Annotated in this window: 103 protein-coding genes, 5 tRNA genes, 1 other RNA gene and 1 riboswitch (2 of these 110 only partly in view); of the genes, 67 read left to right on the top strand and 42 right to left on the bottom strand. The window is 63.7% G+C overall.

The window, feature by feature from the left end; translation table 11 throughout:
* The 4 genes from AC4CS3_RS15325 to AC4CS3_RS15310 all read left to right on the top strand — a co-directional run.
* Positions 1-2 carry a 2-nt sliver of a GntR family transcriptional regulator gene (locus tag AC4CS3_RS15325; RefSeq protein ID WP_490784174.1) on the top strand. 868 nt of this gene lie to the left of the window's left edge, so a 2-nt sliver of its 870-nt coding sequence is all that appears in the window; its start codon lies beyond the left edge, outside the window; only part of the stop codon is in view: it crosses the left edge, with 2 bases visible at positions 1-2.
* 137 nt (positions 3-139) lie between these two features.
* Positions 140-667 (top strand): methyltransferase family protein, encoded by a 528-nt coding sequence (locus AC4CS3_RS15320; RefSeq protein ID WP_490784173.1) that lies wholly within the window; start codon positions 140-142, stop codon positions 665-667.
* A 288-nt stretch (positions 668-955) separates the two neighbouring features.
* Positions 956-1,753: an IclR family transcriptional regulator domain-containing protein gene (locus AC4CS3_RS15315; RefSeq protein WP_415985924.1), complete on the top strand. Its 798-nt coding sequence runs from the start codon at positions 956-958 to the stop codon at positions 1,751-1,753.
* A gap of 176 nt (positions 1,754-1,929) precedes the next feature.
* Positions 1,930-3,285: an MFS transporter gene (locus tag AC4CS3_RS15310; RefSeq protein WP_490784172.1), complete on the top strand. Its 1,356-nt coding sequence runs from the start codon at positions 1,930-1,932 to the stop codon at positions 3,283-3,285.
* Between the two features lie 169 nt (positions 3,286-3,454).
* On the opposite strand, the gene AC4CS3_RS15305 is transcribed toward AC4CS3_RS15310, so the two are convergent.
* The gene (locus tag AC4CS3_RS15305) at positions 3,455-4,522 is read right to left on the bottom strand and encodes a D-2-hydroxyacid dehydrogenase (RefSeq protein ID WP_490784171.1); all 1,068 of its coding nucleotides are present in this window, start codon (positions 4,520-4,522) and stop codon (positions 3,455-3,457) included.
* 71 nt (positions 4,523-4,593) lie between these two features.
* Between AC4CS3_RS15305 and AC4CS3_RS15300 the strand changes: the two genes are divergently transcribed.
* The 3 genes from AC4CS3_RS15300 to AC4CS3_RS15290 are packed head-to-tail and all read left to right on the top strand — an operon-like array spanning position 4,594 to position 7,348.
* Positions 4,594-5,505, top strand: coding sequence for an NAD(P)-dependent oxidoreductase (locus AC4CS3_RS15300; protein ID WP_490784194.1), 912 nt, complete (start codon positions 4,594-4,596; stop codon positions 5,503-5,505).
* Positions 5,506-5,519: 14 nt separating this feature from the next.
* The gene (locus tag AC4CS3_RS15295) at positions 5,520-6,290 is read left to right on the top strand and encodes an SDR family oxidoreductase (RefSeq protein ID WP_404501506.1); all 771 of its coding nucleotides are present in this window, start codon (positions 5,520-5,522) and stop codon (positions 6,288-6,290) included.
* A complete protein-coding gene (locus AC4CS3_RS15290) occupies positions 6,290-7,348 on the top strand; it encodes an L-idonate 5-dehydrogenase (RefSeq protein ID WP_490784170.1) in 1,059 nt (352 codons plus the stop codon). Before AC4CS3_RS15295 ends, AC4CS3_RS15290 begins: the two co-directional genes overlap by 1 nt.
* A gap of 72 nt (positions 7,349-7,420) precedes the next feature.
* Here AC4CS3_RS15290 and AC4CS3_RS15285 read toward each other — a convergent pair whose 3' ends face one another.
* The gene (locus AC4CS3_RS15285) at positions 7,421-8,149 is read right to left on the bottom strand and encodes a FadR/GntR family transcriptional regulator (RefSeq protein WP_437770575.1); all 729 of its coding nucleotides are present in this window, start codon (positions 8,147-8,149) and stop codon (positions 7,421-7,423) included.
* A 233-nt stretch (positions 8,150-8,382) separates the two neighbouring features.
* Here AC4CS3_RS15285 and gnd point away from each other — a divergent pair, with 233 nt between their 5' ends.
* Together gnd and AC4CS3_RS15275 are read left to right on the top strand one after the other, a co-directional pair.
* A complete protein-coding gene (gene gnd / locus AC4CS3_RS15280; RefSeq protein ID WP_490784169.1) occupies positions 8,383-9,819 on the top strand; it encodes an NADP-dependent phosphogluconate dehydrogenase in 1,437 nt (478 codons plus the stop codon).
* 201 nt (positions 9,820-10,020) lie between these two features.
* Positions 10,021-10,854 (top strand): oxidoreductase, encoded by an 834-nt coding sequence (locus tag AC4CS3_RS15275; protein WP_490784168.1) that lies wholly within the window; start codon positions 10,021-10,023, stop codon positions 10,852-10,854.
* Here AC4CS3_RS15275 and epsC read toward each other — a convergent pair.
* The 3 genes from epsC to msrA form a co-directional block, all read right to left on the bottom strand.
* Positions 10,851-11,435, bottom strand: a complete 585-nt coding sequence (epsC, locus tag AC4CS3_RS15270) for a serine O-acetyltransferase EpsC (RefSeq protein WP_490784167.1) — start codon at positions 11,433-11,435, stop codon at positions 10,851-10,853. The two genes, AC4CS3_RS15275 and epsC, sit on opposite strands and share 4 nt — an antisense overlap.
* Positions 11,436-11,485: 50 nt before the next feature.
* Positions 11,486-12,421, bottom strand: a complete 936-nt coding sequence (gene cysK, locus AC4CS3_RS15265; RefSeq protein WP_441413530.1) for a cysteine synthase A — start codon at positions 12,419-12,421, stop codon at positions 11,486-11,488.
* Positions 12,422-12,496: 75 nt separating this feature from the next.
* Positions 12,497-13,021 carry a peptide-methionine (S)-S-oxide reductase MsrA gene (gene msrA, locus AC4CS3_RS15260; RefSeq protein WP_441413529.1) on the bottom strand — a complete coding sequence of 175 codons (525 nt, stop codon included), beginning with the start codon at positions 13,019-13,021 and terminating at the stop codon, positions 12,497-12,499.
* A gap of 146 nt (positions 13,022-13,167) precedes the next feature.
* Here msrA and AC4CS3_RS15255 point away from each other — a divergent pair, with 146 nt between their 5' ends.
* Both AC4CS3_RS15255 and AC4CS3_RS15250 read left to right on the top strand, forming a co-directional pair.
* Positions 13,168-14,085 (top strand): Nif3-like dinuclear metal center hexameric protein, encoded by a 918-nt coding sequence (locus AC4CS3_RS15255; RefSeq protein WP_437770571.1) that lies wholly within the window; start codon positions 13,168-13,170, stop codon positions 14,083-14,085.
* Between the two features lie 188 nt (positions 14,086-14,273).
* Positions 14,274-15,011: a zinc ribbon domain-containing protein gene (locus tag AC4CS3_RS15250; protein WP_490784166.1), complete on the top strand. Its 738-nt coding sequence runs from the start codon at positions 14,274-14,276 to the stop codon at positions 15,009-15,011.
* 71 nt (positions 15,012-15,082) lie between these two features.
* Here the strand turns inward: AC4CS3_RS15250 and AC4CS3_RS15245 are convergent, their stop codons facing one another.
* Positions 15,083-15,847, bottom strand: coding sequence for a YaaA family protein (locus AC4CS3_RS15245; RefSeq protein ID WP_490784165.1), 765 nt, complete (start codon positions 15,845-15,847; stop codon positions 15,083-15,085).
* 104 nt (positions 15,848-15,951) lie between these two features.
* On the opposite strand from AC4CS3_RS15245, the gene rnpB reads away from it, so the two are divergent.
* The 4 genes from rnpB to AC4CS3_RS15225 all read left to right on the top strand — a co-directional run bounded on the left by rnpB (position 15,952) and on the right by AC4CS3_RS15225 (position 19,311).
* An RNA gene (rnpB, locus tag AC4CS3_RS15240) (RNase P RNA component class A) lies at positions 15,952-16,343 on the top strand.
* A 245-nt stretch (positions 16,344-16,588) separates the two neighbouring features.
* A complete protein-coding gene (locus AC4CS3_RS15235; protein ID WP_490784164.1) occupies positions 16,589-18,085 on the top strand; it encodes a glyceraldehyde-3-phosphate dehydrogenase in 1,497 nt (498 codons plus the stop codon).
* Between the two features lie 86 nt (positions 18,086-18,171).
* Entirely contained in the window at positions 18,172-18,381 is a 210-nt protein-coding gene (locus AC4CS3_RS15230) for a hypothetical protein (RefSeq protein WP_236811458.1), read from the top strand.
* Positions 18,382-18,513: 132 nt separating this feature from the next.
* A complete protein-coding gene (locus AC4CS3_RS15225) occupies positions 18,514-19,311 on the top strand; it encodes an HNH endonuclease family protein (protein ID WP_490784163.1) in 798 nt (265 codons plus the stop codon).
* Between the two features lie 26 nt (positions 19,312-19,337).
* Here AC4CS3_RS15225 and AC4CS3_RS15220 read toward each other — a convergent pair whose 3' ends face one another.
* From AC4CS3_RS15220 to orn, 4 genes are all read right to left on the bottom strand, one after another.
* The gene (locus tag AC4CS3_RS15220; protein WP_490784162.1) at positions 19,338-20,189 is read right to left on the bottom strand and encodes an acyltransferase domain-containing protein; all 852 of its coding nucleotides are present in this window, start codon (positions 20,187-20,189) and stop codon (positions 19,338-19,340) included.
* Between the two features lie 3 nt (positions 20,190-20,192).
* Positions 20,193-20,765, bottom strand: coding sequence for a peptide deformylase (def, locus tag AC4CS3_RS15215; protein ID WP_490784161.1), 573 nt, complete (start codon positions 20,763-20,765; stop codon positions 20,193-20,195).
* Positions 20,766-20,889: 124 nt separating this feature from the next.
* Positions 20,890-20,962: transfer RNA gene (locus AC4CS3_RS15210), tRNA-His, on the bottom strand.
* Between the two features lie 130 nt (positions 20,963-21,092).
* Positions 21,093-21,719, bottom strand: coding sequence for an oligoribonuclease (gene orn, locus AC4CS3_RS15205; protein WP_490784160.1), 627 nt, complete (start codon positions 21,717-21,719; stop codon positions 21,093-21,095).
* A gap of 151 nt (positions 21,720-21,870) precedes the next feature.
* On the opposite strand from orn, the gene mptB (AC4CS3_RS15200) reads away from it, so the two are divergent.
* Positions 21,871-23,496, top strand: coding sequence for a polyprenol phosphomannose-dependent alpha 1,6 mannosyltransferase MptB (mptB, locus tag AC4CS3_RS15200; RefSeq protein ID WP_490784193.1), 1,626 nt, complete (start codon positions 21,871-21,873; stop codon positions 23,494-23,496).
* Here the strand turns inward: mptB (AC4CS3_RS15200) and AC4CS3_RS15195 are convergent.
* Positions 23,480-24,733, bottom strand: coding sequence for a glycosyltransferase 87 family protein (locus tag AC4CS3_RS15195; protein WP_490784159.1), 1,254 nt, complete (start codon positions 24,731-24,733; stop codon positions 23,480-23,482). The genes mptB (AC4CS3_RS15200) and AC4CS3_RS15195 overlap by 17 nt on opposite strands.
* A 34-nt stretch (positions 24,734-24,767) precedes the next feature.
* On the bottom strand, positions 24,768-26,081 hold the full coding sequence (locus AC4CS3_RS15190; RefSeq protein WP_490784192.1) for a glycosyltransferase 87 family protein: 1,314 nt from the start codon (positions 26,079-26,081) through the stop codon (positions 24,768-24,770).
* A gap of 295 nt (positions 26,082-26,376) precedes the next feature.
* Here AC4CS3_RS15190 and mptB (AC4CS3_RS15185) point away from each other — a divergent pair, with 295 nt between their 5' ends.
* Entirely contained in the window at positions 26,377-27,999 is a 1,623-nt protein-coding gene (gene mptB, locus AC4CS3_RS15185; protein ID WP_490784158.1) for a polyprenol phosphomannose-dependent alpha 1,6 mannosyltransferase MptB, read from the top strand.
* A 5-nt stretch (positions 28,000-28,004) separates the two neighbouring features.
* Here the strand turns inward: mptB (AC4CS3_RS15185) and AC4CS3_RS15180 are convergent, their stop codons facing one another.
* Complete coding sequence (locus tag AC4CS3_RS15180) at positions 28,005-28,682, bottom strand: DNA alkylation repair protein (protein ID WP_490784157.1); 678 nt, start codon at positions 28,680-28,682, stop codon at positions 28,005-28,007.
* Between the two features lie 125 nt (positions 28,683-28,807).
* On the opposite strand from AC4CS3_RS15180, the gene map reads away from it, so the two are divergent.
* Positions 28,808-29,575, top strand: coding sequence for a type I methionyl aminopeptidase (gene map / locus AC4CS3_RS15175; RefSeq protein WP_490784156.1), 768 nt, complete (start codon positions 28,808-28,810; stop codon positions 29,573-29,575).
* 32 nt (positions 29,576-29,607) lie between these two features.
* Here the strand turns inward: map and AC4CS3_RS15170 are convergent, their stop codons facing one another.
* Complete coding sequence (locus AC4CS3_RS15170; protein WP_490784155.1) at positions 29,608-30,201, bottom strand: GNAT family N-acetyltransferase; 594 nt, start codon at positions 30,199-30,201, stop codon at positions 29,608-29,610.
* A gap of 132 nt (positions 30,202-30,333) precedes the next feature.
* Positions 30,334-30,406: transfer RNA gene (locus AC4CS3_RS15165), tRNA-Arg, on the bottom strand.
* Positions 30,407-30,624: 218 nt separating this feature from the next.
* Here AC4CS3_RS15165 and AC4CS3_RS15160 point away from each other — a divergent pair.
* The 3 genes from AC4CS3_RS15160 (at position 30,625) to ettA (ending at position 33,592) form a co-directional block, all read left to right on the top strand.
* Positions 30,625-31,191 carry a single-stranded DNA-binding protein gene (locus tag AC4CS3_RS15160; protein ID WP_490784154.1) on the top strand — a complete coding sequence of 189 codons (567 nt, stop codon included), beginning with the start codon at positions 30,625-30,627 and terminating at the stop codon, positions 31,189-31,191.
* 140 nt (positions 31,192-31,331) lie between these two features.
* Positions 31,332-31,862 (top strand): DUF6993 domain-containing protein, encoded by a 531-nt coding sequence (locus AC4CS3_RS15155; protein ID WP_490784153.1) that lies wholly within the window; start codon positions 31,332-31,334, stop codon positions 31,860-31,862.
* Positions 31,863-31,909: 47 nt separating this feature from the next.
* Positions 31,910-33,592: an energy-dependent translational throttle protein EttA gene (gene ettA, locus AC4CS3_RS15150; protein ID WP_344787633.1), complete on the top strand. Its 1,683-nt coding sequence runs from the start codon at positions 31,910-31,912 to the stop codon at positions 33,590-33,592.
* Between the two features lie 106 nt (positions 33,593-33,698).
* Here the strand turns inward: ettA and tesB are convergent, their stop codons facing one another.
* Positions 33,699-34,604 carry an acyl-CoA thioesterase II gene (tesB, locus tag AC4CS3_RS15145; protein WP_490784152.1) on the bottom strand — a complete coding sequence of 302 codons (906 nt, stop codon included), beginning with the start codon at positions 34,602-34,604 and terminating at the stop codon, positions 33,699-33,701.
* 63 nt (positions 34,605-34,667) lie between these two features.
* Here tesB and AC4CS3_RS15140 point away from each other — a divergent pair, with 63 nt between their 5' ends.
* Positions 34,668-35,342 carry a DUF8185 domain-containing protein gene (locus AC4CS3_RS15140; RefSeq protein ID WP_345450409.1) on the top strand — a complete coding sequence of 225 codons (675 nt, stop codon included), beginning with the start codon at positions 34,668-34,670 and terminating at the stop codon, positions 35,340-35,342.
* A 55-nt stretch (positions 35,343-35,397) separates the two neighbouring features.
* Here AC4CS3_RS15140 and AC4CS3_RS15135 read toward each other — a convergent pair whose 3' ends face one another.
* From AC4CS3_RS15135 to pepN, 4 genes are all read right to left on the bottom strand, one after another.
* Positions 35,398-35,871, bottom strand: coding sequence for a globin (locus AC4CS3_RS15135; RefSeq protein WP_490784151.1), 474 nt, complete (start codon positions 35,869-35,871; stop codon positions 35,398-35,400).
* 1 nt (position 35,872) lies between these two features.
* Positions 35,873-36,598: a mechanosensitive ion channel family protein gene (locus AC4CS3_RS15130; RefSeq protein ID WP_490784150.1), complete on the bottom strand. Its 726-nt coding sequence runs from the start codon at positions 36,596-36,598 to the stop codon at positions 35,873-35,875.
* Between the two features lie 147 nt (positions 36,599-36,745).
* On the bottom strand, positions 36,746-37,225 hold the full coding sequence (locus tag AC4CS3_RS15125) for an OsmC family protein (protein ID WP_490784149.1): 480 nt from the start codon (positions 37,223-37,225) through the stop codon (positions 36,746-36,748).
* A 100-nt stretch (positions 37,226-37,325) separates the two neighbouring features.
* Positions 37,326-39,887, bottom strand: coding sequence for an aminopeptidase N (pepN, locus tag AC4CS3_RS15120; RefSeq protein WP_490784148.1), 2,562 nt, complete (start codon positions 39,885-39,887; stop codon positions 37,326-37,328).
* A 137-nt stretch (positions 39,888-40,024) separates the two neighbouring features.
* Between pepN and AC4CS3_RS15115 the strand changes: the two genes are divergently transcribed.
* The 3 genes from AC4CS3_RS15115 (at position 40,025) to AC4CS3_RS15105 (ending at position 42,547) form a co-directional block, all read left to right on the top strand.
* Positions 40,025-41,026, top strand: a complete 1,002-nt coding sequence (locus tag AC4CS3_RS15115) for a hypothetical protein (RefSeq protein WP_490784147.1) — start codon at positions 40,025-40,027, stop codon at positions 41,024-41,026.
* 136 nt (positions 41,027-41,162) lie between these two features.
* The gene (locus tag AC4CS3_RS15110; protein ID WP_284984215.1) at positions 41,163-41,645 is read left to right on the top strand and encodes a ribose-5-phosphate isomerase; all 483 of its coding nucleotides are present in this window, start codon (positions 41,163-41,165) and stop codon (positions 41,643-41,645) included.
* Positions 41,645-42,547: an Fpg/Nei family DNA glycosylase gene (locus tag AC4CS3_RS15105; protein ID WP_490784146.1), complete on the top strand. Its 903-nt coding sequence runs from the start codon at positions 41,645-41,647 to the stop codon at positions 42,545-42,547. Before AC4CS3_RS15110 ends, AC4CS3_RS15105 begins: the two co-directional genes overlap by 1 nt.
* A gap of 69 nt (positions 42,548-42,616) precedes the next feature.
* Here the strand turns inward: AC4CS3_RS15105 and AC4CS3_RS15100 are convergent.
* A tRNA-Gly gene (locus tag AC4CS3_RS15100) sits at positions 42,617-42,690 on the bottom strand.
* A 144-nt stretch (positions 42,691-42,834) separates the two neighbouring features.
* Here AC4CS3_RS15100 and AC4CS3_RS15095 point away from each other — a divergent pair.
* The 6 genes from AC4CS3_RS15095 to AC4CS3_RS15070 all read left to right on the top strand — a co-directional run bounded on the left by AC4CS3_RS15095 (position 42,835) and on the right by AC4CS3_RS15070 (position 48,061).
* Positions 42,835-42,909, top strand: a tRNA-Pro gene (locus tag AC4CS3_RS15095).
* A 68-nt stretch (positions 42,910-42,977) separates the two neighbouring features.
* The gene (gene tig, locus AC4CS3_RS15090) at positions 42,978-44,345 is read left to right on the top strand and encodes a trigger factor (RefSeq protein ID WP_490784145.1); all 1,368 of its coding nucleotides are present in this window, start codon (positions 42,978-42,980) and stop codon (positions 44,343-44,345) included.
* A gap of 241 nt (positions 44,346-44,586) precedes the next feature.
* Positions 44,587-45,198 (top strand): ATP-dependent Clp protease proteolytic subunit, encoded by a 612-nt coding sequence (locus AC4CS3_RS15085; RefSeq protein WP_234749995.1) that lies wholly within the window; start codon positions 44,587-44,589, stop codon positions 45,196-45,198.
* A gap of 36 nt (positions 45,199-45,234) precedes the next feature.
* Positions 45,235-45,894 carry an ATP-dependent Clp protease proteolytic subunit gene (locus tag AC4CS3_RS15080; RefSeq protein WP_234749864.1) on the top strand — a complete coding sequence of 220 codons (660 nt, stop codon included), beginning with the start codon at positions 45,235-45,237 and terminating at the stop codon, positions 45,892-45,894.
* 184 nt (positions 45,895-46,078) lie between these two features.
* Positions 46,079-47,365: an ATP-dependent Clp protease ATP-binding subunit ClpX gene (clpX, locus tag AC4CS3_RS15075; protein WP_059389365.1), complete on the top strand. Its 1,287-nt coding sequence runs from the start codon at positions 46,079-46,081 to the stop codon at positions 47,363-47,365.
* Positions 47,366-47,491: 126 nt separating this feature from the next.
* Complete coding sequence (locus AC4CS3_RS15070; RefSeq protein ID WP_490784191.1) at positions 47,492-48,061, top strand: mycothiol-dependent nitroreductase Rv2466c family protein; 570 nt, start codon at positions 47,492-47,494, stop codon at positions 48,059-48,061.
* A 66-nt stretch (positions 48,062-48,127) separates the two neighbouring features.
* On the opposite strand, the gene AC4CS3_RS15065 is transcribed toward AC4CS3_RS15070, so the two are convergent.
* Together AC4CS3_RS15065 and valS are read right to left on the bottom strand one after the other, a co-directional pair.
* Positions 48,128-49,003 carry an Fpg/Nei family DNA glycosylase gene (locus AC4CS3_RS15065; RefSeq protein ID WP_490784144.1) on the bottom strand — a complete coding sequence of 292 codons (876 nt, stop codon included), beginning with the start codon at positions 49,001-49,003 and terminating at the stop codon, positions 48,128-48,130.
* 419 nt (positions 49,004-49,422) lie between these two features.
* Positions 49,423-52,101 (bottom strand): valine--tRNA ligase, encoded by a 2,679-nt coding sequence (gene valS, locus AC4CS3_RS15060; RefSeq protein WP_490784143.1) that lies wholly within the window; start codon positions 52,099-52,101, stop codon positions 49,423-49,425.
* Positions 52,102-52,164: 63 nt separating this feature from the next.
* On the opposite strand from valS, the gene AC4CS3_RS15055 reads away from it, so the two are divergent.
* Both AC4CS3_RS15055 and AC4CS3_RS15050 read left to right on the top strand, forming a co-directional pair.
* Positions 52,165-52,554 carry a DUF488 domain-containing protein gene (locus tag AC4CS3_RS15055; RefSeq protein WP_490784142.1) on the top strand — a complete coding sequence of 130 codons (390 nt, stop codon included), beginning with the start codon at positions 52,165-52,167 and terminating at the stop codon, positions 52,552-52,554.
* 23 nt (positions 52,555-52,577) lie between these two features.
* Positions 52,578-52,721, top strand: coding sequence for a hypothetical protein (locus AC4CS3_RS15050; RefSeq protein WP_490784141.1), 144 nt, complete (start codon positions 52,578-52,580; stop codon positions 52,719-52,721).
* A gap of 315 nt (positions 52,722-53,036) precedes the next feature.
* Here the strand turns inward: AC4CS3_RS15050 and AC4CS3_RS15045 are convergent, their stop codons facing one another.
* On the bottom strand, positions 53,037-53,687 hold the full coding sequence (locus AC4CS3_RS15045) for a hypothetical protein (RefSeq protein WP_490784140.1): 651 nt from the start codon (positions 53,685-53,687) through the stop codon (positions 53,037-53,039).
* Positions 53,684-54,391: a hypothetical protein gene (locus AC4CS3_RS15040; protein WP_490784139.1), complete on the bottom strand. Its 708-nt coding sequence runs from the start codon at positions 54,389-54,391 to the stop codon at positions 53,684-53,686. The genes AC4CS3_RS15045 and AC4CS3_RS15040 overlap by 4 nt, the downstream gene beginning before the upstream one ends.
* Before the next feature lie 69 nt (positions 54,392-54,460).
* On the opposite strand from AC4CS3_RS15040, the gene AC4CS3_RS15035 reads away from it, so the two are divergent.
* From AC4CS3_RS15035 to ndk, 7 genes are all read left to right on the top strand, one after another.
* Positions 54,461-55,117 (top strand): TetR/AcrR family transcriptional regulator, encoded by a 657-nt coding sequence (locus AC4CS3_RS15035; protein ID WP_490784138.1) that lies wholly within the window; start codon positions 54,461-54,463, stop codon positions 55,115-55,117.
* 265 nt (positions 55,118-55,382) lie between these two features.
* A complete protein-coding gene (locus AC4CS3_RS15030; protein WP_490784137.1) occupies positions 55,383-55,817 on the top strand; it encodes an NAD(P)-dependent oxidoreductase in 435 nt (144 codons plus the stop codon).
* Positions 55,814-56,590 carry an SDR family oxidoreductase gene (locus AC4CS3_RS15025; RefSeq protein WP_490784136.1) on the top strand — a complete coding sequence of 259 codons (777 nt, stop codon included), beginning with the start codon at positions 55,814-55,816 and terminating at the stop codon, positions 56,588-56,590. The genes AC4CS3_RS15030 and AC4CS3_RS15025 overlap by 4 nt, the downstream gene beginning before the upstream one ends.
* 331 nt (positions 56,591-56,921) lie before the next feature.
* Entirely contained in the window at positions 56,922-60,266 is a 3,345-nt protein-coding gene (gene ileS / locus AC4CS3_RS15020; protein ID WP_490784135.1) for an isoleucine--tRNA ligase, read from the top strand.
* A gap of 3 nt (positions 60,267-60,269) precedes the next feature.
* A complete protein-coding gene (locus tag AC4CS3_RS15015; RefSeq protein ID WP_490784134.1) occupies positions 60,270-61,631 on the top strand; it encodes a bifunctional folylpolyglutamate synthase/dihydrofolate synthase in 1,362 nt (453 codons plus the stop codon).
* Positions 61,632-61,633: 2 nt separating this feature from the next.
* The gene (locus tag AC4CS3_RS15010; RefSeq protein ID WP_490784133.1) at positions 61,634-62,086 is read left to right on the top strand and encodes a DUF4233 domain-containing protein; all 453 of its coding nucleotides are present in this window, start codon (positions 61,634-61,636) and stop codon (positions 62,084-62,086) included.
* Between the two features lie 53 nt (positions 62,087-62,139).
* The gene (gene ndk, locus AC4CS3_RS15005) at positions 62,140-62,559 is read left to right on the top strand and encodes a nucleoside-diphosphate kinase (RefSeq protein WP_284991209.1); all 420 of its coding nucleotides are present in this window, start codon (positions 62,140-62,142) and stop codon (positions 62,557-62,559) included.
* Between the two features lie 79 nt (positions 62,560-62,638).
* Here ndk and AC4CS3_RS15000 read toward each other — a convergent pair whose 3' ends face one another.
* Positions 62,639-63,319 (bottom strand): vitamin K epoxide reductase family protein, encoded by a 681-nt coding sequence (locus tag AC4CS3_RS15000; RefSeq protein WP_490784132.1) that lies wholly within the window; start codon positions 63,317-63,319, stop codon positions 62,639-62,641.
* A gap of 469 nt (positions 63,320-63,788) precedes the next feature.
* Between AC4CS3_RS15000 and AC4CS3_RS14995 the strand changes: the two genes are divergently transcribed.
* The 12 genes from AC4CS3_RS14995 (at position 63,789) to AC4CS3_RS14940 (ending at position 76,936) form a co-directional block, all read left to right on the top strand.
* Positions 63,789-66,926: an Rne/Rng family ribonuclease gene (locus AC4CS3_RS14995; protein WP_490784131.1), complete on the top strand. Its 3,138-nt coding sequence runs from the start codon at positions 63,789-63,791 to the stop codon at positions 66,924-66,926.
* 144 nt (positions 66,927-67,070) lie between these two features.
* Positions 67,071-67,167, top strand: a riboswitch (TPP riboswitch).
* Positions 67,159-68,679, top strand: coding sequence for a bifunctional hydroxymethylpyrimidine kinase/phosphomethylpyrimidine kinase (thiD, locus tag AC4CS3_RS14990; RefSeq protein WP_490784130.1), 1,521 nt, complete (start codon positions 67,159-67,161; stop codon positions 68,677-68,679). Its footprint overlaps the riboswitch before it by 9 nt.
* Positions 68,680-69,097: 418 nt before the next feature.
* Positions 69,098-69,406 carry a 50S ribosomal protein L21 gene (gene rplU / locus AC4CS3_RS14985; RefSeq protein WP_028267456.1) on the top strand — a complete coding sequence of 103 codons (309 nt, stop codon included), beginning with the start codon at positions 69,098-69,100 and terminating at the stop codon, positions 69,404-69,406.
* 61 nt (positions 69,407-69,467) lie between these two features.
* The gene (gene rpmA, locus AC4CS3_RS14980; protein ID WP_003803426.1) at positions 69,468-69,731 is read left to right on the top strand and encodes a 50S ribosomal protein L27; all 264 of its coding nucleotides are present in this window, start codon (positions 69,468-69,470) and stop codon (positions 69,729-69,731) included.
* A 144-nt stretch (positions 69,732-69,875) separates the two neighbouring features.
* Positions 69,876-71,465, top strand: a complete 1,590-nt coding sequence (gene obgE, locus AC4CS3_RS14975) for a GTPase ObgE (RefSeq protein ID WP_441413493.1) — start codon at positions 69,876-69,878, stop codon at positions 71,463-71,465.
* Positions 71,455-72,645, top strand: a complete 1,191-nt coding sequence (proB, locus tag AC4CS3_RS14970; protein ID WP_437770535.1) for a glutamate 5-kinase — start codon at positions 71,455-71,457, stop codon at positions 72,643-72,645. Before obgE ends, proB begins: the two co-directional genes overlap by 11 nt.
* The gene (locus AC4CS3_RS14965; RefSeq protein WP_490784129.1) at positions 72,642-74,012 is read left to right on the top strand and encodes a glutamate-5-semialdehyde dehydrogenase; all 1,371 of its coding nucleotides are present in this window, start codon (positions 72,642-72,644) and stop codon (positions 74,010-74,012) included. Before proB ends, AC4CS3_RS14965 begins: the two co-directional genes overlap by 4 nt.
* A 79-nt stretch (positions 74,013-74,091) precedes the next feature.
* Positions 74,092-74,331, top strand: a complete 240-nt coding sequence (locus tag AC4CS3_RS14960; protein ID WP_490784128.1) for a hypothetical protein — start codon at positions 74,092-74,094, stop codon at positions 74,329-74,331.
* 55 nt (positions 74,332-74,386) lie between these two features.
* Positions 74,387-75,007, top strand: coding sequence for a nicotinate-nucleotide adenylyltransferase (nadD, locus tag AC4CS3_RS14955; protein WP_236811369.1), 621 nt, complete (start codon positions 74,387-74,389; stop codon positions 75,005-75,007).
* A 7-nt stretch (positions 75,008-75,014) separates the two neighbouring features.
* Positions 75,015-76,259 carry a hypothetical protein gene (locus tag AC4CS3_RS14950; protein ID WP_490784127.1) on the top strand — a complete coding sequence of 415 codons (1,245 nt, stop codon included), beginning with the start codon at positions 75,015-75,017 and terminating at the stop codon, positions 76,257-76,259.
* Positions 76,260-76,322: 63 nt separating this feature from the next.
* Positions 76,323-76,721: a ribosome silencing factor gene (gene rsfS, locus AC4CS3_RS14945; RefSeq protein ID WP_059389355.1), complete on the top strand. Its 399-nt coding sequence runs from the start codon at positions 76,323-76,325 to the stop codon at positions 76,719-76,721.
* Positions 76,722-76,863: 142 nt separating this feature from the next.
* A tRNA-Ala gene (locus AC4CS3_RS14940) sits at positions 76,864-76,936 on the top strand.
* Between the two features lie 131 nt (positions 76,937-77,067).
* Here AC4CS3_RS14940 and AC4CS3_RS14935 read toward each other — a convergent pair.
* Together AC4CS3_RS14935 and AC4CS3_RS14930 are read right to left on the bottom strand one after the other, a co-directional pair.
* Positions 77,068-77,856, bottom strand: a complete 789-nt coding sequence (locus tag AC4CS3_RS14935; protein ID WP_490784126.1) for an alpha/beta hydrolase — start codon at positions 77,854-77,856, stop codon at positions 77,068-77,070.
* A gap of 34 nt (positions 77,857-77,890) precedes the next feature.
* Positions 77,891-78,283: a hypothetical protein gene (locus AC4CS3_RS14930; protein WP_490784125.1), complete on the bottom strand. Its 393-nt coding sequence runs from the start codon at positions 78,281-78,283 to the stop codon at positions 77,891-77,893.
* Here AC4CS3_RS14930 and AC4CS3_RS14925 point away from each other — a divergent pair.
* Positions 78,255-79,466: a zf-HC2 domain-containing protein gene (locus AC4CS3_RS14925; protein WP_490784124.1), complete on the top strand. Its 1,212-nt coding sequence runs from the start codon at positions 78,255-78,257 to the stop codon at positions 79,464-79,466. The two genes, AC4CS3_RS14930 and AC4CS3_RS14925, sit on opposite strands and share 29 nt — an antisense overlap.
* A 291-nt stretch (positions 79,467-79,757) precedes the next feature.
* On the opposite strand, the gene AC4CS3_RS14920 is transcribed toward AC4CS3_RS14925, so the two are convergent.
* The 7 genes from AC4CS3_RS14920 to upp all read right to left on the bottom strand — a co-directional run bounded on the left by AC4CS3_RS14920 (position 79,758) and on the right by upp (position 88,014).
* Positions 79,758-80,477, bottom strand: coding sequence for a hypothetical protein (locus AC4CS3_RS14920; RefSeq protein ID WP_490784123.1), 720 nt, complete (start codon positions 80,475-80,477; stop codon positions 79,758-79,760).
* Between the two features lie 46 nt (positions 80,478-80,523).
* A complete protein-coding gene (locus tag AC4CS3_RS14915; protein ID WP_490784122.1) occupies positions 80,524-81,216 on the bottom strand; it encodes an HAD family hydrolase in 693 nt (230 codons plus the stop codon).
* A gap of 73 nt (positions 81,217-81,289) precedes the next feature.
* Positions 81,290-82,201: a pseudouridine-5'-phosphate glycosidase gene (locus AC4CS3_RS14910; protein ID WP_490784121.1), complete on the bottom strand. Its 912-nt coding sequence runs from the start codon at positions 82,199-82,201 to the stop codon at positions 81,290-81,292.
* A complete protein-coding gene (locus tag AC4CS3_RS14905) occupies positions 82,198-82,449 on the bottom strand; it encodes a tautomerase family protein (protein ID WP_490784120.1) in 252 nt (83 codons plus the stop codon). The genes AC4CS3_RS14910 and AC4CS3_RS14905 overlap by 4 nt, the downstream gene beginning before the upstream one ends.
* Positions 82,449-86,336 (bottom strand): non-ribosomal peptide synthetase family protein, encoded by a 3,888-nt coding sequence (locus tag AC4CS3_RS14900; protein WP_490784119.1) that lies wholly within the window; start codon positions 86,334-86,336, stop codon positions 82,449-82,451. Before AC4CS3_RS14900 ends, AC4CS3_RS14905 begins: the two co-directional genes overlap by 1 nt.
* Positions 86,337-86,362: 26 nt before the next feature.
* Positions 86,363-87,316 (bottom strand): EamA family transporter, encoded by a 954-nt coding sequence (locus AC4CS3_RS14895; RefSeq protein WP_490784118.1) that lies wholly within the window; start codon positions 87,314-87,316, stop codon positions 86,363-86,365.
* A complete protein-coding gene (gene upp, locus AC4CS3_RS14890) occupies positions 87,307-88,014 on the bottom strand; it encodes a uracil phosphoribosyltransferase (protein ID WP_490784117.1) in 708 nt (235 codons plus the stop codon). Before upp ends, AC4CS3_RS14895 begins: the two co-directional genes overlap by 10 nt.
* A gap of 49 nt (positions 88,015-88,063) precedes the next feature.
* Here upp and AC4CS3_RS14885 point away from each other — a divergent pair, with 49 nt between their 5' ends.
* Positions 88,064-88,675 carry a MarR family winged helix-turn-helix transcriptional regulator gene (locus AC4CS3_RS14885; RefSeq protein ID WP_490784116.1) on the top strand — a complete coding sequence of 204 codons (612 nt, stop codon included), beginning with the start codon at positions 88,064-88,066 and terminating at the stop codon, positions 88,673-88,675.
* Between the two features lie 188 nt (positions 88,676-88,863).
* Here the strand turns inward: AC4CS3_RS14885 and AC4CS3_RS14880 are convergent, their stop codons facing one another.
* The 3 genes from AC4CS3_RS14880 to AC4CS3_RS14870 form a co-directional block, all read right to left on the bottom strand.
* The gene (locus AC4CS3_RS14880; RefSeq protein ID WP_490784115.1) at positions 88,864-89,061 is read right to left on the bottom strand and encodes a hypothetical protein; all 198 of its coding nucleotides are present in this window, start codon (positions 89,059-89,061) and stop codon (positions 88,864-88,866) included.
* Positions 89,062-89,164: 103 nt separating this feature from the next.
* The gene (locus AC4CS3_RS14875) at positions 89,165-93,499 is read right to left on the bottom strand and encodes an FtsK/SpoIIIE domain-containing protein (RefSeq protein WP_490784114.1); all 4,335 of its coding nucleotides are present in this window, start codon (positions 93,497-93,499) and stop codon (positions 89,165-89,167) included.
* 174 nt (positions 93,500-93,673) lie between these two features.
* The gene (locus AC4CS3_RS14870; protein ID WP_490784113.1) at positions 93,674-93,970 is read right to left on the bottom strand and encodes a WXG100 family type VII secretion target; all 297 of its coding nucleotides are present in this window, start codon (positions 93,968-93,970) and stop codon (positions 93,674-93,676) included.
* A gap of 164 nt (positions 93,971-94,134) precedes the next feature.
* On the opposite strand from AC4CS3_RS14870, the gene AC4CS3_RS14865 reads away from it, so the two are divergent.
* From AC4CS3_RS14865 to glgP, 11 genes are all read left to right on the top strand, one after another.
* The gene (locus tag AC4CS3_RS14865) at positions 94,135-95,931 is read left to right on the top strand and encodes an RDD family protein (protein WP_490784112.1); all 1,797 of its coding nucleotides are present in this window, start codon (positions 94,135-94,137) and stop codon (positions 95,929-95,931) included.
* 88 nt (positions 95,932-96,019) lie between these two features.
* Complete coding sequence (locus AC4CS3_RS14860; protein ID WP_490784111.1) at positions 96,020-97,537, top strand: hypothetical protein; 1,518 nt, start codon at positions 96,020-96,022, stop codon at positions 97,535-97,537.
* A 115-nt stretch (positions 97,538-97,652) separates the two neighbouring features.
* Positions 97,653-98,015 (top strand): WXG100 family type VII secretion target, encoded by a 363-nt coding sequence (locus tag AC4CS3_RS14855; RefSeq protein ID WP_490784190.1) that lies wholly within the window; start codon positions 97,653-97,655, stop codon positions 98,013-98,015.
* Positions 98,012-98,302 (top strand): WXG100 family type VII secretion target, encoded by a 291-nt coding sequence (locus AC4CS3_RS14850; protein ID WP_490784110.1) that lies wholly within the window; start codon positions 98,012-98,014, stop codon positions 98,300-98,302. The genes AC4CS3_RS14855 and AC4CS3_RS14850 overlap by 4 nt, the downstream gene beginning before the upstream one ends.
* 4 nt (positions 98,303-98,306) lie before the next feature.
* On the top strand, positions 98,307-98,810 hold the full coding sequence (locus AC4CS3_RS14845) for a hypothetical protein (RefSeq protein ID WP_490784109.1): 504 nt from the start codon (positions 98,307-98,309) through the stop codon (positions 98,808-98,810).
* Positions 98,692-99,699, top strand: a complete 1,008-nt coding sequence (locus AC4CS3_RS14840; protein ID WP_490784108.1) for a WXG100-like domain-containing protein — start codon at positions 98,692-98,694, stop codon at positions 99,697-99,699. The genes AC4CS3_RS14845 and AC4CS3_RS14840 overlap by 119 nt, the downstream gene beginning before the upstream one ends.
* A gap of 30 nt (positions 99,700-99,729) precedes the next feature.
* Positions 99,730-100,008: a DNA/RNA non-specific endonuclease gene (locus AC4CS3_RS14835; protein ID WP_490784189.1), complete on the top strand. Its 279-nt coding sequence runs from the start codon at positions 99,730-99,732 to the stop codon at positions 100,006-100,008.
* Between the two features lie 8 nt (positions 100,009-100,016).
* Positions 100,017-100,463, top strand: coding sequence for a hypothetical protein (locus tag AC4CS3_RS14830; RefSeq protein WP_490784107.1), 447 nt, complete (start codon positions 100,017-100,019; stop codon positions 100,461-100,463).
* Positions 100,464-100,880: 417 nt separating this feature from the next.
* Entirely contained in the window at positions 100,881-101,135 is a 255-nt protein-coding gene (locus AC4CS3_RS14825; protein WP_490784106.1) for a hypothetical protein, read from the top strand.
* Positions 101,136-101,487: 352 nt separating this feature from the next.
* On the top strand, positions 101,488-102,504 hold the full coding sequence (locus AC4CS3_RS14820; RefSeq protein ID WP_490784105.1) for a LacI family DNA-binding transcriptional regulator: 1,017 nt from the start codon (positions 101,488-101,490) through the stop codon (positions 102,502-102,504).
* A gap of 610 nt (positions 102,505-103,114) precedes the next feature.
* Positions 103,115-105,721 (top strand): alpha-glucan family phosphorylase, encoded by a 2,607-nt coding sequence (glgP, locus tag AC4CS3_RS14815; protein WP_490784104.1) that lies wholly within the window; start codon positions 103,115-103,117, stop codon positions 105,719-105,721.
* A gap of 85 nt (positions 105,722-105,806) precedes the next feature.
* Here glgP and AC4CS3_RS14810 read toward each other — a convergent pair whose 3' ends face one another.
* Complete coding sequence (locus AC4CS3_RS14810) at positions 105,807-106,937, bottom strand: LacI family DNA-binding transcriptional regulator (RefSeq protein ID WP_490784103.1); 1,131 nt, start codon at positions 106,935-106,937, stop codon at positions 105,807-105,809.
* 175 nt (positions 106,938-107,112) lie between these two features.
* Here AC4CS3_RS14810 and AC4CS3_RS14805 point away from each other — a divergent pair, with 175 nt between their 5' ends.
* Both AC4CS3_RS14805 and AC4CS3_RS14800 read left to right on the top strand, forming a co-directional pair.
* Positions 107,113-108,216: a Gfo/Idh/MocA family protein gene (locus tag AC4CS3_RS14805; RefSeq protein WP_490784102.1), complete on the top strand. Its 1,104-nt coding sequence runs from the start codon at positions 107,113-107,115 to the stop codon at positions 108,214-108,216.
* Complete coding sequence (locus AC4CS3_RS14800) at positions 108,216-108,965, top strand: ThuA domain-containing protein (protein ID WP_490784101.1); 750 nt, start codon at positions 108,216-108,218, stop codon at positions 108,963-108,965. The genes AC4CS3_RS14805 and AC4CS3_RS14800 overlap by 1 nt, the downstream gene beginning before the upstream one ends.
* Here AC4CS3_RS14800 and AC4CS3_RS14795 read toward each other — a convergent pair.
* The 3 genes in view from AC4CS3_RS14795 to imuA' are tightly spaced (at most 43 nt apart) and all read right to left on the bottom strand, a layout consistent with a single transcriptional unit that may run on beyond the window.
* The gene (locus AC4CS3_RS14795; protein ID WP_490784100.1) at positions 108,958-112,389 is read right to left on the bottom strand and encodes an error-prone DNA polymerase; all 3,432 of its coding nucleotides are present in this window, start codon (positions 112,387-112,389) and stop codon (positions 108,958-108,960) included. The two genes, AC4CS3_RS14800 and AC4CS3_RS14795, sit on opposite strands and share 8 nt — an antisense overlap.
* A gap of 43 nt (positions 112,390-112,432) precedes the next feature.
* Complete coding sequence (locus AC4CS3_RS14790; protein ID WP_490784099.1) at positions 112,433-114,055, bottom strand: DNA polymerase Y family protein; 1,623 nt, start codon at positions 114,053-114,055, stop codon at positions 112,433-112,435.
* Positions 114,052-114,533, bottom strand: partial view of a DnaE2-dependent mutagenesis accessory factor ImuA' gene (gene imuA' / locus AC4CS3_RS14785; protein ID WP_490784098.1) — the 3' portion only. The gene runs 175 nt beyond the window's last position; only the last 482 of its 657 coding nucleotides appear in the window; its start codon lies off the right edge, out of view; its stop codon occupies positions 114,052-114,054. The genes AC4CS3_RS14790 and imuA' overlap by 4 nt, the downstream gene beginning before the upstream one ends.

Here is a 114,533-nt window from a genome sequence, read left to right as displayed (position 1 = left end):
GAATCGGGAGTTCCGATAGTTCCTGTATGGGATGCCCGGTCGAGCCTGCTATACGTTCTGCCATCCGGGCCGCGAGAGTCGCTCGAAGATGAGTTCGGTGGTGGTTGTCGCCAATCGTTTGGCGGTTCAGAATGGCAGCATGACAGCGTCCGGAGATGCAGCGCGTGAAAAGAGGCTGGCGGAAATCGGAACGGCGGTGTTCGCCGCCGCCCCGGCAACCGTCGCCGGTCTGTTGCCGTGGGTGGTGACCCGCTGGAAAGTGCAGCGGCCCGTGCCGGGTGGACTGGCCGCCCAGTGCGCAGGTGTTCTCCTGATCGGCGCCGGCGCAGCGGTGATCACGAATTCTTTTGCCCGGTTCGCCCTTGAGGGAATAGGCACGCCGGCACCGTTTGCGCCGCCGAAGAACCTTGTGGCCAGCGGTTTCTACCAGTTCGTTCGGAACCCCATCTACGTGGGGATTGGCGCCGCGATCACCGGACAGGGCCTCCTGCTGGGACAGCCGAAGCTGTTCGGTCTGGCGGCGCTGTGCGCAGTTCCCGTCGTGGCTTTCGTCAGGTTGTACGAGGAGCCGACGCTGGCACGCAAGTTCGGCGCCGAGTATGAGGACTACCGTGCCAACGTTCCGCGGTGGCTGCCCCGGCTCACTCCTTGGCGGCAGCAGGGCTAACGTCGTACCTGATCCGGGCCAAGGAATTGGAAGAGCTCTCCACCGCGACTATTGGGGGATGCCGCGGTGGAGAGCTCAAAGATGAATATACAGAGAATTTCTGGATATGGAAAGGAAGCCATTCTCCGTTCGGCGCGTCTCATCCCGGCACCAAGCCACTATGATGGTGGTTGTTCAGTGGATTGAACAAGCGTGATTGCCTCGGACCGTAGTTCCGCTGCCCCCCGGTAGCGTTTCTGCGTGGCACGCGCCCACTCTGCGCCAGACGCACGACCGCGAAGGAGAATCATGGCCGATTCCCGCACCCCCCGTTCCGCCGAAGGATTGGGAAGCTCCTCGCCGGCGCCTGCCGTGACCCGCGCAGCCGCGGTCCTGGATGCATTGGCCGAGGCACCTTCAGGCCGGCTGACCCTCAGTGATCTTTCGAGGGAGCTCGGGATCCCGAAGTCTTCCACGTCAAACCTGCTGATGGCTCTTGAGGAAGCCCGGCTTATTACCCGCGAAGGTGCCGACTTTTCACTTGGCCGGAAGCTGGTTGAACTTGGTGCCGCCTATCTCAGCCGGCTCGATGAAGTCCAAGAGTTCTACAAGTTCTGCGAGCAGGCACCAACGCTCTCCGGCGAAACCGTGCGGATTGCGATGATCGACGGCGATCACATCATTTACCTCGCGCGCTACGAAGGGCACCCGGCCGTCCGGCTCACGTCGAACATTGGCGACAAAATGCCGCTTTCCCTGAGCGCCGTCGGAAAGGTTCTCCTGGCCCAGCTTCACGACCATGACATCGAGGCGATGTTCCCGGACGACGTGGAGCTCCCTGTCATGACCCCGAAGTCCCTCCGGAGTGCCGCTGAGCTCAAGGCCCAGGTGGCCGCGATCCGCAAGCAAGGCTATGCCCTGGAGGACGAGGAATCCACGCTCGGCGTGGTTTGCCTTGCCGTGCCCGTGCCTACCCACGGGGCACATGGCCCCAGCCTCGGTCTTTCTGTGACAGCCCTGAAGGCCACCTTTTCCGAGGAGCAGGCTGCCCTGATGGTGAAGGAACTCAAGGAGCTCGCGCACTCGCTGGGCAACCCGATGGGCTAACTGATTTTGCCGCACGAGGGGTCATAAAGCCGCCGTTCGGCGGGGTCATAATTAAATCTGATTACACCACTTGAAACTTGTACAACGTGCTGTACTCTGTTCACTATAGTGATTCACGCCATGGCGGCTGACACTATCTCGCCAGGCCAACGGGGGTCTGGAGTGTTCTTGAGGGAGTGCTTGTGACAACACGTACTAAGACAAAGCTTGCTGATATGGACGGCGCGGTAGTTGAGCCGGAACAGCTGCGAAGGGCAACTCTTGCCAGCTCCGTAGGATCCGCCCTGGAGTACTACGACTTCTACATTTATGGCCTGGCTTCGGCGCTGATCTTCGGACCGCTGTTCTTCAAGCCTTTGGGTGAAAGCGGCGCATTGATCGCGTCGTTCGCAACCTATGGCGTTGGATTCGCGGCGCGGCCCTTCGGCGGCATCTTCTTCGGATTCATCGGAGACCGCTTCGGCCGCAAGATGGTCCTCCTGATGACCATCGGCATGATGGGCCTTGCCAGCTTCGCGATCGGCTTGCTGCCGACGTTCGACCAGGCGGGCATGCTCGGGGCTGTCCTGCTGGTGACCCTCCGTATTGTCCAGGGCCTGGGCGCTGGAGCCGAACAAGCAGGCGCAACCACGCTGATCTCCGAAGTCGCTCCGCCCAAGCGCCGCGGCTACTTCGCTTCGCTGCCATTCGTAGGCATCCAGCTTGGAACCCTCCTCGGTGCCGGCACCTTTGCGCTCATTGGCATGGCCAACAAGAGCGTGCTCGAAGGCTGGCTGTGGCGTGTGCCCTTCCTCGCCAGCTTCATCCTGATCGTCGTGGCAATCTTCATCCGTCTCAGGCTGAAGGAAACCCCCGTGTTCCAGGAACTGGAGAAGCACAAGAGCGTGGTGAAGAACCCCGTTGGTGAGCTCTTGAAGCACTCCAAGAAGAACGTGTTGATCGGCATCGGCCTACGCATGGGCGAAAACGGCAACTCCTCGATCTACGGAACACTTCTCATCTCCTTCATTTCCGTCAAGGAAGGCGTCTTCCCGGGCGACAAATTCATCGGCCCGGTCGGTCTGCTGATCGCAGCAGGATTCGCTGCCGTCATGGTGGTTACCTTCGGTGCCTTGTCGGACCGGATTGGTCGAGTGAAGGTTTACCGCTACGGAGCCTTGTTCCAAGCAATCTTCGCGATTCCCGCGTTTTACCTCGTGACCCTTGGCAATGTCACGCTCGTGTGGGCAGTCATGGTTGTCGGCATCGCCCTTGGCGTGCAGTCCATGCTTGGCCCGCAGTGCCCGCTTCTGCCCGAGCTCTTCGGCTCGCAGTACCGCTTCACCGGCGTCGCCTTGAGCCGCGAGCTGTCCGCTGTTCTGGCCGGCGGGCTGGTTCCCGTGTTCGGCGCCATCCTGCTTGGCGCAACCGGCAACTCGTGGGTGGTTCTTGCGGTCTACTCGCTGGTCCTCGCGCTGATTTCGTTCATCACGACGTTCTTCACGCCGGAAACGGCCGGCCGCGACCTCCGTTCCTTGGAAGACGCGAAGTAGGCAGTCCCGTACCCCGACGTACGCAAGCAGCGACGGCCCCTTCCGAAATTCGGACGGGGCCGTCGCTTTTTCGTGCGCCCGCCCTGGCGCAACAAACCCGCCCCACACAGCAAAGCGGCCCCTCCGGAAACCGGAGGGGCCGCTTGGATGGCGCTGGGTTGTCGGCGGTTTAGTAGAAGTGCACCGTGTCCACCAGGTGGGGGAGTTCCCCGCCGTCGAGGAAGGTGCGCAGGTTGCTGGCGAAGCGCTCGGCAATGAGGCGGTTCTCGGCCGCGCTCAGTGCCGAGGTGTGCGGAGAGACCATGACCTTGGGATGGTTCCACAGCGGGCTGTCCTGGGGGAGCGGCTCGACGGCGAAGACGTCCAGGCAGGCGTAGGACACCTGGCCGTTGTCCAGGGCTTCCAGAAGTGCCTCTTCATCAACCACGGTTCCGCGGCCAACGTTGACAAAAACCGTGCCGGGCTTCATTGCCGAGAAGACTTCGTGGTTGAAGAGTCTCTCCGTGTACGGCGTGCCGGGGAGGGTGTTGACGACGGCGTCGGCCGTCGCCAGGAGTCCGGCCAGGCCATCGTTGTCCGCGACCTGGTCGATCCCTTCGATCGCTTCGACGTTCCGCTTGGTTCCGCTCACCTTCATGCCGAGTGCGCGGGCGATGCGGGCGGTCTCAAGGCCGATTTCGCCGAGACCCGTGACGACTAGCTTGGAGCCGTTCACCAGCTTGGTGGGGGTCCGCAGCTCAGGCCAGACCTTGGCAGCCTGGTCCTGTGCAAGTTCCGCGCTGCGCTTGAAGCCGTTGAGGATGCCCAAGGCCGCGAACTCGGCCAGCGGAAGGGCATGAACGCCTGCGGAGGTGGTGACCTTGAACTTCTGCAACGTCTCGCTGTCGAGGCCGGAGGCCTTCACGGCGCCACCGGCACCTGCGGCCATGGCGTGGATCCACTGCAGGTGCGGGTTGCTCTGGGCGATGCGGGCCAGGCCGGCCGGATTCTCGTTGGGGAAACCGTAAAGGATCTGGGCCTTGTTCAGCATGGACCAGTAGCGTTCCTCTTGTTCGGGAGTCCGCTTGAAGTCGGGATCGCCGGAGTGGTCGGCCGGGAAGCGTTCCGGAGGAAGAAGCTCGGGTTCGTAAAGCACCGTAATGCTCGGATCTACGGCGCGGATACGCTCCACATGCTCAGCTTCGAGCGGGACTGCGATCGCGATGGTGAGTTCATCAGTCGTCATGGTGTTCATCATACTGAATTGAGGCTAGGATATTGAACAGTTTTTGAAAGATGAACCACAAAGAAGTGAGGTGTATGCGAAAGATGACCGCCAAGACCGCAGGTTTCGTGGGACTCGGGCTCATGGGCTTCCCCATGGCAGCCAATCTGCTCGGCAACGGCTGGGAGGTGACTGCATGGAACCGTTCCGCCGAAGCGCTCGCCGAGCTGGAGAAGCTCGGCGGAAAGCGTTCGGAGTCGGTTGCCGGACTCCGGGACCAACCCGTCATCATTTTCATGCTTCCGGATCTCTCCTACATCCAGGATGCCGCCGCGCCGCTCCTCGACTCCTGGCGCTCGGCCGCGCCGCTTCAGGGAACCCTGGTCGTCATCATGAGCAGCGTGTCCCCGACCGCCGTGCAGGAATTCGGCCGGACGGTCCATAGCGCAAGTGGCGGGAACGCCGTCGTCGTCGATGCCCCGGTCAGCGGGGGCACCAAAGGTGCGCAGGATGGCACACTGGCCATCATGGTGGGAGCCGGCGAAGAAGACTTCGAGCGCTCGCTTCCCGTGCTCCAATCCATGGGCACCACCGTCCGCCGCATGGGCAACCTGGGTTCCGGTTCGCTGGCGAAGGCCTGCAACCAGCTGATCGTCGGGACCACGACGGCGGCGCTCGCGGAAGCCGCCGAACTCGCCGAACGCTCGGGCATGGATGCTTCTACCCTCTTCGATGTCCTGGCCGGCGGACTCGCCGGAAGCCGGGTCCTGGAGATTGTCGGCCCACGACTAGCAGCCAAGGATTACGCGCCCACAGGTCCCGCGAAGTTCATGCACAAGGACCTCAAGTTCGTGCTCGAAAGCGCCGAAGCGGCCGGTGCCGCCGTCCCGATGGCGACTGCCGGCGTCGAACTCTACCGCGAACTGATTGATCAGGGCCTTGGCGACCAGGACCTCGCCGTCGTCCGCCAGGCCATCGCCAACCTCAGCGACTCTTCCCTAAGCCCTCTGAACTAAGTAAGGAAACAACCATGAGTGGACTCTTCGATCTCACCGGGCGCGTTGCGCTCGTGACCGGATCCAGCCGCGGCATCGGCAACGCGCTGGCCCGCGGACTGGCCGACGCCGGTGCCACCGTTGTCCTCAACGGCATCAACACGGAGCGGCTCAAGGACGCGGAAGCCGCCATGGCGGCGGACTTCGGGCCCGGCCGCATTCACAGCTGTGCGTTCGACGTCACGAGCGATACCGAGGCGGCCCGCGGCGTTGCCTGGGTAGAGGAGAACGTCGGCCCCCTCGATATCCTCGTCAACAACGCGGGCATCCAGCACCGCGTCCCGATGCTGGACCTGGATGTGAAGGACTGGGAGCGGGTCATCACCACCGACCTGACGAGCGCCTTCCTCGTAGGACGTGAAGCCGCCCGCCACATGATTCCGCGGGGCCGCGGCAAGATCATCAACATCTGCTCCGTGCAGACTGACCTTGCACGCCCGACGATCGCCCCCTATGTGGCCGCCAAGGGTGGACTGCGTAACCTGACACGCGCCATGACCGCCGAATGGGCGGCCTCCGGCCTTCAGATCAACGGCATTGCACCGGGTTACATCCACACCGAAATGACCCAGAACCTCGTGGACGATCCCGACTTCAACTCCTGGATCCTTGGCCGGACGCCGGCCCACCGATGGGGAACTGTAGCGGATCTCGCCGGACCGGCGGTCTGGCTTGCCTCCGAGGCTTCGAACTTCGTCAACGGCCAGACGATCTTCGTCGACGGCGGAATGACGGTGGTCGTCTAATGAGCGGCTTCGAGCTTCCCCAGTCTTCACCCGCGGTTGTGGCCCACGCCGCCGGCGACCTTCGCATCGAGGACATAGCCCTCGTTGTTCCCACCCCTGACCAGGCCGTCGTCGAGATCGCTTACGGTGGCATTTGTGGCTCGGACCTGCACTACTGGCTCCATGGCGCGGCGGGGGAATCGATCCTCAAGGCTCCCATGGTGCTCGGTCACGAAATCGTCGGCACTGTTGTCCAGCAGGCTGCCGATGGCAGCGGCCCGGCAGCCGGAACCGCCGTCGCGGTCCACCCCGCGACCCCCGCCCCGGGTGCCGCCAGGTATCCGGAAGACCGGCCCAACCTTTCTCCGGGCTGCACCTACCTCGGCAGTGCGGCACGGTACCCGCACACGGACGGCGCCTTCAGCCGCTACGCGACCCTACCGTCCCGCATGCTCCGGACCCTTCCGTCCACGCTGGACTTGCGCACGGCGGCGCTTGTGGAGCCGGCCAGCGTTGCCTGGCACGCCGTCGCCCGAGCAGGGGACGTGGCCGGAAAGACGGCGCTGGTGATCGGAAGCGGTCCGATCGGCGCGCTGGCAGTTGCGGTCCTCAAACGCGCGGGGGCAACCCGGATCGTGGCCGTCGACATGCATGACAAGCCTCTTGAGATCGCGCGTGCAGTGGGCGCCGACGAAGTTCTCAAGGGCGATGACGCAGAGGCAATCGCCGCCGTGGAAGCCGACGTCGTCATCGAGTCCTCGGGCAGCCACTTCGGACTGGCATCGGCCATCAAAGGCGCGGTACGCGGCGGGAAGGTGGTCATGGTCGGGCTGCTGCCCTCGGGACCGCAGCCGGTCTTCATTTCGCTGGCCATCACCCGCGAGCTCGAACTGCTCGGTTCCTTTCGTTTCAACAACGAGATCGACGAGGTCATTGCGGCGCTCGCAGACGGTTCGCTCTACGTGGACCCTGTAGTGACGCACGAATTCACGCTGGATCGCGGCCTGGAGGCTTTCGAGGTGGCAAGGAACTCTGCCGAATCGGGGAAGGTCCTGCTGAACTTCCAGCCTGTGGCCTAGCCTCCCAGCCTCCCAGCCTCCCAGCCGATCAGTCGATCAGCCGATCAGTCGGGCGGCGCCGGCTCCCAGCCGTTAGCGCCGCTCGACTGGAACAAATACCCGTGGCTGGCCCTCCCAGCCCGGTGACAGGTCCGCGATGGTCTCCCGCATGATGTTGGAGGAGGCCTCGCGGGCCTTGTCGCCGTCTCCGTCCCTGATGCCTTGGGCGACATCCAGATGCCATTGCAGGGCCGCTTCCTTCGGATGTTCCGGCATGAGGCCGTGAACTGTCCGGCCGGTGAGTGTCTCCGTGACCTGCCCAATCAGGTTCGCGAACATTTCATTGCCGGAACCGGAAAGCACAAGGGCGTGAAAGCGGATGTCGAGATCCAGGAAGGTGGGCATGTCGCCCGCACGGCCTGCTTCACGCATGGCCAGGGAGATCTCCACCAGTTCGCTGCGCAGGGACTCCGGGGCGTTTTCCGCGGCCAGTTCCGCAGCTACGGGTTCGACGGCGGAGCGGAGTTCGGCGAGGGAGCGCAACTGTGCGCCGCGGCCTTCTCCGGCCAGCCGCCAGCGGATGACCAGCGGATCGAAGGGATTCCAGCGGTGCGCGGGAAGGACCCGGATGCCAACTCGCTTGATGGTTTCCACCAGTCCCAGAGACTGCAGTACCCTGACGGCCTCACGTACCACCGACCGCGACACTTTGAGTTCCTCCTCAAGATGCTCAGCCAGCATGACGTGACCGGTGGGGAGCTTACCGCCGACGATCCGGGTACCCAGGTGCTCGACAGCGCGGTAGTGGAGACTGGTTGACATAGTCGTAAGCATAGTGGCGTTGACCGCTCCGCCACCGGAAGCCCGGACGCCGGCGAACTCCCCACAGTACGAGCTCGCAACATAGACTCTTTTGTGACGCGGACGTTTCCAAAACGTGGGCGCAACTTTCCCAGACGTGGTCCGAATACGTATGGTTTATTCCAGCTACTGCTCTAGAAAGCGTTTCCTCGCTCCTAGCAGGACTCGATGCACAAGAATGAATTGGAGTTTTGATGTCAGCACACATCGGTGTCACCGGCCTCGCGGTGATGGGCGCCAATCTGGCCCGCAACCTGGCCCGCAACGGCTTCACCGTTGCCCTCCACAACCGCTCCGTCGAAAAGACCGACGCCCTGCTCGCCAAGCACGGCACGGACGGCGACTTCATCCGCACGGAAACCCTCCAGGAACTCGTGGACTCCCTCGAGAAGCCCCGCCGTGTCCTGATCATGGTGAAGGCCGGCAAGCCGGTTGACGCCGTCATCGACCAGCTCGTTCCCTTGCTGGAGCCCGGCGACATCGTGATCGACGCCGGTAACTCGCACTACGAGGACACCCGCCGTCGCGAATCCGCGCTGGCCGAGAAGGACCTGCACTTCGTGGGCGTCGGTGTTTCCGGCGGCGAAGAGGGCGCCCTCAACGGCCCTTCCATCATGCCCGGTGGTTCCAAGGAGTCCTACGACGCCTTGGGCCCGCTGCTCGAAAAGATCTCGGCCAAGGTTGACGGCCAGCCCTGCTGCGCCTGGATCGGCACCGACGGCGCCGGACACTTCGTCAAGATGGTCCACAACGGCATCGAATACGCCGACATGCAGGTCATCGGCGAAGCCTTCGATCTCCTCCGTTCCGGCGCCGGCATCGAGCCGGCCGAGCAGTCCAAGATCTTCGCCGAATGGAACAAGGGCGAACTCGCTTCCTTCCTGATCGAAATCTCCGCAGAGGTCCTTGGGCACGTTGACGCCAAGACGGGCAAGCCGTTCGTCGACGTCGTCGTCGACGCTGCCGGCCAGAAGGGCACCGGCCGCTGGACGGTCATCTCCGCCCTCGAGCTGGGCTCCCCGGTTTCGGGCATCGCAGAGTCCGTCTTCGCGCGGGCCCTGTCTTCCCAGGCAGAGCAGCGCAGGCTTGGCCAGGAGCTGCTCGCCGGCGAGGAAATCGACGTCGAGGTCCCCGAGAACTTCGTCGAGGACGTCCGCCAGGCTCTTTACGCTTCCAAGCTGGTTTCGTACGCACAGGGCCTGGACATGCTTACTTCCGCCGCGAAGGAATACGGCTGGGACCTCAAGCTCGATGAAATCGCTTCGCTGTGGCGCGGCGGCTGCATCATCCGCGCCGAGCTGCTCAAGGAAATCACCAACGCCTACGCAGCCGAGGAGAAGCCGGCCAACCTGCTGTTCGCCCCTGCTTTCACCAAGGCGATCGCCGGGGCGCTGCCGGCATGGCGCCGCGTGGTGGCAACGGCTGTCCAGCTGGGCATCCCGGTTCCCGTGTTCTCCTCGTCGCTGGCCTACTACGACGGACTTCGCCGCAAGCGCCTCGCTGCAGCAGTCATCCAGGGCCAACGTGACCTCTTCGGTGCGCACACCTACGGCCGCGTCGACGCCGAGGGCACTTTCCACACCCTGTGGGGCGAAGACAAGTCCGAGATCTCGGCAGTCGACACGCACTAAGAACCCCATTGCCCCGCAGATTGGGGCAGGCCCTTTCGTGTCGACTCCGTCGCCACGTAGGGACCCTGCTGCCCCACTCTTGGGGCAGGCCCGATTCGGTTCAAGTCAAAGGCCGGTGCTTCCGCGTTACTGTGGAGGCGCCGGCCTTTGCCGTTGGTACGTCCTGAAGGAAAACACCACCCGTCACACGAGGAGCAGTCCATGCCGCAACGCGTCGCATTTGTCACAGGGGCGTCAACCGGAATCGGTTTCGAAGCCGCCATCAAGCTCAGCAAGGCAGGAATGGTCGTGTACGCGGGGGCACGGCGGGTCGAGAAGATGGAGCCGCTCAAAGCCCACGGAATCAAGGTGTTGTCCCTGGACGTCACCGAGGATGACTCGATGAAGGCCGCGGTGGAGCTTGTCTTGGCCGAGCAAGGACGGATCGACGTACTGGTCAACAATGCCGGATATGGGTCCTACGGTTCCTTGGAAGAGGTTCCACTGGATGAGGGGCGGCGCCAGTTCGAGGTCAACGTCTTCGGTCTCGCCCGGATGTCCCAACTGGTGATTCCCGTAATGCGTGCTGCGGCTTCCGGCAGGATCATCAACGTCTCCTCGATCGGCGGCAAAATGTATGAGCCCCTGGGCGCCTGGTACCACGCAACAAAATTCGCCGTCGAGGGCCTCAGCGACTCCTTGCGCCTGGAACTGAAGCCCCATGGCATCGACGTGGCAATCATCGAGCCTGCCGGCACGGACACGGAATGGGGAACCATTGCCGGGGAGAGCCTGCTGACGGTTTCCGGACACGGACCGTATCGCGAGCAGGCCGGGATCGTGGCGGCTGCCCTGGCGTCGACGTCGGGAACCGCGCTTTCGACGCACCCGCGTACTGTGGCGGGATCCATAGTCCATGCGGCGACGTCGCGAAAGCCCAGGACCCGTTACCCGGTGGGCAGGGGAGCCTGGACCATTCTGGCCTTGCGTAGGGTACTTCCCGACCGGGCCTTCGACACGGTTTTCTGGAACGCCTGCAAACGCTTTTCCGGCTAGATCCGGTACTCGATGTAGTACTCGGCGGGATCGACGGCGGGTTTCGTTTCGCTCTTGGCATCACGGTGCCTCCACGTTGCGGGAACACCGGTGATGATCGACTCAGGCGGTGCGTCCTTGACCACGACGGCGTTGGCGCCTATGGCACTGTCGGCGCCTATGGTGATGGGACCAAGGACCTTGGCCCCGGCTCCGATGGTGACCCGATTTCCGATGGTGGGGTGTCGTTTGACCTTGGCCAAGGAACGGCCGCCCAGCGTCACGCCGTGGTAGATCATGACGTCTTCGCCGATCTCGGCGGTCTCACCGATGACCACACCCATGCCGTGGTCAATGAAGAACCTGCGGCCGATGGTCGCGCCGGGGTGGATCTCGATGCCGGTCAGGAAGCGGGCAAGCTGCGAAATGAGCCGTGCCGGGAACCGCAGCTCGGGGTTTTGCCACAATTTGTGCGTCAGGCGATGCGCCCAGATGGCATGAAGGCCGGAGTAGGCAAAAAAGTTCTCAAAGGAGCCTCGGGCCGCCGGGTCGTGTGACCGGGCGGCCTCGAGGTCCTCCATAAGTCTTGCGAAGAAGCTCACAAAGACCTTTCTACAGGAAATGAAAGAAAGCGGTTGCGCGGGGTCCGCAATCAGCCGCGAATGTCGTCAAAAAGCACGGTGGAGATGTAACGTTCGCCGAAGTCGGGAACGATTGCCACGATGAGCTTGTCCTTGTTCTCCGGACGCTTTGCGAGCTCCAGCGCACCCCAGACGGCGGCGCCGGCCGAGATTCCGCCCAAGATGCCTTCCTTGGTGCCGAGGGCACGCGCGGTGGCAACTGAGTCCTCGAGGGTTGCGTCGAGAACCTCGTCGTAGACGTTGGTGTCCAGGATTTCCGGAATGAAGTTCGCGCCAAGGCCCTGGATCTTGTGCGGGCCGGGAGCGCCGCCGTTCAGGATGGGGGAGTCCTTGGGCTCGACGGCCACGATCTGGATCTCGGGCTTGCGTTCCTTCAGGACCTGCCCGACGCCGGTGATGGTCCCTCCGGTGCCGACGCCGCCGACGAAGATGTCCACGCCGCCGTCGGTGTCTGCCCAGATTTCCTCGGCCGTGGTGGTGCGGTGGATCTCCGGGTTTGCCTCGTTGGCGAACTGCTGGGCCCAGACGGAGTTCTCAGTGTTGGCCACGATTTCCTGGGCCTTCTCGACGGCTCCGCGCATGCCTTCCGAGCCGGGGGTCAGGACAATCTCAGCACCGTAGGCGCGCAGCATGACGCGGCGCTCGGTGGACATGGTTTCCGGCATAGTCAGGATGACCTTGTAACCGCGCGCCGCGCCGACGAGGGCCAGTGCGATGCCGGTGTTGCCGGAGGTTCCCTCGACGATGGTGCCGCCCGGCTTCAGCGCACCGGACTTCTCGGCGGCGTCGACGATCGCGACGCCGATACGGTCTTTGACGCTATTGGCGGGGTTGTAGAACTCCAGCTTCACGGCAACCGTGGCGCCCAAGCCTTCGGTGAGCCTGTTCAAGCGGACCAGGGGGGTTCCGCCGATCAGCTGGGTGACGTCGTCGTAGATCCGTGCCATGTAATCATGCCTATTCTCTGAATTCGCTGAAATAGCTACTGCTGAGGTCAGCCTAACGAGCGGTGCTACACGCTGCTACGCGCGGAGCCACGAAGAGTAATATTTCCGGGCCTTGGCGAGCTTGGGGTTGATGATCACCTGGCAATAGCCCTGCTCCGGGAACTTGGCGTAGTAGTCCTGGTGGATGGACTCCGCTTCGTAGAATTCCGGCAGCCTGCTGACTTCGGTCACAATCGGCTTGGACCACAGTTCCTGGTTCCGCAGGATGGCTTCTTCGAAGAGGATCTTTTCTTCCGTGGTGGTGTAGAACATCGAGGAACGGTACTGTGTCCCGACGTCGTAGCCCTGGCGGTTGAGAGTGGTGGGATCATGCAGCGCAAAGAACATGTCGAGGATGATGTCCGCCGGAATGATGTCCTCCTCGAAAGTCACGGCGACGACCTCCGCGTGGCCCGTCATTCCGGAGCAGACATCGTAATAATCAGGGTTGCGGATGTGCCCGCCCGTGTAGCCGGAAACCACGGAACTGACGCCCTTGGTCTTCTGATAGACGGCGTCGAGGCACCAGAAGCAGCCTCCGCCAAGTACAAAAGTTTTCATGATCTCTTCAATGGCTGGGAGTCCCGGATGATTCCCGCACAACCTTACGGGACTGTGACGGCGCAGAACCGGCCAGTGGCAACAATCTCGAACAGCCCGGTTCCCGCAGGCGCGACTTGGCCGCCGGATGCGCAAGAATGTAATGCATGGAAGCTGTGAACACCGCGGTTGCAGATACAGGATCCGGCGAAGAACCGGAGAATGGTGCAGCCGGAACTCCAAGAGCCAGCACCCCTACGCTAGGTCAGGTCCTATTGGCAGTGGAGGAGCTCTGGCCGGAATCGCTCGCCGAGGAATGGGACGAGGTAGGGCTCGTGGTCGGACGGCCCACCGCCACCGTCACCAAGGTCATGTTCGCTGTAGATCCGACCCTCGCCGCCATTGAAGAAGCCATCGAATGGGGCGCCGAGCTCCTCGTTACGCACCATCCTTTGCTGCTCAAGGGCGTCACCTCCGTTGCTGCCACCACCGCCAAGGGCCTTGCTGTCCATCGGCTCATTGAGTCAGGTACCGGGCTGCTGACCGTCCACACGAACGGGGACTCCGCCGTCGGAGGCGTTTCCGATGTCCTGGCCGACGCGTTCGGGCTGGACAACGTTGTCCCGCTGGCTCCTGCGGCACACGGCTTGCCGGAAGAGGGGATCGGCCGGGTCGGCGACCTGCCCGAACTCATGACCCTGGGAGATTTCGCCGCCCGGGTATTCGAGATCCTGCCCTCAGTGGCCGGCGGCGTGCGGGTCGCCGGGGACAAGGATGGACTCGTGCGGCGTGTGGCCGTTTGCGGCGGAGCCGGAGATAGTCTCTTCGACGCCGTCCGCGCCAGCCAGGCGGACATCTACGTCACCGCGGATATGCGGCACCACCCTGCATCCGAGGCCCGCGAAGCTGCCGTTGACGGCAGGCCGTACCTCGTTGACGTATCGCACTTCGCGAGTGAGTGGCTGTGGCTGCCCGCCGCGGCCGAAGCGCTCGGCAACGTGCTCGCGGACCAGGGTCACGACGTCGAGATCCGGGTGGCTTCCACCAACAGCGATCCCTGGGACTTCATTCTGACTCCGGGCTAAGCCTGGCGTGCGAGCTCCGTTCCAGGGCCCACTCCGGCGAGGGACCCACACCGAGCGCAGCGAGGTTTGGGAGCCGGTGGGGATGTAGCGAGGCAGGGGAGCGCCCTAGGCGATAGAGTCGAGACAAACAGGCCCAAGGCCTGGCTGGGGCTGAATATCATCCCCGGCACGATCAAGCGGAGGTAAGCGTGGCCAAGGCAGCACCGGCGGAACAGTTGAAATTGCTCGAACTGCAGGGGTTGGATGCGAAGCTCAAATCCTTGGCGAACCGCCGTCGCACTTTGGAGACCGACCCCCGCATCACCGATCTCCAGGACGCCCTCGGCGTGGCCAACGGTGCGCTCGGAACCGCGAAACTTGCTGTCCACGACGCCGAAACAGAGCTACGCAGGTCAGAGGCAGACGTCGAGCAAGTGGCCAGCCGCATTGAGCGGGACGAAGCCAGGTTGAACAGCGGCACCGGACTTTCCAAGGATCTCGTTGCGCTGCAAAGCGATATCGCCTCGCTTAACAAGCGACGTTCGGACCTTGAGGATGTCGAGCTCGAAATCCTGGAACGCCTGGACGGACTCAGGGAGCGTCAAGCCGCGCAACAGCAGATCGTCGATGACATCCAGGGTTCCTTCTCCGGGATCCGTGCCGAGCTGGACAGCGCGATCGCCGAGATTGTTGCCGAAGAGACGGATGTACGCGCTCAGCGGACCGGCTTCGCCGAAGGGCTCGACGCCGGGATGCTGGCTATCTACGAAAAGACCCTTGCCAAGCGCGGGGTGGGGGCCGCCAGGCTTTTCCATGGGAAGTCCGAAGGCTCGGGAATGACGCTCAGTCCCGGCGACCTTGCCGAGGTCAAAGCCGCGGCCGAAGACGAGATCGTGTTCTGCCCCGATTCCGGCTGCATCCTGGTGCGCTCCGCCGAGTGGAACTAACAGCCTTGTCCCCACCCAACTGACTAGCAGTTAATGTCGTTTTCACGGCTGAAAACGACACCTACTGCGAGTCAGTTGGGGAGGATGATGCTGAGGGTGTGCGGCTTGCGCGCCGTGCCTTCCGTCAACTCCGCAGTCCACAGTTCCGCGGCTGCCTTGAGCAGCTGTTCGGGCGTGCCGGGCGCCTTGCCTCGACGGCTCAGCAAGTGCCGGGCCAGTTCGCCGCGGGTGTGCTTGGCGAAGTGGCTGACGACGGTGCGTTTGCCATTGGACTCGGAAAAGACGTTGACGGCGACAGTCTGCGCCGGGGGCGGTGCCCAAGCCGCGGCGTAGGTGCTGGAGCGGCAGTCCACGAGCAGTTCGCCCTCCACCCGCGCGGCGAGGGCCTGTGTAAGCTGCGGCTTCCAGAACGACGCGAGGCGCCCGACGTCGGGCAGTGCCGTTCCCATGGACAAGCGGTACGCGGGCACTTGGTCGCCGAAGCCGATGGCGCCCCACAGGGCGGACACCACGAGGACCGACTCCACCGCCTTGCGGCGCTGCGCCGGTGTGAGGGTCTTGTAGCCAAGCGCGTCGTAGAGAACACCGGAATACACCTGATGGGCCGGGGCTGCGGGTTCGGCGTGGAGCCGGGTATTGCGTTCGACGTCGTCCTTCAAGGATGCGCCCACCCCCAGGAGTGCGAGGGCGTCCTCGTGCGCGCTGACCAGGCCGAGCGCGTCGAGCACTTTGGCCCGGTAGCTGTTGAGTTCCGGAAAGCTCAGGGACTCCCATTCGACGGCGGAGCCCTTGGCAGCGGGGGTCTTGCCTTCGGAAGGTGGCAGCAGAATCAGCACCAGTCGATATTAGCGGTATTGCTGTCGCTGGTTGTCCAGGCAGAACGGATCGGCAGTGCTGTCTGAAAATGCGGGGGCCCGACGCCGGTAGACTATAGGGCGGATGGGTTGACTAGGCGGCCGCGCGCCACGTGAGTGGCTCGAGGAACGTCCGGGCTCCACAGGGCAGGGTGGTGGGTAACGCCCACTCGGGGTAACCCGCAGGCCAGTGCCACAGAGAACAGACCGCCTGCGTCTGCTTGTGCCAGCACAGGCAGGCAGCGGGTAAGGGTGAAACGGTGGTGTAAGAGACCACCAGCTCCTTGGGTGACCAGGGAGGCTAGGTAAACCCCACCCGGAGCAAGGCCAGACAGGGCACGATCGAGGGCTGCTCGCCCGAGTGTCCGGGTAGGCCGCTGGAGGGCGTCGGCAACGGCGTTCGTAGATGGATGGTCGCCACTCCTTCGCCGGCAACGGCGGGGGAGGACAGAACCCGGCGTATCGGTCAACCCATCCCACAGCCTTGTGTGAGTGATTTCACGCATTCCGGGGGCCAAGGCGCCCCGTGCCAGACCTTAGAATGGACACTGAACGTAGAAGTTCCACCGCCGGTTCTGCGTTCGCAGCCGGCGGTTTTTCTTTGCAACGTTCGAGGTGTCCGGGCAGACCGAAGTCCCGCCGATGCCAGTGCCGCAGGATTACTCCGGGCGGCCACCATCTACGTACGAGGACGTATGTAGCTGACCCTAGGAAGGTAGTTCTGTGAGCCAGTCATCAGATTCTTGTCTTGATACGTGGATGGGCCGCGAAGCGCTGGCCGAGGCCATGATTCCGGTGATCGGCCGGCTGTACCGTGAGAACAACGTGGTGACGAGCATCCACGGGCGCAGCCTCATCAACAAGTCGTCGATGAACATCCTGAAAGCCCACCGGTTTGCGCGCCGGATGAGCAAGGACGAACTCCTGCTCGAAGAAACCGCGCCGCTGCTGAACACACTGGCCGAACTTGATCTCGGGGCCGCTGCGATCGACATCGCCCGCCTGAACGAGAAGTACAAGGCCGAAGCCCCCGGAACGCCCCTGGAAGACTTCCTCCGCGCCGAGCTTGCCGAGGTTGTCGGGCGCCGCGGCGCGGACGACCGGACCAGCACCGACGTCGTGCTCTACGGTTTCGGCCGCATCGGCCGCCTGCTGGCGCGCCTCCTGATCGAAAAGGCCGGCGGCGGGCATGGCCTGCGCCTGCGCGCGATCGTGGTCCGCAAGGGGGCCGAAAACGACCTTGTCAAGCGCGCCAGCCTGCTGCGGCGTGACTCGGTGCATGGGTCCTTTGAAGGCACCATCCGCGTGGACGAGGCCGCCAACACGATCACGGCCAACGGTGTCCAGGTCCAGGTCATCTACTCGGACAACCCCTCCACCGTGGACTACACGGCCTACGGGATCAAGGATGCCCTCGTGGTCGACAACACGGGCCGTTGGCGCGACGCCGAGGGCCTGTCCCAGCACCTGCAGAGCAAGGGTGTCGCGCGGGTGCTGCTCACGGCTCCGGGCAAGGGTGATCTGAAGAACATCGTCCACGGCATCAACCACTCCTCCATCGAGGACACGGACAAGATCGTCACCGCAGCTTCCTGCACCACGAACGCCATCACCCCGGTGCTCAAGGCACTCAACGACAGGTTCGGTGTCATCCACGGCCACGTGGAAACCGTGCACTCGTTCACGAACGACCAGAACCTGATCGACAACTTCCACAAGGGCGACCGCCGCGGCCGCTCGGCTGCCCTGAACATGGTCATCACCGAAACCGGTGCGGCCAAGGCGGTGGCGAAGGCCCTTCCGGAACTGCAAGGCAAGCTGACCGGCAACGCGATCCGCGTTCCCACTCCGGACGTGTCGATGGCCATCCTGAACCTGAACCTTGAAAAGGGAACCACGAAGGAGGAAGTCAACAACTACCTTCGCGAAATGTCCCTGCACTCGGAGCTACGGAAGCAGATCGACTTCATCGACTCACCCGAGGTCGTCTCCACGGACTTCGTCGGCTCCCGCCGTGCTGGCATCGTGGACGGCCTGGCCACCATCGCCACCGACAAGCACCTCGTGGTCTACGTCTGGTACGACAACGAATTCGGTTACTCCTGCCAGGTAGTGCGCGTCATGGAAGAAATGGCCGGCGTGAACCCGCCGTCGTTCCCGGCACGCGGCGTCGCTGTGAACCTTGAACGTAAGGCAACCTTGGAGCCAGCTGGCGTCTAGCCGGCTCCGGCCAACGCGAGGAAAGACACAGGGTATTCCCGGCTGATGCGCTGGTATCAGCCGGGAAACCTGACCAGAATGGACGCATGGAAAGCGAAAAGATTCTGGATCACGAAACAACCCTTGAACACGCACTGGATGTAGCGCGCGCCAACCTCAAGGAGGCCCAGCGGCTGCTCGACGAAGCCAAGGCCGCACACGCGGCGGGGGATATCTCCGAGGACAGGGTCATCCAATTGGGGTCCCTTCTTGAGCTGGCGGCCGAAGACCTGAAACGCGTCACCAAGGAGCAGTAGGCCGCCGCTGCAGCTTGCGCTGTGATTGTTCCGACATTCTGACCTGTCCTCCACACTGTGGATATCAGCGTCGGCGAACAGCGCCTCAACTAGTCTCAAGGGACGTATTCCTGCCCGAAAGGACGCAATCCCTTGAGCACCACCTGGGCCGCCTATCGACGCACCCGCCGCCAGTCGCGACAGGCCTGGGTGCTGCTGATCCTCATCCTCGCCGGTGGACTTACGGGCATCGGGTGGTTCTTCACCAACGGCCAGTTCGCAGTTGGCCAGGACCCGATCAATGGACCAACGGAAGCTCCTGTCTTCGACCCGAACTGGATGAAGCCGGTGGAAGCTGTTCAGCCGGTACCGGCCGGTTCGGCCGCTGATGCCTTGGAGGCGCTTCCTGTGAAGGGGCGCGCAGCCAAGGACAACTACGACCGCAACGAATTCGGCCAGGCCTGGCTCGACCTCGACCGAAACGGATGCGATACCAGGAACGACATCCTGAGGCGGGATCTTACGGCAGCGGAGTTCACGGCAGCCTCCAAATGCAGGGTCGCGTCCGGGAAGCTGCGCGAGCCGTACACCGGCCAGGACATCCATTTCCGCAGGGGCTCCGAAAGCAGCTCGGCCGTACAAATCGATCATGTGGTGGCTCTTGGGGATGCCTGGCAGAAGGGTGCCCAGCAGCTCACTGCCAAACAGCGCCAAAGCCTCGCCAATGACCCGCTCAACCTAATTGCCGTTGACGGTCCGGCCAACCTGAAGAAAGGCGCGGGCGACGCCGCGAGCTGGCTCCCTGCCAACAAGGGTTTTCGCTGCCATTACGTAGCCCGGCAGGTTTCCGTCAAAGCCGCGTACCGGCTCTGGATCACCCAGGCGGAGAAAGACGCCATGAGGCGCGTCCTGGACTCGTGCCCCGGTCAGCGGACCATCAGGGCGATGTAGCCGCCTGAGGGCGCGGGGCGGCCGCGTCAGGCCTGGTTGGCCTGCGCTGGGGGAAGCATCAGGTGGCCGTGTCCGAGTTGCCAGACCCCGCCGTCGTCGATCCTTTCCAGCACCACCCTCTGAAGCGACGTCTCGCGGGGGAGCCGATCAAGGTTTTCCATGCCCCGCTGCCGGAAGGTGAAGTAGACAGCGTCGCTCGGAGCGTCTGAGCAGCGGTCCAGGGTGAATCGGCGGGCAAAAGCGGCGATGTTGCTGTGCGGCAGTTTCCGGGCCAGGTAGGGATCCAGCATCCAGGAGTCGCAGCTCGCCACGGAGACCGCCTTGGCCGGAAAGTATCGGTCGAAGAACTCCCTGGCCTGGCTGAGGCTCGTGTCCACGAGGGCGGGGGAGAGGCCGCCATCCTCGGGGATGTGCACGCCCAGCACCCAGGAGTCGCCAGCGGCGGCGGGGCCTCCCGCGTCACCGTGGACAAGGTGAAATTGCAAGCGGCCGATCCGGAAGATGTTTCCGGCCATGTGGAGGGTCAGCCATGCCCACGTGTCCAGGCCGAAGCGACCGTGGACCCGTCGGTTGATTCGAAGGTTCAGTCCTACATCGGCCAGGATCGCGGCGGAGGATTCCGGCGGGATGCCAAGGGAAAGATGATGGCGGTGGACTACCGGCGCGAAACGCAGGAGCGCCTCGATCCAGTCCGATTCCGTGCAGTCGTCCATGGTGGCAGATTTGCTTGGAAAGACGCCCAGGCGCGCGTCAAGGCTGGCAAGGGCCCGTCGAGTACCGTCTCCAGGAGGTGACTCCAGCAGCGAGGCACACCCAAAAGCGTCCTCGCCCTGGATGTCGAGAAGCTTGAACAATTCGTCCTGCGTTTTGCCGGTCATCGGTCAGTGTCCGAAGGGGTCCGGGTCAACACCCGGCATCCAACTCAGACCGGGAACTCCCCAGCCGTTCTTTTTGGCCTGCTTCATGGCCTTCTTGGCGTAGCGGTCAGCCAGCCGGTCCACATAGAGCTTGCCGTCGAGGTGGTCGAATTCGTGCTGCATGACCCTCGCGAACCAGCCAGTCGCCACGAAATCCACCGGGTTGCCGTAGCCGTCGAATCCCTGGACGCGGGCCCATTCGGCCCTCTGCAGGGGGTAGTGCTCCCCGGGGAATGACAGGCAGCCTTCGACGTCTTCCTCGGGATCGGGAAGGGCGCCGGGGACCTTGGAGAGGGTGAGGACCGGGTTCACCAGGACGCCTTCGTCCGGGGCGTCGTCGTCGTTCGCGTATTTGAAGATGAAGATCCGTTTGCCGACCCCCACCTGGGGTGCGGCCAGCCCGACGCCGTTGGCGGCTTCATTGGTCTCGAACATGTCGGCAATCAAGGTGCGCAGCTCGTCGTCGAACTTTTCCACCTCGCTCGCCCGGCGATGAAGCACGGGCTCGCCCCAGATGGTGACTGGCAGGACGGTCATGTCAGGTGTTCCTCTGGTTCTCGGGCCTGGAATGGCCGAAATCGGCCGGGACAAAGCAAAGGCCGCACTGGATAACCAGTACGGCCTTTGGCTGCGATCGATAAACAACTACCGATCCCGTGAGGGTGAGCGACGGGGGTTGAACCCGCGACCTCCTGGACCACAACCAGGCGCTCTGCCAACTGAGCTACGCCCACCATGCGCCTTTTACGCTTTCGGAATGACCCGTTAGCTGCGAAGGCAACGACAAAAACTATACCCCGTCTTAGGGGGTGGTTTTGCCACTTTTGACCGTTTGGCTGAAAATTCCCGAAAAGGTGCCCCAGATCACGTCCTTGCCGGGGTCTCCCCGTCGGCTGCAATCTGCTTGGAAATCTTCTGGGCCGTTGCTGTATCAGGACCGGGAGCCGGAACGAACACGGCTTCGCGGTAGTAGCGCAGTTCGTCGATGGAGTCCTTGATGTCTCCGAGCGCGCGGTGGCCGCCGTGTTTGGCGGGCGACTGGAAATACGCGCGGGGGAACCATCGGCGCGAGAGCTCCTTGATGGTGCTCACGTCGATGACACGGTAGTGGAGGTGTTCAACGATGTTGGGCATGTCCCGCGCGAGGAACATCCGGTCGGTTCCGACTGAGTTCCCGCCCAGCGGCGCCTTCTTCGGATCGGGTACCCACTTCTCGATGTACTCCAGAACGATCGCTTCGGCTTCGGCCATGGTCTTGCCGTGCGGAAGCTCGTCGAGGAGTTTCGAGCGGGTATGCATGTCGCGGACGAAGTCGTTCATCTGCTCAAGTGCGGCGTCTTCGGGTTTGATGACGACGTCGACCCCGTCACCCAGGATATTCAGCTCCGAATCGGTGACCAGGGCCGCGACCTCGATCAGGGCGTCGTTTACCAGGTCGAGACCGGTCATCTCACAGTCGATCCAGACGATGCGTTCATTAGTAATAGGCACTCGTCCAGCCTACCGTTCAGGCGCGCAGGGAGGGTGGCGGGGCGCTCCATTCCGCGCCTGCGGCGTACTGTGGCTGGTAAACTGGGCCGTTGTCGAGCGGTTGTTGCCTGCATCGATGAGCTGGACCAATGTACGTAGGGACTGGAATATCATGACGGCAGGCGGAATGGGCGTGGGCACCTCAAATAGCCGGGATGAGGCAAAGGAACCCGCGGTGCCGTCGGAGAAGGCCGCCGCGAGTCTCTATTCTCCGAACGCCGCGCATCTCGGCGCCGGCATCCCCGGCCAGACCAAGGCCTACGTGGCAATCTGGCAAGGGTTTTTTGGATCCCTGATGATCTTCGTGGGTTCGATCGGCGCCGGCTGGATCGCGAACGGCTCGCCCATGTTCAGGCACCCACTTGTCATCGCCCTGCGCACGGAGGGCTGGGGCGTGACGACCTCCACCATCCTGCTGACGGCCGGGGCCATGCTTTTGGTCAGGTCATGGTTGAGGCTCGGGCAAAGGCTCAAGGACTGGGGACCCGGCTCGCTCAGATCCGTGGTTGTCGCTGTCGCCGCGTGGGCGGCGCCCCTGATGTTTGCCGTGCCCATCTATTCGCGCGACGTGTACGCCTACACCGGCCAAGGGAGGCTGGTGCTGGAAGGCCAGAACCCTTACACCGCGGGCATTTCCTCGCTCAGCAACTGGTTTTCCCTGGGTGCCGATCCTGCCTGGGCTGAAGCGAAGACGCCGTACGGACCTTACTTCCTGTGGCTCGCCAGGTGGGTGGTGGGCATCACCGACGCCCAACCCGATTTTTCCGTGTTGCTCTTCCGCGTTCTTGCGACCGTGGGAGTACTGCTCTGCGTGGTGTATGTTCCCAGGCTCGCCGAACTGCACGGGATCAATCCCGGCCGCGCGCTGTGGATCGCCGTGGCCAACCCGCTCTTTCTCATCAGCTTCGTCGCCAGCGCCCACAATGACGCCCTCATGGTGGGCCTGGCGGTCGCCGGAATGTATTTTGCGGCCACCGGGCGCCACATCACGGGGCTTCTGCTGGTCACGGCTTCCATCGGCATCAAGCCGATCACAGTACTTCTCTTGCCATTCATAGGCCTCATGTGGGCGGGTCCGGCAGCGAGTTGGGCCCGCAAGTTCCTGTTCTGGGGCGCGACGGCGGGTATCAGCTTTGCTGTCCTGGCGGTGAGCGGAATTCCTTACAACCTTGGCTTTGGATGGGTCTGGGCCATCCTTGATCCGACGCCGGGCTACACCGGATATTCGCCTTCGGGCTTCCTGGGCCAGCAGGTCGAGGTGATCGCCAATCTCCTGGGCCTGCCTGGGTCCACAGTGGCCACGGGGCTCCGGACACTCATGAAGTGGGCCGGAATCGGGCTCGTGGTGGTACTGATGTTCCGCGGCGACTATTCACGGCTGGTGCGACGCGCGGCCCTGGCGTTTGCCGCCGTCGTCATGCTTTCTCCGATTATCCAGCCGTGGTACATCCTGTGGTTCATCCCGCTGCTCGCGGTCACGGGCATCAGGGACGACTGGCAGATCAAGTCCCTCTATGTCGCCGTGACGTTCTTCGTGGCCTTCGGCGCGCAGGACCAGATTTCGGTGTTGTCCTTCGTGGAATTGAACGTCAAAGTGTCCTCTCTGGCCTTCCTGGTGGCCTTGGGATTCACCGTCTACCTGATGGTGTTGGACGTTCACACGCGCAGATTGCTGATCCGCTCCAGCCCTGCGCAAGTGCTCCGCAGGCTTGAGCAGCGGCTCAGGCGCTCCGGATAGCGGTTCTTGCGCCGGACTTGCGGCCCAGTTCCAAGGTCCGCTGCACGGACCACCAGAGCAGGACGACCAGAAGCACGTTCCGCGCGGTGAGTACTGTTGCCATCACTGGGTTGGCATGGATCAGCGGCGTGTAGAACAGCGGGTAGATCACGAAAGTCGTCATTGCGATCCCCATCAGGAGGGCGGCAGGAACCCGCCAACGATTCCAATCGTGGGTCAGCCCGGCGATCACCACCGGGGCAAGCCAAATGATGAACTGCGGCGAACCCACCTTGTTGAACACGATGAACGCGGTGGTCATCATGAGGGCGCCCTCAAGAAACAGCTCTTCCGGTTCGGCACCCCGCCGAAGCGCCCAAAGCAACAGGGCAGAGCCGGCGACGGCGGCAAGCACCAAGAGCGGCTGCATCATGAACGCCGCCACATTGGCACCCGGTCCGTACACCTCGGTGGAATTGATGGCGACGTTGTCGGCGATTTTGGAACCGCCGACGTTGAGCACGCTCAACCAGACCCAAGGGGTTGAGAACGTGGCTTCGAGTTGCATGCCGCGCTCACCCTGGTTTGTCAGGAAGTCGAGGATATGCGGGAGGCCGCCTAAAAGATAGGTGCTCAGTGCGACGGCCGCGGTCACGGCGGCGCCGCATGCGATGATCCGCAGCCTGCGGTGGCTCGCGATGATAATCGGTACCAAAACGGCTGCCGGCCAGACTTTGATCCACGTGGCGATGCTGAGGAGGATGCCCGCGGCCACGGGCCGCGTGGCGGCATACAGCAACGCGACCAACACGATGGGTGCCGTGATGCCTTCCACGCGGGCAAAGCTGAGGTAGCCCATGAAAGCGGTGAAAAACAGCCACCACCAGGCAGGGGCAATTCCGGTTGTCCTGCGCGGACCGCGGGTCAAGATGAACAAGCCGGCGGCATTGAGCGCAGTGATGATCAACGTCCACACCAGCAGGTAAGGACCCGGACCCGCGATGTTGGCCAGGAAGATCGGAATCTGGGCGAGCACCGGGTAGACCCAGGGGCTGATCGCTCCGTGGAGATCGGCAGGGTTGTAGCCGGCCGTCGCCCACTGGCGGTACTGCTCAGTGTCGCTGAATGTGTTTCCGGACAGGAAGAAGCTTGCCATCCAGCCGAGGAAATACACATGGATGGCGGCGAAACCCCACCAAACGCTGGACGGACGGCCGAACCATGCGACGGCGGCAGGCGGCAGGGCGGCGTCGCGCACGCGGGCGAGCCCGTCAAAGAATCGAACGGAAATCTCAGGACTCCTTGGCAGCGGCGGCCGGTTCGTCGGCCGGGATCTTCTTGCCCAAAAGGTACAGGCGGCGCACGGACCAGCAGAACAGGACCACGAGAAGGACATTGCGCACCGTCAACACGAGCGCCATGAAGGGGTTGTTGTGGCTGAGTGCGTCATAGAAGAGGGGGTAGATGAAGTACGTCGCCACCCCGATCGCGATAAGCATCGCCGCGGGAACCCGCCATTCCCTCCAGCTGTGGGCAAGCCCGACGGCGACAGCGGGCGCGAGCCACACCATGAACTGGGGGGACCCGACCTTGTTGAACACGACGAAGGCCGTGGCCATGGTCAGGGAGCCGGCCAACAACAGTTCGGTGCGGTCCGCGCCGCCGGTTCGCTTGCCGTTGTGGAGCGCCCAGAAAGTCAGGGCAGCCACCAGGATCGCGGCCAGGACAAGAAGCGGCTGCATGAGGAACGACATGAAGGCCGTGCCGGGGCCATCCACCTGCATCGAGTTGATGTCAGTGTTCATGTACATTCTCGAGTCACCAACATGGAGGACCGAGAGCCACAACCAAGGAGTGGTGAAGGTGGCTTCCAACTGCATGCCGCGATCGCCTTGCTGGGTCAGGAAGTTGAGTAGTTTCGGCAGTTGGCCTACAGCCGCCGTGAGTGCGATGACCAGAACGCTGGTCAGAATTCCGGCAGCCACCACTTTGGTTCTCTGCTTGACCACAGTGAACAACGACAACATGACGGCGGCCGGCCAGACCTTCATCCAGGTGGCAACGCTCAGGAGGGTCGAGGCAATGAAAGGGTGCGACACCCCGTACGCCAAGGCGATCAACACGATGGGGGCAGTCAACCCGTCCACCCGGGCGAATCCCAGCCAACCCATGATGAAGACGAAGACCAGCCACCACCATCCCGCCGGGATGGCCTCGCGACGGCGGCCCCGTCCCGTGAGCTTGGCGAGAGCGACGCCGTTGAGCACGGTGATCATGAGTACCCAGAGAAAAAAGAACGGACCGGGTCCGGCCAAGCCCGCGATGGCCATTGGGACCAAGGCGAGAACTGGGTAGACCCAAGGGCTTGGGCCGCTGCTGAGGTTCTCATCCCGGAATCCTGCCGAGGTCCAGTCCCGGTAGATGAAAGTGTCGCTGAAGGCCTCGCCGCGCAGGGAAAGGATCAGCGCGAACACGAGGAAGACCAAGTGCACGACGCAGAAGCCTACGAGCAGGCCCTTAGGAGAATTGAGCCTCGCCTCCACCGAAGAGGGAAGAACACGATGGCGGAACCGTGTGAGCGCGCTGAAGAATGAGTCCGTGGAAATGGGAGGATCCTTGTCAGGTAGTTATCGTCACAGGGTGCCGTAAGCGGCAGCGGCCGGAGCCGCTCCAGACAACATCGATTCCATTGAATTTCATGCGGAACCAGCGTGGCTGTGGGTCTTCGGCATCAAACCAGACCCCCATCCATCCTATCTCAGGCCACTTTCACGGGCAGACCCACGGTCTGCTTGGCCCCGGGAAGCCAAGGGTGGCGATGCTACAGTTGCAATAATCCATGGCAGCCGGCAGTGCCACTTTGGCCCGGATGCGGCAGGGAACCGGACAGGATTTTGTTTGATGGTGACATCGAAGTTTCGTGAGCGTGAGGTGGGGAGTTCGTTGGCTCATCCAGAGGCGCTTGGCGATTCCAACGCCCCGGTACACGGCACTGTGATAGCCAAAGCGGCACGGACCGCGATCCTTCAAGGTTTCGTCGGGTCGTTGCTCATGGTCGCGGGCTCGATCGGTGTCGGCTGGATGGCGACAACCAGCGGCTCCCTTATCCGTACGCCCCTCTTCATCATGGCCAGGACATCTCCGGTCGGCGTGATCGTCTGCACCGTGATGCTCTGCCTCGGCGCACTCCTGCTCCTGCGCTCTTGGCTGCGCATTGCCCAGCGGATCGGCGGATGGAACCCGTCCTCGCGTCCTGTGCTCCGGCGCGCATTGTGGATGTGGGCTCTCCCGATGATGTTCAGTTTGCCGCTGTTCAGCAGGGACGCATATGCCTACATCGGCCAGGGCCGGCTCATGGAGCAGGGCCTGAACCCATATACCAACGGCATCTCGGCCCTGAGCAACTACTTTTCGCTCGGACCAGACAAATTGTGGACGGAAGCACCTACGCCTTACGGTCCGCTATGGCTCTGGATCGAACAGGGTGCCGTGTGGGTGAGCGCCGGCGTCCCGGAGCTTGCGCTGATTCCCTTCCGCCTGGCTGCCCTCGCCGGGGTGGTCCTGCTCGCTGTCTACGTTCCCCGTTTGGCTGCGCTCCACGGCGTGAACCCGGACCGGGCGCTCTGGCTTGGGGTCCTCAACCCGGTTCTCCTGATCAACTTCATCGCCAGCGCGCACAACGACTCCTTGATGTTGGGTCTGGTCGTTGCCGGACTGTACTTCGCCTCGGTCAAAAGACCCGTGCTTGGAATCGTGCTGATCACGGCGTCGATCGCCATCAAGCCGATTACTTTGATTGCCTTGCCTTTTGCCGGGCTGCTGTGGGCGGGTGCCCGTGCCGGCTGGGGCCGCAGAATGCTCTGCTGGACGGCAACGTTGGGCTTGTCCTTAGGCCTGCTGGGCGCCGCAGGCCTCGTGAACGGCCTGGGATTTGGCTGGCTTGGCGCCCTCCAGACTCCCGGCGCCGTCTGGATCTGGTACGCGCCAGTGGGGTTGCTGGCACATACGGCGGGATTCGTCGTCGGACTTTTCGGGGGTCCCGGCGTTCCCGTGACGGATGTTATCCAGACCGCCGGAACGGCGGTCTCGGCGCTTGCTATCGTCTGGCTCGCCGTACGCACGCCCGGCCGCGGAATCGGTATGCCTGCGCCGCTCGACGACGAACCCGAGTTCAACAAGGCCGTGCTTCGCCGGATGGCCTGGGCTTTCGCCGCCGTCGTCGTCTTGGCGCCCGTGATCCAGCCTTGGTACATGGTGTGGCTGCTCGTGTTCTTCACCGTGACAGGCATCGCGGACGGCGCCCAGCTTCGGACGGTCTTCTATTTGACGGCGTTCTTCACCCTCATCGCGCTAACGGACCAATTGAGTGTCTTCCAATGGATCCCCATCGAGGTGGTGCGTGGAGTGGCCATCGCCATCGCGGTCTCCTTCATCGCCTATCTGGTGTTCTTCGACAAGAAGACCCACGTGCTGTTCCGCCCGCGCCGCGGGATTTTGAAGCTCAAGCTCAAGCCGAAGTCCTGAACCTTTCACCCAAGGTGTTTCATCGCTTTACGCAGGGATAACGGGCTCAGCCTGGCCCGCCGGGTTTCCACGTAGCTCAGTACCCACTGAGGATCGGTCTTGGCGTACTCCCGCAGGGTCCAGCCGATTGCCTTCCTGATGAAAAACTCCTTGTCGGCCAGGTTGGCGTCAAGGGTCGTGGCGAGAAGTTCTTGGTCCGTGGCCGTCTTTGCCTTGAGCTGGGAGGTGATGGCCGCGCGACGGATCCAGATGTCCGGGTCGCTTGCCCATGTCCTCAAGAGCGGGGTCAGCGTGCTCCGGTGGTGTTGCAGAAGGGCACAAATACGGTCGGAGACGCCGTCAACGAAGTCCCACCATGCGCCGGTCCGGATGATTTCTTCGTATAGGGGCAACATCTCCAGATCCTTGGCCACGGACTTGAGCGAGGTCAGATCGATGGCCGCATAGCGTTCTTCCCGCCATGTAGCTTCCCGCCACAGCAGCCGGACATCGTCACGAAGTTCGGCGGGGGACTCGAAGGGGATTTCTTTCGCGGTCGCGAGGGCGATGCGTCGGACTGCGGGGACCTTGACCCCGAGCGAAGGCATGGATGATTTCATGTACGCCTGTGCCGCTTTCGCTCGGTCCGGATCTGCCTCAGCCTGCAGGCGTTCCCGGATGATGGCGATTCTTCGGTGTTCCATACCGCGACTTTAGGACACTCCCGCACGCCTCCCGGTTGACTGCGATGAAGAGGCCCCTAGAGTGGGTTGAAGAGTTCGTCCTGGGGCCGGTCCGGCCCCCTGTTCTTGATGCTTGGAGGCCTCTGATGTCCATGGTGAAGACGCCAGAAGAGATTGCGCTCATGCGCGAAGCCGGAAGGGTGGTTGCCAACACGCTTTCGGCGGTTCGTTCGCACGCCCGGGTCGGTGTGTCGCTCAAGGAACTGGACGAGGTTGCGGCCGCTTTCATGGAGGCCGCCGGAGCCAAGCCTGCGTTCCTGAATTACCGCCCGCGGTGGGCGTCCACGCCCTTTTCAGGGGTCATCTGCACGAGCGTCAACGACGCCGTGGTGCACGGCATCCCGGACGGATATGTGTTGCAGGACGGGGACCTGTTGAGCGTCGATTGCGGGGCATTCGTGGAGGGTTGGTGCGGGGACGCGGCAGTCAGTTTCATCGTGGGCACCGCGGATCCGGTGGACCAGGAGCTGATCGATGCCACGGACGCCGCCCTCGCCCGCGGAGTCGACGCTGCCCGGATTGGAAACAAGATGGGCGACCTTGCATACGCCATTGGCGGAGAAGCCAAGCGCAGCGGTTACGGGATCCTTGCCGATCACGGTGGGCACGGCATCGGCCGGACCATGCACGCCGAGCCGAGTGTGCCGAACATCGGACGGCCGGGCCGCGGGGTGAAGCTCGTGGAGGGCTTGGTGATCGCCATCGAGCCGATGTTGATCCTCGGTGGCAGTGACGACTACTACCACGACGACGACCAGTGGACCCTGCGCTCCGCCAACGGCCGCCGTGCGGCGCATAGCGAACACACCGTGGCGATCACCGCGGACGGACCGCTTGTCTTGACGCTGCCTTAGCGGGGTTGCTTCTGAATGCGGAACCCCGGAAATCAGCGCCGCAGGCGCATGACCGCCCTACCGGGGACCGCCGTGGAAACTGTAGAGAAGCCAGCCGCACCGAACAACTTCACAGTTCCCTGATAGAGATCGGCCGGACCGGCCTTGGGCCGCAGAGCGGGATCCACGGGGTAGCCTTCGATGATTTCGGCGCCATGCGCGAAGGCATGCCCGACGGCGGCGTCCAGCAATGCGGCCGCCACCCCGCTCCGGCGGTGGCCGGGAGAAACCACGAAACAACTTACCGACCAAACTCCCGGGCCTTCCGCGGTACTTGCTCCTGCGGCCTTGAGGATCTGGGATCGCTCGATGCGCGGATAGCACTGGCGCGGTTCCACCGCGCACCAGCCCACTGCTTCGCCGCCCCGGAACGCCAGGACGCCAGGTTCGGGGCCGTCGTCGAATTTGGCTTTGAGCTGTTCCTTCCGAGCCTCAGGTGGAGTGGTCTTCCAATCCTGCCCGGTGAGGGCGAACCACCGGCACCAACAGCGCGAAGGCTCGCCGCGGCCGCCGAATAGCCTTTCAACATCGGGCCAGCTTGCAGGGCCCGTCGTGACGGCTGCGGAGCCGGCGAGGTTCAGGACCATAGGAACAGCGTAGAACGCTGCGAGGGCGGACGGCACAGGTTGTCTTGGCCTCTGGCCGCGGGTCTTCACGGCCTGACGAAAACCAAGAGCGGCTCTGAACTACGTTTCCGCAGCTCAGAGCCGCTCTTTGCGTGCCCCGGGAGGGAATCGAACCCCCGACCAAGAGATTAGAAGGCTCCTGCTCTATCCTCTGAGCTACCGAGGCAGGCGACGCACGCACAGCGCGTGGCTGAGGTGCCATCAAGAGTTTACATTGCGTCGGCTGCCTGTGAAGTCGGCTCGGTTTCGACCGTGACTCTTCCCCCACAGGCGGCCATTGCGTCGGGCTATCCACATACGTGAACTAGGTACTGCCGCGGAGGTTCGCGGCACGTGAAGCTGAAGGAGCCAGGCAGGCAGCTCAACTCACGTTAGGACAAGACCATGAATGACATCATCACAGTCCGTGGATTCGTTGCCACGGAACCCAAGAGTTCGACGACCCCCGGCGGAACGAGGACGGCCTCGTTCCGGCTGGGCTCCACGGCACGCAGGTTCGACCGCGCGAACGATGTCTGGGTGGATGGCAACACCAATTGGTTCAGCGTCCAGGCGTTCAGGCATCTCGCGGGAAACATCGGATGCAGCGTCAAGAAGGGCCAGCGGGTCATCGTGGTCGGAAAACTCAAGTTGAGGCAATGGGAACACGACGGCAAGATCTACCACGTTGCCGAAATCGTCGCCGAAACGGTGGGGCATGACCTCATGTGGGGCTCGGCGAACTTCATCCGGACCACCGGTGGCACCGGCCCGCAAAGCACACCCGCGGCCGCTGAGGCGGAGCCGGAGAACCCGTGGCCCTCGGCTGATGAAGAGGGTGAAGACGGCCCGCATGACGACGAGGACGGCAGTGCCGCAGCCGAGCGGGAAGTTATCTTTTCGGCCGGAGAAGGCGACGAGTCGGTTCTTGTTGATACTCACACCGGAGAACTTGTCGACGCCCGGGCTTGAAATGACGTGGCGCCTGAAATGACGCGAGGCCTGAAATGACGCGGCGCCTGAAACAGTCGATGCCGCGGACATCCGCGGATGCCATGCGGCGCGGCGGATAGTACGCCGCATGGCAGAATAGCCGGGTGATGAGCAGGGGAATGCCGCAAAAGCCATTAGGACGCCGCCACGCGGCCGGGAGCCCGGGTTTGCTGCTTGCGGTGCCGTTACTCGTGGCCGGGCTGGTGGCGGGCTGCACGGCGCCTGCTCCCGTGGTGTCAGGAAGCGCGCCGGTTTCATCGCCTGCTTCGTCGCCTTCCCCATCGAGTGCGGCCAGTGCCACTCCCGCTGTCACACCCGGTGCCGGAAGCCCGTCGGCATCGGCTTCGCTCAGCCCTGGCACTGCCTCCCTGAAGCAGACCATGGAGTCCGTACTCAAAACCATTGCCGCCGCAACCCCCAAACCGGCACAAGATGCATTGCGATCGCAACTCGTTTCGGCCGGCATCCCCGCGCCTGCTGTGGAGGTATCCGCGAGCAAGACACCGACGGGACTGGACGTCGACGCTATCGAGGCCGCCGCCAGGCTGGACAAGGACTGCGTCATGGGCGAGATCAGGGACGGCCAGGTTTCGGTGTCGGTCCTGCCCGTGTTGGCCAGCGGCAAATGCTTCGTCGGGGATTCCCGCTAGCAGGGCCGAATGTGAGTTATGCCGTGCCACCCATTAGATTTAACGGCATGGCGGAATTCATTTATACGATGACCAAGGCTCGCAAGGCCGTTGGCGAAAAACTAATCCTGGACGATGTCAGCATGTCGTTCTTCCCTGGCGCGAAGATCGGCGTCGTTGGCCCGAACGGAGCCGGCAAATCCACGATCCTGAAGATCATGGCTGGTATCGACACACCGTCGAACGGCGAAGCCCGCCTCAGCCCCGGCTACTCCGTGGGCATCCTCCTGCAGGAGCCGCCCCTGAACGAGGAAAAGACCGTCCTGGGCAACGTCCAGGAAGGCGTGGGCGAGATCTACTCGAAGATCCAGCGCTTTAACGCGATCTCCGAGGAAATGGCCAACCCGGACGCCGACTACGACACCCTGCTGGAGGAAATGGGCCACCTTCAGGAAGCCATCGACGCTGCGGATGCTTGGGACATCGATTCCCAGCTCGAGCAGGCCATGGACGCACTCCGCTGCCCCCCGGGCGACTCCGACGTGACGGTCCTGTCCGGTGGTGAGCGCCGCCGTGTAGCGCTCTGCAAGCTCCTGCTGCAGAAGCCCGACCTCCTGCTCCTTGACGAGCCCACCAACCACCTGGACGCCGAGAGCGTCCTGTGGCTGGAGCAGCACCTCTCTTCCTACCCCGGTGCCGTCCTCGCCATCACTCACGACCGCTACTTCCTGGACCACGTCGCCGAGTGGATCTGTGAAGTGGACCGTGGCCGCCTTTACCCCTATGAAGGCAACTACTCCACGTACTTGGAGAAGAAGCGCGCCCGCCTCGAAATCCAGGGCAAGAAGGACGCCAAGCAGGCCAAGCGCCTCACCGAGGAACTTGAATGGGTCCGCTCCAACGCCAAGGGCCGCCAGACCAAGTCGAAGGCTCGTTTGGCCCGGTACGAGGAAATGGCGGCCGAGGCTGACCGCACCAGGAAGCTCGACTTCGAGGAAATCCAGATTCCGCCGGGACCGCGTCTGGGTGGCCTGGTCCTGGAAGCCAAGAACCTGCAGAAGGGCTTCGAGGACCGGACCCTGATCGACGGGCTTTCGTTCACGCTGCCCCGTAACGGCATCGTCGGCGTCATCGGTCCTAACGGTGTCGGCAAGACCACGCTGTTCAAGACCATCGTCGGGCTGGAACCGCTCGACGGCGGCGACCTCAAGATCGGTGACTCGGTCAAGATCTCCTACGCCGACCAGAGCCGTGGCGGCATCGACCCCAACAAGACCCTGTGGGAGGTCGTTTCAGACGGCCTGGACTTCATCCAGGTCGGCCATGTTGAAATGCCGTCCCGCGCCTATGTCGCGGCCTTCGGGTTCAAGGGACCGGACCAGCAGAAGAAGGCCGGGGTGCTCTCCGGTGGTGAGCGTAACCGCCTGAACCTGGCACTGACCCTCAAGCAGGGCGGAAACCTTCTCCTTCTTGACGAGCCCACCAACGACCTCGACGTCGAAACCCTCAGCAGCCTTGAGAACGCCTTGCTTGAGTTCCCCGGCTGCGCCGTGGTGGTCTCGCACGACCGGTGGTTCCTCGACCGGGTTGCCACCCACATCCTGGCCTACGAAGGCGACGAGGAAAACCCGTCGAAATGGTACTGGTTCGAGGGTAACTTCGAGTCCTACGAGGAGAACAAGGTGGAGCGCCTTGGCCCGGACGCTGCCAAGCCCCACCGTGTCACGCACCGCAAGCTGACCCGCGACTAAAGCGATTTGCACCGAAGAAGGCCGGCGCCCTGGATATTTCCTTCCGGGGCGCCGGCCTTCTTTGCTTCGATGAACGTGGCCGCGTCGTGCTGCGGCGCGGCGGCGACTACGGTATCCGGAGCATCCCCTCTTGCGCCACTGTGGCGACATGCTCGCCGTCGCGGCTGAAGATCTTGCCGGTGGCAAGTCCGCGGGCGCCTTGGGCGCTGGGGGACTCCTGCACGTAGAGCAGCCACTCGTCCACGCGCACGGGGCGATGCCACCACATGGCGTGGTCAAGGCTCGCGACGCTCATGCCGGGCGTCATCCAACTCAATCCGTTCTTGCGCAGCACTGATTCCAGGATGGTGTAGTCGCTTGCGTAGGCCAGGGCGGCCAGATGAAGGTTGGGATCGTCCGGCATTGGGCCAAAGGTCTTCATCCAGACGGCATTGCTGGCGACCCGGTCCTTCGGCGCTTCCACATAGATTGCCGGGTCGACGTGGCGGACGTCGAAGGGGCGCTCGAATGACATGTGGCGGGCGAGAGGATGGTCGTACTTCTGCAGGAGTTCCGCGGTGCTCGCCAGGGTTTCGGGATCCGGGATTCCGACCGGCATGGAGGACTGGTGTTCCACGCCCTCGGCTTCGGTCTGGAAGGAAGCGATCATCGACAGGATCGGTTGACCTTCCTGGTAGGCGTGCACCCGACGAGCGGAGAACGAGCGTCCGTCGCGAAGCCGTTCAACGCTGAAAGTGATGGGCTGGTTGGCGTCCCCGGGACGAAGAAAATAGCCATGCATGGAATGGACGGTTCGGTCCTCTTCCACCGTTCGCATACCGGCGACGAGCGACTGGGCGAGCACCTGCCCGCCGAACACCCGGTGGCGCGGCTGCTTCTGGGAGGGCCCAAGGAAGATGTCCTCGGCTGTCCTCGCGCCGTCGAAGTCGGCCAGGGACAACAGTTCGATGAGGGTGGATGTGGGGTCCTCCAGGGCAACCTGGTGTTCCAGGCCGGCGTGCGCGTCAGTCATGGTTCGACTCTAGACGCCCCCCTGACCCCTCTCAACCGCGGACATGCCGGTAGAGTCAATGATGTGTCCGATGTACTGACCCAGTCCTTCCATTTCGTCGATCCCCGTGATCTGGCGGATCTCCGCACTTATGTCACGCGTGCCAAGAGCATCGACGATGGCGCCATCCGGCTGCAGGCCTCCGGACGCGTCCTGGCTGCATATGTGTGCGTCCTGAGGCCGCGCCTCCTGGGCGAGTCGACGCCGACCATTCTCGGGCTCCGGACCATCGCCCTCGCCGATGACGCGCATGCGGACGTCACCGTGACCCTGTCTTCGGTCCTGGACCGCTTGGCGCGTTCTGGTGCCGACGACGTCGAGCTTCCGATCCCGCCGTCGACGGTTTCCGAATCGTGGGCGGGAGTCGGCGCACCCCGCAGCGGCTGGGAGCCTCTGGGTTCAGTGCCCGACGCCGAACTCAGGTCAGTCGCGAATGCCGGAATTGCCGAGGTGGCCGGGATTGTTCCTGATCAGCCCGGCGCATTGATCGTCAACAACGCCAGGGCCGCGGTGTGGGGCCGGGAGATTCCGGGACTCGACGGAGTGCCCGCCGGCGCGGCGTTCGCGGCCCTTGCGCTCGGTTTCCTTGGCGACGGCGAACACCGGCTCTTCCGCAACGGCCGTTGGTTCCGGCTCAGCGGCAGCCGGGGCCACATCCTCGCACGATCCGGATCAGGCCTGGGCTTCCAAGCCCGCTGAACCCTAACCAGGCCCGGCCCAATCCTGGACCGACGGACCGCACGAGCCTACAAGCTCAGGGCTGCTGGACCGACGGGCTGTTGACCATCGTTAGCGCTGCCCGATCCATGTAGTCCCACAGCGTACCTTCGTGAAGCGGCGACAAATCGAGCGAATCCACTGCCGCGCGCATGTGGAAGAGCCAGCGGTCCTTGGCTTCGGGTGTCACCTGGAACGGCATGTGCCGCATCCGCAGCCTGGGGTGCCCGCGTTCCTCGCTGTAGGTGCCCGGGCCGCCCCAATACTGCTCGAGAAACATGAGGAAACGCCGCTTGGCCGGGGCGAGGTCTTGTTCCGGGTACATGGGCCGGAGTAAAGGATCGCCGGCGACGCCGTCGTAGAAGACGTCGATGAGTTTCACGAAAGTCTCGTGGCCACCGATGGCCTCATAGAAGCTGTCGGTGTAGGCAGGCTGGCTGAATGGATCGTTTTGCATCAACTGCCGCCGTTCGGCCGGCTGCGGCGTTGCTGATTCCGGCTGGCTGGCCATGTCACTCGCCTGCTTTCTGCTCTTGAATCTTGAGGGATTCCTTTGAAGATTGAGGCGCACCGGATGCCGCGGTTTCGGCAGGCGCAGTGCCCGGGGGTGCTGGCGGAACGTCCGGCGCGGCTGGTTCTTCCGGTACGTAGTCGCCTTGCGAGCGGTTGCCCACCCGTAGGATTTCTCCGTTGCGCAGATACCAGATGGCGCCGTCTTCAGCCTTGAGCCGGGTGATCCGGAGGCCTACCGATTCAACGGTGCCGATCACTTCAGTGGTAACGATCACATCGCCGATCCCGAACTGGTCCTCGATGGTGATGAAGATGCCGGACAGGAAATCGCGGATGAGCTGTTGGGCGCCGAAGCCAATGGCCACACCTAAAATACCAACGCTCGTGAGCAGCGGGGCTATATCCACATTCAGGTATTTGAGGACGTAGATGATGACAATGACCACCACCACCACGCTGAGCACGCTTGTCAGCAGCGAGCCGATGGTGTGGGCGCGTTGGGCGCGGCGTTCATGGTCGAGTGCCCGGAAGGCCGGCTGGACCCACCTGAAATGCGGCTTCTTGAAGAAGCTCGTGCCCTCTGCCACTCGACGGGTAATGCGCAAAATGACGAACCGGGCCACAACCCAGACCACCAGCCCAATGCCCAGCGTCACGAAGATGGACGCGTAATCGATCTTGGCTGCATCGGCCACGATGTTGTCGGTCGACGAGGCGACGTTCATATGCGGGAATGCTCCTCACGGGATCCAATTGTTCGCCGGGCCCTTGATTGCCGGGCGCTGAACACTTTGTCCACGGTCAACCCTATCGCCGTAGCGCGGCCGCATGCGCATCGTGATTCTTGGCCGGACAGCCATTTAGACACCTGACTAGCTGGCGGCCGCCGTCGTGCTCGGCTCATGTTGAACGGGAAAATTGACGCTCCGGGCGATGAAGCACACCTGGTTGGCCTCATGGTGCAACTGGTCCACGAGGGAAATATGCGCCGGGTCGGCAACCGTGACCTGCGGCTTCAAAGTGACGTTCTCGAACTGGCCGCTGCCATCGCGATTGAGCCTCATCAAGCCCTCGGCGTGGTCCACGTAATCGGTGACCACCACCCCGTGTTTGACCGCGACATGCAGGAAAGACAGCATGTGGCACTGGGAGAGGGCGGTGAGGAGCAGTTGTTCGGGGTTGTACCGGCTCCGGTCGCCATGGAAGGTGGGGTCCGAGGATCCCTTCAGGACGGGCAGGCCGGGGATCTCGACGTCGTGGTCCCTCGTGTAGCCGCGGTAGGTGGAGGTCCCGGCGCCTAGATTTCCGGTCCAGCGCACGGTCAGGGAGTAGCGGTGTTCGTCCAGGCTCATGCGGAAAGTCTAGCGGTGGTGCTTTCGCCGGCGGGACACTGAACGGCCCCGGTTCCATTGAAGCGGAACCGGGGCCGGACGGTGATTTATCCGACGACCTTTAGACGTCTGCCGCGCGGGCCTTCAGAGCACGGGCGACGCCGTCGCGGTTTTCAAGCATCATCCGCCGCAGGGCGTTGCTGTCCGCCGGCAGTTCAGCGAGGAACTTGTCCGTGCGGTCAACCGTGGCCTGCGTGGTCAGTTGCGCCGGGTAGAGCCCGACGACGATTTGCTGGGCAAGCGCAAAGGTGCGGCTGGCAACAATCCCAGGTACGGCCTCAAAGTACTCCTCGGCGTACGGCTCCAACAGGGAGGTATCGGGAACCCGCGTGAAGCCCGTGACGGCGGAGCTTTGAATGGCGTTGGAGAGCTCGCCCGTGACCACGATCTTCTTCCAGGCGGCGGCCTTGGCCTCGGGAGTGGGAAGGGCTGCCGTCGCCAAAGCGGCGGCGTTCTGGCCATTGGCCGTGTGGTCGCGCCCAAGTTCGGCGTCTATCCGGTCCTGGCCTTCGCGCCCGCCCACCACCAGTGCGGTGAGGAGTTCCCAGCGCAAATCCTGGTCAACCGTCAGGCCATCCAGGACGGTGCTGCCGTCCAGGACCGCACTGACTGTGTCCAGTTGGGAGCTGCTCGCGGCAAGCAGCGCGAAGGACTTCACGAATTGGAGCTGGGCGTCCGATCCGGCAGCCGCGGTACTCGAGAGTTCCCACAGTGTGTCAGCGGCGGCCACCGTGGCCGCATCCTTGTGCTCCGCCGCGACGTAGTACGTCAGGGTGGTGGCCAGCTGGCGGAGCTGGGTCAGGATCACGGAGGAATCGGTCTCGGACGCGATGTTCGCCAGGATCAGCTCGACGTAGCCGCGGGCCGGGGTTTCGCCGTCGCGGGCTGCATCCCAGGCCGAGCCCCATACGAGGGTGCGCGGCAGGCTGCCGGCGAACTCCTTCAGGTGGGCCTTCGCAGTGGCCAAGGATGCGGGGTCGAGGCGGACCTTGGCGTAGGCGAGGTCGTCGTCGTTGAGCAGGACCAGGTCCGGACGCGCCATTCCGGCAAGGGCGGGAACATGGGTCCGGGGGCCGTCGACGTCGAGCTCCTCCCTGTGGGTCCGCTCAAGTTTGCCTTCGGCTGAGAGGTCATAGAACCCGACGGCGAGGCGGTGCGGCCGCAGCGTGGGCTGCTCGTCGATAGCCGTCTGCACTATCGCAAAGGACGTGATGGTGCCGTCCGCGTCGACCTCGAGCTCGGGGGAGAGAGTGTTGACGCCGGCGGACTCGAGCCAGAGCTTGCCCCACTGGTCCAAGTCGCGGCCGCTGGCAGCTTCGAGTTCCTTCATGAGGTCCACCAGTTCGGTGTTCTGCCAGGCGTGCTTTTGGAAGTATTCGCGGACGCCGGCCATGAAATGTTCCGGCCCCACCCAGGCAACCAACTGCCGGAGCACGGAAGCTCCCTTGGCATAGGTGATGCCATCGAAGTTGACCTCGACGTCCTGGAGATCGTTGATCTCGGCGAAAATCGGGTGCGTCGTGGGCAACTGGTCCTGCCGGTACGCCCAGGATTTCTCCACCGAGGCAAAGGTGGTCCAGGCCCGGTCGAATTCGGTGTTTTCGACGGCGGCCAGGTGTGACATGTACTCGGCGAAGGATTCGTTGAGCCACAGGTCGTTCCACCAGCGCATCGTGACGAGGTCCCCGAACCACATGTGGGCAAGCTCATGCAGCACGGTGATGGCGCGGCGCTCGATCTGGGCGTCGGTGACCTTGCCCCGGAAGACGTAGCCCTCAAGGATGGTCACCGCCCCGGCGTTTTCCATGGCGCCGGCATTGAACTCGGGAACGAACAGCTGATCGTACTTCTCGAAGGGATACGGGAAGCCGAACTGGGCCTCGAAGAACTCAAAACCCTGGCGGGTCAGTTCGAAGATGTTGTCGGCGTCCAGGTACTGCATGAGGGACTTGCGGGCGAACACCCCGAGCGGGATGACGCGGCCATCGGAGCTGGTGACCTTGCTGCGGACCGATTGGTACGGTCCGGCGATCAAGGCGGTGACGTACGAAGAGATGCGTGGAGTGGGGGCGAAATGCCAGACGGAGCGCGCGCCGCCGTTGTCACCGGGAGTGGTTTCCACCGGTACCGGGGTGGGAGAGTTGGAGATCAGGTCCCAGTGCGAGGGCGCGGTGACCGTGAACGCGAATGCGGCTTTCAGGTCCGGCTGCTCGAACACAGCGAACATGCGGCGGGAATCGGGGACCTCGAACTGCGTATACAGGTAGACCTCGTTGTCCACCGGGTCAACGAAACGGTGCAGGCCCTCACCGGTGTTCATGTATGGTGCATCGGCGACTACCTTGAGTTCGTTCTCCGAGGCGAGCCCGGGCAACTGGATGCGCACGCCGTCGGACACCACTGCCGGATCGAGTTCGGTGCCGTTCAACGTCACGCTGTGCACGGTCTCCGTGATTGCGTCGATAAAGCTCGAGGAGCCCTCGACGGCGGAGAACCTCACCACTGTGGTGGAGCCGAAGACCGTGGCGCCCTTCGTCAAGTCGAGGGTGACGTCGTACGAGGTCACGGTGAGCAATTCTGCGCGCTGTCCGGCTTCGGCGCGCGTCAGGTTCAGGCCTGGCAAGGGTTGCCTCCAAGAATGGTTTCGAGAAGCCGGTTGGTTTCAGCCAGCGCCGGCGCTGTGAAGTCATTCTTTCACTTGATTCCGGCTTGGCAAGGAAGCTCGATCACAGTGTCGCCGGCGCGGGGTAGCGTTGGAATATGGGAAAGATGCGCGACTCGTTGGATCTCCGGGCGCTCCGCTTTGCGGTGGCATTTCCGCTGCTGCTGGCCGGCGCATTTGCCGTGTGTGCACTTATGTTGCGCAACAATCTTCCCGATCCTGTCGCCATCGCGTGGAACGCCGACGGCGGCATCAGCTTCGCGCCGTTCCTCGCCTACGTCTTCGGCGGAGGAGGCTTCCTGGTCGTCGCGGGTTGGCTGGTCTTCATCCAGGCTGTTCCCCTTGCCCGGCCCGTGATCATGCGCAGAGTCATGATGGGCATGGGCCTGATGGTGACCCTCTTCATCACCTCTGTGCTGGCCGCGGGGCTCGTGGGGCAAACGGGCCTCGCCGACGCCCGCAGCTCGCACGTTGATGCCACGGTCCTCGCGCTGGGCGCAGGTGCGGCTCTGCCCCTTGGCGTGGTCATGATGATGGCTTTCAAGCCCGACCCGCATTGGACGCCCGAAGACGATGCCGCCCTCGAAGCCGAAAGGATCCGGACGGAAGACCCCGGCCTGGCGGAGGATTCCATGTTGCTGTGGGTCCACGCGCGGAGTTCGGTGTTCGTGATGATCTGCGTGGCCACCTTGTTCCCCGCCATGTTGATTGCGATCGCGCTCCCTTGGTTGGGCGCATTGTTGGCGGCGGTCGCCGTCATCGGAGCGTGTTTCCTCTTCGTCCGCGTCCGGGCGGACCGGGGAGGAGTCCAGGTCTTTGTCGCGGGCGTTCTGCGGGTCCTCACAGTGCCCGCCGTGGATATCGCAGGCGCTGCCGCGCAGGAAGTCAGGGCCGCCGACTTCGGCGGCTGGGGACTCCGGCACCACGGAGGGGCCACGGCCATGCTCGTCAGCAGCGGTCCCGCCGTCGTCGTCCGCCAGGTCAGCGGCCGCAGGGTGGCCTTCAGCGCAGGGACCTCGGCCACGGCGGACCGGCTCGCTGGAATCCTGAACCGCGTCGCGGCGCGTGCCCAGCGCGGCGAGCAGCCTCCGGCCCCCTGAGCGCCGGAAGGCGTCCGGCCTGTTGGCTTCGTCTTAAGAGGTGAGCCGGGGTCCGATCCTAGTAACCTAGGAACCGCATCCCTCACCGCCGCGCCCGGCTTTGCCGCGTTCGCGCGCCAGACTGAATGGACTTCCCGTGACCACACCCCGCGTCCACATTGCCACGGACCACGCCGGCATGGAGCTCAGCGCCCACCTCGTAAGCCACCTGACGGCCAAAGGCTACGACGTCGTAGACCACGGCCCCAAGGTGTACGACGCCCTCGACGACTACCCTTCGTTCTGCATCAACGCGGCCGCTGCGGTCGTCGCCGACCAAGAAGCCGGGGTTCACGCATTGGGCATCGTCCTGGGCGGATCCGGCAACGGTGAACAGATTGCCGCGAACAAGGTCAAGGGTGTCCGGGCCGCACTCGCCTGGAACCTCTCTACGGCGAAACTGGCCCGCGAGCACAACGACGCCAACGTGGTTGCCGTCGGCGGCCGCCAGCACACCGTCGAGGAAGCCACCGAACTGATCGAGGCCTTCCTGGAAGAACCGTTCAGCAACGACGAACGCCACGTGCGCCGCATCGGAAAAATCGCCGTCTATGAGAACACCGGCGAAATCGTTGCGTAGTGCCTGAAGGGCATTCCATCCATCGCCTGGCACGCCAGTTCCAGGATGTTTTTGCCGGCCAGGTGCTGGAGGTCTCCAGCCCCCAAGGCCGGTTCGCAGCGGGCGCGGCGCTTTTGGACTGCCACGAGCTGCTCGAAGCGACGGCGCACGGTAAGCAGCTCTTCCTGCGTTTTGACCATGGGGTGCTCCTGCACGTCCATCTGGGTCTCTACGGTGCGTGGAGTTTCGGTGGCGATGAGTCCTTCGCGGGTGCCTCGAGCATCGGGGCGCCGCGCCGGATCGGCGAACGCGAGACCTTCCCACAAGACGGCAGCGCAGAGAGCCCCGGAAGCAGCTACGCGGGTCCGCCCGAGCCTGTGGGTGCCGTGCGCGTGCGCCTCGTTTCAGCGAACGGCTGGGCTGATCTGAGGGGCGCCACCACCTGCGCGGCGATCACCGAGGCGGAAGCCGCGGCCGTCCTGGCGCGCCTGGGTCCCGATCCCCTCCACAACCGCCCCGGCGACCGCGAGGAGTTCATCGGCCGCTTGCTGCGGCGCAAGACCGCCGTCGGGTTCCTCCTCATGGACCAGTCGGTCGTGGCCGGGATCGGCAACATCTATCGCGCGGAGGTGCTGTTCCGCCAGCGCGTTGATCCGTGGACTCCGGGCAACTCCCTGAACGCAGAAACCGCCGGACGCCTGTGGGATGACACCGTGGCGGCGATGTCCGACGGCGTCCGTGACGGGCGGATTGTTACGACCCCATCGGCTTTGTGGAGCGGCGGGAGCGGCGGAGCGCTCGACGGCGAGGCTCACTTTGTCTACAAGCGGCAGGGACAGCCGTGCCGGCGATGTGGCGACGTAGTGGGGATGGCCGAGATCGGTGCGCGCAAGCTCTATTGGTGCCCCGGCTGCCAGAACTAAAGTCCGGCGCTAGCAGGTGAAAACAGGCGGAAACACGAAGGGCCCCTCGGTGAGGGGCCCTTCGTTGTGTGGAGGGGACGACGGGAATCGAACCCGCGTAATCAGTTTGGAAGACTGAGGCTTTACCATTAAGCTACGTCCCCGGGCAAGACTGCATGCACCTCTCAGGGTGTTCCGCGCATCTTTCCGGTGGCTGTTGAAGCCGGATATAACTAAACCTAATTCAGGGGCCAAGTGTCAAATGTGCATTCTCCGCCGAGATGCCCGTAGACTGTCCTGTGCATTCACGGGGTGTAGCTCAGCTTGGCTAGAGCGCCTGCTTTGGGAGCAGGAAGTCGCAGGTTCAAATCCTGTCACCCCGACTCTGTGTGCCTGTTCCGATCCGGAACGCGGCAGAACCCCATCCCACAAAACCAGGAGTACTTAGACTGTGAAGAGCGCTGTCGAGAACCTCACCGCCACGCGGGTCAAGCTCAACGTTGAGGTTCCCTTTGAGGAACTGAAGCCGAGCATCGATGCCGCTTACAAGACCGTTGCTTCGCAGATCCAGGTTCCCGGGTTCCGCAAGGGCAAGGTTCCCTCCAAGCTGGTTGACCAGCGCGTTGGCCGCGGCTACGTCCTGGAGACCGCCATCAACGATGGCCTCAACGGCTGGTACCAGGCTGCCGTCCAGGAAGCCGGCCTCCGCCCGCTGAGCCGTCCCGAGGTTGAGATCACCGAGGTTCCGGACCCGTCCTCGACCGACGGCGAACTGAAGTTCCAGGTCGAGATTGACGTCCGTCCCGAGGTTGAGCTCCCTGACTACGCCGGCATCAAGGTAGAGGTTGCTGCAGCCGATTCCTCAGACGCCGACGTCGACAAGGCCCTGGACGAGCTCCGCGGCCGCTTCGGCACGCTGAAGTCCGTTGACCGCCCGGCCGCCGATGGTGACTTCCTGACCATCGACATCACCGCCACGATCGACGGCGCCGAGATCGACTCCGCCACCGGCCTGTCCTACCAGGTTGGCGCAGGCACCATGCTTGAGGGCCTCGACGAGGCCGTCACCGGCCTTTCTGCCGACGAAGAAGCAATCTTCGACACCACGCTGGTTGGCGGCGAGCACGCCGGCGAAGCAGCCCAGGTCAAGGTTGCTGTCAAGACCGTCAAGGAGCGCGAGCTTCCTGAGGCCAACGACGACTTCGCCCAGTTGGCATCCGAGTTCGACACTCTTGCCGAACTGCGTGAAGACCTTGCCAAGCAGGCCGCTGAGTCCAAGGTCGTCGGCCAGGGCGTCGAAGCCCGCGACAAGGTCCTGGACAAGCTCGTAGAGCTCATCGAGGTTCCGGTTCCGGACTCTGTGGTCGAAGAGCAGCTCGAAGCACACTTCAACCCGGAGAACGCCCACGGTGAAGGCGAGCACGACACCGAGGAACACCGCGCCGAGGTCAAGGCCAATACCGCCCGCGCCTTCCAGAACGAGATCATCCTTGACGCCATTGCCGACAAGGAAGAAGTGAGCGTCAGCCAGAACGAGCTGATCGACTACATTGTCAGCACGGCAAGCCAGTACGGCATGGACCCGAACCAGTTCGCCCAGATCATCGATCAGAGCGGCCAGGTTCCCATGATGGTTTCCGAGGTACGTCGCCGTAAGGCCCTCGCAGTTGTCCTCGGCCAGGCCGAGGTTGTCGACTCCGAAGGCAACAAGGTCGACCTCAGCGACTTCGTGCGCCCCGCTGGCGAAGAAGTCTCAGTCGAGGAAGCCGAAGAAGCAGCCGTTGTTCCGAGCGACGACCCCGCTGCAGTGAAGTTCTAGTTTCACCTCCTGCCGCCCCCGGATCCTTGATCCGGGGGCGGCTTGGTTTAAGCCCGGGAGCGTGGAAAGCGCCCCCTTCCGCAATCGTGCGCCGTCAGCGAACAGCGCGATTTGGGAGAACAAATCGCCGTGGAAAACGGTTAGTGTCCAAGTAGTGAAGATCAGGGATGGCAAGTTCAGCAATGGCCCTGTCACCAGCGAGAGGTAAGTACTTATGTCACAGCACGCAGAGGCCCCCAGGATGGCAACCGTCGATCCAGCGGCCCAGGACAACTACATCTACAACCGCCTGCTGAAAGAGCGCATCATCTGGCTCGGATCCGAAGTCCGCGACGAGAACGCCAACGCGATCTGCTCCCAGCTCCTCCTCCTCTCGGCTGAAGACCCGGAGAAGGACATCTACCTGTACATCAACTCTCCTGGCGGCTCCGTGACTGCCGGCATGGCCATTTACGACACCATGCAGTTCATCCCGAACGACGTGGTGACGGTTGCCACCGGGCTCGCGGCCTCGATGGGCCAGTTCCTCCTTTCCTCGGGCACCAAGGGCAAGCGCTACGCCACGCCCAACGCCCGCATCCTGATGCACCAGCCTTCCGGCGGCATCGGCGGCACGGCGTCGGATATCAAGATCCAGGCGGAGCTGATCCTTCACATGAAGAAGGTGATGGCCGAGCTGACTGCCGAACAGACCGGGCAGACTGTAGATACGATCCTCAAGGACAATGACCGCGACAAGTGGTTCACGGCCGTCGACGCTCTCGAGTACGGCTTCTTCGACAAGATCGCCGCCCACGCAGGCTCGGTTGCCGGCGGTGGCGGAACGGCCAACGCCTCGAACTCAGAGAACTAACCGGCACCAAGAAACATTCAGATCAGGAGCAATAACATGAACTACAACTTTGGATGGTCTGCCGGTAATCTCCCGTCCAGCCGCTATGTCCTCCCGCAATTCGAGGAGCGCACGCCCTACGGCTTCAAGCGCCAGGACCCGTACACGAAGCTCTTCGAGGACCGCATCATCTTCCTCGGCGTGCAGGTTGACGACGCTTCCGCCGACGACATCATGGCCCAGCTGCTGGTGCTCGAGTCCACGGACCCGGACCGCGACATCACGTTGTACATCAACTCCCCGGGAGGTTCGTTCACGGCCATGACGGCGATCTACGACACGATGACGTACATTCGTCCGGAGATCCAGACCGTTTGCCTGGGCCAGGCGGCCAGCGCCGCGGCCGTGCTGCTCGCGGCGGGTACGGCGGGCAAGCGCCTCGCCCTGCCCAACGCCCGGGTCCTGATCCACCAGCCGTCGCTGTCCGGCGGCCAAGGGGGCCAGGCCTCCGACCTCGAGATCCAGGCCGCAGAAGTCATGCGCATGCGCTCATGGCTTGAGGACACGCTGGCCAAGCACTCCGGGCGGACGCCGGAACAGGTCAACAACGATATCGAGCGCGACAAGATCCTCACCGCTGCCGAGGCAATGAACTACGGATTGATCGACCAGGTGCTCGATTCCCGCAAGATCAAGCCCCAGGCGATCGCCAGGTAACTGGCCAAAACTCGACGCCGGTGCGGTTCAGGAAATATGGACCGCATCGGCGTTCTGTTTCAACCCAAGCAGCCCATTGTGTCCTACAGTGGAAGTTGTCATGGTGGCGCCCCCCGCTGCGATCTTGCGAAATTGCGGATAGGTACGGGGCTGCACCACCCGCATGAAACGAAGGGAATCCCACATGGCTCGGATTGGCGAGAGCACGGATCTGCTGAAGTGTTCTTTCTGCGGAAAGAGCCAAAAGCAGGTTCGGAAGCTGATTGCCGGGCCCGGCGTGTACATCTGCGACGAGTGCATCGAACTCTGCAACGAGATCATCGAAGAGGAACTCGCCGAAGTATCGGATCTTGGTAGCTTCGAGTTGCCCAAGCCGCGGGAGATCTTCGATTTCCTCCAGGAATACGTCATTGGCCAAGAGCCCGCGAAACGCTCCCTCGCCGTCGCGGTCTATAACCACTACAAGCGCATCCAGGCCGGTCACGCACCGAAGACCGGCCTCGGCGAAGGCGGACACCACGAAGACGTGGAGATCGCCAAGTCCAACATCCTGCTGATCGGCCCCACCGGCTGCGGCAAGACCTACCTGGCACAGACCCTGGCCCGCCGCCTGAACGTACCCTTCGCCGTCGCCGACGCCACGGCCCTGACTGAGGCCGGATACGTCGGCGAAGACGTCGAGAACATCCTGCTGAAGCTCATCCAGGCTGCCGACTACGACGTCAAGAAGGCCGAACAAGGCATCATCTACATCGACGAGATCGACAAGATTTCGCGCAAGAGCGAGAACCCGTCCATCACGCGCGATGTGTCCGGCGAAGGCGTGCAACAGGCGCTCCTGAAGATCCTCGAAGGCACCGTGGCCTCGGTTCCGCCGCAGGGCGGACGTAAACACCCGCACCAGGAATTCATCCAGATCGATACCACCAACGTGCTGTTCATTGTGGCCGGTGCTTTCGCCGGGCTCGAGGACATCATCGGATCGCGGTCCGGCCGGAAGGGCATCGGCTTCGGGGCCCCGCTCAACGAGGTCAAGGACAACGCGGACAGCTACGGCGAGGTGATGCCGGAGGATTTGCTCAAGTTCGGGCTCATTCCCGAATTCATCGGGCGCCTGCCTGTGATCACCACCGTGTCCAACCTTGACCGCTCCGCGCTCATCCAGATCCTTTCCAAGCCCAAGAACGCCCTGATCAAGCAGTACCAGAAGATGTTCCAGCTGGACGGCGTGGAGCTTTTGTTCGACGACGACGCCCTTGACTCGATTGCCGACCAAGCCCTTGAACGTGGCACGGGAGCCCGCGGCCTGCGTGCCATCATGGAGGAAGTGCTGCTGCCGGTCATGTTCGACTTGCCCAGCAGGGACGACATCGCCAGCGTCGTCATCACTGCCGACGCCGTGAACAAGAAGGGCCAGCCCACCATGATCGCGCACGAGGTCATTGCGAAGCGTCGGAATAAGTCCGCCTAGCCTGAGGTTGGCATCATTGGTGCCGGACACCGTTTTCGTCCGGCGAGCCGCGCCCCCTTACGCCTATCGAAGGAGTTCCCTGTGCCCGAGCAGACCGCCAACAAGGTTGATTTCTGGTTCGATCCCATGTGCCCATTTGCCTGGGTGACATCCCGCTGGATCGGTGAAGTGGAAGACGTTCGGGGGATCGAGACCAGCTGGAACGTCATGAGTCTCTCTGTCCTCAACGAAGGCCGCGAGCTGCCTGCCGAATACACGGAGAAGATGAAGCTGGGCTGGGGACCTGTCCGCGTCATCATTGCCGCCCGCGAGCTGCACGGAGACGAGTACATCAAGCCGCTGTACGACGCGATGGGTTCCCTCATCCATCACGAAGGGATCAAGGATTTCGCCGAGGTCATCTCCAAGGCACTCGCTGAAACCGGACTGCCGGCCGAGTTGGCCCGCTTCGCCGATTCCGAGGAATACGACGTCCACTTGCGTGCCAGCCACGAATCGGGGATCTCCCTGGTGGGCCAGGATGTCGGCACCCCCGTGGTCGCCGTCAACGGCACGGCCTTCTTCGGCCCTGTCCTGACCCGCATTCCCCGCGGCGAGGAAGCCGGCCGGATCTGGGACGCCACCGTCACCTTGGCCGGTTACCCGCACTTCTTCGAGCTCAAGCGCAGCCGCACGGAAAGCCCGGAATTCAACTAGCCTGAATTCAACCGGCCTGAATCCAACTAGCCCGGGCCGCGGCGGTCGTCTGAGCCGCAGGCACGGCTATTTCAGGAAACGCGACGTTCTACGGTCCGCCAGGATCTTTCCGTTCGTCTGGCAGCCAGGGCAATATTGCAACGCGGTGTCGGCAAAGGACACCTCGCGGATGGTGGTCCCGCACGCGGGGCAAGGCTGACCCGCCCTGCCGTGGACCCGCATGGTGTTCCGCTTCGCGTCCTTGAGTTCGCTTGAGGCTTTCCCGACGGCGGCGGCCACAGCCGCACCCAGGACGCTTTCGATGGACTCATAGAGGACATGGGTGGTTTCCTTGTCCAGCGACTTGGCGATCGCGAACGGTGAAATCCTGGCTGCGTGAAGGATCTCGTCACTGTAGGCGTTCCCGATTCCCGCTATGACACTTTGGCTCCGAAGGAGTCCCTTGATCTGATGCGCGCTTGTGGAAAGGATTCCGGCCAGGGTTTCTTCGTTGAACGCAGGGCTCAGGGGGTCCGGACCGAGTGTCGCGATCCCGGGAACGTCCACGGGGTTGCGCACCACGTACACGGCAAGGCTCTTCTTGGTTCCGGCCTCCGTGAGGTCCACGCCGACGTGGGTTGAGCCGTCGCTCTTGGTGAAGCCGAGCCTCGCGGCAATGTTGCTCCCGCCCATCCGTAGCTGGGTCTGCGATGGCTGCTCCGTGTAGCGGAGCCACCCGGCCTTGGCGAGGTGGAAGATGAAATGGATGCCCTCGGCGTCGAGACTGACGAACTTTCCGAAGCGTTCCACGCCGACGATTTTGCGACCCTCCAGGGCTGAGTAAGGCGGATCGGCTGTCTTCAGCACGGCAAAAGAAGTGATCTGGATCTTCGTCAGTTCGGCGCCGAGAAGATTCCTGCCCAGGAAAGCAGTCAACCCGGCCACTTCGGGAAGTTCTGGCATAGCAACACTGTGCCACAAAGCACGCAACCCCGGTAACCCGGGGGCCTGCCACGAGGCCCTCGAATTACATGCCAGTAGTTCCTGAAGAGGGCTTGTGCTTGCCGGGGAGGGGGTCAAGAATGGAACTTACCCACTTCGAAAGAAGAGGGACACGGAAACCAGAGATTCAGTGATATGTATCTGACGCAGCCTTCGGCAAAGTTGGATGCAAGCTACCAGTGACGAGGTAGGAAGACCTGAAAGTCCGAGGATTCCGCCAGACTGTCAAGACGTCACCAGACAGCCGAAGAGTCGAAGCCCCACCAACGGCTAAACGCTGATGGGGCTTCCCCTTTGCCCGGAAATTCCCGGTACTGCCCGCAAATTCGCCTTTGCCCGGAAACTCCCGGGCAGCCCCGGAACTCCCGGGCTCTCCCAAACTACGCTTGAGCGGGCTCCTCGGCAGGTGCCAGGACCACGTCGCTCACCGTGAGTTCGCCGTCGCCGGATACCAGTGAGATCTCCTGCGCGTTGGCCGCGGCCTTCAGGTCTCCCAGCCCGGCTTCCAGCTGTGCAACAAACGACTCGGTAGCGGTGATGGTGGCCGAGAGGACCTCGGTGCGCTGCTTGACCTTGGCCTCGGACTTGGCTTTGCGGATGCCGCTCAGCGCGATGCCGACGGTGCCCAGCATGGTGGTGTCGCCGTCGACGATTTCCATGGCTGCCGGCCACGCCGCGCGGTGGACTGAACCCGTGCGCCACCAGCTCCAGACCTCTTCGGTGGCGAAGGGCAGGAACGGCGCGAACAGGCGCAACAGCGAGTCCAGCGTGGTGGCAAGGGCAGCAAGCACGGATGCCTGCTCAGTCTCGCCGGCGGCACCGTAGGCGCGGTCCTTAATGAGCTCCACGTAGTCGTCCGTGAACTGCCAGAAGAACGATTCGGTGATCTGCAGGGCGCGGGCGTAGTCGTAGTTGTCGAACGCCTTGGTGGACTGCGCCACGACGTCGGCCAGCTGGGCGAGCAATGCCCGGTCTAAGGGGTTGGTCAGGGGCCCCCGCGCGGGCGTTTTTTCCGCGTGGGGGAGACCAACCCCGGGGTTGGTGAGGACGGACAGGTCCGCGCCGACCACCGAGTTCTCGGTAGCCCCCAGGTTCAACACGAACTTGGAAGCGTTGAGCAGCTTGATGGCCAGGCGGCGGCCGATCTTCATCTGGGCGATCTCATAGGCAGTGTCCGCACCGAGCTTGGCCGAGGCGGCCCAGTAACGGACGGCGTCGGAGCCGAATTCGTTCAGAACGTCGGTGGGAACAACCACGTTGCCCTTGGACTTGGACATCTTCTTGCGGTCCGGGTCCAGGATCCAGCCCGAGATGGCCGCGTGCTTCCACGGTGCGCTGTTCTGCAGGGCATCTGCCCGGACAGCCGAGGAGAAGAGCCAGGTGCGGATGATGTCGTGGCCCTGCGGGCGGAGGTCGAAGGGGTAGACCTTGCCGAACAGATCCTCGTCACGGCTCCAGCCGCCCACGATCTGCGGGGTCAGAGAAGACGTGGCCCAGGTGTCCAGGACATCCGCGTCGCCGATGAAGCCGTTGGGCTGCTCGCGCTGGGACTCGTCGAAGCCGGGGGCCGCGTCCGCCGCAGGGTCCACGGGCAGGGACTCGTCGGACGGCAGGATGGGGTTTTCGTAGTCCGGGTTGCCCTGGGCATCCAACGGGTACCAGACGGGGATCGGCACGCCGAAGAAGCGCTGGCGCGAAACGAGCCAGTCGCCGTTCAGCCCGGAGATCCAGTTCTCGTAGCGTGAGCGCATGAAGGACGGGTGGAACTCGATCTCGTGTCCGCGCGCGATCAGCCGTTCGCGGCGGTCTTCGTCCCGCCCGCCATTGCGGATGTACCACTGGCGCGACGTGACAACTTCAAGGGGCTTGTCGCCCTTCTCGAAGAAGTTCACGGGGTGGGTGATCTTCTTGGGCTCGCCATCCAGCAGCTCGGCGGCAATGAGAAGCTCAACCACCGTCTCCTTGGCAGAGAACGCCGTCTTGCCGGCGATTGCAGCGTAGGCTTCCTTGCCGGCGTCGGTGGTGATCCACTCAGGTGTCTCGGCGATGATGCGGCCGTCGCGGCCCATGATGGCGCGGGTGGGCAACTGCAGCTCGCGCCACCAGGTGACGTCAGTGAGGTCGCCGAAGGTACAGACCATGGCGATGCCGGACCCCTTGTCCGCCTTGGCGAGCGGGTGGGCTTTGACCTCGAGCTCGACGTCGAACAGGGGGGACCTGACGGTCTTGCCGAACAGCGGCTGGTAGCGCTCGTCGTCGGGGTTTGCCACCAATGCGGCGCACGCGGCGAGCAGTTCCGGACGCGTTGTTTCGATGTAGATCTTCTCGCCGTCGGCGGTGAAGAAGGGGTAGCGGTAGTACGCGCCGGCAACTTCGCGGTCCTCCAGCTCGGCTTGCGCGACGGCGGTACGGAACGTCACGTCCCACAGGGTGGGGGCCTCGGCCATGTAGGCGTCCCCGGCGTTCAGGTTGGCGAGGAAGGCGCGCTGGGACACCGCACGGGAGGTGTCGTCGATCGTGCGGTACGTCAGGTCCCAGTCAACGGACAGGCCGAGGGTCTGGAACAGGTTCTCGAAGACCTTCTCGTCCTCGACGGCGAGTTCTTCGCAGAGTTCGATGAAGTTCTGGCGCGAGACGACGTCGAAGTCGCGCTGGTTCTTCGCCGGCTGTGCCGGCGGGCGGTAGTCCGCGTTGTAGGGGATGGCGGGATCGCAGCGGACGCCGTAGTAGTTCTGGACGCGGCGCTCGGTGGGCAGCCCGTTGTCGTCCCAACCCATCGGGTAGAAGACGTTCTTGCCGGTCATGCGCATGTAGCGGGCCTGGACATCCGTCTGCGTGAACGAGAACATGTGGCCCACGTGGAGCGAACCGGATGCGGTAGGCGGGGGAGTGTCGATCGAGTAGACCTGCTCCCGGGTGGTGTCCGGGTTGAACTTGTAGGTTCCTTCGTCCAGCCAGCGCTGCGTCAGGGCAGCCTCAAGGCCTTCAAGGGCCGGCTTGTCGGGAACGTTGATGGGGGCGGTGGCGGGCGTGTCTGTACCCTGCGTTGATTCAGCCATGGGCCAATTGTTTCATGGCGCCCTTTGTTCCGTGGCACGCGGACGTGCAGTAGCATGCGGGCCATGACCGAACTCAAGGATGTTTTGGCTATCAAGCGCATCTATGACGAAGCAGCCGACGACGACGGCTACCGGGTTCTGGTGGACCGGCTCTGGCCCCGAGGGGTATCCAAAGAACGCGCACGGCTGGATCTCTGGCTCAAGGAGATCGCGCCCTCGCCGCCGCTGCGCACGGAGTTTGCCCATATGCAGGAGCGATTCGAGGACTTCCGCCGCTCTTACGAGGCCGAACTGGAACAGAATCCCGCGGTGGAGCAGATGCTGGAGCTGGCCGCGGGGAAGAAGCGTGTGACGCTGCTCTACGGCGCCAGGGATCCTGAAGTAAATCACGCCCGCGTGCTGCTGGAGTTCCTGTTGCGCCTCGATCCGGCAGCGCGGCGTGTGAACGAGTGAAGCATCCGCCGGACAGAAGGTCCTTGCCGCGATGGGCGAGGGCCGTCGTCGTCGTTTATCTGTCGGTGACCTTTGCGGCCGTTGGGGCCGCGCTCGTCGCCGGTTCCTTCGAAATGGATCTGGATGCCGTGTTCCGGGAGCGGCTGATGCGGCAGTGGTGGTGCTGACACTGCCCGTCTCGGCGGCGTATTTCGCAATGGCCTTCCTCGCTGACTCCTCGAGTCCGTCACCGCCGGGTGCCCTTGCAGCGGCGGAGGATTCGGGGTGGCCGCAGGGACCGAATGGCTGGCGGTCACCATGAGCGCCGTGAACGGGCTCACTTCGCAGTCGGCGTGTTCGCTGTGCCCTGGCTGTATCCCACGGGGAAGCGCCCGCTCGTTGCAGTCGCGGCCGGAACGCTGTTCGGGTTCGTGGGTGCTGCAGCGACGCGCGGCTAGCGCCGCGACGCGGTCGGCGCTGGCGAAAACAACGTAGGGTCCCGGTTACGCGGCGGTCTTCCGGGCAGCACCGGATTCGGGTCGGACGGTCCGGTCTGAAGTGGCCTGGTCCGCGGAGGTAACGATGGGCCGGTGCGGGATCGACGAGGCGAGGGCAAGCGCAACAACGAACGAGGTGGCCAATACGGAAACCCAGGCGCCGCGCGGTTCGGTGAGGGCGAGCCCAGGGCCCGCAATTCCGGGTCCGGACAACGCGAGTGCTACGACGAGTGCTGCGGTGACCAGGCCGGAGACCAGCCTGCTCCAAAGCGGACCCCGGCCGGAGAGGGTATAGCCCCCGCCGAGCGCCATCAGGGCGACGGCGATCGCACCTCCGCCGAGTCCTTGGGTGAGAAGGGTGACAATCGCGCCGGGCATCAGCATCGGGGCGACGGCAAACACCAGCGGCGCAAGGGCGAGCCAGCGCCATCCCCGTCGGCCGCCAGTGCGCCGGAGTGCTTCCGCCCAGCCCAGCAGTCCGCCCGCTGTGGCCCCAGGCAGGAGGAGAGCGCCGAAAGTCCCCCACCAGCTGAAAGTGGATGCCGGGCCTGCGAGCTCCACCATATAGCCGCGGAAACCTGCGGCCCAGGCAAGCCCGCATGTGGCGCCGATCGCTATGAACGCGGCATTACGAGCGCCGAAGGAGTTCGAGTTCACGGGACTCTCTTTGTCTCGGGAACCGGCTTGGGCAACGGGTGCGCGCTCCGGTCCGGCCGTCCGGCCAACGGGGTCTTCTGCACCGTGCGCTCGTCGTGCCTTGCCAGTACCCAACCCAGGGCCGCGAAGAGAAGCATCCAGCCGGCTATGGCGAACCTGGCGCCGGTGAATGACAGTGCCAGGGTCGGGAGCATGGGCACGAAGACCCACACGCCCAAGGCGAGCGGAATCCAGCGCTGCCAGCCCTGCCAGACCCCGGCCCGCACCGCCGCGATTCCGTCCAAAACCAGCGCGGCGCCTACCACGATGCTGAAGACGCCATAGGCTGCGCCAAGCAAACCTACGAGTGGCGAGTCCTTGGTGTCGTGGGCGGCCGTAATGGCTGCGAGTTCCGTCACTGCGAGCCCGAGCACGGAGGCGGCGGCAGCGGGATGTCCGATGCGTGCAAGAGTGCTTTGGCCCAGAGCTCCGGTCCACCCCAGGGCAAGCAGGCCGAGCAGGAGGCCCACATGCTGGAGGGCGAACCACACCTGAATAGCGGTAAAGGCCGTGACGTTCAGCGGGTAGCTCCATTGGTTTTCAGGTACGGCGGGCTGAACGAAGGCTAAAAAGATACCCGAGGCTGCACCGAGCACAGCGGTCCAAAAGCAGAGCACGCCAGCGGCTCGGATGGTGAGGAAGGAGTGCTGGTTCGGCGTTTTCATGACACATTTCCTTGTCTATGAAGCTCACTGAAGTTCACTGAAGTAATGCTCTAGTGAGATGCTCTAAATATGGACCCGAAGGCACTACCCGTCAAGAGCATCCGCAGGAACAAGGCGGACGCCACAAGGCGCAAGATCATCCAGGCTGCGCACCAGGAATTTATTGCCCGCGGGTTCCACGGGGCCACGATGGCGGGCATCGCCGCCCGTGCGGGAGTGGCCTCGCAGACCGTGTACTTTGTGTTCCATACAAAGCCCGAACTGATCAGTGCCGTCATTGACGCCGCGGTCCTGGGTGAAGAGGATCCCGGCCTGCCGCAGGCCAAGTCCTGGTGGGCGGACATGGTGGCGGAGCCCGGCGCGGCGGAGGCCCTGAGGATTTTCATCCGTGGCGTCGGTGGCGTTTTTGCGCGCGCCGCAGCCATCTCCGAAGTGCTCCGCGCCGCTGCCCTCACCGACGAAGAGGTGCGCCGGACGCACCAGTACCATGAGACCCTCCGCCAAGATGGGTTTGGCCAGGTCCTGGCGATACTGGCGGCGAAGGGGCCGCTCCGGGCTGACCTGCCATTCGACGAGCTGACCGACGCTTTCATGACCGTTTACGGCGACAGCACCTACAACTTGCTCGCCTCCGAGCGTGGGTGGAGCCACGAGCAGATCATGGTGTGGCTCTGTGACCTGCTTCCAGGGATGCTGTTTGCCGACCCGGTTGCCGAGGGCAGTTGAAGTTGAACGGATCGTGCCGGACGGGCTGCACAGGCTGGAAGGGGAAGCGGACTCGGCCGTGCTGTTCACGGTGGTCAAAGCCGACCGGTAGCGGCGGCGTCCGCAGCCGCATGGACACTGTCGGATTCTGCTCAATCATTCGACTTCGCTCTGCGGATCTGCCTGCAAATCCAGCCCAGCCGCACGGCGCGGGCCGGATGACGGCCGCGGCCGGATCCACGGGATTGATTCCCTGTACGAACAGCTACCGCTGCACGAGATTGTGGTGGTCAGTGTTCCGCTGAACGAGCAGACCCGCAAGCTGGTCGACGCCCGGTTCCTGGCGGCGATGCCGGACGGCCCGCTGCTGGTCAACGTGGCGCGCGGGACCGTCGCGGATACGGAGGCGCTGCTGCGCGAGACGTCCTCCGGCAGCCTCCGAGCGGCCGTGGGCGTCACGGACCCTGAACCGCTGCCGCGCGACCATCCCCTGTGGACCGTTCCGGGCGTCCTGATCACTCCGCACGTGGGCGGTGCCAGCACCGCCATGCTGCCCCCGGATGGCGCGGCCCATCCGCAAACAGATCGAGCTGTTGCAGTCGGGGCAGGAACCGGTCAACGTGGTGCTCGGGGCGGCAGCCAGGCCGTAACCGGCGCGGCTCGGTTGGGCGGGCAGCCCGGTGACGTAGAGCCCGCGGGCACCGATAAAGTGGTGCCATGACTTTGGGAGCCCAGAACACGACAGCAGCACAGAACAAGACGGCAGTAGTCACCGGCGCCAGCACGGGAATCGGCGAAGCCACGGTGCGGGCCCTCGCCGCCGATGGATGGAAGGTATTCGCCGTCGCCCGCCGTGCGGAACGGCTCGAGGCACTCCGCGCCGAGAGCGGCGCTGTGCCGTTCGCCGCCGATATCACCAACGACGACGACGTCGCGGCCTTGCTCTCCGCCGTCACCGAGGCAGGGGGAGCGGACACGCTCATCAACATTGCCGGCGGCGCTCGGGGCGCGGACACCCTGGCCAATGCCCAGACCGAAGACTGGGACTGGATGTACCAAGTCAACGTGCTCGGCACCCTGAAGCTGACACGGGCCTTCCTCCCGATGCTGCGAGCCAATGGCGAGGGCACAGTTTTGAACCTCACGTCGACTGCGGGATTCACGGCCTACGAGGGCGGCGGCGGGTACAACGCGGCCAAGTTCGCCCAGCACGCCATGACCGGCGCCCTGCGCCTGGAGGAAGCCGAGAACAACATCCGCGTCATCGAGGTGGCGCCAGGCCTCGTCCACACGGAGGAATTCGCGCTCAACCGCCTCGGCGACGCAACTGCGGCAGCCAAGGTGTACGCCGGCGTCGAGAAGCCGCTCACACCCGAGGACGTCGCCGACGTCGTCAAGTACGCGGTCTCAGTGCCGCACCACATCAACCTCGACGAGATCATCGTCCGCCCGGTGGCGCAGGCCGCTACCCACAAGTTGATCCGCAAGGGCTAAGTTTCCGGCGGCGCGCGCCCCATGCCCTCAAGTGGAGCTCCCGGCGCCGCTGCCGCTAGACTTGTGGCACAAGCTTTGACCCGGACATCACCGGTGAGCTTCCGGAAGAACGCCCCCGCCACCACTGGGGTCAGTAGAACCGGACGGGTAAGCCCGTCACAGCAGCAATGAGCGGCCGACGCCGGAACAGTTCCTCTTCACAAGGGGCAGTGCCAGCGGCGGTAAGTGAGGTGGTACCGCGGTACCGGCGCTGTTGGAAACAACGCAGCTGGCGCCGTCCTCGCATCCTGAATGAAACTTTGTGTTCACCGGCTCAACCCAGGATGAAGAGATGACGTATTACCCCAAGGCCTCCGCGGCACTTTCAGGCACAGCTCCGTCCGGCACTTCCACAGGGGTGTCCGCCTCCGTGAAGTTCCCTGAGATCGAAGAGCGCATCCTCAAATACTGGGATGAAGACGGCACCTTCCAAGCCAGCATCGACCAGCGCGACGCTGATCTGCCCGGTGGGCACCCCGGCAGCAACGAGTTCGTCTTCTACGACGGTCCTCCCTTCGCCAACGGACTGCCCCACTACGGGCACCTCCTGACCGGCTACGCCAAGGACCTGGTGGGCCGCTACCAGACCCAGCGCGGCAAGCGCGTCGAACGGCGCTTCGGCTGGGACACCCACGGCCTGCCCGCGGAACTCGAGGCCATGAAGCAACTGGGCATGACGGACAAGACCCAGATCGAAGCGATGGGCATCGACAAGTTCAACGACGCCTGCCGCGCCTCCGTCATGAAGTACGCAGACGAATGGAAGAGCTACGTCACGCGCCAGGCACGCTGGGTGGACTTCGACAACGACTACAAGACCCTGAACGTCGAGTACATGGAGTCTGTCCTTTGGGCCTTCAAGCAGCTCCACGAGAAGGGCCTCACCTACAACGGTTACCGTGTCCTGCCGTACTGCTGGAAAGACGAGACGCCGCTGTCCAACCATGAGCTGCGCATGGATGACGACGTCTACAAGAACCGCCAGGACCAGACCGTCACGGTGACCTTCCCCATCAAGGCGGGGGAGTCGGAACTCTCCAAGTCCCTTGAAGGTGTGCAAGCCCTCGCTTGGACCACGACCCCCTGGACCCTGCCCACCAACCTGGCGCTCGCCGTCGGGCCCGACATCGCCTACGCGGTGGTTCCGGCCGGTCCCAACGGCATCAAGGCCGCCTCCGCGGAGGCTCCTGTGACGGGTAGCTTCCTGCTCGCCGCCGATCTGCTCGGCACCTACGCGAAGGATCTTGGGTACGGTGATGGTGCCGATGGCGTAGCTGCCGCCACCGCCGCTGTCACGGCCAGCTACACCGGCACCGAGTTGGCCGGCCTGGAGTACGAGCCGCTCTGGGACTACTTCTCCGACACCGAGAAGTACGGAACGCAGAACGGCTGGCGTTTCCTCGTGGCGGACTACGTCACCACGACTGACGGTACGGGCATCGTCCATCAGGCCCCGGCCTACGGCGAGGACGACCAGAAGGTCTGTGAGGACGCGGGCATCCCCGTGGTGCTTTCGGTCGACGAAGGCGCCAAGTTCCTTCACTTGTTCGCGCACGGACCGCTCGCCGAAATCTCCGGGCTGCAGGTGTTCGATGCCAACAAGCCGATCACCCAGGCACTGCGTTCCGGCGGTCGTTTGGTCCGCCAGGCCAGTTACGAGCACAGCTACCCGCACTGCTGGCGCTGCCGCAATCCCTTGATCTACCGTGCCGTGTCCTCTTGGTATGTGGAGGTCACCAAGTTCAAGGACCGGATGTCCGAACTGAACCAGGAGATCAACTGGATCCCGGGCAACGTCAAGGACGGACAGTTCGGCAAGTGGCTTGCCAACGCCCGCGACTGGTCCATCAGCCGCAACCGCTACTGGGGCTCACCCATCCCGGTGTGGCAGTCCGATGACCCCGAGTACCCACGCACGGACGTTTACGGCTCCCTCGCCGAAATGCAGGCAGATTTCGGCCGCCTTCCGGTGAACAACGACGGCCAGGTTGACCTGCACCGCCCGTTCATCGATGAACTCACCCGGCCCAACCCGGACGACCCACGCTCCCCTGAAGAGGGCCAGTCCACCATGCGCCGGGTCGAGGACGTGCTGGACGTCTGGTTCGACTCGGGCTCCATGCCCTATGGCCAGGTGCACTATCCGTTCCAGAACGAGGAATGGTTCGACACCCACAACCCTGCCGACTTTATCGTCGAGTACATCGGGCAGACCCGTGGCTGGTTCTACATGCTGCACATCCTGTCCACGGCCCTCTTCGACCGGCCCGCCTTCCGCAATGTGATCAGCCATGGCATCGTCCTGGGCTCCGACGGGCAGAAGATGTCCAAGAGCCTGCGCAACTACCCGGACGTCTCCGAGGTCCTGGACCGCGACGGCTCCGACGCCATGCGCTGGTTCCTGATGTCCAGTCCCATCCTGCGCGGCGGCAACCTCGTGGTCACCGAACAGGGAATCCGCGACGGCGTCCGCCAAGTCATCCTGCCGCTGTGGAACGTCTACAGCTTCTTCACGCTATACACGAACGCCTCCAATAGTGGCGCCGGCTATGATGCCAAGCTGCGCTACGACGGCTACACGGACACAATGGACCAGTACTTGCTGGCAAACACCGGGGACCTTGTCCGCAACATCACCGCCAGCTTGGACGAATACGACATCTCCGGGGCCTGCGATGAACTGCGCAGCTACTTGGACATGCTCACCAACTGGTACGTGCGCCGCAGCCGTCAGCGCTTCTTCGATGAGAACACCGACGCCTTCGATGCACTCCACACGGCCCTCGAAGCCGTCTGCCGTGTCTCGGCGTCGCTGTTGCCCCTCGTTTCCGAGGAGATCTGGCGCGGCCTGACCGGCGGGCGCTCCGTGCACCTCGCAGACTGGCCCGAGGCATCGCTGTTCCCGGCAAACCCGGAACTCGTCGAGGCCATGGACCGGGTCCAGCAGATCTGCTCCACCGGCTCCAGCCTGCGCAAGGCCGCCAACCTTCGCGTCCGCCTGCCGCTCCAGGAGCTCACGGTAGTGGCACCCGGCGCGGATGCGCTGGAAGGCTTCGCCGCCGTCGTCGCGGATGAACTGAACCTGCGGTCCGTCCGACTCCTCGACGCCGCCACGGCGTCGCCGGAGGAATTCGGCATCGAGCAGAAACTCGTGGTCAACGCCCGCGCGGCAGGTCCGCGACTGGGCAAGAACGTCCAGCAGGCCATCAAGGGTTCCAAGTCCGGCGACTGGTCCGTTTCCGACGCAGGAGTGGTGACGGCAGGCGGCCTCGAGCTCGAATCGCAGGAGTACACGCTCGAGACGGTCGTCGCGGAATCCGCGGATGGTTCGTCCGCGGCGGTCGCAGTCCTTCCGGGCGGTGGCTTTGTGGTCCTGAACACCGAAGTCACTCCGGAACTGGCTGCCGAAGGCCTGGCGCGCGACATGGTCCGCGCCATCCAGCAGGCCCGCAAGGACGCCGGACTCAACGTGAGCGACCGCATCCACACCACGGTCCTGGCTGTCCCCGACGTTGTTGACGCCTTGCGCGCCAATGAAGAGCTGGTCAAGACCGAAACCCTGTCCCTCAAGCTCGACCCCGTCGTCTCCGGCGACGCGGCCGAGCCGCAGATCACCGTGACCAAGATCGAGGCCTAGTACATGAGCGACGAATTCTCCGTAGAAAGCGTCTACGCCGAACTCCTGGGCCGCGCCCCGGAAAACAAAATGGAGCCGCGGCTGGCGCCCCTGTACCGGGCGATGGATGTGCTGGGGGAGCCCAACAAGGCCTTCCCGATCATCCACATCACGGGCACCAACGGCAAGACATCCACCGCCCGCATGATCGAGGCGGGGCTTCGCGCCCACGGCTTGAGCACGGGCCGTTACACGAGCCCACACTTGTCGAAGGTCACGGAGCGCATCAGCATCGACGGCGAGCCGGTTTCGGATGAGACTTTTGTCCGGATCTGGGACGAGATCCGTCCGTACCTCGAGATCGTGGACAAGGAACTCGAGGCCGATGGCCAGCCCAGGCTCACGTACTTCGAGTGCCTGACCATTCTTGGCTTCGCGATTTTCGCGGACCAACCCGTCAACGTCGCCGTGATTGAAGTGGGGCTGGGCGGCATCACCGACGCCACGAATGTGGGCGACGGGCAGGTGTCCGTAGTGACGCCGATTTCGCTTGACCACACGGATCTCCTGGGCGACACCACCGAGGACATCGCCCGCGAGAAGGCCGGCATCATCAAACCCGGCGGCTTCCTGGTCAGCGCGGCCCAGCCCGTGGACGCCGCGCAGGTGCTCCTGGAGAAGGCTCGCGAGGTGGGGGTGCCGTTCCGCTTCGAAGGTGTCGAATTCGGCGTCGAGGCCCGCAGCGTGGCCGTCGGGGGCCAAGTGCTGACCATCCAAGGGCTCGCGGGCCGCTATGAGGACCTGCTGCTGCCCTTGCACGGCGCCCACCAGGCCGAGAACGCGGCAGTCGCCGTCGCGGCCCTGGAGGCGTTCTTCGGTGGCGGTGAGAAGGAGCTTGACGGCGAGCTCTTGCGCGAGGCTTTCGGTAATGTCACCTCGCCCGGCCGTCTTGAGGTGGTGCGTACTGCTCCCACGATCATCGTGGACGCCGCCCACAACCCTGATGGCATCCGCGTCTCGGCCGAGGCAATCGAAGAGGCCTTCAGTTTCAGCAAGCTGGTGGTGGTCCTCGGGATTCTGAAGGAAAAAGACGCGGAGGAAATTTTGCGGCAGCTCAAGGAATCCCTGGGCGGACTGGCAGAGGAGTTCTGTTTCACGCAATCCAGCTCGCCGCGGGCCATCCCGGCCGCGCAATTGGCCGATCTAGCCGTCGATCTTGGCTTCGGTGCGGACAACGTCCACATCGCCGAGAAGCTGGACGACGCGATCGAGTGGGCCGTGGAACGTGCCGAAACCAACGATGACCTGGCCGGCGGGGTACTCGTCACGGGTTCCATCACCGTGGTGGCCGAAGCCCGCATGCTTCTTGGGAAGGTTGGTTCCTAAGCGTGGCCAAACTGACCAAAGCCCAGCGCGAATGGCGGCCCGGGATGCCCAAGAAGCGCCGCTCCACCAAAGTGATGTTCGCTTCGACCGTTCTGCTTCTCGAGGCCTTCGTCGCGTTCTTCGCTACCTTGGCAGTCTTCGGGCTGAAGCGTGGAGAGGTGCAGCCGGCGCTGATCCTGACATTCGGCATCACCCTGAGCCTCGTGCTGGTCTTCGCTTGCGCCGTGCTCGGCAGGCCCTGGGGCATTGGCGTCGGCTGGGTATTGCAGCCGGTCTTGATTTCCTCCGGCTTCATCGAGCCCACGATGTTCGTGGTGGGAGTCCTCTTCGCGGCGTGCTGGTGGTACGGCATCCGTGCCGGCATGCGGATCGACCGCGAGAACGCCCAGCGTGATCGTGAGCAAGCCGAATGGAACGCTTCGCACGGGGAAGACTCTGCCGGGCAGTCCGCCTGAGCGAAACCCCGTAAACTGGCTGGGAAACCCACACACTCAACATTGGAGCAACCGTGAGCATTGAGCGCACCCTTGTACTGATCAAGCCCGACGGCGTCGCCCGCAACTTGAGCGGCAGCATCCTCGCCCGCATCGAGTCCAAGGGATACTCCTTGGTCGAATTGAAGAAGGTCAACGCCACCCGCGATCTGCTGGAGCAGCACTACGAAGAGCACCTGGGCAAGCCGTTCTACGAGCCGCTGGTCGAGTTCATGCTCAGCGGACCGGTTGTCGCTGCCATCTTCGAGGGCCACCGCGTGATCGAAGGCTTCCGTTCCCTTGCCGGAACCACGGACCCGACGACAGCGGCGCCCGGCACCATCCGCGGCGACTTCGGTCGTGACTGGGGCCTGGCTGTGCAGCAGAACCTCGTCCACGGTTCCGACTCGGTGGATTCCGCCGAGCGCGAGATCAAGATCTGGTTCGGCGCGTAGTTTCCCGCCAAGGCCAACAGCGGAAGGGGCCCCTGTTCAGGTGAACAAGGGCCCCTTCCGCTGTTAATGGGATAAGTACTCAGTAACCGGACGTCCCGATGAAGACATTGATGAAGGCAAAGAAAATGCTCGCGATCACGCCAACGTAGAGCAGCGCGGAAATGATCCAACCGGATTCGCTCAGGATCTTGGCCAGGCCTGCGGGGGCTGGAATGACCCCGTGCGCCACATTCCTGATGGTCACGAAGACGAAGAGCGGGATCATGCATGCCCACACCACCATGCAGAACGGGCACAGGATGTGAATGACATACAGTGCCTGGGACCAGAGCCAGACGATGAAGATGAAGCCCAGGGTGACGCCCGTCTGCAGCCCGATCCAGTACCAGCGGGCGAACTTGGCCCCGGCAAAGATCGCCATGGCGGTGGTGATGATGACGGCGAAGGCGACAATGCCGATGAACATGTTGGGGAAGCCGAAAACCGAACTCTGCGGTGTCTTCATGACGCTGCCACAGGAGACCCACGGATTGAGGTCGCAGGCCGTGATGTGGTTGGGGTCCTGGAGAACCTGCAGCTTTTCCAGCACAAGGGCCCCGGATGCCAGCCACGCAATGGCGCCGGTGGCGAGGAGGAGCCACGCAAAGGGGCGGTCGCGGACCATGCGTGGCATGGCCCCGTCGGGGCTCCTCCCGGTTTTCTCCTGCCGGAGGGAGCGGGCATCGTTATTGGCCAGGTTCGGGCTGGCGGGGCTCGGCATGGTTGGCTGTCCTTTTCTGGATGGCCCGGCGCAGGACCGGGGACTGCTCTTGGGAGGATTCTAGCCGCGGAGGCTGGAGGACGCGTCCAGCGAACGCGGCGGCACGGAAGCTTTCAGGGCACGCTTCCTGCCGGGAGTGCGGGCGTGTGAGAGAATGAACATGGCCGGAAGCCGATCCACATGCGGAATCCGGTCCGGTATCTTGTTCCCAAGATCGCCAGTCATATGCAGGGCATGCCAGGGATCCAATGATCCCCGGTAGCGCCGCAGTGACAATGGACGGCACCTGGTTGTGGCATTAGAACAACGGGTTTGGAGCGAAGCCGGCTTTCCGTGGATGCCGCACCCCCATGCTGGTGCGAACCGGAAAGACTACTACTGACTTCTGTCAACGCCTGCGGGTTTTGACAATATTGCCTCTCTGGGCACCGGATGTGGCGGTTGCGCAAGGGCAGGAGTGTTGCCACATATGGATAACGAGCAAGTTGTAGCCGCCGCCGAAGATGCGGCGTCCACCGAGACCACTGAAGCACCCAAAAAGGTCACCCGCACCCGCCGCAAGGCTGCACCGAAGACGGTTACCGCGGATGAAGCCCCCGACGCCGGAGCTGCCGCCGCTGAGCCGCTCACCGAAACGACGGACACCGAAGCGCCCAAGGCTCCCGTCCGGCGCACCAGGGCTCGAAAGAAGGTCGAAACTTCCGAGCCGCTGCCAGGTTTCGCCGAAGAAGCTTCCACGGAAGGTGGCGAGGCTCCGACGGCTGCCGCCGCCGTCGCGCCTGAACTAGCGGCAGAAGCCGAAGCTGCCCCCGAGAAGCCGGTCCGCCGCCGTCGTACGACGAGGGCGAAGAGCCCCGAACCCGTCGCCGAAGACGCCCCGGTTCAAACACCGGCTGCCGAGGCTGCGGCCGAGGAAACCACGGTGGAGTCGCCGGCTGCGGAGATTGCGCCCGAGGAAACCACTGAGGAACCGGCCGTCGAGGCGGAAGCCGCAAGCCCGATCGCTTCGTTGTTCATGGAACCTGGCTCCGTCACCTCCATGATCTTCCAGGCGCCGGACTTGAGCGCCGTTGCCAGGCCGGCGGTCGTCGAAGAGGAACCGCAGGCTGACGCCGAAGAAGTTTCCGAGGACAACGAACTGGACGAAGCCGGCAGCCGCCGTCGCCGTCGCAGCCGTGGGCGTCGTGGACGCCGGGGCAACGAGCGCGATGAAGCCACGGGAGAAGAAACGTCCGCGGAATCCGAGGACGAGACAGAAGCCGGTACCGAGGAAGTCCTCGAAGAAGGCGTAACCTCCCGCCGTCGTCGGCGCCGTCGTCGTGGCGATCAGGACCTGGAGCTGACGGGTGGCGGAGACGACGATCCCCCCAACACTGTCACCCGTGTCCGTGCCCCCCGCGCACACGTTGAGTCCACCACCAGCTCCGACCGCGTCACGAGCGTCAAGGGCTCCACTCGCCTTGAAGCCAAGAAGCAGCGCCGCCGTGAGTCCCGCGAGACCGGCCGCCGCCGCCAGGTCATCACCGAGGCCGAATTCCTGGCCCGCCGTGAGTCCGTCGACCGCCAGATGATCGTTCGGCAGCGCGACGACAGGATCCAGATCGGTGTCCTGGAAGACGGCGTGCTCGCAGAGCACTTCGTGTCCAAGACACAGCAGGATTCCCTGATCGGCAACGTCTACCTGGGCAAGGTCCAGAACGTGCTGCCGTCGATGGAAGCCGCGTTCGTCGACATTGGACGCGGCCGCAACGCCGTGCTGTACGCCGGTGAAGTCAACTGGGATGCCGTCACCTTGGAAGGCAAGCCGCGCCGGATCGAAAACGCCCTGAAATCAGGCGATTCCGTGTTGGTCCAGGTCACCAAGGACCCCGTGGGTCACAAGGGCGCACGGCTGACGAGCCAGATTTCGCTCCCAGGCCGCTACCTTGTGTACGTACCGGGCGGGTCAATGACCGGTATCTCCCGCAAGCTGCCGGACGTCGAGCGCAACCGCCTGAAGAAGATCCTCAAGGACCGCCTCCCGGAGAACGCGGGCGTCATTGTCCGCACCGCCGCCGAGGGTGCTTCCGAGGAAGAGCTGACGCACGACATCAACCGCCTGCGGGCCCAGTGGGAAGGCATCGAAAGCCAGTCCACGTCCACCAAGATCCTGGCGCCGGAACTGCTGTACGGCGAACCGGACCTGACCATCAAGGTGGTCCGCGACGTCTTCAACGAGGACTTCTCCAAGCTCATCGTCTCCGGCGACGAAGCCTGGGACACCATCGAGGCCTACGTCACCTACGTGGCGCCGGACCTGGTGGGACGCCTCGAAAAGTGGACCTCGGATCAGGACATCTTCTCGGCATGGCGCGTGGACGAACAGATCCACAAGGCATTGGAGCGCAAGGTCTTCCTGCCCTCCGGTGGTTCGCTCGTGATCGACCGCACCGAGGCCATGACGGTTGTCGACGTCAACACGGGGAAGTTCACCGGCAGCGGTGGCAACCTCGAGGAAACCGTCACCAAGAACAACCTTGAGGCTGCCGAGGAAGTGGTCCGTCAGCTGCGCTTGCGCGACATCGGCGGAATCATCGTGATCGACTTCATCGACATGGTCCTGGAATCCAACCGCGATCTCGTGTTGCGCCGCTTGGTCGAGTGCCTCGGCCGGGACCGCACCAAGCACCAGGTCGCCGAAGTGACGTCCCTTGGGTTGGTCCAGATGACGCGCAAGCGCATGGGCACTGGCCTGCTGGAGGTCTTCGGCGAGCAGTGCGAAACGTGCGCCGGTCGCGGAATCGTCACGCACGACGAGCCTGTGGAGCACCGTCGGGCCAACGTGGTGGCCGCTGAACACCACCACCCGCGCACGGAGTCACAGCCGACCGTCCGCCCCGAGCAGCGCAAGCGTCGCCGCGGCAGGGGCACGGGTCAGGGAGCTGCCGAGCTCCCGATCACCCCTCCTGTGCCGGTCCATACCGTGGAATCCACCGATCCGAACCGCCAGGCAGCCACCCGCGCAGCCCTTGCCACCATCGCGGCGGCAGCCCACGCTGCCCACCTGCACGACGACGAGATCCACCACGCGGCGGATTTGCTCGCCGAGGGGCAGGTAGCGGAAGCAGCCCCGGCCCAGGCCCCCGCGGCCCCGGTCCAGGCTCCTGCCGCTGCTTCGAGTGGCGAGGAACGTTCGAAGCCTGTGCTGCGATTCGGCGGCGAGGAAGTTGCGTTGCCCTTCGTCCACCACGAAGAGGAGCCAGCGAGTGGTGCACCTGCCATGAGCCTGGACCTGTTGGCACAGGCATTCGCGGGCCTCGGAGAAGCTCCCGACACTGCGACGACGGCAACTGAGGCCGAGGAAGCGCCCGCAGGGACCCCCGCGGCCGTTGCAAGCGGAGAATCCCCGGAAGCGGGTTCGCGTGGACGCCGAGGCCGTCGCAACCGCAGCGCCAGCCGGGCCCAGGGTGCCGCCAACGCCACCAACGTTGAGCACCACGAGGTTGCCGCGGCCGCCTCCGGTGGGGCCGCGCACGAGGCCAAGGCAACGGACGCTGCTCCAGCCAAGTCGACGGCGGCAGCGGAACCGATCATCCTCGGAGTCGGCGTGCCCAAGTCCGAGCTCTAAACGCAGTACCCTGTCCGAAGCCCCGGCCCTTTCCGCTCATGTGGAAACCGCCGGGGCTTCGTCGTTGCCGGCCGATTCACCGGACGGTCAGCACGGTTGCATAGGGCGATTTCAGCGGGCGAGGTGTGATCCGGGTTAAGCTAGGGGACTGACACGGGGTGCCGCGCACCAAGCCGGCTGAGACCAGACCCGTTGAACCTGTCCGGTTAGCACCGGCGAAGGGATGTCTTGCATGACTGTTTCAGCGCAATCAGCCGTCTACCCGCTCAAGGCCATCCAGCGAGCTATCCCGAGGGTCCTCAGCATTGCCGGCTCGGATCCTTCGGGTGGTGCCGGGATTCAGGCAGACCTCAAAAGCATTGCGGCCAACGGAGGCTATGGCATGGCCGTGATTACGGCGCTCACGGTACAAAACACGCGGGGCGTCACTGCCGTCCATGTGCCTCCCGTGGAATTCCTGCGCCAGCAATTGGATGCCGTTAGCGACGACATCACCGTCGATGCTGTCAAAATCGGCATGCTCGGGGACGCGGCCGTCATCCACGAAGTCCGTCGCTGGCTCGGCGAGGCGCGCCCCGCCGTCGTCGTGCTGGATCCGGTGATGATCGCGACCAGTGGCGACCGGCTCCTGGCGGAGTCCGCTGAAACCGCGCTGCGGGAACTTCTGCCCCTCGCTGACTTGGTGACCCCCAACCTTCCTGAATTGGCCATGCTGCTTGGCGAGCCTGTTGCCATTGACTGGGCATCGGCGTTGGAGCAAGGCAAACGCCTGGCTGCAGCCTGCGGAAACACCGTCCTGGTGAAGGGCGGCCATCTGCAGGGAGAGGGCTGCCCCGACGCCTTGGTCAACACCGAAGGAGTCCTGAGCCAGGACGTGGTGGAATTCGCCGGTCAACGCGTGGAGACCCGCAACAGCCATGGCACGGGATGTTCCCTGTCGTCGGCCATGGCGACGGCCAAGGCACGGCTCGGCGATTGGGAGTCTGCCCTGCGCGTAGTCAAGCCCTGGCTTCGGGGGGCGCTGACCCAGTCTGAGGTGCTGGAAGTGGGGAAGGGCAATGGGCCGATCCACCATTTCCACGCGCTCCAGCAGGACCTTCATCCGGGGGACTTTGCCGTCCGGATGTGGGACGCCGCCCAAACGGAACTTGCGGCCATTTATGGCCTGGACTTCATCCAGCACTTGCAAACCGGCGGCCTCAGCGAAGCGCAGTTCAGCTATTACCTGTCGCAGGATGCCATCTATCTCAACGGCTATTCGAGGGTCCTGGCACGGGCAAGCGCCCTCGCCCCGAGTGAAACCGAACAGCTGTTCTGGGCCCGCGGCTCGCAGATGTGCCTTGAAGTCGAGTCCGAGCTACACCGGAATTGGCTCAGCGGACGCCAGGTAAGCGGAGAACTGGGTCCAGTCACCAAGGCCTACGTGGACCATTTGCTCGCCGCGTCGGCGTCGGGCAGCTATGCCGTCCTGCTGGCTGCCGTGCTTCCCTGCTACTGGTTGTACGCCGAAGTGGGACAGCAGCTCCACCTTGGCTATATACAGGCGGGAGCGTCGGACGAGCACCCTTACGCGGATTGGCTGCGCACCTACGCAGACGAGGCGTTCGCAGAGGCAACCCGCAAGGCGATCGACATCACGGATGCCGCCGCGCAGGCCGCAACACCCACGGAGCGCACGGCGATGATGGAGGCTTTCACCCAATCCTGCCGGTATGAAACGGCGTTCTTCGATGCTCCAAGGTTGCACGGCTGATCCCGGTTCCTGGCGCGGAAGCGCAGGATGAAGCGCCTGTTCAGGCGGACGCTGCAGCGTGTCGGAGTGGGGATCCGAGCTTTTCCCCGCCGGCAGGGTAAGGTGGACGGGCACGGTACCGGGTGGCGCATAGCCAGTCTGTGGCAGCCATCACGTGGCAGCCTCCGGACCTGGCCTCATTTGCAGCCGAAGGCGAAACTAGCGTAATCTAGATCTTCGGTGCTTACGCCAACACTTGGGTTATGCCCCTAGAAACCTTCATTTGGAACTGACCTTTCATTTGGAACTATTCGAGGGATGACTCATGGATTCCGTACCGGAGTCCACGGCGTTGAGGCACAGCGTGAACCAGGCCCGTTTCGGATCGGGGTTCCGCACGCAAATTTAGTAATAAACGTCGAGAGAAGTGAGTGCCCAAGTGGTGTACGCGATTGTCCGCGCAGGCGGCCGCCAAGAAAAGGTTTCCGTTGGAGACTACGTAACCCTGAACCGCGTCCCCGGTGGAGCCGGCAGCACCCTTGAGCTGCCCGCACTGCTCCTGGTGGACGGTGACAAGGTCACCTCCGCTGCTGCGGATCTGGCCAAGGTCAAGGTTACGGCTGAGATCCTCGAAGACCTCCGTGGTCCGAAGATCGTCATCCAGAAGTTCAAGAACAAGACCGGCTACAAGAAGCGCCAGGGTCACCGTCAAGAACTCACCAAGATCAAGATCACCGGTATCAAGTAACCACTGGTTGCTGTTCAGGTTTTCAACAGATTCCCCAGAATTTTAAAGGCAGGCATTTCAAATGGCACATAAAAAAGGCGCGAGCTCCACTCGCAACGGTCGTGACTCCAACGCCCAGTACCTCGGCGTAAAGCGCTTCGGTGGCCAGGTCGTTTCCGCAGGCGAGATCATCGTCCGCCAGCGCGGCACCCACTTCCACCCGGGCGCCGGTGTCGGCCGCGGTGGCGACGACACCCTGTTCGCCCTGCAGGCAGGTGCGGTTGAGTTCGGTACTCGCCGCGGCCGTCGCGTAGTGAACATCGTTGCTGCTGCAGCTGCAGAGTAATAACACGTTCTGAACGGGTGGAGCGGGCCGTATGGCCCGCTCCACCTGTCTTTTTAACCGCACTAGAATTTACTAGTGCGGGCGGCGGCGCATCAGCCCGCAACACGCACTTCAAGCAGTAATTTCCAGTTAGAGGAGAAACACGTGGCGACCTTCGTAGACCGGGTAGTACTTCACGTATCCGGCGGAACAGGCGGCCACGGCTGTGTCTCTGTTAAGCGCGAGAAGTTCAAGCCCCTGGGCGGACCCGACGGCGGTAACGGCGGTAACGGCGGCGACGTCATCCTGCGCGTTGATGCCCAGACCACCACTTTGCTTGATTACCACCATGCACCGCACCGCCACGCAACCAACGGTGGCCCCGGCATGGGTGACTGGCGCGGCGGCAAGAACGGTGAAACCCTCGTGCTTCCCGTACCGGACGGCACCGTGGTGAAGACCAAGGACGGCGTCGTCCTTGCTGACCTTGTAGGTGAAGGCACCGAGTTCATCGCCGCTGCAGGCGGCCTGGGCGGCCTTGGTAACTCTTCGCTGTCTTCGCAGAAGCGCAGGGCTCCCGGTTTCGCCCTCCTCGGCACTGAAGGCGACTCCAGCGACATCGTCCTGGAATTGAAGTCCATCGCGGACATCGCGCTGGTCGGCTTCCCCTCCGCGGGCAAGTCCAGCCTTGTCGCGGCGATGTCAGCTGCACGGCCCAAGATCGCCGACTACCCGTTCACTACCCTGATCCCCAACCTTGGCGTGGTCCAGGCCGGTGAGGTCCGGTTCACCATTGCAGACGTTCCCGGGCTGATCGAAGGGGCGAGCGAGGGCAAGGGCCTGGGCCACAACTTCCTGCGCCACGTGGAGCGTTGCGCCGCGCTGGTGCACGTGCTGGACTGCGGGACCTTGGAAGCGGACCGGGATCCGCTCTCGGATCTTGCGATCATCGAGCAAGAGCTGGACAAGTATGCGGTGGACATGAGCTACGCCGGCGTTGACGGCGAAGTGGTCCCCCTGAACGAACGTCCCAAGCTTGTTGTCCTGAACAAGGTGGACCTGCCTGATGGTCGGGACATGGCCGAGTTCGTCCGTCCCGAACTGGAACAGCGCGGCTACCGCGTCTTCGAAGTCTCCGCCACGAGCCATGAAGGCCTGCGCCAACTGAGCTTCGCCATGGGCGAGATCGTCATGGCCGCACGCAAGGCGGTTGCCACCGCGCCTCCCAAGGTCGCGGCGCCCGTCCTCCGCCCCCGTGCCGTCAATGAGTCCGGCTTCAAGATCCGCCGCGAGGAGAAGAACCTCGAGCCGCTCTTCCGAGTGCTGGGGGAGAAGCCGGTCCGTTGGGTCAAGCAGACCGACTTCACCAACGAAGAAGCCATCGGCTACCTGGCCGATCGCCTGGCCAAGCTCGGCATCGAAAACGAACTGTTCAAGATGGGTGCCGTCCCGGGCGACACCGTGGTGATCGGCGAAGAGGACGGCGTCGTCTTCGACTGGGAGCCCACCATGATGGCGGGCGCCGAACTGCTGGCGACGCCTCGTGGCACGGACATCCGTGTTGCCGACATCGGCGACCGCCCCACCCGTTCGCAGAAGCGGGACGAGCAGCTCGAACGACGCGAAGCCAAGGCTGCAGCACGCGCCGAGCTCGAAGCCGAGCGGAAGGCGGGCATCTGGACTGAGTCCGTCAGCGGACGTCGTCTACCCAAGCCCCTGAAGGAAAGCGGCCTGGAAGCCGAAAATGACGACTAGCACGGCCCGCATCGCTGAAGTCACCGAAGGCGACGACTCCGCCGAACGCCAGGCACTGGCCGGCGCCAAGCGGATCGTCGTCAAAGTGGGTTCGTCTTCGCTGACCAGCATCAAAGGCGGCATCTCGGAGAAAGCGCTGACGGCACTCGTCCACGCCCTGGCTGAGAAGCGCAATTCCGGGACGGAGATCATCCTGGTCTCTTCCGGTGCCATCGCGGCGGGTCTCGCGCCGCTCGGCCTCGCCAAGCGTCCCAAGGACCTCGCCACGCAGCAGGCTGCGGCCAGTGTGGGCCAGGGGCTTTTGATGGCGCGCTATTCGCAGGCTTTTGCCGCTCACGGGGTCACGGTCAGCCAGGTCCTCTTGACGGCGGATGACTTGATGCGGCGCACGCAGCACAGCAACGCATACCGGGCGCTGGACCGTTTGCTGAACCTCGGCGTCGTGCCCGTCGTGAACGAAAACGACACCGTGGCAACGCACGAAATCCGTTTTGGCGACAACGATCGTCTGGCCGCTTTGGTGGCCCACCTTGTCCGGGCGGACGCCTTGGTCCTGTTGTCTGACGTCGACGCCCTCTACGATGGTCCGCCGTCATTGGGTGCCAAGCGCATTCCGCTCGTCACCGGTCCCGCTGACCTCGTCGACGTGACCATCGGTAAGGCCGGTAAAGCCGGCGTCGGAACCGGAGGCATGACCACCAAGGTGGAGGCTGCGTCGATCGCCGCAGGCTCCGGCATCCACGCCCTCGTCACCTCCACTGCCAATGCCGCCGCCGCACTGGCAGGCGAGGACGTGGGCACGTGGTTCGCCATCAACGGCAACCGCAAACCCGTCCGGCTGCTCTGGCTGGCCCACCTCGCTTCGGTCCGGGGCCGTTTGGTGCTCGACGACGGCGCCGTCAAGGCCGTGCGCGACCGCCACACCTCCCTGTTGCCCGCCGGAATATCGTCGGTGCAGGGAGACTTCGAGCCTGGCGATCCAGTGGAGATGGTTTCTGTCGAAGGCACTGTGATTGCCAGGGGATTGGTGAACTACTCCGCGGAGGAGCTTCCCCGCATGCTTGGCCGTTCCACCAAGGAACTCGCCAAGGACCTTGGCCGCGGATATGACCGCGTAGTTGTTCATGTTGACGACCTCGTGCTGGTCCAGCAGGCCCGCTCCACTAAACTTGGAGAATGACTGAGGCCCTTACCCCTGATTCTCCTGTGATGACTGACGCCCTGGCTGCTGGCAATGCCGCCCAGATGCCGGAAACTCCGGAGACGGGAAACGCGCCGCTCACCCCCGAGCAAGTGGAGGCGGCCGTGCATTCGATCGCGGACCGCTCACGGCAGGCCGCGCGGCACATGGCCCAGGCGAACCGTGCCTGGAAGGACCGCGCCCTGCACGCTATTGGCGCAGCCCTCCGGGAAAAGCAGGGGTCCATCCTCGCCGCCAACGCGAAGGATGTTGAGTCCGGCCGCAACAACGGAACCTCCGCTGCCATGCTGGACCGCCTGACCCTGACACCTGCCCGCATCGACGGCCTTGTGGCGGCCCTTGAAAACCTGGCGGGCCTGCCGGATCCCGTGGGAAACGTCGTCCGAGGCCAGACCCTCCCCAACGGACTTCGCTTGCGCCAAGTCAATGTGCCCATGGGAGTCGTCGCAGCGATCTATGAGGCGCGCCCCAACGTCACGGTCGACATCGCAGGACTCGCCTTGAAGAGCGGCAATGCAGTGATCCTGCGCGGCGGATCGGCCGCTGCCCACACCAACGCAGCCCTTGTGACTATCCTCCGCGATGCGCTGGAATCCGTCGGGCTCCCGGCCGACGCCGTCCAGAGCGTCGACCAATTCGGCCGCGAAGGCGCGAACGTCCTGATGCGTGCCCGTGGCCGGGTGGACGTGCTGATTCCCCGCGGTGGACGCGACCTGATTCAGACTGTGGTGAACAACTCATCCGTGCCCGTCATTGAGACCGGCGAGGGAAATGTGCACATCTTCATCGACGAGTCCGCCAGCGAAGAGATGGCCGTCGACATCCTGCTTAACGCCAAGACCCAGCGCCCCAGCGTTTGCAACACTGTCGAAACTCTCCTGGTGCACTCGAAATCCACAGTGCTTCCCGCCGTTGCCACCGCGCTTCGTTCCGCGGGGGTCACATTGCACGTCGACTCAAGGATTCAGGCGGCGCTGTCCGGTTCGGTGGACACGGTCCCCGCCGACGACGTCGATTGGGCCACGGAATACATGGACCTCGACCTCGCAGTTGCCATGGTGGACAACGTCGACGAGGCAGTCGCGCACATCCGCAAATGGTCGACCGGCCACACGGAGGCCATCCTGACGAACAATCTGGCGAACGCGGAGAAGTTCATTGCGGACATCGATTCTGCGGCGGTCATCGTGAACGCGTCCACGCGTTTCACTGATGGGGGCGAGCTCGGCCTTGGTGCCGAGGTAGGAATCTCTACCCAGAAGCTGCACGCACGCGGTCCCATGGGCCTCACGGAGCTGACCACCACGAAGTGGATTGTCCAGGGTGAAGGCCAGGTCCGCGGCTAGCGACGCTGTAACATAGAACAGAAGTCCTGAACGGTGGGAGGATCCGCCGTCGAAATCCTTTGAACCGCTAGGGGAGAAAATGCAGTTTCAGCAGATCGCCATTTCAATTCTCACGCAAGGGGGCGAAAGCGGAGCCGAAGCGCCGGCACCGTTGTGGGCTGAACCTTGGGTTTTCGGTGTCTCAATGTTCTCCATCCTCCTGGTCCTGATGTTCGTGGCGGTCTCCTACACGAACCTTGGCAACCGTCACGACGCCGCCGAAGAGCACTCGGATCCGCACCGCCAGCACCCGGCCAAGCACCCAGGGCTGGGTCACTAACATTTCCGCCGCAAAACCCTTCGAGGAAACGGGGCGCCGAATTCGCTTGGGCGTGATGGGTGGAACCTTCGATCCCATTCACCACGGCCACTTGGTCGCTGCCAGTGAGGTTGCCGCCAAGTTCCGCTTGGACGAGGTGGTCTTCGTGCCCACCGGCGAGCCCTGGCAGAAATCGCACAAGCAGGTCAGTGAAGCCGAGCACCGGTACCTGATGACGGTCATTGCCACGGCTTCCAACCCCAATTTCACGGTGAGCCGCGTGGATGTGGACCGCCCCGGTCCCACGTTCACCATCGATACCCTGCGGGATCTCCGGACCCAGCGGCCGGACGCGGACTTGTTCTTCATCACGGGCGCTGACGCCCTCGCGCAGATCCTGTCTTGGAAAGATGTCGACGAGCTTTGGACCTTGGCGCACTTTGTCGGTGTCACCCGGCCCGGTCATGTTCTTGACGGCATGGGCAGGGAGGACGTCAGTCTGTTGGAAGTGCCTGCCATGGCGATTTCTTCGACGGACTGCCGCGCCCGCGTGGGTGCAGGCAATCCGGTCTGGTACCTCGTGCCTGATGGAGTAGTGCAGTACATCGCCAAATACAAGCTGTACTCGGGCAAACCCGGCATGGGGGAGCCCCTGCATGCTATGACCGGATCAGAACACCAAGCCCGTACCGAGTGAGTTTTGAATGAGCCAGGAACAGCCCCCCATCCCTAGCCGGCGCGAGCTTCGACGAGCCCGGGACGCACGCGTGGAAGAAACCGGCGCACGTCCCGCGGTAGCCGAGGCCTTTACCTCCGACGACGCCAACCAGGCGTCCGGTGGCGCTTCGGTCAATCGGGTGCGCCGGGTGGCCGATGCTCCGCTGGACGCTAAACCCGCCTCGGAACGTTCCTCGCAGGCCCGTGCACGCGACCGCGCCGCACTCCGCGCCATCAAGGAACTCGCGGATAAGGAGCAGCAGCTTTCCCGCGGCGGTCCGCCCACGCGCCGCCAGTTGCGTCTGCAGCAATTGCAGGAAGAAGTTGCCCCGGGCACCTCGGCGATCCCCGTTGTCCCGGCACCCGGATCCGGGCCGAGGACGTCCAGCGTCCCGGTCCAGGCTCCCGGCAGGCAGCAATCCGGCCCTGATCGCCCGGGCGTATCGCCTGGCGGCGGTGTCCGGGTCACGGCAGGCCCGCCTCCCGGCGCCCCCGAAATGACCGTGGAGCAGGCCTTGATGGCCCGCGAGCTTTTGGCCGCCCAAGCGAACAATCAGTCCAATAAGCTTGAGCACATCGCGGCAATGGAATCAGCCGTGCAGAAAGTCCCTGCCGGTGAATCCGGTGTTTCCCAAACCGACGTTGAGCCAGCGGATCCAGAGGCCCTAGCCGAACAGATCGCCCAAGCTGAACGCGAGGCCATCCTCAACAAGAGGGCCATGGCAAAGCAGAAGCTCGCCGAGCAGAACAGCCGTCCTTCAGGTCCGGTCCGTGCTGAACCCTCGGTGGCCAGCAACCTGGCCATGGTGACGCCCTTGGAATTCGTGAAGGTTCCGGGACTCGATCGTCCCGTCATGAAGCCGCCTGGCACCACCTTTGTTCCCCTCGTGACCTCACCTGCGCCGAAACTGAAGCCCGGGCAGTCGGCGTCGGGCAAGCCACGCAGCCTGCGCGGCCGGGCAGGAGTGCTGGCACGCGCGGAAGCCGCTGCGAAAGCGGCAGGTCGACGCCCGGCGTCGGACTCAGCATCGGATGGCGAGGCATTCGCGGAAGCGGCCGAACATCCACCCATTTCGGCAAGTTCGGCTTACGGACTTGAACCGCTCGACGCCGCGACGGCGGGACTTGGGCGCGCCCAGCGCACCCGGCTCCTGGTCCTGGGACTCGTTGGCATCGGAGCCATCGCCCTGATTGCGGGCATCATCATGATCACCAGCGGACTTTCCCGCTGACCATAACGGCTTTTGCCACCAAACAGGCTTCGTCTATTCTCAAAGCCGCATACAAGGAGTCCCGTGACTGCACATGAACAATCCGTCCTCTTGGCCCGCCACGCCGCCCGCGCGGCAGCGGACAAGCTGGCCGAGGACATCATCGCCTTGGACGTCAGCGAACGTCTGGCCCTGACCGACGTCTTCCTGATCGCCTCGGCTCCGACCGAACGCCAGGTCAACGCCATCGTCGACGGCATCGAGGAAGAGCTGCTCAAGCAGGATCTGCGCCCGGTCCGCCGCGAAGGACGTTCCGAAGGCCGCTGGGTCCTGTTGGACTACGCCGACATCGTGGTGCACGTCCAGCACTCCGAAGACAGGGTCTTCTACGCCTTGGAACGCCTGTGGAAAGACTGCCCGGTAGTAGATCTGGAACTCGGTGACGACGCCTCGGCGAAGGCTCCCGCCGTCGAGGAATCCTAGGCTTTAAGGCGCCAACCAACTGAATATGCCCGATTTGGAATTTTCGGAAATGCTGTTCTAAGATATTTGAGTTGCTTCGGAGGAACCCGAAAACTGGAGGAGATTTCCAGCCAGTTCGCGGTTCGTGAAGCAGCGAGGATATGGGGCTGTGGCGCAGCTGGTAGCGCACCTGCATGGCATGCAGGGGGTCAGGGGTTCGAGTCCCCTCAGCTCCACAATAGAGGCCTTGCTTGGAACGATGAACTAGATTCATGGTCCGGGTAGGGCCTCATTTTTTGGAATTGAAAGAGCCACCCGATGGGGTGGCTCTTTCGTTTTCTCGCCATGACAAAGTTCGGTGCGGCCGTCATTCGCCAGCGATCCGCGCCGCTTGTTGGCTGATGAAGTCCACGGTGTGGGAGATCGCCAGCTCACGTTGCGGCAGCTGCGCCCAGCCGTGGTCGGCGCCTTGCACGACGATCAGCTCTGCTTTGTCACCATAGACCTGGAGGTAGCGCTCAGCGTAGGACAATGGAACGAAGTCCGCGGTGCCGTGTATGAGGCGAACCGGTCCCGCATAGGCGGATGCGCGACCGTAGACATCGAACGACTCCGCGTCGTCGCGCAGCGCGGGCCCCATCCGCATGCCGAGGAAGTCGAAATACCCCTTAGACTCCAAGGTTCCTAGTGATCGTCCCTGGAGGAACCCACTCCGGATCTCGTCCGCGAACACGGCTGCCGTCGACCACATCGTCAGTGAGCGAAGCGGCAGTGCGGACTCCGCCGCGACCACGGATGCGATGACCGATCCCAGACTCATGCCGACGAGGTGCAGATTGCCTGCATCCACTGTGTCCAGGTCCGCGATCGCGGCCAGGACGTGGTGCGCCTGACGGACATCCAGAGAGACGGAGGTGTCGAAGAACTCTCCGTCGCTCTCGCCGTGGCCGGCGCGATCGTAGGCGATCACTCCGATGCCATTGGCGACGAGTCGGCGTGCGAGGGTGACGAACATGCATGTTGTTTCTACTCGCGAGTTGCCGAAGCCGTGGAAGAGCGCTGCGGTCGGGCCCCGCTGGTGTGGCGATGGTGAGTAGTGGGTGCCGCGCAGGCGGAGCCCGTCTACGGTGGTCTGAAACGGCCGAATCACGGTCACGATTGCTCCCTCGGAATGGATGGTCGCGCTGTGTTCATGCGTTGACGGATTTGGGGGTGTCGGGTTCGGGTTCCACTTCCGGCGAGACAAGCGCCGACTCAAGGTCGAATTCGTTACGGGCGTTCCGGCGGAAACCGAGCCAGCCGATGAAGAACCCTGTTGCTGCGAGGACTGATACGCCGATGTAGAGTGCGCTCGGGTTAAGCAAGACGAGCGTCGGCGTCACGATGTTCAGACCTGCGGTCGCGAACCGGGAGATGGCGTAGACAGTTCCTTGCGCCGTTGCCCGCAGCATTGTCGGAAACGAATCCTGGGTCCAGACCTTCATGATCGTCTCGAAGCAGAAGGCGCTGAAGAACACAGCCAGGCGTACGCGGGCTGTGGAGGACGGGGCCATCTTGGACACCGTTGCGGTCAGCGCGGACACCGTTCTTGATGCCTTTGAGTCCAGCACCATGGCGAAGGCGTTCAAGTCCCTTCCGGAGCGTTGGCAGGCTGTCCTTTGGCACGTAGATGTCGAAGGACTGAAGCCTTCCGCAGCCGCAGCGTTCATCGGATTGACGCCGAACGGTGTTTCGTCGCTTGCGATCCGGGCACGTGAAGGCCTCCGACAGGCCTATCTGCAAAACCACATCAACTTGTCCGAGGACGACTCTTGTCTTGAGTATTCAAGCCAGCTCGGAAAGTACGCCCGTGACGGCCTGAAACGTACCTCACGCGAAAAGGTCGAGGCTCACTTGGAGGAGTGCCCGAAGTGCACCGCCTTGCTAATGGAACTGAACGACGTCCAGGCGGGCATGAGGGCGGCTGTCTTCCCGTTGGTGGCCGGGGTTGTCTTCACACCGGCCGTGGCCACCGGTTACCTCCCCGGAGGGAGCGGGTCGAGCGCCGCCGGGCTGCGGTCGACCGGCGGTTTCCGGAGGATCGCGGTCGCCGTCTTGATCGTGTGCGGTCTCGCGATTGCGGGCGTCCTCATGTGGCTCGGACAGACGGGCCCGGCGCCCATCGCTGAGCCCGACGCCGCGAGCAATGCGCCACGGGTCCCACAATCCGTGCCGGAAGTTACTCCGACCGCCTCGGCGACGCCCTCACCAAACGCGGTGCCGACGTCGGACCCGGCCGCCGAGCCGGGGCCGGACCCCGCTGCACCCTCCCTGACGACCCCGGGACCTGTCGTGCCGCCGCCAGTGTCAGTACCGGGCAGCGCCCCCGCGGCGGTCCCCGTGCCGCGGGAAACGGCCCCGGCAGTTGGCCCTGGACCTGTCGTCAAAACCACGGCTCCGCAGGCTCCCACCACGACTCACGTTCCCCAACCTTCCAATGCCCCGGCTCCGCCATCGCAGACGGTCACGGCTTCCTTCAGCATTCAGCCAGGGACAGCCATGCCCGAACGGCAGATCGACGTGGGCTTCTCGTTGCAGGGTGACGGGACGCCGACTACGGGTGAAGCGATCTTCAGCCTTTCACCCGAAGCGTCATTTCACCCGAAGCGTCATTCATCGCCGGGAAACTCATGGCGCCGGCGGGGTGGACGTGCCCGGACCAATCGGCCGGCTACATCCGCTGCACGACGTCTTCCATGGACCCCCGCAGCCTTGAGTTCGGTCTAGGCACCATGATGTCCAGCCAAGCCCAGGACGCAACGCTGAGCTATCAATTCAGTGGACAGCGCATCGCCACCACCACGTTCACCAACGTCTTCCACTAGACACATCGGAGGCGTTCTGGACCGGATCGTCATGACAGACCGCGGAGAAGTCGGACGCTACACCATCAGGCGCTCACAGCTTCCAGCTCGTTCTACATGAATCATTCTCATCTATTCCCCCAGGTATCTTCCCAATGAGATACCTGGGCGTCATCTCCGGGAGGTAGTTTCTGACCACCTGCCACTTGAGGACTTAGCGAGGAAGCGCCTCATCAAAATCGTTGCCGGAGATGTCTACGGGAAGCGAGTGGTCTTCGTTTCGTGGACAGACAGCCATCGGCGCCCATTTCGTGATGACGCTCTTTTTGCGAGCGCCGGTTTCGAGATTGATGATGTCGTAGCCGTCAGCGGGTACCTGCTGGAAGCGGAGTTTCTGGTTCTTGCACTTTGGACAGCTCATCGCAAGGCGAAGCGAGTACGGGTACGTGCGTCCATTCCCCTCCCTGATGCCTGCCCATGCACGGAAGATCCATCGCTTTGGTAGCCGAAGCACGTTGCGGCGCAGGAAGCGGAAGCACGACCACCCCATGAGCCCGATGGCGATCGTAAATATTGACCCCAGGAGCCACCAGTACGCCTGCGGAGGTCCGCCCATGACGTCGAAGCTGGTGCTGGCCTTGAAGGTGTCAATGAGCTGTTTGACCGAGAGACCTCCAGTCACGAAACCGGCGATGGTGATCAGGCCGGAGACGGTGCCGATGAACGAAGCGGGCATTGGGATCTTGATCTTCTTGGGGATTTCGAAGGTGTGCTGTGGCTCTTCGGAGGTCGGGATCGAGGTGACGATGATGCCATGATTGTCGCCGGTGAGGCTGACGCCGCCGGACGCGGCGCTCGGGGCGTTGACGTCACCGTCCGCCTGGATCTGTTGGTTGTCGTTGCTGTTGTCGCCGATGCGCTGAAACTGCTTCATGTAGGCTCCTTGATTTGTCTTGGGATGATCTGCCGACGCGGATCTATCAGTGGGCGGTCAGATCCAGGTTCCGGCCTATGGCAACTCCGCCGCAGATGCAGGCGTCGATGAATGAAACGAGCGCGAGTTCCGCTCCAGCATCGAGGAGATCTTTCGACGTTCCGACGCCGTATGTCACTCCGATCGCGTGCGTGCCGGCCGCTTTCGCAGCGCCCATGTCGTGGGCTGTGTCACCGACGTAGAACGCGGTTGCACTGTCTGTCCCGCCGAGGCGTTCGAGGGCGAACAGGATACCGTCCGCGGAAGGTTTCGGTTGGGCGATGTCGTCGGCGCCGACGACGAGATCGAAGTGCTCGAGCAGGCCGGCCGCGTCGAGGATGGCTTCGGCGCTTCGTCTGATCTTGCTCGTGACCACGCCAATGGCGACGTCCGACTCGCGCAGGGCCCGGAGGCTCTCTAGCACTCCGTCGCAGACCAGAGAGGGGGCCTGCGCGATGATCACGGTCTGGAACCGCTCCATGTATGCCTCGCGTATGCGCTCAGCAGCGTCCGGATTGTCGACGGCCTGAGCCAGCGTTTCCGTAATGACCTGCAGCGGCAGGCCGACGAGTGCCAGAGCTTCGCCGTGCGGCACGGTCTTTCCCGTGACCGCTTGAACGGAGTCCGCCATCGCCGAGGCGATGGCGCGAGGCGTGTGAAGCAGCGTCCCGTCGAGATCGAACAGCGCTACGGCAACCATGACGTCTCCTCTTCCGCGCGTGGATCCCACGCGTCCTGACTGTGTGCGGGGGACTGCATGTTTGCCCCGGGCATCATGATTGGCCTTCCACGGCGATTACCGCGGCTGCGCGGGCTGTGCTGACAAGCACTGCCTGGTTTGCCTCTGCGCTCTTGCCGCCAGTGAGCCGGTCGACGGCCCGCATGAGGTAGCGAGTGACTGATTTCCCCGTGATGCCAGCAGTTTCGGCATCAGATAGAGCCTCCAGGACCGCCTTCTCCGCGAGATCGATGTCGAGTGCGTCCTCAATCGTTGGCGGGACGGTGACGACAACGCCTGTGGGGCTGCCTGCGGCCCAATGCGACCGCGCCATGGCGGCAAGCAGATGCGGTTCGTCGACCCTGAGCGGGCTGCGATGACCGCTCGTGCGGCAGTAGAACGCGGGAAAGTCATCTGAGCGGAATGAGATGACCGGGACGCATTGCGTTTCGAGGTATTCCAAGGTCAGGCCCACGTCGAGGATGTTCTTGACGCCCGCGCAGACGGCGATCACGCGGGATCTCGTGAGCTGGATCAGGTCCGAGGAGATGTCCATCGTTCTCGTCGCTCCGCGGTGGACTCCGCCCAGCCCGGCCGAGGCGAAGTGGCGGATGCCCGCGAGCTCGGCGAACACGAGCGACGAGGCTACTGTTGTCGCACCGTTGCCGCCCCTGGCAAGGACATACCCGATGTCACGGCTGGATACTTTCGGCACGTTCCTCTCGATAGCCAGGCGTTCGATTGTTGCCTCGTCCACACCGACGACGACCGCGCCGTCGACAATTGCTATCGTCGCGGGAACCGCCCCGCCCTCCCGGACGGCCCGTTCAACGGCCTTGGCCGCGTGCACGTTCGCCGGGTAGTCAAGTCCGTGGGCGATGACGTTTGATTCGAGCGCGACGACGGGCGTCCCGTCCGTGATGGCCTGCGCGACCTCCTCGGTTACTCGCATGGGCAGATAAGTCATGGCTCCTCGTTCCGGGTGATTTTAGCGGTCGTCGGGTAGCGCGGCAGGCGCACGAAGGGACCTTCAGCGTTTGCGCGTTCGGGCACTGTGTCCCACTTTGCGGGTGTCACGGGGTCCACGGAGACGGTGACCGCGTCGGAATCTGTGCCGAGGCAAGCGACGACGACGGACGCGATGGCATTGGGTAGCCGCTCGAGCCCCTCTAGGGGAAGCTGCCGCGCGAAGTAGTGGACGGTGACGTGGGGCATCATGAACTCCCTGCGCCGGCTTCGGGCGGAACATCCTCGGGATCCAGGAGCCGGTACGCGTCGATGAGCAGGACGAGCTCGTCGACGTCCTCCCGCAGGATCGAATAATGGTCGGCCTCCGCGGAGACGTAAGTGACGTTGCGGGGAGCACGATCGGCGACGCTGTCGATGAAGGAGTAGTCGTCCCCGGCCGCCCTGACGATACGGATGGAAACAGCGAGGTCTCGCGTGGCGAGTTCTTCGATGGTGTACTCGAACGAGAACGTAGTTTCCACGACCCGGACGATTCGGCTGATGGTGTCCGCGTCGAGTCCGCCCGTAACCTCGTCGATGTATGTGATGAAGGAATCGAGGCCGACTACTTCTCGCACGAGGCGTTCGGCCGCGGGACCGCCGGCCGTGCCGGTGAAGACGGAGCCCAGGATGGTCAGGTAGCGGTGGTTCGTCCAGGACACGTCCTTCCCGGCCCCGGCTGTTACGAGTGAATCCGGGTGTGGTTCGATCGCTGGATTGCCGGGGCATACGAGCAGGAGCGCATCGACGGTCTCACCCGCTTGTTCGAGCTGCCATGCCGCTTCGAAGGCCACGCGTGCCCCGAAGGAGTATCCGGCGAGCGTGTATGGTCCTTTGGGCTGAACCCTCCGGATCTCGTCGATGTCCGTCGCCGCCATCTCGGCGATGCAGGAGATTGGCGTCTCGCCTTCATTGATGCCGAGTGCCTGAATGCCGTATACGCTGCGCTCGCCCAGTTTGGAGGCAAGCTTGCGCAAGCCCGCGGGCGAGCCGCCGAGCCCGGGCCAGGCGAAGACGGGCGGTCTTGTGCTTGCACGTGGGGAATGAAGTCCGACGAGCCGCGTCTGTGGGCTTCGGCTGGCATCGAGTTCGTCGATGCGCTGGGCGAGAGCATCGAGGCGTGGACTGCTGAACACCTCCTGAACGGGAAGCGATCGGCCGAGGTCATTGCGCACGCGGCGGATGAGCCGCATTGCTTTCAGGGACGTACCGCCGACTGCGAAGAAGTCGTCGGCAGCGGAGACGTGTTCATATCCGAGGAGTTCGGACCATAGCGAGGCCAGCCAGCGCTGGGTCGAAGTCTGGGGGACCGCGAAGGGGTTGCTGCTTGAGGAGGTGTCTGCGGCCACGATCTGCGCGACATCGGCTCTGCTGATCTTGCCGTTAGGTGCGAGGGGCAGTCGGTCGAGGAGGAGGATCTTCGTCGGCAGCATGTACGACGGCAGCGTCCGTGCGAGGTCCTGCCTGATGAGCTCGGCCGGTCCCTCCATGTGCACTGCATCCTCCTCCATTCCTTCGCTTACGATCTGGGCGGCCGAGATGCGCCCTCCGACCGCGAAGTAGGAGGCCTCCATCGAGATGTTCCACTCGCTCAGGAGGTGTTCGAGGCGCTGCGCCGATGGGAGCGGATGGCCGGTCTTGGAGCTGTAGCCGGAGGACATGAGGCCGAATCCGTGGGGGTTCGCCTGCAGAAGGTGCAACGCTCGCCCGAGTGCGATGTACGACAGTTCTCCGGCGTTCTCTGCAACGAGGGCGATCCCGAAGGATGCCTGTCTGTGCACTTCTTGGTTAATGGCGATCACATGCCTGGGCTCGATGACCTCGGTTGTGACTGGCTGGAAGTCCTGCCCCGTCCACTCGTAGATCCCGGGTCGCAGTCCGGAGACACGGTCGTCGTGGACTTGCACGAATGTCCGCACGACCTCAGGGAATTCTCCTTCCCCGTGTCGGAGTACGCGCATGCCTCCGAGATAGAGGTCCCCATCCTGTGATGTGGTCAGGAGAGTCTTCCACCAGTCGGCGTCTGTGTCAGGCACTGGCACCGCCTCCAGCCCGTGCCCCGTGAGGACTAGGCTGAGCAGTCCGGTCATGTGGCCAGCCTCGAATTCGAGGACCTCTCGGACGTTCTGCGTATAGACGGCCTGGATCACGGGAGGCAAGCCGCGGAAGTGGAACTCGACGCCCGGGCCAGTTGCGGTGGGTGGGAGATCCGCGATTCTCGCAAGGCGATGCGAAGTCGGGTCGTAGTAGTAGACGCCGTCTGCCAAACCAGGCAAGGCACAGATGGCGACGTGGAGCTGCACGCCATAGAGCGCGCCGGGCGACGCGTAGGCGTACTTCGGCAGCAGACGCTCCCCGCTGTGGAACTGCCCGAACCACCTGAGGATCTCGCCGAGTGCCTGGATCTCGAGTTGCGTGGCACTGGGGGCGGGGGCGGCACTGTGGGAAAGGAAGGCGGTGAGCTCTGTGCGGGAAGTGGGGCCGTCTTGGAAGCGCCGGTAGGTCTTCCGGGCGAAAGCGGTGCGGCGGATGTCCGGGAGGTTCGGCGGTTGCGGCAGCGTCAGGATGTCCTCGGGGCTGAATGCTTGGAGGTCGCGGATGCCGCTGTTCGCGAGCTGTGCCCGTACTTGCACCCGCGATGTTTTCGACCGGTGGTGGGCCCCGGCTGCTTCCTGGTCCATCAGCGCGGCTTCGAGCGGGTCGAGCTCGGCGCAGACCACGAGATGATCGCGTCCGGTCTGTCCGACAGGGACCAAGGTGGCGGAGGCGCGTCGTACCCAGGCATGCTCTTCGACGCGGTTGCTGATCTCCTCTAGTTCGATGCGGTGCCCGTTGTGCTTGACCTGGTCGTCTTCGCGGCCGTGGAAGTGGAGGGCGCCGTCGTGGCCACGGTGGACGATATCACCCGTTCGGTAGAAGCGGGTTCCCTCTTCGTCCGTGATAAAACGGGACGCTGTCTTCTCTCCGTCGTTGACGTAGCCGCGTGCGACTTGAGGGCCGCCGAGAAGGAGCTCGCCAGGTGTGCCGTCGGGGACGTCCGCAAGTGAGGCATCGACGATTCGGACCAGCACCCCGTCGATCGGATAGCCGATCGACACGACAGGCGGTTCCTCTGTGAGGTCCCTGTCCGTCACGGTATGCGAGGTGGCGTTGATGGTGCATTCGGTCGGTCCGTAGAGGTTGATGAGCGCTGCTGAGGGGAGAGCCTCTTTCAAGCGGCCGGCCAACGATGCGCTCAACGCTTCACCACCGGAGAAGATGCGTTCGAGGCTCGTGGCTTCGGTGAACCGTGCCTCGTCCAGGAGGGCTGCCCAGAGCGTGGGAACGCACTGCAGGGCTGTGACGCGCTCATCGGCGACGGTCCGCAGGATTTCATCGGGCTGGCGGTGGACCCCATGGCTTGTGAGGACCACCCGTGCGCCCGCCGCGCATGCCAGGAGCTCCCACTGCGCAGCGTCGAAGCTGATGGGCGTCTTCTGCAGGACTGTCGTTGTCTGGTCGAGGTGACCGGCGCCGTTCATCCATGAGAGCTGATGGGCGATCGCTGCGTGCGTGACCGCTACCCCCTTCGGCCGCCCTGTGCTGCCGGAGGTGAAGATGACGTAGGCGAGGTCATCCGCTCCGACCGGGCAGTCGGCCGCAGGTGCGGGGAGTGCGTCGAGGTCTTCGAGCACGTGAACGATCGCGTGCGCGGGGGCGAGCGCCCGTGCACGCTCTGCATGCGCTGGCGGGGCGATAACGATGTGCAGGCCCGCGTCTTTGATCATGTAGGCGAGCCGCTCGTCCGGATACTCCGGCTCCAATGGCACGTACGCGGCTCCCCCGAACAGCACTCCCCAGGTCGCGACGGCGAGTTCGGGCGATGGTTCCATGAACAGCCCGATGAGTCTTTCGGGTGGGGTCTGTCCCTGGGTGAGTTCGTCGAGGTGCGCGGCCAGCCGACGTGCTCGATCGACGAGCGTCGCGAAGGTGAGTTCCTTTCTCTCACCGTTCAGCGTGCTGGTGATCGCGGCGCGGTCAGGTCCTTCCGCGGCGTGCATCTCGAGCGCCTCGAGGATGGTGCGGGGTCGTGGAATCTGGTCGTCGGTGAGCATGTTCGTCCCCCATTGGTGCTGTTGTGTCAGATGGCCGTTCGATCAGGTTTCGGTTGGGTGGAGTCGTCCGCCACGGAGACCCGATCCGTGACCTTCGTGTCTGACAACGCGTCGCCTCTCGCCGGAGAGAGCTGGACCATGAGCACCGACGCCAAGACGAGGGCGGCGCCGAGGATCTGGACCGGGGTGAAGCCCTGCCCAATCAGCAGCGCTCCGAGCACGGTCGCGGTCAAGGGGCTGAAGAAGCCGAGAAAGGAGACAGCGAGCGGGGTGAGCCGATCGATGCCACGGAACCAGACTGCGTAAGCGAGCATCGCGCCGATGACGGATAGATATGTGAAACCGAGGAGGTTCCGGGGCTCCAACGAGGACGGAAGCCCTTCGAGGGCAAGCGTGAGCGGGAGGATTGCAAGACCCCCGGCAGTGAGCTGCCAGGCGGTGAAGGCGAAGATGCTCACGCCAGGAGGGCGACCCCACCGTTTCGTGAGGACGACGCCGAGCGCCATGCTCAACGCGCCGAGCACGGCTGCGGACACTCCCACAGGGGTGATCCCCGCACCGCTGCGCAGGACGAGCATCGCGATACCGCCGACTGCGATGAGGCAGGCCCACAATTGCCTGCCCCGCATCGTGGCGCCTAGGAACCACGCCGAGATGATGAGCACGAACAGCGGCTGAACGGAACCTACGAGCGCTGCCACGCCCCCGGGCAGCTCGTATGCCGCGACGAAGAGCAGATAGAAGAACACTCCGATGTTCAATACGCCGAGGACCGCCGCCCGCAGCCACCACATGGCTGTCGGAGGAAGCCTGCGTGTGATGAGGAGAAGCACGATGCCTGCCGGCAGCGCCCGCACCGTAGCCGCGAGCAAGGGCCGGTCGGCAGGGAGGAGCTCGGTCGTCACTGCGTACGTCGACCCCCATACAATGGGCGCGAGGGCGGTGATCGCCGCGTCGGAGGCCCGGCTGGTTACAGCCACGTGACATTCCCGTCCGTGCCGAACCACCGGTCTCCGAAGTCGCCGATACCGGGCACCATGTAAGCGGCATCATCGAGCCGCTCCTCTATGGAGGAGGTGACGATCCTCACCGACGGTCGCGCCCGGGTGACGTGCTCGATTCCCTGAGGGGACGCAAGGATGGACACAGCGATAATGCGATTGTCTGGGACGCCGGCCGCGTTGAGCACATCGAGCGCGGCCATGAGCGACCCTCCGGTGGCGAGCATGGGCTCGAGAAGCAGCACATGGCCGTCCTGGATGCCCTCGGGAAGATGTGCCCAGTGCAGGCTCGGCTGCTTCGTCACATGATCGCGCTGGATGAGGATCTTCCCGATGCGCACTTCCGGCGCGATCGTCCATAGTTCGGCTTCCAGTGCTTCGCCGGCACGGACAATGGAGACAGCACACACATCATCGGTGGTACGGGTACCGACGTACGTGTGCCCGGCGGGCGTGATGACACGCACTTCATCTCGGGGGAGGAATCCGAATGACTCCTCAAGGAGAAGTCGAATCACCCGCCGCCCGTGAGCGAGCACATCCCGCCGGGGAGCATTCCGATCTCGGATTCGTGTGTGCGCGTCGATCAGGGATGGAGTCTGGGGAACGAGATGAACCCGAGCACCCAGCGCGTTGTCGGGCTCGCCAGAGACCGTGGTCGTGGAGTCAGAAGACATGCGAGGAGTCGCTTTCATCTCAAACAGTTCGATATCAAACAGTTCTAGCATGATAGTGTGGCGTGCGGAAGAGCGGTGGGGCACTGTGACGAAATCAGACGATCGATCCGGCGACGCCCGAGATGCTGTGGACGCCGTCGTACAGCAGTGGGGCAGGACCCGGCCTGATCTCGACGTGTCCGCGATGGCCACGCTCGGACGGATATCCCGCGCTCAATACCTCCTGCACAACAGCCTCCAACAGCTCCACAGGGGTTTCGGCGTCGACCCCCGTTCATTCGATGTCCTGGCGACGCTGTACCGCTCCGGTCAGCCGAGCCTGACCCCCGGCGAGCTCGCAAAGCAGACCATGGTCGGCAACGCCGCCATGACGAACCGGCTCGATCAGATGGTGAAGCAGGGGTGGATCACGCGAGAGGTGAACGAAGCCAACCGCCGTGAACTGCGGATCAGGCTCACCAAGGCAGGCTCTGCAAAGCTGGAGGAAGTGCTCGACGCTCACGTAGAGCGTCAACGTGAGCTGTTGTCCGCTCTTTCGCCGCATGATGTCTCCGAGCTATCCCGGATCCTCCGGCTATTCCTTATATCGCAGAACGACCGCGCGACTGCCGGTATCGATCTTGAAGCCCATCGATCCCTGCCAGAAAGCGATCAAAGCTGAGGTCGTAGATAGGGTGGGAGGTCCTTCTGGAGGCGATGTGTGCGCAGTCGACGAAGCTTCTGATCGAGGCCGGAGTATGTCAACCTCGTTCAGGACCGGTGTGACGACCTGATGCAGGACCACCGGCGCGTGCAAGAGCCATCCCAATGTGGGAACCCTCATGCGGGACGGTCGGGCGGGAATGCGGACTAACGAGCTGTCGTCTCACTTTGGCCCGGCGAGTAATGTGAAAATGCTGCCGCGTTGTCGTCAAGGTTCTTGTTCTGGTGGCTTGCCACGATTCGGTGCGGTTCCAGCGCGGCGACCGTGTCGATGGCCTTGCGCCAGGGGTCGAGGTTGCCGTCGGCTGACTCAGCGAGGTACATGTGCACCTCGTTGTAGATCACGTCGCGGCCACCACCAGATCGAGGTCCGGCACATGCAGCACCGCAGTGTCGTCGCTGTCTTCAATTTCTCCGGCGTTTTCAACGGGGGCGAACCGCCGTCCCGCTAAATGAGGGGCGTTTGGATGGTGCGGATGGTGCCGTCGCCGAGGTTGACGAGTGCCCGTCCTGGGATGCCGCTCTGGCTGAGGTGGGTTCGGGTCAGGGAGACGCCGATCTGTCCGCCTTGCAGGGTTGCGGTTGGACTGAGCAGGGCTCCCCGGCGGTTGGTTTTCATATCGATCTCCCAGCCGCTGAACACACTGGTGCCGAAGTCTTCCACGCTCCCAGCGGCGATGAGGGCACGTTCGTTTCCTCGGGCTGACCGCAGGTAGGTTTTGAGCCATTGGCGTGCGTCAGGGTCCTGAATCAGCTCGGCATCGTCGATGATCAATGCCAGATTTCCGGGCCCTGCGGTCGCATCCGCGAGGTTTTCCACGTTGAGGTTGCGCGGGTCAAACGCGGCCCGGGACCGCTCTGCTTGTTGCCACAAGGGAGAGGCCTGCGGGGCGATGATGACAAGTTCTGTTCCGTTCCGGTGAAGCGACTCGGCGGCGGCAACGGCCATGGTGCTACGTCCGCTTCGGGGTGAGCCGACGATGAGGAAGCTGGGCGCGCCGGTTTGGAAGTCGATGTGGATCGTGTCGAGGTCATCACCGCCGACGCCGATCACGGCGGTCAACGGAGAGGTCCGTCCGGTCCGGTTCGTCCAGACCTCGTCAAAAGAGATTCGGGTTGGGAGGGTGCGCAGGGTGAGCGGTGTGTACCGGGCATTCGTGTTTTCCGGCGACGCTTTTGCTTCCTGGGCGATGGTTTGAAGTGCCTGAATCTGGGCTTGTCCGGCCGGGTCCGCCGCCAGGAGGGCTATCTGGGCTTCGGCTCCGGTATCGGCGGCGAATGCGCGTCCGGCAGAAATCGAGTCCGGGAGTTTGCGTGGTTGCAGGCCGCCCATCGTGTAGTCGCCGCGGTCGGAGAACCTGAGCATGAGTTTCCAGTCGACCAGTGAGGACATTCGCGGGGTGAGGAGCTGCTTGTCTCCGGTAATCACGCAGTGAACTCCGGCCGAGGATCCTTCACGCAGGATCGAAATGACCTTTTCGGCCAGGGCGCTGCTTCCGCCGTCGCCCAAGGTGGTGAGGAACCCTTCCCACTGGTCAACGAGCACCACGAGGTGTGGCAACCGTTCCGCCCTCGTCGTGTTGGCCCGCTGTTCCGTGAGGTTGGCGAATCCGACTGCCGAAAAGTCCCGCTGCCGGGCGGCGATCTCCGCCAGGATGTGGTCGAGGAGCCGCTCGACACGTTCGGGCTGAGCCCTCGTCGCGACTGCCCCGCAGTGTGGGAAACCTGTGAGCGCGAGCAGGCTTCCATTGCCGAAATCCAGGCCGTAGACGTGGACGTCGTCCACCCGGGTAGTACGGGCGATCGATCCGGCGATGGTGCGTAGAGCCTGGGTTCGGCCGCTTCGCGCCGAACCGGTGAGATACAGGTGGCCGAAGTGCTGCAGGTCCAGCATCAGTGGGTCTTGGCGTTGCTGGCCGGGAAGGTCTTCCAGGCCGAAGACAATTGGTTCGATCCACCCGGGCAGGGCATCGCCGGCTCGGGGTGGTGGGGTGATATCGGCCAAGGCGAGGGTTTCAGGCAACGGAGGCAGCCAAGGGGAGGCCTGGGGTGCGATCTGCAGTTGCTCTGCGGCTTGGCCGATGGCCTCGACCAAGACCATGAGGTCCGTGGTCTCTTCCTGTTCTTTCGCCTCGGTCGTCGTCACCGGTCGCGGCTGGCCCAGCTGAGCCCATGGCATCGGCACAACCACGGGCTCGGGCGCTTCTGTCGTGTCATGGCCGGGGCGGCGGCCACCCACTCTCGCGGTCTGGAAGGGGCGCAACGCTTCGGCGCCGGAACGGAGGTACCCGCGCCCGCGTGTGGACTGGGAAATTTTCGCGGCGTCCGGGGCCGACAAGATATCCAGGCTGTCTCCGACATCACTGACCCGCAGGGCGATCCGCAGGTTCGTATTGGCGCGGATGTCGGCGGTGATCGCCCCGCTGGGGCGTTGGGTTGCGAGCACCAGGTGGATCCCCAGGGAGCGGCCTCGCTGGGCGATGTTGACGATGCCGGTAATGAAGTCCGGAAGCTCCGTTTTCATGGCGGCGAATTCGTCCACCACCAGTACCAATCGCGGCATTTTCGGCACGCCAGGGTCCCGGTCGGAAATGACGGTGTAGTCCTCGATGTCCTTCGCCCCGACGGCTGCAAGCAGATGCTCGCGGCGGCGAAGCTCGGCGCCCAGCGATTCGATGGCGCGCCCCACCAGATGCGTGTCGAGGTCCGTGACGGTCCCTACCGTGTGCGGGAGGGCAATGCAGTCTTTGAACGCGGCCCCGCCCTTGTAGTCGATCAGGACGAAGTTGAGGGCATCCGGGGTGTTCGCCAACGCCAGTGACGCCACCATGGTCTGTAGGAACTCGGACTTGCCCGCGCCGGTGGTGCCGCCGATCAAAGCGTGGGGACCATCGCGGTGCAGGTCGACGCGGAAGGCTCCTTCCATGTCCACGCCCAGGAGCACCTCCGTGCTCCGGCCGGAACGGGACCAACGTTCGACGACGGCGTCAGCAGTGGCCGGCTCGATCCCTGCTACCTCGAGGAACCTTGCAGACGGCGGGATTGAGCTCTCAGCGTCATCGCCGGCATCGCGAAGCGGGGCGATACCGCGCGCCACCCAGTCAAACCAGCTGGCACTAACCCGGTCGGCACACACCTTCTCGAGATCATGCTCGCGTTGCTGCCGCAATGCCCAGTGCCCGTCTGATTCCTGCCGGAAGACGGCGTTGCATTCTTCGGGCAAGTAGCGTTCCTCGGTGTCGAGGCACACTGTGTACACGCCGACGGCTGGTCCGTCCTGCAAAAGTTGAGAGACTCCGGGGCGGCCCCGCAGAGCCCGGGCGCCGTCGATCACGACCACCACGTCCGGGTCGGCGAATTCGATCGCTGAACTCGTTGCCCGTATCCGTTGCCGCTCGGTAATCAGCACCGCGAGCTCGCCCAGGCGCTGAGTGATGCTAAACGAATCCGTACCCACCAAGGCAAAGGAACGTTCAGGTGTCGGAGACTGAATGTGCGGCAGCCAGCGGACCCAGTCCCAGGCAGTTCGGGCTTCCGATGTTGTCAGCAAATATAAGCGCATATCGCGCGGGCTTTGGGCAACCGCCAATTGAGCCATCACCCAACCGCCTACCTGCCGTGTGCATTCTTGATCGGCACAAATCCCTAGAATCCCGTGCCGTGGCAACGCAACCGTGACGGGGACATCCCGCGCATCCCAGGTGACCTGACGCTTGTGCTCGACCTGTCCTGGATCTTCCAGGACCACATCCGAAGGCATGGTGGCCACGCCCAAGCGCACCGAGAGATGGTCCGGGTTGGTCCGCCTACGCTCCCACAGCCGGGTCCCTGGGGTCGTTGCAATCAGTCCGGCCATCGCCGGATCGGGACTGAGGAGACGGGCCTCCTTTTCAAACGCGAGCAGCGCGTTCCGGGCATCTGTCTCAATCGTGCGTTTCTCCGTCCGGAACGCCCTTAGACGGTCCCGATACCCCTCTTTCCCGGCTCTTTTGGACTGGAGGTAGTTAGTGATCATCAACACGGGGGACAAGAGCCCGAACAAGAGGTACATCGGCCGGGCCATGACGACGGCGATCCCCACTGACACTGCCAGCGGGGCCAAAGCCATCAGGATCGGTAGCGAACGTTTGCCATCCTCTTTCGGCTCCGCCGGGAGACGGAATTTCGTGTTGCGGGAGGGCAGGAACAACCGCGGAGGCCGGTTGAAATCAAGCTTCCCCGGCTCATCCGAGTCCCTTAACGACGCGGCCTCGACCGGGGCGAGCACAAGGGCGAGCAACGCGGTCCCGACCCGGAGGACCTCCCTGTCCGCCCAGCGCGCCCGGGCCGTGACGGGTTCGGAATTCAACGTCATTTCGACGTCCGCGTGGGCCCGTTCAATCCACACCCCGTCAACGGCAATGTCGACGACGGCGGCCAGAGGCGGCAATCCATCATCGGCAAGAACTACAGAACATTCCGGTCCCGCGCCAATACTCAAACGCCCGGCACTTGCCACGTACACAGCTCCGGCATCGCCCCCCACCCGCAGGATCCGGGTTTTCCCTGGATCAGGCGAAGCAACCCTTGACCCGAACGGCAAGACGGCATCCCCACGGATTACTGCGCCATCGTGCACTCCGGACTGAGCCCACGCAACGGCACCGTCCTCGGAGCGAAAGTCAGCCCAGTCCCCGGCCGCTGCACGCAACACCCTGCCAGCATCGGCGTCGGGCTCGGCATCCACCGCCACGTCAACCGCATGCGAACCCGAACCATCAACCACGGTGAACTGCGTATACACACGACCCCCAACGAACCAACGAACTAGCGAACCACCGGGGAAAGTCTATCGAAAAGACAATTGACCACTTCCGAAAGCCTGCGATGGGGGACGGCGAATTGCCGACATGTGGACATTTCTTCGACGGTCCGGGTGGCGGGGGACCAGGGTCCTTCGGGTTGCGTGTTGCGGGTGCTATCTGCCGATCTGGCTGGCCAGCTGCTCGTCGGTGCTGCGGAGGGTTTCGGCTGCGTGGTGAAGGTAGTGGGAGAGTCCGTCCAGCCCGCCGATGGTCTGCTGCGCTCCCTGGGTGAATTGCTGGTACTCGGCCTCGTAGGCTTTGGAGGATTTGTCGGTCACGTACCCGCTGGTGACCAGGGCTTGGATCTGCTTCTGGAGTTCACCCAGTTTCGCTTCGAGGTCCGCTTTGCCTGTTTCCAAGCTCTTGGCGGCTGTTTCGAGCTCATCAAAGGTGACATTGAGATTCGCCATGACTGGGTTCCTTGACTTTTGAGAGGGAAGAGAGGATTACAACATCGACTGTAGAAAATGCCCGGGTGAGAAGCAACCCCGGCGGGTGCCGGCCTGGGTGCGGGCCGGCGTCGCCTACACTCGATGTGATTCCTCGTCCTTGTTGTCGAACGGAAAGTTCTGTCGTGCCTGAAGGCATCGTTGTCGCGTCCGTGCCCCGCCGTGCCGCGTCCTATCTCATTGACTTGGCCATTTTCGCCGTGCCCGCTACCGCGGGTGTTGCCCTGATGATTCCCGCTGGTTTCATCCCTGTGCCGGGCCCGGGAATTGTCGGACTGGTGGCCATCACCGGGTTCGGCTTCGTGTACGGGCTCGTTCTTGCGGGCATGCTCTCCAGGACGGGCCAGACGATCGGGGGGCGTTTGCTGGGATTGCGGGTGCTCGCTGACGGCGCTGGCGCGCCGGCGCCTTTTGGCCGGACCCTCGTGCGTGGCATGGCCTCGCTCGGCGGGTTGCTGCTTGCCGGCGTCGGTCCGCTCATCTTCGTGCTGGAGTACCGGAAGAGAAGGGACGATCAGGACACCTGGCTGCATAAACTCGGCGAGACGACGGTCATCGACATCAACGCAGGCACCGATCCGCTCAACCTCGAGCCTGTGTATTACTCGTCCCGTATCGAAGATTGGGTCCGCCCCGATACGGCCGCCGCCGTCGAGATTCTCCCCCCGCCGCTCCCGGTCTGGTCGGAAAATTCGCGGCCCACGATCACGGCCCCGCTGCCTTCGCCGCCTCAGGCCCCGATGACAACCGCGCCCGGGCGCAAGCCCCTGCCGCGGTGGGTAGCGCCGCTTGCCCAGGGTGTTGTCGCCATGGTCGTCATCGGCGCGCTCTCCATCGGTTCTGCGTGGGGTGTCGGATTTCTGCAGCCGCTGGAGCGGCCGTCGCGACCCAACCAGTTCAGCGCGGCCAATCTCGCCCTCCTGAAACCTCCGCTCTCGGCCGGCGCAGTCAACGGTTTCCCCGGGCATCCGGCCGGGCCCGTCTGGCGCAAGCCTCTCAGCGCTTCCGCACAGGTCACGGCGGCGCAGGCCGGTACTTTCATTTTCGACAACCGGGCCTTGACTATCCTGGACAACGCCACCGGTGCGGTCGTGAGCGAACAGAGCATCGATGGTGACGTGGTGTTTGCTCAGGAAACCCGGATCAGCGGTGAGCCGGGGATGGTCTGGCGTATCGGTAACACCCTCCACGGCTGGGTCCCGAGCCTGGCCAAAGCGCCGGCTGTCGCCGACATACCTGCGGACGCGACGATCTCGACTGCCGGTACTGATCTGCTGGTGACCGGTCATGACGGGAAACTCTCCACTCTCGCCAAGACAGGGCTCGTCCCGTTGAAGGGCATCGAGGGCAAGATCGCCCTGGGGGTTGACGGCGACAAACTGCTGAGCGCGAAGTATTCAGGATCGCTGACTCTGAGCAGTATCGACGGCAAGACGCGTCAGGATGTCCCGCTGAGCGCTCCCGCGGAGGGCCTTCAGGTCATGAAATGGGTCACCGCCGGCCACGGGCTTGCCGTGCTCTTATGGTCAGCCTTCCCCGACAGCCATGACCCGAAAAACCCGGTCACGGTGGCTGTGTATCGGCAGTCCACCGGGGAGCTGCTCTCCAGCATGGAAATCAGCCTCTCACGGGTCGATGAGGATCCTGTCTGGGTCCGTGGAAACGGCTTTGTGTGGTCGTCTTTTGCGGGGTATGCATATAATCAATCGACTGGATTTCCTCTGCTGGACCTTAAAGCTCAGGGCATCAAGCGATCCGGGATTCTTGCAGACGGGGTTTTGGGAACCACCGATGAGGGGCCGGTATACATCCAGCAAAACAAGGCGACACCCTATAACGGGGTGACGCCCCTGGCCATCGTTGCCAGCGGGGTGGTTGTCAAAACCAAGGACAACGAAATACAAGTATTCGCTGCCAGATAAGAGGCTGCGCTGCGGGTGAAGACTAGAAGGGGACTAGATCATCGTGGGACGAGTTGCGCCAAAAAGGCTGAAGGCTCTACGGATTGGTATGGCAACATTCGCCGCGGGCAGCCTGCTGGCGTTGCCCGTCGCCGCTTCACAGGCAGCCGGACCAGCTGCCACCGTAGTGGGAACAACAACCCCGACGGCTAGCGCTCCGGTGAGTGGAAACCTCCCGACTCCGGCTCCTTCCCCCTCGACATCCTCGGCTTCAGCGCAGCCGTCCAGGCAGCCAATCTCCGCAGCCTTGGCACCGCCGACACCGCCCGCACCCCTTACCGTGACGGTCGATCAGGTCTCGGCTCAACCCGGCGGAGCGTTCACCGGGAAAGTTGATGGTCTCGATCCCGTGCTCCCCGCGCAGGCGAATCTGACCAGGACCTTCCCGGCAAGCCCGGCGGTGACGACGAACTGCGTGCTCACCGTGCAGGCCACCAACCAAGCCCTGTCATGCGCGCTCCCCGGCAACTTGGCCCAAGGGGCTTACGAAGTCACGGTGACCCAGACTGCCGCCGGCGGTAAAACCCGGACAGGCACCTCAAGCACCGTCTTTGTCGTGCAAACCGGCGTCTACGACCCTCGCGTCACCGGCCCGAATCTTCCCATCGCGCCCGGTACCGCATCCAGCATCAAGGGCACAGGATTCGTCCCCGGCGGAACCGTCGGCCTGAGCACCGGAAGCGTGATGCTGCCTGGCGGAACAGCAACCATTGACGCAGGTGGAAACTTCGATTTCGCCCTCATCCCCAGCCCGTTCACCCCGCAGGGCCAGTACATCGTAAACGTCGTTGACGACATCACCGGTGTCAGCGCCCAGCTTTCGGTCTACGTGCTGCGCGCCAACGCCACGCTCACCTCCACCGTCAGTACCGGTGTCACGGGCGGCTACAGCACCACGATTAGCGGCGCCGGATTCTCCGCCGGTTCTTACGCGCTCGATCTGACTCTCTACAACTCTGACGGGACCACCGTCGAGTCACAGCTCGCGCAAAGCGTCGCGGTAAGCAACGGCGCGCTGGCGAGCACCTCCGTGACGATCCCGGCAACCACCCCGCCCGGGCTGTACCAGGTTTCCGCCACCTCGGAGGATGCCCGTTTGGCCGCGACGTGGATCGCGGTGTTCCCGAAGCCCACCGTGCTCGCTCCCGTCACCCCGGCCGCCCCGGTGGTAGCTATCGTCCCGGTAGCCCCTTTGCCAACGGACCCCACGGTGAAAGCACCCGCGCCCGCACCGGTTCCGCTTGTCCATCAGATCATTGCCGCACCCGCCACCGACCCCTTCGCGCAACTGGCTAATACCCAGGTTCCTGACCTGAATTCGTCCTCGACCAACGCCGCGAACGGCGGACTCCTCGGCAAAGACCCCACGCCCACCGCCCTCGGGCAAGCGTCGGAATCCCCGAGCAGCCCAGCAACGCAGGACGCCCCTGCTGCGGCGGCCTCAACGCAGGTGAGCACAACTTCGGACTTCCCCTGGTGGATCCTGGTCCTGGTGGCCCTGATCGCGGTCGCGATCGGCCTCGCCGGCGGGTACGGCATTGCTGCGGCCGGCCGCAAGCGACCCTAAGGCAGTGTCTCCGGGCAGCACCGTAACGCGACGCTGAGTGGTTGTCCGGAATATGTCCATCCTTTAGCCTAATTACGAGTCGATTCCTTTTCCGAACTTTCAGGTGGTGACCAGCATGGCCGATGTGCGCGTCGATGGCGGGGCCCTGGACGGCTTTTCAGGGTCGCTGTCCGCCCACGCAGGGGAACTCGAGCGCCGGGTTATGGCGCTGCAAGCCCGTGCAGGCCAGGTACTGGGGACTTCTTGGCAAGGAATCACGGCGGATGAACTCAACGCAACCTTCGGGCGTTGGGTTGACGGGTCCCGTGGCGTGTGGGAAGCACTTACCGCCCTGTCGGGGTTCGCCGGCGTGAGTGCCTCGTCTTTCACCATTACCGACGAAAGCCTGGCCAGAATCGCCGCGGCCGCCACGGGGGCCGCCGGTGTAAGCGTCGCCCCTGCCACGGTGCCGTCCCACGGACACCAGGTTGTGCAGTGAGCGCGCAATTCGAAGCGGACGAATCCGGGATCGCCGTTCTTCTGGAGGAACTCGCGGCAGTGACCTCCTATGCCCGGGAACTCCTGGATCAGGTAGCGTCCGGGTCGGCCACGGTCACCGCCGGGTGGGACGGGGCCGCCGCCCGGGCCTTTGAATCCCAGATGGTCCGGTGGCAGAACGAATCCAACGCCATGATCGCCGAGGTCGATACCTTCATCGGCCAGGTCTCCCATGCCAGAGAGCAGTATGTTCAGGCGGCCGAGGCTTTGAAACAAGGCTGGATCTGAGACCATGCACCTCATTGTCAATACCTCGGCCTACGTTGCGGCATCGGCCGAGTTGTACTCGGCGCAGGTCTTCGTCCGTCAAGCACTCGACGGGCTGGGCAGCGGCCTGGCGGGGGCCGCCCAGATGGCCGGCAACGATGACGCCGGAAACAAGTTCGCCAACGACTACGACGACGCCGCCCGGAATCTCGTCAGCGGCATCACTGACTCCCTGACCGGTGCCGGTGTGTTGTCCAGGCTCCTGGCGGACACGGCGAATGTATGGGCCGACGCCGAGCACTGCGCCTCGGGCGGGATCGCGCCGCTCGGTCTTGCCTCCAGCACGGCCGACACCTCCGACTTGTCCGGGACCTGCTCGGTCGTATCGCCGACCGCGCTGGGCGGACGGAGTGATTTCGTTCCCGAGGGATGGGAATGGATACAGTCCGTGGTGGGGGGCCGTCTGGCCGAACGGGGACACGGGCAAACTCAGGTCGGCTCAGAAGGCGTGGCAGCGTGCCGGGGATGACCTGCGCAGCGCCTCTTGGAAGGTTGACGCGGCCGGCACGGCCCTGGCCGGGCTGGTGACCCCCGAGCTCGGTCTGGTGCAGGCCAAACTTGACCAGTACCGGGGCTACCTGAATGACCTGGCAACCAACGCCTATGCTCTCGGCAGCGGTTGCACCGAGTACGCGGACGGGATCGAGGAAGCCCACACGGCGATCATCAACGAACTCCAGGAACTCCTCATCACCACCGTCGCCCTGGAAGCCGGCGCGGCGCTGTTGGCGGTGTTCACGGTGGGCGCGTCCGAGGTTGTCGGCAACGCCGCCCTGATGGCGCGGATCGGGCTCACCGGTGCCCGGGTGGCCGCCATGATCGCCCGGCTGGTGGAAGTCGCGGCCACGGTCGGTACCAGGCTCGCCGGGATCACCGGCGCCATCACCCGCACGCTGGGCCTGCTCCGCGAGCTCAAGGTCGTCAAAGTCCTGACCTACCTCGGGACCAAAGCTCCGGCCCCGATCCGGGCGATGACCGGGATCAGTTTCAACTCCGCAGTCACTGTCGGCATCGACGCCGCCATGCACGGCGGAACACCAGCCAACGCAGCTCATGACATCCTCCTCGGCGGAATCTCACCAGTCGGCGTCGGAGCTGCAGTGAGCGCATTCAAGACCGGAACCAAGGCTGCCATCGACGCCGAGAGGGTTGCGGCCGGTCTTTCTGTCAAAATCGGTACGCCGGTCGCGTTGTCCGCGGGAGGCCCAGGAGCCTGGAGCAGGTTCCTCAACAAACCCAAGTCCAACACGACTTATGTCGTCGACAGCAAATTTGCCTATCGAACCGATAGCAAGGGTCGAGTGGTTGAGGCATCATCGACGCTGGATACCCTTGCGCCGGGCGCGCGTAATAAGTAACAGCAGGCAGCGGTCGGGCGTCCGAATAGACTGCCTACCGACGACGGCGGGCACATCTTTGGAAGTCAATTTGGTGCGCCAGGAGAGGCGATCAACCTGACTGCGATGCGCAGCGATCTCAATCGACTTGAAAACCGCCAGTATTACGACCTTGAGACGAGCTGGGCGAAGGCCATCAACGAAGGCAAAAAGGTCGATGTTCGGTTGGAAATAAATTATAATGAATTGGGTGGACTTCGTCCAACAAGTTATCGCGTCGAATATAGAATGGATGGCAGACGCTTGGAGAATAGATTTTTCAGAAATTAGGAGATTTTATGAATGAACGAATAAATGAGCTACAGAACATATTGGGCAATTCACTGGTCGCCGGATACTCCAGTTTTGACTGGAAAGTCATCACTTTGTTTTATGGTGAAGTTGGGCAGATAGCTGAGGCAAATAGTGAATGCGTAGATGTCAATGGAGACACTCAGTATGCATCCATCCCCAAGCCGGCGCTCGATGCACTCGAGGTATTGAAGGAAGCCTCGGCGACGCCAGATCACGGGACATGGCTATCAGCGAACGTGACTATCGTTCGTGAGACTGGTCAGTTCAACATCAAATACAACTACGACGAGAAGCCCGATTGGACGATTGAGCCCCAGCCGGAGAATTACTTGCTGGACCTGGAGCGTTACCCCCGCCCTGCAGACGAGATTCCTGCGTGGTGCCCGAAGCCTGAGGACTACCCGAACTGGCATGACGAGCTGAAGCATTAGGCGGCATTGCCAAGACTCTATTGGCTGCCCACAGGGGCGCTAGCTTGGAGGCATGCCTGCACCTCCTGGGTATCCAATCGGTGCTGACGAGAGCCAGGAACTTGCAATATGAAGTATGTGTATGGCCACAGTTGGCACCCCACCCGCAACCAGCCACCGAGGCCATCGATGAGGCTGAGGCGCCAGTGAGGTTCAATGGGGAGCGTCCCAAGCCCGACTGGTTCACGGTAGCCGCATTCGTCGGCGACGCGACCCCCGGAGCAGGCACCTGATTTCCATGCTGAGATCACTTCGCACGGAGGCTATTCGGCCGTTTATCTTATTGATCCGTTCGGTTCCATTTACTACATCTTCGGCTTCCGCAAGACAGGGGAGCGACTATTTCTCGAAGACGTCACCTCTTATACCTACCCCGACATGACGAAGCATTTTGGTCAGGATGAGTGCACTAGAGTGGTGTCGTATTTTTGCAAGACCGATGGCACCGCGCGTGTTCGCACCGATGATGATGCTGCTCCGAATATTTCCGTCAAGGATGTCAAGGATGTCGATGTCTCCGCTCATTGGGAGCCGATCCCGGCATTCGGAGACTGGGAGTCTTTGGGACGATTCGACGCCCGCTGGAAGCCGCTGAGTTCATGGCCGACGCCGGCCCGGTTACGTGAACCCTAAGTCGTCAAGACCCTCGCCAGCCTCGGCACGAGCTTCCGCCCGGATCGGCGCCATGACGCGAATCAGCAAAAACCCGCGATCGGTGAGGGCGCCGACCCCGCTTTGCACTGCGGCAAACCATATAACCCCGCCCACTACATCCTTTCCCTGCGGAATCGCACTTTTCGGGGTCGGTGGACCGCACCCTCGCGTAGCCGCCGAGTGTATGCAACAGTTGGGTTCAGCATGCCTCCACCACTTTGCCAACCGATTACGGTTTACTATGAGGGATCACCGTCTGGCGGATCGCGGTCCTTCGCGGGTCCATCGCCGACCAGCCACCGACAACACAGGGGGATAGTCCTTGGTAACTATGGCCGATGTTGCGCGGGTAGCAGCCGTTTCCAGGAGCACTGTGTCCTATGCCCTCAGCGGTGTCCGGCCGATTGCACCCGAAACGCGCGAACGCATCCTGCACGCCATGTCCGACCTTGGCTACACGCCGAACCTGCTCGCCCAGGGTTTGGCCGGCAAACGGACCGGCATCGTCTCCTTGATTTTCCCGGTCGGGGAGCAGGGCATGAACACCACGGAGTTCGAATACGTCCAAGGTGCTGCCGAACAAGCGCGCGCTGACGGATACCATCTTCTTCTGTGGCCGATGGATCCCGACGATCTGGGCGAGATGCAGCGGATCGTGGCCCAAGGCCTGGTAGATGGAATCCTCCTGATGGAAGTCAGGTCATTCGACGAACGGATTCCAGTCCTTTTGGAAACGGGTATTCCATTCGTCACCATTGGACGGCCAACGGATGCTGCTGGCCTGACATTCGTCGACGCGGATTTTGAAGCCATGGGCGAGCTGGCAGTGTCGCACCTCGTCAGCCTGGGGCACACGGAAATCGGCCTTGTGACGCACTCGCGTGAGTCCCTGGATACCGGGTACGGACCGATGGTCCGATCCTGGGATGCCGTTGTAGCTGCCGCGTCGCGGCACGGAATCACTGCCCGGCTGTTCCCAGCCACGAGCTCACTTGCCGGTGGCCGCGACGTGTTCGGACAAATGCTGGAAGAATCCCCGGAAACAACCGGACTCGTCATGATCAACGAAGCGGCTACTGCAGGCCTTCTGGGTGAAGCGGCGGCCCACGGATGGCGAGTCCCGGAGTCTCTCTCCATTGTCGCGATCAATACCAGCGCCGGCTCCGCGGAGCGCTTCATGCCCGCCCTGACGACGGCGTCCGCCGAACCCAGCGTCATGGGGCGTGAGGCGGCGCAGTTCCTCGCCCGGCGCCTGAGGAGTGAGGGTGCGGATGCCCTCCAGTGGCTCGCTGAACCGGTGCTGACGTTGCGCGGAAGCACCACCGTGGCACGCGCCGTCCAGCCATAAATCACCGCGCCGTTCGGGCCCAACCTGCCAAATCGACGCGTTCATTACGCGGTCCCATCACACGTGATTGTGACATTTGACACACCATTGCGCCGCCTACTACTGTCGAGCCATCGACCCGCGTCGACAAGACGCGTCGACGAACGGCGATGAGATTCCTCCTGATACAACATGGCGGATGGTCACCGATCAGTGTTCCCGGAGACTAAGGAAGTAAGTCGTGCTTGGAATCATTCGGTACCAATACCCCGAGTTGAAAATGCGGTCGATGTCAGGCCGCCCGGAACGGGAATTCCCAAGCTTTCGCAGCGGGCCCACGAGCAACCGAGTCCCCTTATTCCAGGGCCGACAAGGCCCGGAGTAGTGCGAGGACGGAAGCCGGAGACCGCCACCTGCGTCTGAGTTTCAGGACCGAGCGCCGGAGGGGCCAACGATGCCCGCTCAAAGCATGTAAGCGCTTGCCCTTCGCCTGCGGTGCCTGCCTAGGCCTCCTCACCGCGCACCCCCACCCCCAGCCAACATCACCCCACTCATCACAACCACCTCTTGGAGGTACCCGCATGGAAACGTTGACCAAACCGGCCCTGTCCGCGTTCGAAGGTGGCCGGAAGTGAAAGCGATTCGACGGTTCACTGTCCGAACGGTTCTACCGGAAGCAATTGCCCCGCTGGCACGATTGGCGAAGAACTTGCGTTGGTCCTGGCATTTGCCGACGCGTGAACTGTTTTCCGCGCTGAATCCCGAGGCCTGGGAGCAAAGCAATCATGACCCCATGACCTTCCTGGGCTTGGTCAGCCGCCAGGAACTGCATGAGCTCGCAGAGAACGCTGCAGTCGTTGAGGGTGTCCAGCACGCTGCTGCGGACCTGGACCGGTACCTGAGCGAGCCGCGCTGGTACCAGGGGCTGGGTCCGGATGCTCCGGCGTGCATCGCGTATTTCTCGCCCGAGTTCGGCATCACCGAGGTGCTTCCGCAGTATTCCGGCGGCCTGGGGATCCTGGCCGGTGACCATTTGAAGGCTGCTTCGGATTTGGGCGTGCCGCTGATCGGGGTCGGACTGCTCTACCAGGCGGGCTACTTCAAGCAGTCCCTGTCCCGGGACGCCTGGCAGCAGGAAACCTACCCGGTCCTTGACCCGGACGGCCTGCCCCTGACGATGCTGCGTGAGCAAGACGGTTCGCCGGCTCTAGTCACGCTTCCACTGCCGGGTGATCGGACGCTGCGGGCGCACATCTGGCGTGCCGACGTCGGGCGCGTGCCGCTGCTGCTGCTCGATTCGAACGTTCCGGCCAACGACGATGCCGCGCGCGGGATCACGGACCGCCTCTATGGCGGCGGCGGTGACCACCGTCTGCAGCAGGAGCTGCTGCTGGGCATGGGCGGGGTGAAGGCGCTGCGGGTCTACCAGCGGCTCACCGGCACCCCCGCGCCGGAGGTGTTCCACACCAACGAAGGCCACGCCGGGTTCCTGGGCATCGAACGGATCCAGGAGCTCATGTCCTCCGAGGCCCCGCTGAGCTGGTCCGAGGCCCTGGCCGCCGGGCGGGCGTCCACGGTATTCACCACCCATACCCCCGTGCCGGCCGGCATCGACCGCTTCGAGGCCGTGCAGATCAGGCATTTCTTCGACGCCGGTCTGGCCCCGGACGTGCCGGTGGAGAAGGTCCTGGAACTGGGCCGTGAGAACTACGAGGGCGGCAACCCCGCGGTCTTCAACATGGCCGTCATGGGCCTGCGCCTGGCGCAGCGGGCCAACGGCGTGGCCAAACTCCACGGGGTGGTCTCCCGCGAAATGTTCTCCGGGCTCTGGCCAGGCTTCGACCACTCCGAAATCCCCATCACCTCCGTCACCAACGGCGTCCACGTACCCACCTGGATCGATCCGAAGATGAGCCGGCTCGCTGCAAAGCACTTCGGCAGCACTGACGTGGACGCCACCGGTTGGGACAAGATCTACGACGTAAGCGATGCCGAACTTTGGGCCCTGCGAGGCGAGTTGCGTTCTGCCTTGGTTGACGACGTGCGCAAGCGCCTGCGATCTTCGTGGAAGAAGCGCGGGGCGGCCGATGCCGAGCTGGGTTGGACGGACACCGTGCTGGACCCGGACGTGCTCACGATCGGTTTCGCCCGGCGCGTGCCCACCTACAAGCGCCTGACCCTGATGCTCCGGGACCCGGCCCGCCTCAAGGCGCTGCTGCTGCACCCGAAGCACCCCATCCAGCTGGTCATCGCCGGCAAGTCCCACCCGGCCGATGACGCCGGGAAGAAGATGATCCAGGACCTGGTGAAGTTCACCGACGACCCCGCCGTGAGGCACCGGATCGTGTTCCTGCCCAACTACGACATCGCCATGGCCCGGACCCTGTTCCCGGGATGCGACGTGTGGCTGAACAACCCGCTGAGGCCCCTGGAGGCCTGCGGGACCTCCGGGATGAAGGCGGCCATCAACGGCTCCCTGAACCTCTCGGTCCTGGATGGCTGGTGGGATGAGATGTACGACGGCGAGAACGGCTGGGCGATCCCGACCGCGAACAACGACGCGTCACCGACCGAACGCGATGACATCGAAGCCGCCGCGCTCTACGAGCTCCTGGAGACCCAGGTGGCCCCGCGTTTCTACGGCTCCACGGTCTCCGCCGACGCCGGCGCGGCCGGTCCTTCGCAGTCGGGCCCGGAAGCCGTGCCGACGCACTGGGTGTCCATGATCAAGCACACCCTGGCCCACCTCGGCCCGGCCGTCTCGGCAGACCGCATGCTGCACGACTACGTCAACACCCTCTACCGTCCGGCAGCTGTGGCCGGCAGGCAAGCGGGAACGGCGTCGTTCAAGGAAGCGAAGGAACTCGCGGCCTGGACCACCAAGGTCCGCACCGCCTGGCCGCAGCTGATCGTGGAACACGTCGATTCCATCGGCGTCTCCGAAGAACCACAGATCGGCGACACCCTCCAGGTCAACGCCTACATCGCCCTCCACGAACTCACGCCCGAGGACGTGTCGGTTGAAGTGGCGTATGGGCGGGCCCAGGACGGAGACGAGCTGGAGGATGTTGCTCTGGTGGAGCTGACCGAAACGGAGGATCTTGGCAACGGGCGCCACCTGTTCACCGGTTCCATCCTGATCAACCGCTCCGGATCCTTCGGCTACACCGTCCGCGTCTTCCCGAAGCACCCCTCCCTCGCCTCCAAGGCCGAACTGGGGCTGATCGCGAACGCCTAAGAATGCGCGCCCCCGCTGCGATTTGAGCAGCGGGGGCGCCTTTCATTAAAGCGGTGCTCGCCCAGCGCTGATGTTGTTTTCCTAGTCAGCCGCAGCCGCAACCGCAGCTTTCCCGCACTACAAGCTCCACGGGCAGCTCTTTGGCCACTGGCTCGGATCCGGGATTGGCGATCTGGTGGATGAGGATGCTGGCGGCGGCGCGCCCCAGGGCGATCATGGGCTGTCGGACGGTGGTGAGCGTGGGGCGATTGACCCGACCCGCCGCCAATCCGTCGAAACCCGTGACCGCAATCTGTCCCGGCACTTCCACTCCGGCCCGTTCCAGGGCATCCAGATACAGTAGTGCCTCGGCATCGACCGAACAGACAAGTGCTTCAGGAAGTGCGGCGCCGGATAACAGCCCGTGGATAGTCGCGTCCGTGTCCGCAGCGAGGTCCACCCCGGAGCCCAACGTGCCGCCCGCGTCCCGCCCCGGTGCGGGCAGCGTTTGGGCGTCCAACCCCGCCTCTGCCATGGCTTGGACGTACCCCGCGAGGCGCTGTTCACGGTCCGGCGAGCCGGACGGGCCCACAAAAGTGATGGCGCGGTGTCCGTGGTGCTGGATCAAGTGGTTGGTGAGGACCCGCATGCCTTCGGTGTTCTCCACCGAGACGCGGTTCAGCCCGGTCTCCTCCGGCGGCTCGGCAAGCTCCACTACTGGAATCCGTTCGGCGATCCGCCGCAGGACCTCGACCGGAAAAGTATTGGGGAACACCGCCAAGCCGTCCACACGGCCGGCAATGTCGTTGATGTCGGCCTCGGATCTGCCGCCACCACCCTCGCCGACCATGAGAACGAAGCCCCGCCTGCGGCATTCCATTTCGACGCCCCGCTGCACCTCGTCGTGATACAGCGGGAAGAGGCGAAACTCCCCGTTGGCGTCGTCGGAGAACAAATCACGGGGCAGGAGAGCGTCCGCGTCGCCGTGGACGCGGGCCGCGCCGGCGCCGGACCGGTTGAAATAGTCGTAGGAGAAGAGGCCGATTGCTCCCGTTTTCCCCCGGGCCAGGCCCCTTGCGCTGGCACTTGGAAGGTAACCGAGTTCGTGCGCAGCATCCATCACCAATATCCTGGTGGACTCGCGCACCCGGTGCGGCTGGGTGAAGGAGAGCGATACCGTTGCGATCGAGACGGCGGCGCGCTCGGCGACGTCGTAGATTGTCGGTTTCTTGGCCATGACGACTCCTTTTCCGGCCCTCAGTCTAGGCGCATGCCGCGCCATGACCGCTCGTGGCGTGCCGGATCCGGAAACGGCGAAAAGTCGAAGCGCTTAACTGATTGACGCTGTTCGGAGGCCCATGAAAGCGTATTTATTGGCCCCAACCCGGAATACGTGAAAAGACAGGAATACCGTGGGCATTCAGCAACAAGCAACGTCAGCAAGCCTCAAAGTGGGCGTTGTGGGCATCGGATGGGCTGGCCAACAGCACCTTAAGGCTTACAGCGCCATCGAAGGCGTGGATATCGTCGCTGTCGCCGGGATGGAAGAAGACCTCCTCGCCCAGATGAAGCAGGAATACGGCATTCCGCATGCTTTCGCGCGCTGGGAAGACATGATCGGGCTGGAAGGTTTGGATGCGATCAGCGTCGCCGTTCCGACCTTCCTGCACGCTCCGATTTCCATAGCGGCCCTGGAGCGTGGACTGCACGTACTGAGCGAAAAGCCACTGGCACGCAACGGCGACGAAGGACGCGCCATGGTGGAGGCAGCCCGGGAGGCCGGCCGCGTCCTGGATGCTGCGTTCAACCACCGCCGCCGTGGCGACATTCAAAAACTCAAGAGCATCATCGACGACGGCGGACTCGGACGTCCGTACTACGCCAAGGGTTCCTGGCTGCGCCGCGCCGGCATCCCTACCCTGGGCAGCTGGTTCACCAATCCGGAACTGGCCGGCGGCGGTCCGCTGGCTGACATCGGAGTCCACGTGCTGGACTACTCGCTGCACTTGTTGGGCGAGCCCAAGGTCCTGTCCGTCTCGGCGCAGACCCACTCGGAGCTGGGTCCGCAGGGCCGTGGTGGCAACTCCCGCTACACAGCAGGGCCGGCGAGCCACAAGTTCGAAGTGGAGGACTTCGCCACTGCCTTCATCCGGCTCGAAGGCGGCGGCACCCTGATCCTCGAAGCGGGCTGGGCGAGCTACCGCGAGGTGGACGACCTGCTCGACTTCACGGTTTACGGGACCGACGGCGGTGCCGAACTACGCGCCGTCGGTGCTCCGCTGCAGCCGGTCGGCAGCTTGAGGATCTTCACCGAGAAGGACGGCGAAAACGCCGACTACGAGCCCGAAGCGATTCCAGGCCTTGCCCACCAGGCCGTCGTGGACGACTTTGTCGCCGCCGTCCGCGGCGGGGAGACCGTCTGGGGACAACACGACGGATCACTCGCCCTGAGCCGCGCCCTCATCCTTGATGCCTGCTACAAGTCCGCCCTCGAACAACGCGAAGTGGTGCTCTGATGACCGACAAGAAACTGAAGATGGTCGTCTGGAACGAAGCCGTCCACGAGGCCCGCAACCAACCGGACTCCATGGCGGAAATGTACCCGGACGGCATCCACGGTGCCATCGCGGCGGGCCTGCAGGGCTACTACCCGGATGCAGAAATCACGACGGCGACGCTCGCCGATCCCGAACACGGGCTGGACGAGGAAACCTTGGCCGCTACCGACGTCCTGCTCTGGTGGGGGCACATCGCGCACCACGAAGTCAGCGATGAGGCGGTGGAACGCGTCCAGCGGCATGTCCTCGGCGGGATGGGACTTGTGGTGCTGCACTCAGGGCATTTCGCGAAGATCTTCACCCGGCTGCTGGGCACCACGTGTTCGCTCAAGTGGCGCAACGACGGCGAACGCGAGCTCGTGTGGACGGTCAAGCCATCGCACCCGATCGCCGCCGGAGTCGAGAGCCCCATCCTGATCCCCAAACAGGAGATGTACGGCGAACTCTTCGACATCCCGGAGCCGGACGACCTGATCTTCATCAGCTCCTTCGAAGGCGGCGAGGTATTCCGCTCCGGCGTGACGTTCTCCCGCGGCAAGGGGCGGATCTTCTACTTCAGCCCCGGCGACCAGGAGTACCCCGTTTACCACCAGCCGCAGATCCAGAGGGTCATCGCGAACGGCGTGGGCTGGGCAGCGCAGCCCGAACAGTTCCGGGATGCTCCGGCAGTGACCAACCCGGCCCAGGCCTGGTTTTTGGCTACCTGAAATCGCGGGAGTTGGACTTCACTGTCAGGACCAGGGGTTCCAGCTTGTCCGCCACGAGATTGGTGACTCCTTCCGGCGATCGTTCGAGGAACCCTCGGACGATCAGCGCGGAGGATTCCCGGGCGACCCGGCGATGCCTCTTCCAGAGGCCAACGCTGCAGATGACGTTGAGGATGCCGCTCTCGTCCTCCAGATTGACGAAGGTGATCCCTTGCGCGGTCTGGGGGCGTTGGCGGTGGGTCACGACGCCGGCTACTTCAACACGCGTGCCGGACTCGACCTGGGAGAGCCGGTCCACCCGCAGCACCCCCCTCGAATCCAGGGCTCCGCGGGCATGGCGCATCGGATGGTCATCGGTACTGATTCCTGTGGCCCACATGTCGTAGGCAACATTTTCCAGGGGGGAGAGCTCGGGCAGCAGCGGCGGCTGGACGGCGACATGGGTCCCTGGCAATTGTCCTTCATGCTCGAGCGCGGCATCGCCGGCCTGCCACAGTGCTTCCCGGCGGTTCATCTCCAGCGAATCCAAGGCGCCCGCTGACGCGAGTGCCTCCAGCTGGTCCGCGCTGAGATTCGCACGGCGGGACAGATCCGCCATGTCCCTGTAAGCGCCATGCTCCTCACGTTCGGTGACGATCCGCTTCGCCACCTCGGCACCGATGGACGTGACGCCGTCAAGCCCCAAACGCACAGTGTGTGAGCCATCCCGCCGGTGCAAGGGGTCCTCGCGTGGCCGATCCTGCTGGAAGAGGCCGATCTCCGGCTGGTGGAAGTCCAGGCAGGAATCCATGCCGCCTGCCTGGCCCGCCTCGGTACTTGTAGCCTCGTCCAGCACTTCGAGGGTCGCCTCGGCCAGGGAATGCAGTACATCAGGGCGCAACACCTGGACCCCGTGCCTGCGGGCATCCGCCACGAGGGTTTGCGGGGAGTAAAAGCCCATGGGTTGTGCCCGGAGCAGGGACGCGAGGAACGCGCCGGGATAGTGCAGCTTCAGCCACGAGCTTGCATAGACCAACACCGCGAAGCTCAAGGAGTGGGACTCTGCGAAACCGAAGTTCGCAAAGGCCTGGATCTTGCCGTAGATGGCGTCGGCGTCGTCCTTGCTGATCCCGTTGGCCGCCATCCCCGCGTAGAGCTTGGCCTCGAGGGACTCGATCTTCTCCCGGCCCCGCTTGGAGCCCATCGCGCGGCGGAGCAGGTCCGCATCCTCGGCAGTGCAACCGCCCACGGCAACTGCCATCTGCATCAGCTGCTCCTGGAACAAGGGCACACCCAGGGTCCGCTTCAGCACGGGCTCCAGCAACGGATGAAGATACGTGACTTTCTCCGTGCCTGCGCGGCGTCGGATGTACGGGTGGACGGCGCCGCCTTGGACGGGACCCGGGCGGATCAGCGCGATTTCGACCACCAGATCGTAGAATTCCCTCGGTTTCAGCCGCGGCAGAGTGCTGATCTGGGCCCGTGATTCCACTTGGAACACCCCGATCGAATCGGCCCGGCAGAGCATGTCGTAGACGGCCGGTTCTTCCCGCGGGATGGTCTCGATGGTCCAACGCTCCCCGAAATGCTTGTCGATCAAATCAAAGGAGTACTGCAGTGCGGCGAGCATGCCCAGGCCGAGAAGGTCGAACTTGACCAGGCCCATCCATTCGCAATCGTCCTTGTCCCATTGCAGGACCGTGCGGTTTTCCATCCGGGCGCGCTCGATGGGAACTACCTCGCCGACAGGCCGTTCGGTGAGGACCATGCCGCCGGAGTGGATGCCCAGGTGCCGGGGGAAGCCCAGTATTTGGTCAGCAAGTTCCAGGACCGTTGCCGGGATGTTATTGGTCTTGCCTTCGCTGAGATCGCCCCAGTGATCGAGCCGCTTGGACCACGCGTCCTGCTGGCCTTGGCTGTAGCCGAGCGCCTTGGCTATGTCCCTGACGGCGTTCTTCGGCCTGTAACTAATGACATTCGCTACCTGGGCCGCGTTGAATCGTCCGTATTTGCGGTAGACGTACTGGATGACTTCTTCCCGCCGGTCCGAGTCGAAATCGACGTCGATATCCGGTTCTTCCTCTCGGAGGCTGGAGAGGAAACGCTCAAACGGAAGGTTGTAGAAGATACTGTCGACCGCGGTAATCCCCAGCGCGTAACAGACAGCCGAGTTCGCCGCGGAACCCCGGCCTTGGCAGAGGATGCCGCGGGAACGGGCAAACTGCACGATGTCGTGCACTATCAGGAAATAACCGGGGAAGTTCTTCGCCTCGATCACTGCGAGTTCCTGCTCGATCCGGCCATGGACCCGTTCGTCGGCATCCGGGTATTTGACCCTCACGCCTTCTTCAACAAGTTGCCGGAGCCAGGTGATAAGACTGTGCCCGGCAGGAACATCAAGCTTGGGGAGCTTCGGGCGGGCTGCCCGTAACTGGAACGCAAGCTCGTCGGCGATTTCGACAGTCCGTTCGACCGCGCCGGGGTAGCGGGCGAACCGTGCTGCCATCTCGGAACCGCTCCGCAGATGGGCGCCGCTGCTTGCGGGCAGCCACCCGTCGAGTTCCTCCAGGCTGCGGCGTGCCCGGACAGCCGCCATGGCCGTTGCCAGCGGATATCCCTCCGGGGACGCATAATGTACGGCGTTGCTGGCGATGAAAGGTATGCCTGCGCGCTCCGCAATACGGACAAGGGCGTCGTTGTGGCTGCTGTCGAGGGGATTCCCATGATCGAAGAGCTCCACCACCACGTTTTCCCGACCGAATCGCTCGATCAAGGCCTCTACCTCAAAGGCAGCGGCTTGCTCGCCGTAGCTCATGAGGGCCCTCCGGACTGATCCTTTGCGGCATCCCGTCAACACCAGGCAGTGGTCCCTCAAGGAATGCGCCAGCGCATCGAGGTCGTAGATGGGATGGCCCTTCTCGGCATCGGCCGCCAGATGGGCTGATGTCATCGCCCCTGCCAAGCGGTGGTAGCCCTCTTCCTTCCGGGCGAGGACGAGCAAATGGTCACCTTCGGGGTCGGCTTCCCCTTGCTGGGGTTTGCTGAGTCCGAGCGACAGCTCAGCGCCGAATACGGTCTTCAACTCGTAGGCTTCGGCGGCCTCCGCCATTCGCACGATCCCGTAGAAGCCGTCATGGTCGGTCAGCGCGAGGGCATGGATACCCAACCGGACCGCCTCCTCAACCAATTTCTCGGGTGAGGAGGCGCCGTCCAGGAAGCTGTAGTGAGAATGCGCGTGCAGCTCGGCATAAGGCACGACGGCGGCATCCGCCCTCGATGCGACCCCTGCGGGATCGAGGGGGACCGGGCGGTAAGGACCGCGTTTCCTTGACCAGGCCGGGCTGTCACCGCCGTCCCCTTTGGGCTTGCCGATCTCCGGCACGCGCCGGTCCGAGAGCGTGCGTTCGAACTCCGACCACGGGATTGACGGGTTGTTCCAAGCCATCTTTGTCTTTCCTGCCTAAAAGTTCGGTGTTCGACTCGGGTGTTCAGTCGTAGCGGGCCTCTGCCCACCAGTTCTGCTCGTCCAGGAGAAGAAGCCAGGCCTCTCCGTTTCCGTCCACAAGCTGGAACCGGTCCGCTTCAAGGCGGTGGTCGGCGTCCCACCATCTCTGCCGCAGCGGCCAGGGGCCTGCCCACTGAGCTACTAGTCGTCGTCGTGCAGGGTCTCCACCGGGACAAAACCACATTGGCGGGGCAATCAATCCGCCACGATGGTCTGTACGGACTTTTTCCTTGTTCGCATCAAGCATCAGGACAGGGATAAGGGAGGCGAACACCGTGGCGGGCTGCGGGTCTGGAATCTTTCCGGGCCACGGCCTGGTGGCCAGGGCTGCCGATCCCGCGGGCAAGGCATCTCCCCAAGGAACCAAACGGCGCCGCTCGGCCAGCAAGCGACCTCCGGAGACCGCAGGCACTACCACAGCTTCATGCCCCAACATGCTTTGGATCCGGCTGAGTCCATGATGAATCTGTTCCTCGGCTCCGTCTCCAAAGAGCGCCCGCCCATGATGGGCGATGGAGTCCACGCGGACGGGGACGAACTCGACCCGCGTGACCGGTGACGACAGTCCGCCGCGAGCCATGCCGCCGTCGTGCATTCCGCCGTCGACTGTTTTATCGGTGGCGCGGGCGGGGGGCTGTGACTGAAGCTGCCAGCGCACCCTGTCCACGACGTCGCTGGCTGTGAAATGGCGGGGGTGGCCCCACGTCCGTTCCGAGCGGCTCCCTGCTTCGTCAGTGATCAGCACCCTCAACTCTGTGCAAACCAAGCCTTCAGTCTGCACCCCGGCCACGAAGGCGTCTGCCGTGGCCCGGAGCTGGAAGGCGAGTTGGTCAACCCGGTCCAGGCCGGGTTCGAACTCTGCCTGTTGATCCAGCTTCCGCGGGGGAGTCCGGGGGATCACCTTGCGGGGATCCTGGCCCCTTGCCAGGGCATGCGCAGTGATTCCGGCAGCCCCGAAACGGGACCGGACATCGGCGGCGGGAAGATTGGCGAAATTCCCCAAAGTGAGGACGCCAAGGCGTTTGAGCAAGGAAGCCAGCTTCGGCTGCCCTAGTACTTCCACCGGAAATGGAGCCAGGAAATCCCGGGAAGAACCCGGCGGGAGCACAAGAACGGCAGAGAGTTCGCTGGTGCTCCGGGCTGCTTGCTCGGCGGCGAACACGGAATCGGCGATCCCCACACGAGCCTCCACGGCGAGACGGTCCGCCGATTCAAGCACAGCACCGGCGGCCGCTTCCTCTCCGCCGTAATATCTGGCGGCACCCTTGGCCCGGATAGCGCATAGTCCGGGGCGAAGCACTTCCACGCCAGGAGTCCGTTCCTCAAGTGACGAGACCACGGGCTCGAATTCCCTCGTATCCCGCACCGGATCAACGGCACACACCACCAGCTCAGGGCAGCGGGTCTGCGCTTCCCTTAGCCGCAAGCCCCGGACTACTCCCTCTGCCCGGGCTTCCGCGGAGCAAGCAGCTATGACACCTTTGGCTATGACTGCCGTAGGCACATCAGACGGCAGGGCATCTGCCAAGCGGGCGGCGACAAGGGGCCAATCAGGGAACCACGTAACCAACGCGCGCACCGGGGTTTCAAGCTGAAACAGCATCATGCTCCCATCCGATGGCGGGAAAGATCCACCGGGCCGCTGTCCGCAAGATCCACGGAAGCCCTGCGGGAACTGCCCCTCAAGGCGACTTCGAGTTCGAGCTCCTGTTTTTCGAGATGTCCATGGCCCTGTCCGAGCCCCGCCCACTCATATCCATTCACTTGCAAGACGGCTTCACTCTGCGGCCAGGGTCCCATGACAAGGAGGACGGAACTCCGCTCCCGGAGCCTGGCTCCCAAGCGTGCAGCCTCAGCGGGTGCGACTCTTTCCGGAGCCCGCGCAAGGACCACCGAGAGCACGTCCGCCATGGCAGCGATCACCTGCGTCCAGCTGGTCCCGGGGTCAGGCACCAGCACCAGCCGGTCGAGCGCAATGCCGAACCCTGCTGCCGCCTCGACCCCGAAGTCAGGTAGTCCGGCTACCCCGCACCACGAGCCATTCAGTGATGGTCCGGCCAATAATGCCATGGCCAGCGACATGG

It is taken from the genome of Arthrobacter sp. SE2 (assembly GCF_058244265.1).
The sequence above is the reverse complement of the archived record's forward strand: the minus strand, read 5'-3'. Positions and strand labels throughout refer to the sequence as shown.

What these genes read in the sequence shown, in the direction of transcription:
- gnd (WP_490784169.1), top strand. Translation starts at nt 8,383, where the DNA reads ATGTCAGCACACATCGGTGTCACCGGCCTCGCGGTGATGGGCGCCAAT.
- AC4CS3_RS15085 (WP_234749995.1), top strand. Translation starts at nt 44,587, where the DNA reads ATGGCAACCGTCGATCCAGCGGCCCAGGACAACTACATCTACAACCGC.
- upp (WP_490784117.1), bottom strand. Translation starts at nt 88,014, where the DNA reads ATGTCTTCTGACTCCACGACCACGGTCTCTGGCGAGCCCGACAACGCG.
- tesB (WP_490784152.1), bottom strand. Translation starts at nt 34,604, where the DNA reads ATGACTGACGCGCACGCCGGCCTGGAACACCAGGTTGCCCTGGAGGAC.
- AC4CS3_RS14910 (WP_490784121.1), bottom strand. Translation starts at nt 82,201, where the DNA reads ATGACTTATCTGCCCATGCGAGTAACCGAGGAGGTCGCGCAGGCCATC.
- rpmA (WP_003803426.1), top strand. Translation starts at nt 69,468, where the DNA reads ATGGCACATAAAAAAGGCGCGAGCTCCACTCGCAACGGTCGTGACTCC.
- AC4CS3_RS15320 (WP_490784173.1), top strand. Translation starts at nt 140, where the DNA reads ATGACAGCGTCCGGAGATGCAGCGCGTGAAAAGAGGCTGGCGGAAATC.
- AC4CS3_RS15070 (WP_490784191.1), top strand. Translation starts at nt 47,492, where the DNA reads ATGTGCCCATTTGCCTGGGTGACATCCCGCTGGATCGGTGAAGTGGAA.
- clpX (WP_059389365.1), top strand. Translation starts at nt 46,079, where the DNA reads ATGGCTCGGATTGGCGAGAGCACGGATCTGCTGAAGTGTTCTTTCTGC.
- AC4CS3_RS15275 (WP_490784168.1), top strand. Translation starts at nt 10,021, where the DNA reads ATGCCGCAACGCGTCGCATTTGTCACAGGGGCGTCAACCGGAATCGGT.
- mptB (WP_490784158.1), top strand. Translation starts at nt 26,377, where the DNA reads ATGGTGACATCGAAGTTTCGTGAGCGTGAGGTGGGGAGTTCGTTGGCT.
- AC4CS3_RS15015 (WP_490784134.1), top strand. Translation starts at nt 60,270, where the DNA reads ATGAGCGACGAATTCTCCGTAGAAAGCGTCTACGCCGAACTCCTGGGC.
- AC4CS3_RS15130 (WP_490784150.1), bottom strand. Translation starts at nt 36,598, where the DNA reads ATGAACGTCGCCTCGTCGACCGACAACATCGTGGCCGATGCAGCCAAG.
- AC4CS3_RS14960 (WP_490784128.1), top strand. Translation starts at nt 74,092, where the DNA reads ATGCAGTTTCAGCAGATCGCCATTTCAATTCTCACGCAAGGGGGCGAA.
- AC4CS3_RS15170 (WP_490784155.1), bottom strand. Translation starts at nt 30,201, where the DNA reads ATGGTCCTGAACCTCGCCGGCTCCGCAGCCGTCACGACGGGCCCTGCA.
- AC4CS3_RS14950 (WP_490784127.1), top strand. Translation starts at nt 75,015, where the DNA reads ATGAGCCAGGAACAGCCCCCCATCCCTAGCCGGCGCGAGCTTCGACGA.
- AC4CS3_RS15125 (WP_490784149.1), bottom strand. Translation starts at nt 37,225, where the DNA reads ATGAGCCTGGACGAACACCGCTACTCCCTGACCGTGCGCTGGACCGGA.
- map (WP_490784156.1), top strand. Translation starts at nt 28,808, where the DNA reads ATGTCCATGGTGAAGACGCCAGAAGAGATTGCGCTCATGCGCGAAGCC.
- AC4CS3_RS15290 (WP_490784170.1), top strand. Translation starts at nt 6,290, where the DNA reads ATGAGCGGCTTCGAGCTTCCCCAGTCTTCACCCGCGGTTGTGGCCCAC.
- AC4CS3_RS15080 (WP_234749864.1), top strand. Translation starts at nt 45,235, where the DNA reads ATGAACTACAACTTTGGATGGTCTGCCGGTAATCTCCCGTCCAGCCGC.
- AC4CS3_RS14825 (WP_490784106.1), top strand. Translation starts at nt 100,881, where the DNA reads ATGACGAAGCATTTTGGTCAGGATGAGTGCACTAGAGTGGTGTCGTAT.
- AC4CS3_RS14905 (WP_490784120.1), bottom strand. Translation starts at nt 82,449, where the DNA reads ATGCCCCACGTCACCGTCCACTACTTCGCGCGGCAGCTTCCCCTAGAG.
- AC4CS3_RS15315 (WP_415985924.1), top strand. Translation starts at nt 956, where the DNA reads ATGGCCGATTCCCGCACCCCCCGTTCCGCCGAAGGATTGGGAAGCTCC.
- AC4CS3_RS15305 (WP_490784171.1), bottom strand. Translation starts at nt 4,522, where the DNA reads ATGATGAACACCATGACGACTGATGAACTCACCATCGCGATCGCAGTC.
- AC4CS3_RS15160 (WP_490784154.1), top strand. Translation starts at nt 30,625, where the DNA reads ATGAATGACATCATCACAGTCCGTGGATTCGTTGCCACGGAACCCAAG.
- AC4CS3_RS15115 (WP_490784147.1), top strand. Translation starts at nt 40,025, where the DNA reads ATGGGAAAGATGCGCGACTCGTTGGATCTCCGGGCGCTCCGCTTTGCG.
- AC4CS3_RS15135 (WP_490784151.1), bottom strand. Translation starts at nt 35,871, where the DNA reads ATGGCCAGCCAGCCGGAATCAGCAACGCCGCAGCCGGCCGAACGGCGG.
- AC4CS3_RS14965 (WP_490784129.1), top strand. Translation starts at nt 72,642, where the DNA reads ATGACTGAGGCCCTTACCCCTGATTCTCCTGTGATGACTGACGCCCTG.
- AC4CS3_RS14810 (WP_490784103.1), bottom strand. Translation starts at nt 106,937, where the DNA reads ATGGCCAAGAAACCGACAATCTACGACGTCGCCGAGCGCGCCGCCGTC.
- msrA (WP_441413529.1), bottom strand. Translation starts at nt 13,021, where the DNA reads ATGAAAACTTTTGTACTTGGCGGAGGCTGCTTCTGGTGCCTCGACGCC.
- AC4CS3_RS15025 (WP_490784136.1), top strand. Translation starts at nt 55,814, where the DNA reads ATGACTTTGGGAGCCCAGAACACGACAGCAGCACAGAACAAGACGGCA.
- AC4CS3_RS14915 (WP_490784122.1), bottom strand. Translation starts at nt 81,216, where the DNA reads ATGGTTGCCGTAGCGCTGTTCGATCTCGACGGGACGCTGCTTCACACG.
- def (WP_490784161.1), bottom strand. Translation starts at nt 20,765, where the DNA reads ATGACCGTCCTGCCAGTCACCATCTGGGGCGAGCCCGTGCTTCATCGC.
- AC4CS3_RS15300 (WP_490784194.1), top strand. Translation starts at nt 4,594, where the DNA reads ATGACCGCCAAGACCGCAGGTTTCGTGGGACTCGGGCTCATGGGCTTC.
- AC4CS3_RS15000 (WP_490784132.1), bottom strand. Translation starts at nt 63,319, where the DNA reads ATGCCGAGCCCCGCCAGCCCGAACCTGGCCAATAACGATGCCCGCTCC.
- AC4CS3_RS15055 (WP_490784142.1), top strand. Translation starts at nt 52,165, where the DNA reads ATGACCGAACTCAAGGATGTTTTGGCTATCAAGCGCATCTATGACGAA.
- AC4CS3_RS14860 (WP_490784111.1), top strand. Translation starts at nt 96,020, where the DNA reads ATGGCAACATTCGCCGCGGGCAGCCTGCTGGCGTTGCCCGTCGCCGCT.
- nadD (WP_236811369.1), top strand. Translation starts at nt 74,387, where the DNA reads ATGGGTGGAACCTTCGATCCCATTCACCACGGCCACTTGGTCGCTGCC.
- AC4CS3_RS15295 (WP_404501506.1), top strand. Translation starts at nt 5,520, where the DNA reads ATGAGTGGACTCTTCGATCTCACCGGGCGCGTTGCGCTCGTGACCGGA.
- ettA (WP_344787633.1), top strand. Translation starts at nt 31,910, where the DNA reads ATGGCGGAATTCATTTATACGATGACCAAGGCTCGCAAGGCCGTTGGC.
- AC4CS3_RS14800 (WP_490784101.1), top strand. Translation starts at nt 108,216, where the DNA reads ATGACCGACAAGAAACTGAAGATGGTCGTCTGGAACGAAGCCGTCCAC.
- AC4CS3_RS14900 (WP_490784119.1), bottom strand. Translation starts at nt 86,336, where the DNA reads ATGCTCACCGACGACCAGATTCCACGACCCCGCACCATCCTCGAGGCG.
- AC4CS3_RS15065 (WP_490784144.1), bottom strand. Translation starts at nt 49,003, where the DNA reads ATGCCAGAACTTCCCGAAGTGGCCGGGTTGACTGCTTTCCTGGGCAGG.
- proB (WP_437770535.1), top strand. Translation starts at nt 71,455, where the DNA reads ATGACGACTAGCACGGCCCGCATCGCTGAAGTCACCGAAGGCGACGAC.
- ileS (WP_490784135.1), top strand. Translation starts at nt 56,922, where the DNA reads ATGACGTATTACCCCAAGGCCTCCGCGGCACTTTCAGGCACAGCTCCG.
- thiD (WP_490784130.1), top strand. Translation starts at nt 67,159, where the DNA reads ATGACTGTTTCAGCGCAATCAGCCGTCTACCCGCTCAAGGCCATCCAG.
- AC4CS3_RS14855 (WP_490784190.1), top strand. Translation starts at nt 97,653, where the DNA reads ATGGCCGATGTGCGCGTCGATGGCGGGGCCCTGGACGGCTTTTCAGGG.
- AC4CS3_RS15285 (WP_437770575.1), bottom strand. Translation starts at nt 8,149, where the DNA reads ATGTCAACCAGTCTCCACTACCGCGCTGTCGAGCACCTGGGTACCCGG.
- AC4CS3_RS14995 (WP_490784131.1), top strand. Translation starts at nt 63,789, where the DNA reads ATGGATAACGAGCAAGTTGTAGCCGCCGCCGAAGATGCGGCGTCCACC.
- AC4CS3_RS15035 (WP_490784138.1), top strand. Translation starts at nt 54,461, where the DNA reads ATGGACCCGAAGGCACTACCCGTCAAGAGCATCCGCAGGAACAAGGCG.
- AC4CS3_RS15180 (WP_490784157.1), bottom strand. Translation starts at nt 28,682, where the DNA reads ATGGAACACCGAAGAATCGCCATCATCCGGGAACGCCTGCAGGCTGAG.
- AC4CS3_RS14820 (WP_490784105.1), top strand. Translation starts at nt 101,488, where the DNA reads ATGGCCGATGTTGCGCGGGTAGCAGCCGTTTCCAGGAGCACTGTGTCC.
- AC4CS3_RS14795 (WP_490784100.1), bottom strand. Translation starts at nt 112,389, where the DNA reads ATGGCTTGGAACAACCCGTCAATCCCGTGGTCGGAGTTCGAACGCACG.
- cysK (WP_441413530.1), bottom strand. Translation starts at nt 12,421, where the DNA reads ATGGCACGGATCTACGACGACGTCACCCAGCTGATCGGCGGAACCCCC.
- AC4CS3_RS15230 (WP_236811458.1), top strand. Translation starts at nt 18,172, where the DNA reads ATGGAAAGCGAAAAGATTCTGGATCACGAAACAACCCTTGAACACGCA.
- AC4CS3_RS15255 (WP_437770571.1), top strand. Translation starts at nt 13,168, where the DNA reads ATGGAAGCTGTGAACACCGCGGTTGCAGATACAGGATCCGGCGAAGAA.
- AC4CS3_RS14845 (WP_490784109.1), top strand. Translation starts at nt 98,307, where the DNA reads ATGCACCTCATTGTCAATACCTCGGCCTACGTTGCGGCATCGGCCGAG.
- AC4CS3_RS15155 (WP_490784153.1), top strand. Translation starts at nt 31,332, where the DNA reads ATGCCGCAAAAGCCATTAGGACGCCGCCACGCGGCCGGGAGCCCGGGT.
- AC4CS3_RS14870 (WP_490784113.1), bottom strand. Translation starts at nt 93,970, where the DNA reads ATGGCGAATCTCAATGTCACCTTTGATGAGCTCGAAACAGCCGCCAAG.
- AC4CS3_RS14885 (WP_490784116.1), top strand. Translation starts at nt 88,064, where the DNA reads ATGATAGTGTGGCGTGCGGAAGAGCGGTGGGGCACTGTGACGAAATCA.
- mptB (WP_490784193.1), top strand. Translation starts at nt 21,871, where the DNA reads ATGACGGCAGGCGGAATGGGCGTGGGCACCTCAAATAGCCGGGATGAG.
- AC4CS3_RS15040 (WP_490784139.1), bottom strand. Translation starts at nt 54,391, where the DNA reads ATGAAAACGCCGAACCAGCACTCCTTCCTCACCATCCGAGCCGCTGGC.
- AC4CS3_RS14920 (WP_490784123.1), bottom strand. Translation starts at nt 80,477, where the DNA reads ATGAAGCAGTTTCAGCGCATCGGCGACAACAGCAACGACAACCAACAG.
- AC4CS3_RS14830 (WP_490784107.1), top strand. Translation starts at nt 100,017, where the DNA reads ATGAATGAACGAATAAATGAGCTACAGAACATATTGGGCAATTCACTG.
- AC4CS3_RS14790 (WP_490784099.1), bottom strand. Translation starts at nt 114,055, where the DNA reads ATGATGCTGTTTCAGCTTGAAACCCCGGTGCGCGCGTTGGTTACGTGG.
- AC4CS3_RS15220 (WP_490784162.1), bottom strand. Translation starts at nt 20,189, where the DNA reads ATGACCGGCAAAACGCAGGACGAATTGTTCAAGCTTCTCGACATCCAG.
- valS (WP_490784143.1), bottom strand. Translation starts at nt 52,101, where the DNA reads ATGGCTGAATCAACGCAGGGTACAGACACGCCCGCCACCGCCCCCATC.